114 protein-coding genes and 1 riboswitch are annotated in these 113,288 nt (G+C 40.3%); of the genes, 87 read left to right on the top strand and 27 right to left on the bottom strand.

Annotated features, from left to right (window positions below):
- The first annotated feature begins 333 nt into the window (after positions 1–333).
- From ACQKFO_RS07770 to ptsP, 8 genes are all read left to right on the top strand, one after another.
- Positions 334–1,245, top strand: coding sequence for an AAA family ATPase (locus ACQKFO_RS07770; protein WP_427597819.1), 912 nt, complete (start codon positions 334–336; stop codon positions 1,243–1,245).
- Entirely contained in the window at positions 1,242–2,432 is a 1,191-nt protein-coding gene (locus tag ACQKFO_RS07765; protein WP_427597742.1) for a DUF58 domain-containing protein, read from the top strand. Before ACQKFO_RS07770 ends, ACQKFO_RS07765 begins: the two co-directional genes overlap by 4 nt.
- Positions 2,402–3,664 (top strand): hypothetical protein, encoded by a 1,263-nt coding sequence (locus ACQKFO_RS07760; RefSeq protein WP_427597741.1) that lies wholly within the window; start codon positions 2,402–2,404, stop codon positions 3,662–3,664. Before ACQKFO_RS07765 ends, ACQKFO_RS07760 begins: the two co-directional genes overlap by 31 nt.
- A gap of 94 nt (positions 3,665–3,758) precedes the next feature.
- Positions 3,759–4,373 carry an ABC transporter ATP-binding protein gene (locus tag ACQKFO_RS07755; RefSeq protein WP_427597739.1) on the top strand — a complete coding sequence of 205 codons (615 nt, stop codon included), beginning with the start codon at positions 3,759–3,761 and terminating at the stop codon, positions 4,371–4,373.
- 18 nt (positions 4,374–4,391) lie between these two features.
- Positions 4,392–5,174, top strand: a complete 783-nt coding sequence (locus tag ACQKFO_RS07750) for an ABC transporter permease (protein WP_427597737.1) — start codon at positions 4,392–4,394, stop codon at positions 5,172–5,174.
- A gap of 82 nt (positions 5,175–5,256) precedes the next feature.
- Positions 5,257–5,520: a hypothetical protein gene (locus ACQKFO_RS07745; protein WP_148968555.1), complete on the top strand. Its 264-nt coding sequence runs from the start codon at positions 5,257–5,259 to the stop codon at positions 5,518–5,520.
- A gap of 308 nt (positions 5,521–5,828) precedes the next feature.
- Positions 5,829–6,095, top strand: coding sequence for a phosphocarrier protein HPr (locus ACQKFO_RS07740; protein WP_034756145.1), 267 nt, complete (start codon positions 5,829–5,831; stop codon positions 6,093–6,095).
- Entirely contained in the window at positions 6,095–7,816 is a 1,722-nt protein-coding gene (gene ptsP, locus ACQKFO_RS07735) for a phosphoenolpyruvate--protein phosphotransferase (protein WP_427597736.1), read from the top strand. The genes ACQKFO_RS07740 and ptsP overlap by 1 nt, the downstream gene beginning before the upstream one ends.
- Positions 7,817–7,982: 166 nt before the next feature.
- On the opposite strand, the gene ACQKFO_RS07730 is transcribed toward ptsP, so the two are convergent.
- Positions 7,983–8,657 carry a GNAT family N-acetyltransferase gene (locus ACQKFO_RS07730; protein WP_427597735.1) on the bottom strand — a complete coding sequence of 225 codons (675 nt, stop codon included), beginning with the start codon at positions 8,655–8,657 and terminating at the stop codon, positions 7,983–7,985.
- A gap of 349 nt (positions 8,658–9,006) precedes the next feature.
- On the opposite strand from ACQKFO_RS07730, the gene ACQKFO_RS07725 reads away from it, so the two are divergent.
- Positions 9,007–9,183 (top strand): hypothetical protein, encoded by a 177-nt coding sequence (locus ACQKFO_RS07725; RefSeq protein WP_427597733.1) that lies wholly within the window; start codon positions 9,007–9,009, stop codon positions 9,181–9,183.
- A 45-nt stretch (positions 9,184–9,228) separates the two neighbouring features.
- On the opposite strand, the gene ACQKFO_RS07720 is transcribed toward ACQKFO_RS07725, so the two are convergent.
- Positions 9,229–10,380, bottom strand: coding sequence for an aminotransferase A (locus ACQKFO_RS07720; protein WP_427597732.1), 1,152 nt, complete (start codon positions 10,378–10,380; stop codon positions 9,229–9,231).
- Positions 10,381–10,512: 132 nt separating this feature from the next.
- Here ACQKFO_RS07720 and corA point away from each other — a divergent pair, with 132 nt between their 5' ends.
- From corA to queE, 4 genes are all read left to right on the top strand, one after another.
- Positions 10,513–11,508 carry a magnesium/cobalt transporter CorA gene (gene corA / locus ACQKFO_RS07715; protein ID WP_427597731.1) on the top strand — a complete coding sequence of 332 codons (996 nt, stop codon included), beginning with the start codon at positions 10,513–10,515 and terminating at the stop codon, positions 11,506–11,508.
- A gap of 225 nt (positions 11,509–11,733) precedes the next feature.
- Positions 11,734–11,778: riboswitch (PreQ1 riboswitch) on the top strand.
- Between the two features lie 125 nt (positions 11,779–11,903).
- On the top strand, positions 11,904–12,569 hold the full coding sequence (queC, locus tag ACQKFO_RS07710) for a 7-cyano-7-deazaguanine synthase QueC (RefSeq protein ID WP_427597730.1): 666 nt from the start codon (positions 11,904–11,906) through the stop codon (positions 12,567–12,569).
- On the top strand, positions 12,566–13,000 hold the full coding sequence (gene queD, locus ACQKFO_RS07705) for a 6-carboxytetrahydropterin synthase QueD (protein ID WP_427597729.1): 435 nt from the start codon (positions 12,566–12,568) through the stop codon (positions 12,998–13,000). The genes queC and queD overlap by 4 nt, the downstream gene beginning before the upstream one ends.
- Positions 12,994–13,719, top strand: a complete 726-nt coding sequence (queE, locus tag ACQKFO_RS07700) for a 7-carboxy-7-deazaguanine synthase QueE (protein ID WP_427597818.1) — start codon at positions 12,994–12,996, stop codon at positions 13,717–13,719. Before queD ends, queE begins: the two co-directional genes overlap by 7 nt.
- Positions 13,720–13,761: 42 nt before the next feature.
- Here queE and ACQKFO_RS07695 read toward each other — a convergent pair whose 3' ends face one another.
- Entirely contained in the window at positions 13,762–13,962 is a 201-nt protein-coding gene (locus ACQKFO_RS07695; protein WP_427597728.1) for a hypothetical protein, read from the bottom strand.
- Positions 13,963–14,167: 205 nt separating this feature from the next.
- Between ACQKFO_RS07695 and ACQKFO_RS07690 the strand changes: the two genes are divergently transcribed.
- The gene (locus ACQKFO_RS07690; RefSeq protein ID WP_427597726.1) at positions 14,168–15,070 is read left to right on the top strand and encodes a chemotaxis protein; all 903 of its coding nucleotides are present in this window, start codon (positions 14,168–14,170) and stop codon (positions 15,068–15,070) included.
- Between the two features lie 93 nt (positions 15,071–15,163).
- Here the strand turns inward: ACQKFO_RS07690 and ACQKFO_RS07685 are convergent, their stop codons facing one another.
- Entirely contained in the window at positions 15,164–15,631 is a 468-nt protein-coding gene (locus ACQKFO_RS07685) for a YkyB family protein (RefSeq protein WP_148993476.1), read from the bottom strand.
- Between the two features lie 776 nt (positions 15,632–16,407).
- On the opposite strand from ACQKFO_RS07685, the gene ACQKFO_RS07680 reads away from it, so the two are divergent.
- The 6 genes from ACQKFO_RS07680 (at position 16,408) to ACQKFO_RS07655 (ending at position 23,152) form a co-directional block, all read left to right on the top strand.
- Complete coding sequence (locus tag ACQKFO_RS07680; RefSeq protein WP_427597724.1) at positions 16,408–18,501, top strand: sensor domain-containing protein; 2,094 nt, start codon at positions 16,408–16,410, stop codon at positions 18,499–18,501.
- A 210-nt stretch (positions 18,502–18,711) separates the two neighbouring features.
- Positions 18,712–18,930: a hypothetical protein gene (locus ACQKFO_RS07675; RefSeq protein WP_427597723.1), complete on the top strand. Its 219-nt coding sequence runs from the start codon at positions 18,712–18,714 to the stop codon at positions 18,928–18,930.
- 134 nt (positions 18,931–19,064) lie between these two features.
- Entirely contained in the window at positions 19,065–19,832 is a 768-nt protein-coding gene (gene fadH / locus ACQKFO_RS07670; protein ID WP_427597721.1) for a 2,4-dienoyl-CoA reductase, read from the top strand.
- Positions 19,833–19,984: 152 nt separating this feature from the next.
- Entirely contained in the window at positions 19,985–21,208 is a 1,224-nt protein-coding gene (locus tag ACQKFO_RS07665; RefSeq protein ID WP_427597720.1) for an EAL-associated domain-containing protein, read from the top strand.
- 992 nt (positions 21,209–22,200) lie between these two features.
- Positions 22,201–22,440 (top strand): hypothetical protein, encoded by a 240-nt coding sequence (locus ACQKFO_RS07660; protein ID WP_427597719.1) that lies wholly within the window; start codon positions 22,201–22,203, stop codon positions 22,438–22,440.
- Positions 22,441–22,651: 211 nt separating this feature from the next.
- A complete protein-coding gene (locus tag ACQKFO_RS07655; protein WP_427597717.1) occupies positions 22,652–23,152 on the top strand; it encodes a DUF3993 domain-containing protein in 501 nt (166 codons plus the stop codon).
- A gap of 64 nt (positions 23,153–23,216) precedes the next feature.
- On the opposite strand, the gene ACQKFO_RS07650 is transcribed toward ACQKFO_RS07655, so the two are convergent.
- Both ACQKFO_RS07650 and ACQKFO_RS07645 read right to left on the bottom strand, forming a co-directional pair.
- On the bottom strand, positions 23,217–23,450 hold the full coding sequence (locus tag ACQKFO_RS07650) for a glutaredoxin domain-containing protein (RefSeq protein ID WP_427597715.1): 234 nt from the start codon (positions 23,448–23,450) through the stop codon (positions 23,217–23,219).
- A complete protein-coding gene (locus ACQKFO_RS07645) occupies positions 23,447–24,403 on the bottom strand; it encodes an MBL fold metallo-hydrolase (RefSeq protein ID WP_427597714.1) in 957 nt (318 codons plus the stop codon). The genes ACQKFO_RS07650 and ACQKFO_RS07645 overlap by 4 nt, the downstream gene beginning before the upstream one ends.
- Before the next feature lie 153 nt (positions 24,404–24,556).
- On the opposite strand from ACQKFO_RS07645, the gene ACQKFO_RS07640 reads away from it, so the two are divergent.
- The 3 genes from ACQKFO_RS07640 to ACQKFO_RS07630 all read left to right on the top strand — a co-directional run bounded on the left by ACQKFO_RS07640 (position 24,557) and on the right by ACQKFO_RS07630 (position 26,992).
- Positions 24,557–24,802: a YkuJ family protein gene (locus ACQKFO_RS07640; protein ID WP_034756109.1), complete on the top strand. Its 246-nt coding sequence runs from the start codon at positions 24,557–24,559 to the stop codon at positions 24,800–24,802.
- A gap of 157 nt (positions 24,803–24,959) precedes the next feature.
- Entirely contained in the window at positions 24,960–25,400 is a 441-nt protein-coding gene (gene cbpB, locus ACQKFO_RS07635; protein WP_148968573.1) for a cyclic-di-AMP-binding protein CbpB, read from the top strand.
- 98 nt (positions 25,401–25,498) lie between these two features.
- Positions 25,499–26,992 (top strand): MDR family MFS transporter, encoded by a 1,494-nt coding sequence (locus ACQKFO_RS07630; RefSeq protein ID WP_427597713.1) that lies wholly within the window; start codon positions 25,499–25,501, stop codon positions 26,990–26,992.
- On the opposite strand, the gene ACQKFO_RS07625 is transcribed toward ACQKFO_RS07630, so the two are convergent.
- On the bottom strand, positions 26,981–27,706 hold the full coding sequence (locus ACQKFO_RS07625; protein WP_427597712.1) for a sulfite exporter TauE/SafE family protein: 726 nt from the start codon (positions 27,704–27,706) through the stop codon (positions 26,981–26,983). The two genes, ACQKFO_RS07630 and ACQKFO_RS07625, sit on opposite strands and share 12 nt — an antisense overlap.
- 110 nt (positions 27,707–27,816) lie before the next feature.
- Here ACQKFO_RS07625 and ACQKFO_RS07620 point away from each other — a divergent pair, with 110 nt between their 5' ends.
- The 11 genes from ACQKFO_RS07620 to ACQKFO_RS07570 all read left to right on the top strand — a co-directional run bounded on the left by ACQKFO_RS07620 (position 27,817) and on the right by ACQKFO_RS07570 (position 43,750).
- On the top strand, positions 27,817–28,695 hold the full coding sequence (locus ACQKFO_RS07620; RefSeq protein WP_427597711.1) for a LysR family transcriptional regulator: 879 nt from the start codon (positions 27,817–27,819) through the stop codon (positions 28,693–28,695).
- A 94-nt stretch (positions 28,696–28,789) separates the two neighbouring features.
- Positions 28,790–29,500, top strand: coding sequence for a 2,3,4,5-tetrahydropyridine-2,6-dicarboxylate N-acetyltransferase (gene dapD, locus ACQKFO_RS07615; protein WP_148968577.1), 711 nt, complete (start codon positions 28,790–28,792; stop codon positions 29,498–29,500).
- A 114-nt stretch (positions 29,501–29,614) separates the two neighbouring features.
- Positions 29,615–30,733, top strand: coding sequence for an N-acetyldiaminopimelate deacetylase (locus ACQKFO_RS07610; RefSeq protein ID WP_427597709.1), 1,119 nt, complete (start codon positions 29,615–29,617; stop codon positions 30,731–30,733).
- Positions 30,734–31,673: 940 nt separating this feature from the next.
- Positions 31,674–34,076: a hypothetical protein gene (locus tag ACQKFO_RS07605; RefSeq protein ID WP_427597708.1), complete on the top strand. Its 2,403-nt coding sequence runs from the start codon at positions 31,674–31,676 to the stop codon at positions 34,074–34,076.
- Positions 34,073–35,008 carry an ATP-binding cassette domain-containing protein gene (locus tag ACQKFO_RS07600; RefSeq protein ID WP_427597707.1) on the top strand — a complete coding sequence of 312 codons (936 nt, stop codon included), beginning with the start codon at positions 34,073–34,075 and terminating at the stop codon, positions 35,006–35,008. The genes ACQKFO_RS07605 and ACQKFO_RS07600 overlap by 4 nt, the downstream gene beginning before the upstream one ends.
- Positions 35,005–35,850 carry an ABC transporter permease gene (locus tag ACQKFO_RS07595; RefSeq protein WP_427597706.1) on the top strand — a complete coding sequence of 282 codons (846 nt, stop codon included), beginning with the start codon at positions 35,005–35,007 and terminating at the stop codon, positions 35,848–35,850. Before ACQKFO_RS07600 ends, ACQKFO_RS07595 begins: the two co-directional genes overlap by 4 nt.
- Positions 35,851–35,861: 11 nt before the next feature.
- Positions 35,862–37,352, top strand: coding sequence for a hypothetical protein (locus tag ACQKFO_RS07590; protein WP_427597705.1), 1,491 nt, complete (start codon positions 35,862–35,864; stop codon positions 37,350–37,352).
- Positions 37,349–38,350, top strand: coding sequence for an AAA family ATPase (locus tag ACQKFO_RS07585; protein ID WP_427597704.1), 1,002 nt, complete (start codon positions 37,349–37,351; stop codon positions 38,348–38,350). The genes ACQKFO_RS07590 and ACQKFO_RS07585 overlap by 4 nt, the downstream gene beginning before the upstream one ends.
- Complete coding sequence (locus ACQKFO_RS07580; RefSeq protein ID WP_427597703.1) at positions 38,347–39,228, top strand: DUF58 domain-containing protein; 882 nt, start codon at positions 38,347–38,349, stop codon at positions 39,226–39,228. The genes ACQKFO_RS07585 and ACQKFO_RS07580 overlap by 4 nt, the downstream gene beginning before the upstream one ends.
- Positions 39,229–39,234: 6 nt before the next feature.
- Positions 39,235–40,998, top strand: a complete 1,764-nt coding sequence (locus tag ACQKFO_RS07575; RefSeq protein ID WP_427597702.1) for a vWA domain-containing protein — start codon at positions 39,235–39,237, stop codon at positions 40,996–40,998.
- Positions 40,982–43,750 carry a VWA domain-containing protein gene (locus tag ACQKFO_RS07570; protein ID WP_427597701.1) on the top strand — a complete coding sequence of 923 codons (2,769 nt, stop codon included), beginning with the start codon at positions 40,982–40,984 and terminating at the stop codon, positions 43,748–43,750. Before ACQKFO_RS07575 ends, ACQKFO_RS07570 begins: the two co-directional genes overlap by 17 nt.
- 35 nt (positions 43,751–43,785) lie before the next feature.
- On the opposite strand, the gene ACQKFO_RS07565 is transcribed toward ACQKFO_RS07570, so the two are convergent.
- Positions 43,786–44,652: a mechanosensitive ion channel family protein gene (locus tag ACQKFO_RS07565; protein ID WP_427597700.1), complete on the bottom strand. Its 867-nt coding sequence runs from the start codon at positions 44,650–44,652 to the stop codon at positions 43,786–43,788.
- Positions 44,653–45,008: 356 nt separating this feature from the next.
- Here ACQKFO_RS07565 and ACQKFO_RS07560 point away from each other — a divergent pair, with 356 nt between their 5' ends.
- The 7 genes from ACQKFO_RS07560 to ACQKFO_RS07530 all read left to right on the top strand — a co-directional run bounded on the left by ACQKFO_RS07560 (position 45,009) and on the right by ACQKFO_RS07530 (position 53,391).
- Positions 45,009–45,551, top strand: a complete 543-nt coding sequence (locus tag ACQKFO_RS07560; RefSeq protein WP_113968382.1) for a peroxiredoxin — start codon at positions 45,009–45,011, stop codon at positions 45,549–45,551.
- A 119-nt stretch (positions 45,552–45,670) separates the two neighbouring features.
- Entirely contained in the window at positions 45,671–46,126 is a 456-nt protein-coding gene (locus tag ACQKFO_RS07555; protein WP_427597699.1) for a TlpA family protein disulfide reductase, read from the top strand.
- A gap of 205 nt (positions 46,127–46,331) precedes the next feature.
- Positions 46,332–48,086: an ABC transporter ATP-binding protein gene (locus ACQKFO_RS07550; RefSeq protein WP_427597697.1), complete on the top strand. Its 1,755-nt coding sequence runs from the start codon at positions 46,332–46,334 to the stop codon at positions 48,084–48,086.
- 10 nt (positions 48,087–48,096) lie between these two features.
- On the top strand, positions 48,097–49,920 hold the full coding sequence (locus tag ACQKFO_RS07545) for an ABC transporter ATP-binding protein (protein WP_427597696.1): 1,824 nt from the start codon (positions 48,097–48,099) through the stop codon (positions 49,918–49,920).
- 276 nt (positions 49,921–50,196) lie between these two features.
- Entirely contained in the window at positions 50,197–51,534 is a 1,338-nt protein-coding gene (locus ACQKFO_RS07540; protein WP_426891463.1) for a cytochrome ubiquinol oxidase subunit I, read from the top strand.
- A gap of 74 nt (positions 51,535–51,608) precedes the next feature.
- The gene (locus ACQKFO_RS07535; protein ID WP_426891462.1) at positions 51,609–52,622 is read left to right on the top strand and encodes a cytochrome d ubiquinol oxidase subunit II; all 1,014 of its coding nucleotides are present in this window, start codon (positions 51,609–51,611) and stop codon (positions 52,620–52,622) included.
- Positions 52,623–52,734: 112 nt separating this feature from the next.
- Positions 52,735–53,391, top strand: a complete 657-nt coding sequence (locus ACQKFO_RS07530) for a potassium channel family protein (protein ID WP_427597695.1) — start codon at positions 52,735–52,737, stop codon at positions 53,389–53,391.
- A 52-nt stretch (positions 53,392–53,443) separates the two neighbouring features.
- Here the strand turns inward: ACQKFO_RS07530 and rnjA are convergent, their stop codons facing one another.
- Entirely contained in the window at positions 53,444–55,111 is a 1,668-nt protein-coding gene (gene rnjA, locus ACQKFO_RS07525; RefSeq protein WP_148968594.1) for a ribonuclease J1, read from the bottom strand.
- 3 nt (positions 55,112–55,114) lie between these two features.
- Entirely contained in the window at positions 55,115–55,321 is a 207-nt protein-coding gene (locus ACQKFO_RS07520; RefSeq protein ID WP_044337548.1) for a DNA-dependent RNA polymerase subunit epsilon, read from the bottom strand.
- Positions 55,322–56,277: 956 nt separating this feature from the next.
- Here ACQKFO_RS07520 and ACQKFO_RS07515 point away from each other — a divergent pair.
- Positions 56,278–57,048 (top strand): Cof-type HAD-IIB family hydrolase, encoded by a 771-nt coding sequence (locus ACQKFO_RS07515; RefSeq protein WP_427597693.1) that lies wholly within the window; start codon positions 56,278–56,280, stop codon positions 57,046–57,048.
- 49 nt (positions 57,049–57,097) lie between these two features.
- Here the strand turns inward: ACQKFO_RS07515 and def are convergent, their stop codons facing one another.
- Complete coding sequence (def, locus tag ACQKFO_RS07510) at positions 57,098–57,652, bottom strand: peptide deformylase (protein ID WP_427597692.1); 555 nt, start codon at positions 57,650–57,652, stop codon at positions 57,098–57,100.
- Positions 57,653–57,966: 314 nt separating this feature from the next.
- On the opposite strand from def, the gene ACQKFO_RS07505 reads away from it, so the two are divergent.
- The 5 genes from ACQKFO_RS07505 to lpdA all read left to right on the top strand — a co-directional run bounded on the left by ACQKFO_RS07505 (position 57,967) and on the right by lpdA (position 64,176).
- Positions 57,967–58,626: a YkyA family protein gene (locus tag ACQKFO_RS07505; protein WP_427597691.1), complete on the top strand. Its 660-nt coding sequence runs from the start codon at positions 57,967–57,969 to the stop codon at positions 58,624–58,626.
- 517 nt (positions 58,627–59,143) lie between these two features.
- Positions 59,144–60,259 carry a pyruvate dehydrogenase (acetyl-transferring) E1 component subunit alpha gene (pdhA, locus tag ACQKFO_RS07500; RefSeq protein ID WP_044337545.1) on the top strand — a complete coding sequence of 372 codons (1,116 nt, stop codon included), beginning with the start codon at positions 59,144–59,146 and terminating at the stop codon, positions 60,257–60,259.
- 3 nt (positions 60,260–60,262) lie between these two features.
- The gene (locus ACQKFO_RS07495) at positions 60,263–61,240 is read left to right on the top strand and encodes an alpha-ketoacid dehydrogenase subunit beta (protein ID WP_044337544.1); all 978 of its coding nucleotides are present in this window, start codon (positions 60,263–60,265) and stop codon (positions 61,238–61,240) included.
- 157 nt (positions 61,241–61,397) lie between these two features.
- Positions 61,398–62,762: a dihydrolipoamide acetyltransferase family protein gene (locus ACQKFO_RS07490; RefSeq protein WP_427597689.1), complete on the top strand. Its 1,365-nt coding sequence runs from the start codon at positions 61,398–61,400 to the stop codon at positions 62,760–62,762.
- A 4-nt stretch (positions 62,763–62,766) separates the two neighbouring features.
- Positions 62,767–64,176 (top strand): dihydrolipoyl dehydrogenase, encoded by a 1,410-nt coding sequence (lpdA, locus tag ACQKFO_RS07485; protein WP_427597688.1) that lies wholly within the window; start codon positions 62,767–62,769, stop codon positions 64,174–64,176.
- Between the two features lie 116 nt (positions 64,177–64,292).
- On the opposite strand, the gene ACQKFO_RS07480 is transcribed toward lpdA, so the two are convergent.
- On the bottom strand, positions 64,293–64,688 hold the full coding sequence (locus tag ACQKFO_RS07480; protein ID WP_427597687.1) for a hypothetical protein: 396 nt from the start codon (positions 64,686–64,688) through the stop codon (positions 64,293–64,295).
- A gap of 782 nt (positions 64,689–65,470) precedes the next feature.
- Between ACQKFO_RS07480 and ACQKFO_RS07475 the strand changes: the two genes are divergently transcribed.
- The 3 genes from ACQKFO_RS07475 to ACQKFO_RS07465 all read left to right on the top strand — a co-directional run bounded on the left by ACQKFO_RS07475 (position 65,471) and on the right by ACQKFO_RS07465 (position 67,020).
- Positions 65,471–65,719, top strand: a complete 249-nt coding sequence (locus ACQKFO_RS07475; protein ID WP_149158218.1) for a hypothetical protein — start codon at positions 65,471–65,473, stop codon at positions 65,717–65,719.
- Positions 65,720–65,784: 65 nt separating this feature from the next.
- Positions 65,785–66,624 carry a polysaccharide deacetylase family protein gene (locus ACQKFO_RS07470; protein ID WP_427597686.1) on the top strand — a complete coding sequence of 280 codons (840 nt, stop codon included), beginning with the start codon at positions 65,785–65,787 and terminating at the stop codon, positions 66,622–66,624.
- Positions 66,625–66,900: 276 nt separating this feature from the next.
- A complete protein-coding gene (locus ACQKFO_RS07465; protein WP_148968604.1) occupies positions 66,901–67,020 on the top strand; it encodes a GapA-binding peptide SR1P in 120 nt (39 codons plus the stop codon).
- A gap of 96 nt (positions 67,021–67,116) precedes the next feature.
- Here the strand turns inward: ACQKFO_RS07465 and ACQKFO_RS07460 are convergent, their stop codons facing one another.
- Positions 67,117–68,586, bottom strand: coding sequence for an aminotransferase class I/II-fold pyridoxal phosphate-dependent enzyme (locus tag ACQKFO_RS07460; RefSeq protein ID WP_427597684.1), 1,470 nt, complete (start codon positions 68,584–68,586; stop codon positions 67,117–67,119).
- 292 nt (positions 68,587–68,878) lie between these two features.
- Here ACQKFO_RS07460 and ACQKFO_RS07455 point away from each other — a divergent pair, with 292 nt between their 5' ends.
- A complete protein-coding gene (locus ACQKFO_RS07455) occupies positions 68,879–69,835 on the top strand; it encodes an NAD(P)H-dependent flavin oxidoreductase (protein ID WP_427597683.1) in 957 nt (318 codons plus the stop codon).
- Between the two features lie 28 nt (positions 69,836–69,863).
- Positions 69,864–70,136: a UPF0223 family protein gene (locus ACQKFO_RS07450; protein WP_427597682.1), complete on the top strand. Its 273-nt coding sequence runs from the start codon at positions 69,864–69,866 to the stop codon at positions 70,134–70,136.
- 64 nt (positions 70,137–70,200) lie between these two features.
- Here ACQKFO_RS07450 and ACQKFO_RS07445 read toward each other — a convergent pair whose 3' ends face one another.
- Positions 70,201–70,821: a YktB family protein gene (locus ACQKFO_RS07445; protein ID WP_427597681.1), complete on the bottom strand. Its 621-nt coding sequence runs from the start codon at positions 70,819–70,821 to the stop codon at positions 70,201–70,203.
- Positions 70,822–71,000: 179 nt separating this feature from the next.
- Between ACQKFO_RS07445 and ACQKFO_RS07440 the strand changes: the two genes are divergently transcribed.
- Both ACQKFO_RS07440 and ACQKFO_RS07435 read left to right on the top strand, forming a co-directional pair.
- Positions 71,001–71,195, top strand: coding sequence for a hypothetical protein (locus ACQKFO_RS07440; protein WP_113968360.1), 195 nt, complete (start codon positions 71,001–71,003; stop codon positions 71,193–71,195).
- Between the two features lie 308 nt (positions 71,196–71,503).
- Positions 71,504–72,301, top strand: coding sequence for an inositol monophosphatase family protein (locus ACQKFO_RS07435; protein WP_427597680.1), 798 nt, complete (start codon positions 71,504–71,506; stop codon positions 72,299–72,301).
- Between the two features lie 45 nt (positions 72,302–72,346).
- Here the strand turns inward: ACQKFO_RS07435 and ACQKFO_RS07430 are convergent, their stop codons facing one another.
- A complete protein-coding gene (locus ACQKFO_RS07430) occupies positions 72,347–72,532 on the bottom strand; it encodes a YlaF family protein (RefSeq protein ID WP_427597679.1) in 186 nt (61 codons plus the stop codon).
- Between the two features lie 284 nt (positions 72,533–72,816).
- Between ACQKFO_RS07430 and typA the strand changes: the two genes are divergently transcribed.
- Complete coding sequence (gene typA, locus ACQKFO_RS07425; RefSeq protein WP_427597678.1) at positions 72,817–74,655, top strand: translational GTPase TypA; 1,839 nt, start codon at positions 72,817–72,819, stop codon at positions 74,653–74,655.
- A 22-nt stretch (positions 74,656–74,677) separates the two neighbouring features.
- The gene (locus ACQKFO_RS07420; RefSeq protein WP_427597676.1) at positions 74,678–74,986 is read left to right on the top strand and encodes a YlaH-like family protein; all 309 of its coding nucleotides are present in this window, start codon (positions 74,678–74,680) and stop codon (positions 74,984–74,986) included.
- A 57-nt stretch (positions 74,987–75,043) separates the two neighbouring features.
- On the opposite strand, the gene ACQKFO_RS07415 is transcribed toward ACQKFO_RS07420, so the two are convergent.
- Positions 75,044–75,487 carry a hypothetical protein gene (locus ACQKFO_RS07415; RefSeq protein WP_427597675.1) on the bottom strand — a complete coding sequence of 148 codons (444 nt, stop codon included), beginning with the start codon at positions 75,485–75,487 and terminating at the stop codon, positions 75,044–75,046.
- On the bottom strand, positions 75,477–75,677 hold the full coding sequence (locus tag ACQKFO_RS07410) for a YlaI family protein (protein WP_427597673.1): 201 nt from the start codon (positions 75,675–75,677) through the stop codon (positions 75,477–75,479). Before ACQKFO_RS07410 ends, ACQKFO_RS07415 begins: the two co-directional genes overlap by 11 nt.
- Before the next feature lie 188 nt (positions 75,678–75,865).
- Here ACQKFO_RS07410 and ACQKFO_RS07405 point away from each other — a divergent pair, with 188 nt between their 5' ends.
- Positions 75,866–76,321 (top strand): pyridoxamine 5'-phosphate oxidase family protein, encoded by a 456-nt coding sequence (locus ACQKFO_RS07405; protein WP_427597672.1) that lies wholly within the window; start codon positions 75,866–75,868, stop codon positions 76,319–76,321.
- Positions 76,322–76,373: 52 nt separating this feature from the next.
- Here the strand turns inward: ACQKFO_RS07405 and ACQKFO_RS07400 are convergent, their stop codons facing one another.
- Positions 76,374–76,976 (bottom strand): YhcN/YlaJ family sporulation lipoprotein, encoded by a 603-nt coding sequence (locus tag ACQKFO_RS07400; RefSeq protein ID WP_427597670.1) that lies wholly within the window; start codon positions 76,974–76,976, stop codon positions 76,374–76,376.
- A gap of 178 nt (positions 76,977–77,154) precedes the next feature.
- Here ACQKFO_RS07400 and ACQKFO_RS07395 point away from each other — a divergent pair, with 178 nt between their 5' ends.
- Positions 77,155–78,483 carry a PhoH family protein gene (locus ACQKFO_RS07395; protein WP_427597669.1) on the top strand — a complete coding sequence of 443 codons (1,329 nt, stop codon included), beginning with the start codon at positions 77,155–77,157 and terminating at the stop codon, positions 78,481–78,483.
- 89 nt (positions 78,484–78,572) lie between these two features.
- Here the strand turns inward: ACQKFO_RS07395 and ACQKFO_RS07390 are convergent, their stop codons facing one another.
- Positions 78,573–79,070 carry a peptidyl-prolyl cis-trans isomerase gene (locus tag ACQKFO_RS07390; protein WP_427597668.1) on the bottom strand — a complete coding sequence of 166 codons (498 nt, stop codon included), beginning with the start codon at positions 79,068–79,070 and terminating at the stop codon, positions 78,573–78,575.
- A 136-nt stretch (positions 79,071–79,206) separates the two neighbouring features.
- On the opposite strand from ACQKFO_RS07390, the gene glsA reads away from it, so the two are divergent.
- The 4 genes from glsA to pyc all read left to right on the top strand — a co-directional run bounded on the left by glsA (position 79,207) and on the right by pyc (position 85,543).
- Positions 79,207–80,133, top strand: coding sequence for a glutaminase A (gene glsA / locus ACQKFO_RS07385; protein WP_427597817.1), 927 nt, complete (start codon positions 79,207–79,209; stop codon positions 80,131–80,133).
- A 213-nt stretch (positions 80,134–80,346) separates the two neighbouring features.
- Positions 80,347–80,628, top strand: a complete 282-nt coding sequence (locus ACQKFO_RS07380; protein WP_113968349.1) for a YlaN family protein — start codon at positions 80,347–80,349, stop codon at positions 80,626–80,628.
- Positions 80,629–80,742: 114 nt separating this feature from the next.
- Positions 80,743–81,960 (top strand): FtsW/RodA/SpoVE family cell cycle protein, encoded by a 1,218-nt coding sequence (locus ACQKFO_RS07375; protein ID WP_427597667.1) that lies wholly within the window; start codon positions 80,743–80,745, stop codon positions 81,958–81,960.
- Positions 81,961–82,102: 142 nt separating this feature from the next.
- Positions 82,103–85,543, top strand: coding sequence for a pyruvate carboxylase (pyc, locus tag ACQKFO_RS07370; protein ID WP_427597666.1), 3,441 nt, complete (start codon positions 82,103–82,105; stop codon positions 85,541–85,543).
- A gap of 41 nt (positions 85,544–85,584) precedes the next feature.
- On the opposite strand, the gene ACQKFO_RS07365 is transcribed toward pyc, so the two are convergent.
- A complete protein-coding gene (locus ACQKFO_RS07365) occupies positions 85,585–86,502 on the bottom strand; it encodes a COX15/CtaA family protein (protein WP_427597665.1) in 918 nt (305 codons plus the stop codon).
- A 482-nt stretch (positions 86,503–86,984) separates the two neighbouring features.
- Here ACQKFO_RS07365 and cyoE point away from each other — a divergent pair, with 482 nt between their 5' ends.
- From cyoE to ACQKFO_RS07325, 8 genes are all read left to right on the top strand, one after another.
- Entirely contained in the window at positions 86,985–87,896 is a 912-nt protein-coding gene (gene cyoE, locus ACQKFO_RS07360) for a heme o synthase (RefSeq protein WP_148993518.1), read from the top strand.
- 103 nt (positions 87,897–87,999) lie between these two features.
- Positions 88,000–89,076, top strand: coding sequence for a cytochrome c oxidase subunit II (gene coxB, locus ACQKFO_RS07355; protein WP_427597663.1), 1,077 nt, complete (start codon positions 88,000–88,002; stop codon positions 89,074–89,076).
- A gap of 29 nt (positions 89,077–89,105) precedes the next feature.
- On the top strand, positions 89,106–90,977 hold the full coding sequence (gene ctaD / locus ACQKFO_RS07350) for a cytochrome c oxidase subunit I (protein WP_148968622.1): 1,872 nt from the start codon (positions 89,106–89,108) through the stop codon (positions 90,975–90,977).
- Positions 90,977–91,606, top strand: a complete 630-nt coding sequence (locus tag ACQKFO_RS07345) for a cytochrome (ubi)quinol oxidase subunit III (protein WP_044337518.1) — start codon at positions 90,977–90,979, stop codon at positions 91,604–91,606. Before ctaD ends, ACQKFO_RS07345 begins: the two co-directional genes overlap by 1 nt.
- 4 nt (positions 91,607–91,610) lie before the next feature.
- Positions 91,611–91,943: a cytochrome c oxidase subunit IVB gene (gene ctaF / locus ACQKFO_RS07340; protein ID WP_044337517.1), complete on the top strand. Its 333-nt coding sequence runs from the start codon at positions 91,611–91,613 to the stop codon at positions 91,941–91,943.
- Positions 91,944–92,372: 429 nt separating this feature from the next.
- Positions 92,373–93,278: a cytochrome c oxidase assembly factor CtaG gene (gene ctaG, locus ACQKFO_RS07335; RefSeq protein WP_427597662.1), complete on the top strand. Its 906-nt coding sequence runs from the start codon at positions 92,373–92,375 to the stop codon at positions 93,276–93,278.
- 72 nt (positions 93,279–93,350) lie between these two features.
- The gene (locus ACQKFO_RS07330; RefSeq protein WP_148968624.1) at positions 93,351–93,812 is read left to right on the top strand and encodes a DUF420 domain-containing protein; all 462 of its coding nucleotides are present in this window, start codon (positions 93,351–93,353) and stop codon (positions 93,810–93,812) included.
- 124 nt (positions 93,813–93,936) lie between these two features.
- Positions 93,937–95,082, top strand: a complete 1,146-nt coding sequence (locus ACQKFO_RS07325; protein ID WP_427597661.1) for a GNAT family N-acetyltransferase — start codon at positions 93,937–93,939, stop codon at positions 95,080–95,082.
- A 53-nt stretch (positions 95,083–95,135) separates the two neighbouring features.
- Here ACQKFO_RS07325 and ytvI read toward each other — a convergent pair whose 3' ends face one another.
- The gene (ytvI, locus tag ACQKFO_RS07320) at positions 95,136–96,194 is read right to left on the bottom strand and encodes a sporulation integral membrane protein YtvI (RefSeq protein ID WP_427597660.1); all 1,059 of its coding nucleotides are present in this window, start codon (positions 96,192–96,194) and stop codon (positions 95,136–95,138) included.
- A 218-nt stretch (positions 96,195–96,412) separates the two neighbouring features.
- On the bottom strand, positions 96,413–96,772 hold the full coding sequence (locus tag ACQKFO_RS07315) for a YugN family protein (RefSeq protein WP_148968627.1): 360 nt from the start codon (positions 96,770–96,772) through the stop codon (positions 96,413–96,415).
- Positions 96,773–97,024: 252 nt separating this feature from the next.
- Here ACQKFO_RS07315 and ACQKFO_RS07310 point away from each other — a divergent pair, with 252 nt between their 5' ends.
- Entirely contained in the window at positions 97,025–97,459 is a 435-nt protein-coding gene (locus ACQKFO_RS07310; RefSeq protein WP_427597659.1) for a CBS domain-containing protein, read from the top strand.
- Between the two features lie 214 nt (positions 97,460–97,673).
- Positions 97,674–98,726 (top strand): CAP domain-containing protein, encoded by a 1,053-nt coding sequence (locus tag ACQKFO_RS07305; RefSeq protein WP_427597658.1) that lies wholly within the window; start codon positions 97,674–97,676, stop codon positions 98,724–98,726.
- A gap of 55 nt (positions 98,727–98,781) precedes the next feature.
- On the opposite strand, the gene ACQKFO_RS07300 is transcribed toward ACQKFO_RS07305, so the two are convergent.
- Positions 98,782–99,270 (bottom strand): PaaI family thioesterase, encoded by a 489-nt coding sequence (locus ACQKFO_RS07300; RefSeq protein WP_427597656.1) that lies wholly within the window; start codon positions 99,268–99,270, stop codon positions 98,782–98,784.
- Between the two features lie 165 nt (positions 99,271–99,435).
- Between ACQKFO_RS07300 and ACQKFO_RS07295 the strand changes: the two genes are divergently transcribed.
- The 4 genes from ACQKFO_RS07295 to ACQKFO_RS07280 all read left to right on the top strand — a co-directional run bounded on the left by ACQKFO_RS07295 (position 99,436) and on the right by ACQKFO_RS07280 (position 101,199).
- A complete protein-coding gene (locus ACQKFO_RS07295) occupies positions 99,436–99,852 on the top strand; it encodes a YlbD family protein (protein ID WP_427597655.1) in 417 nt (138 codons plus the stop codon).
- A 14-nt stretch (positions 99,853–99,866) separates the two neighbouring features.
- Complete coding sequence (locus tag ACQKFO_RS07290) at positions 99,867–100,109, top strand: YlbE-like family protein (protein ID WP_427597654.1); 243 nt, start codon at positions 99,867–99,869, stop codon at positions 100,107–100,109.
- 89 nt (positions 100,110–100,198) lie between these two features.
- On the top strand, positions 100,199–100,594 hold the full coding sequence (locus ACQKFO_RS07285) for a hypothetical protein (protein WP_427597653.1): 396 nt from the start codon (positions 100,199–100,201) through the stop codon (positions 100,592–100,594).
- Between the two features lie 158 nt (positions 100,595–100,752).
- Complete coding sequence (locus ACQKFO_RS07280; protein WP_113968331.1) at positions 100,753–101,199, top strand: YlbF family regulator; 447 nt, start codon at positions 100,753–100,755, stop codon at positions 101,197–101,199.
- Between the two features lie 58 nt (positions 101,200–101,257).
- Here ACQKFO_RS07280 and ACQKFO_RS07275 read toward each other — a convergent pair whose 3' ends face one another.
- Positions 101,258–101,572: a hypothetical protein gene (locus ACQKFO_RS07275; RefSeq protein WP_427597652.1), complete on the bottom strand. Its 315-nt coding sequence runs from the start codon at positions 101,570–101,572 to the stop codon at positions 101,258–101,260.
- 140 nt (positions 101,573–101,712) lie between these two features.
- Here ACQKFO_RS07275 and ACQKFO_RS07270 point away from each other — a divergent pair, with 140 nt between their 5' ends.
- Positions 101,713–101,988, top strand: coding sequence for a YlbG family protein (locus ACQKFO_RS07270; RefSeq protein WP_148968636.1), 276 nt, complete (start codon positions 101,713–101,715; stop codon positions 101,986–101,988).
- A gap of 89 nt (positions 101,989–102,077) precedes the next feature.
- Here the strand turns inward: ACQKFO_RS07270 and ACQKFO_RS07265 are convergent, their stop codons facing one another.
- Positions 102,078–102,467, bottom strand: a complete 390-nt coding sequence (locus ACQKFO_RS07265; protein WP_427597651.1) for a DUF7147 family protein — start codon at positions 102,465–102,467, stop codon at positions 102,078–102,080.
- Between the two features lie 99 nt (positions 102,468–102,566).
- On the opposite strand from ACQKFO_RS07265, the gene ACQKFO_RS07260 reads away from it, so the two are divergent.
- The 4 genes from ACQKFO_RS07260 (at position 102,567) to coaD (ending at position 105,727) form a co-directional block, all read left to right on the top strand.
- Complete coding sequence (locus tag ACQKFO_RS07260; protein ID WP_427597649.1) at positions 102,567–102,881, top strand: hypothetical protein; 315 nt, start codon at positions 102,567–102,569, stop codon at positions 102,879–102,881.
- 86 nt (positions 102,882–102,967) lie between these two features.
- Positions 102,968–104,377, top strand: coding sequence for a hypothetical protein (locus tag ACQKFO_RS07255; RefSeq protein WP_427597648.1), 1,410 nt, complete (start codon positions 102,968–102,970; stop codon positions 104,375–104,377).
- Between the two features lie 264 nt (positions 104,378–104,641).
- Entirely contained in the window at positions 104,642–105,214 is a 573-nt protein-coding gene (gene rsmD, locus ACQKFO_RS07250) for a 16S rRNA (guanine(966)-N(2))-methyltransferase RsmD (protein ID WP_427597647.1), read from the top strand.
- A gap of 15 nt (positions 105,215–105,229) precedes the next feature.
- Positions 105,230–105,727, top strand: a complete 498-nt coding sequence (gene coaD, locus ACQKFO_RS07245; protein WP_427597645.1) for a pantetheine-phosphate adenylyltransferase — start codon at positions 105,230–105,232, stop codon at positions 105,725–105,727.
- A 94-nt stretch (positions 105,728–105,821) separates the two neighbouring features.
- Here the strand turns inward: coaD and ylbJ are convergent, their stop codons facing one another.
- Positions 105,822–107,036, bottom strand: coding sequence for a sporulation integral membrane protein YlbJ (ylbJ, locus tag ACQKFO_RS07240; protein ID WP_427597644.1), 1,215 nt, complete (start codon positions 107,034–107,036; stop codon positions 105,822–105,824).
- A 177-nt stretch (positions 107,037–107,213) separates the two neighbouring features.
- Here ylbJ and ACQKFO_RS07235 point away from each other — a divergent pair, with 177 nt between their 5' ends.
- Both ACQKFO_RS07235 and ACQKFO_RS07230 read left to right on the top strand, forming a co-directional pair.
- Positions 107,214–107,993 carry a patatin-like phospholipase family protein gene (locus ACQKFO_RS07235; protein ID WP_427597643.1) on the top strand — a complete coding sequence of 260 codons (780 nt, stop codon included), beginning with the start codon at positions 107,214–107,216 and terminating at the stop codon, positions 107,991–107,993.
- A 5-nt stretch (positions 107,994–107,998) separates the two neighbouring features.
- Positions 107,999–109,042 carry a SepM family pheromone-processing serine protease gene (locus ACQKFO_RS07230; RefSeq protein ID WP_427597642.1) on the top strand — a complete coding sequence of 348 codons (1,044 nt, stop codon included), beginning with the start codon at positions 107,999–108,001 and terminating at the stop codon, positions 109,040–109,042.
- Between the two features lie 38 nt (positions 109,043–109,080).
- Here the strand turns inward: ACQKFO_RS07230 and ACQKFO_RS07225 are convergent, their stop codons facing one another.
- Positions 109,081–110,292: a nucleotidyltransferase gene (locus ACQKFO_RS07225; RefSeq protein ID WP_427597641.1), complete on the bottom strand. Its 1,212-nt coding sequence runs from the start codon at positions 110,290–110,292 to the stop codon at positions 109,081–109,083.
- 239 nt (positions 110,293–110,531) lie between these two features.
- Here ACQKFO_RS07225 and ACQKFO_RS07220 point away from each other — a divergent pair, with 239 nt between their 5' ends.
- The 4 genes from ACQKFO_RS07220 to ACQKFO_RS07205 all read left to right on the top strand — a co-directional run bounded on the left by ACQKFO_RS07220 (position 110,532) and on the right by ACQKFO_RS07205 (position 112,962).
- Positions 110,532–111,074 carry a YceD family protein gene (locus ACQKFO_RS07220; protein ID WP_148968646.1) on the top strand — a complete coding sequence of 181 codons (543 nt, stop codon included), beginning with the start codon at positions 110,532–110,534 and terminating at the stop codon, positions 111,072–111,074.
- A 64-nt stretch (positions 111,075–111,138) separates the two neighbouring features.
- A complete protein-coding gene (gene rpmF / locus ACQKFO_RS07215) occupies positions 111,139–111,312 on the top strand; it encodes a 50S ribosomal protein L32 (RefSeq protein WP_044337494.1) in 174 nt (57 codons plus the stop codon).
- Positions 111,313–111,445: 133 nt separating this feature from the next.
- Positions 111,446–112,207, top strand: a complete 762-nt coding sequence (locus ACQKFO_RS07210; RefSeq protein ID WP_427597640.1) for an enoyl-CoA hydratase/isomerase family protein — start codon at positions 111,446–111,448, stop codon at positions 112,205–112,207.
- 131 nt (positions 112,208–112,338) lie between these two features.
- On the top strand, positions 112,339–112,962 hold the full coding sequence (locus ACQKFO_RS07205; protein WP_427597639.1) for an RsfA family transcriptional regulator: 624 nt from the start codon (positions 112,339–112,341) through the stop codon (positions 112,960–112,962).
- Positions 112,963–113,288: the final 326 nt, after the last annotated feature.

Below are 113,288 nucleotides of genomic sequence, written 5' to 3'. Positions count from 1 at the left end.
TCCTGCGGAAGTACGGTCGTGCCGAGACCCCGGAAGCGAAGCTGAGGAGGCTCGGCCGAACGTCCGCGGAAAGCGAAGCAGTTCCCCTCACCATCTAGCACACACTATTTGACAGAGCCTTGCAGAACTTATGTTAAAAACAACAATCTTTGCGAAAAGAGCCTTGTTCAAAAATAAAAGGGATATTTTAACAACATACTATGGTATGATGAGGATGGTTTTATTATTAGAATATTTGCTAAATATTTACTGTTATTTTAAAATTAATAGATAAATAGAGATTATAATAGAGGGGGAGCAAAGGTGTCTACTATACAAACCTTAAAAAAAGAAATGAGCAAAGTCCTGATTGGAAGGGAAAAAGAAATCGATCTTCTATTGATTGCCTTACTGCAGGAAGGGCACGTCTTACTGGAGAGCGTACCTGGGACCGGTAAAACTTTATTGGCTAAGACATTTTCACACTGTATTGAAGGGAATTTTAAGCGGATCCAATTCACACCGGATGTATTGCCGAGTGATGTAACAGGCATTCAGTTTTTCAATCCCAAAACTCAGGAATTCGAATTAAGAACCGGACCAGTTGTCACTAATGTGTTATTAGCAGATGAAATTAATAGGGCTACTCCAAGAACGCAGGCAAGTTTACTTGAAGTGATGGAAGAAAAGCAAATCACCATCGATGGAGAAACGGTGTCATTACAACCTCCGTTCATCGTTGTAGCGACGCAGAACCCGATTGAATCACAGCAGGGGACTTTCCCACTACCCGCAGCCCAGCTGGATCGTTTTCTGTTGAAGATTCCATTTACATATCCAAGTTTCGAAGAGGAGCGCAGTATCCTTAATCGATTTAAATCCGCACAGCCTTTAAATACAGTAGAAAAGGTGATGAGCCTGGCTGATATTCAATCTCTTACAAGTCTCGTTAAAGAGGTGCACATATCTGAGGATATCGAATCTTATATTCTCCAGATCACAAGGGCGACAAGGGATCATGAATGGGTTGAAGTAGGGGCGAGTCCACGTGCAAGTTTAGCTCTATTAAAAGCATCCCAGGCTCAGGCATTCATAGCAGGGAGGGATTTCGTCAGACCGCAGGATGTCGTTGCGGTAGCACCATTTGTCCTTCAGCATAGAGTTCAATTAACCATTGAGGCATCCCTTACTAAAACACCTGAAGAATTGATTGACAGAATAATAGAGATGTCCATTCTGCCTGTGGAAGCGAGGCAGGCTCAGTGAACTGGAAACGCGAAGTAGTCGAGGACCCTTATATATCCATGAGTTTAGTGCTCCTTGTCATTGTCGGGGCAGTAAGCTTCTATGTACAATCGTATGTAGGATTGGGGATTTTCCTGTTGATCATCCTTTATTTTCGCGTTCATCAATGGTACCTGCAAAAAGTTGGAGAGGGAGTCATGATCGAAAGATCTCAACGAAGAATAAGGCTTCATTGTGATGAGGAAGATAATTGGGTGTTTAAACTTGAAAACAAAGGACTTCCCATTTGGGGAGCAACATTGAAGTTGACATTTAAAGATATTGTGGAGCCTACAAAGCATCCATTTTCATTGGGCATTGCAAACGAGATCGAGGTATCCATCCCATTCTCCATTCGAAAAAATGAAGAGGGGCAAATTTCGTTGCCTGTCAAAGGCAAGAGAAGAGGTTTATGCCGTATTACCAATATGCACCTTGAGATTCCTCATCTTTTCGGAAGTGGTAAGGTTATCCTGAATCTACTCGATTCAGTTCCAACCACCATTATGGTGTTCCCCTCTTCATCCCCTGTCAGGATGGCTGAACATCAGCTTACTTTAAGGCAAGGGGACGTATCTACTCCCCATTCTTTGTTCCATGATGTGTTCCATCCCGTAGGAACAAGGGGGTACGTACAGGGAGATCGATTTCAGGACGTTCACTGGAAGGCTTCTGCACGAACAGGCGAGCTGCAAACGAAAATCTTCGCGCCTGCTACTCAAAAAGAGTGGATGATTGCCATCAATATCTCTGATCGCTTTGCCATTACAAGCAAGTTGGAGGGGATCATCAAGCATGCAGCTTACCTTATGCAGATTGCCGTGGAGCAAAACATCTCTTTTTCCCTGGTCATCAACGTGAGAACACCGGGAGCTACTCCTTATTATTATCTGCCACCTGGGACAGGACGGAAGCACCGGCAGAGAGGGCTGGAGCTTTTAGCTACGTTATCAACCGATGAATTCACCATACCCTTCCACATCGTCCTCCAGCATTTGTATCTACGCAGACTGGTACCTTCTGTTTTTATTGTTGCCGGTTCGCTTGGGTCAAGGGAAGAGGAGTTATTGCAAAATATCGGCAAAGGCCATCCACATATCTTTAAGCTGAGCTTAGAAGAGGAAGGAGTCGTCACATTATGGAATCGTTCGTTGAAAATTCCTTCCTAACGAAACATAAACAAATGCTTTTTATCAAAATGGGACTGTATGCAGGAATGGATCTTCTGTTTGTACTGTTGGGCATTACATTTCTATTTACAGGTGACGTCGTGTTGAATCAATACGTTCCGGCTTTTTCGATGATGTTGGTATTGGTACTGACTTACACGGCCGTATCCCTAAAAATGCAGAACTTTAATAATTTTCTGCTATATGCAGTGTTTGCCTTGGGGATTGGAACTGGAATCTTATTTTTCTCGGCATCCTGGTGGGTATTGCTTCCTGCTACGATCTTTCTGCACTGGAAGATCAGCTCTCATCTACAGATCAAGGATCCATCAATTGAAATCAGCAGTGGTAATATATTGATTTTTCTTTTTATATCCGCTTTTTCTTTATTCACTGGATCCCTCAGGCAGTTGGAAAACACCTATCTCGTATACAGTCTGCTATTTCTATTATTCGCGTTCGTTGGGACATTCACCTCGATTCAAAGGATGTTGGCCAGTGAAAGTAAAGGAGTAAAGAAGAGTATATATAAACCTTTTGCCCTCCTTCTCACTGTGTTTTTAAGCGGGGGGATACTAGCATCTTTTAGTTCTGTGGTCAGCCAGGGAGTCTATTGGCTGCTTGAAAAGGTGTTTTGGCTATTCTCCTTTTTGGTTAACCCGATCTTTAATTTATTGATTGAATTAAGGGATATGATCATGAAGTTTTTTGAAAGTAATCCGGAAAAAGGAGACGGAAATGAGATTGAACAACAGGTTTATGATGAATCACAGCTGCCTACTCTGGGTGATGGACTTTCATTTTCATGGTTGAATGAGGCACTGCTGGCACTATTGGTTTGCTTTGCTATCATTTATTTGGTCAGGAAAAGGAAAACGTCCTTACATTTATCCACGAGTGGGGGAACAACACCTGTCATGACGACCCGGGTAGCAGAAGCGGGTGATACTCCAAATCAAATAGAGCAGGTCGAATATTCTAAAGCAAGGGACGCAATCAGGAAATCGATGGAAATGTTAGAGGAAGAAGCTTACAAGAATAAAGTGGGGAGACTTCCGAATGAAAACGTCCAAGCTTGGTTCACTAGAATTGAGTTGGAGGAAAGTCCCCAATTTCTTACCATATACGAACGTGTGAGATATGGACGTGGAATTCCGGAACAGGATGAAGTGGATTTTTTCACAAAACGAGTGAGGAAACACATCGAATTCTTGAATACCTCACATGAATGAAGCTGGTGCAGGAAGTTCTCCTTCCGAGCATCAGCTTCTTTATTTCATTCTATTTTAGGGTATGATAAATGTGAATATATGAGAGGTGAAGATAGTGCTGTTTCACTTAGAAAACGTGATATATAAAAATATTGTAAGCATCGATCACATGAAGATAACTCAAAACCGAACAACCTGCCTCATCGGTGAAAGCGGTGCAGGAAAATCTACTCTTCTAAAATTGTTGAATAAAATGAATATACCAGATGAAGGAAAGGTCTATTATAATGAGACTCCCTTACAAGAAATTGACTCTGTAAAACTTCGAAGAGAAGTAGTGATGATTTCACAAACCCCCTTATTGTTCGGGGATACGGTAGAAGAGAATTTGCAGAAGGGTCTTATGTTTTCAGATAAGGCACTTGCTAGTCGTGAGGAACTCATGAAGACGCTGGAAATCGTAAAGCTGGATAAACCTTTGGATGGGCTAGCTGAACGGTTATCCGGTGGGGAAAGACAGCGGCTGTCTCTTGGTAGGGTGTTATTGATGAAGCCACCAGTCTATTTATTGGACGAGCCTACGTCTGCACTTGATGAGGAAACGGAAATTGAAGTGATGAAAAGCTTTATTGAAACGGCCAAAGGTCATGGAGGAACCATCATCATGGTCACTCATTCGACCAACGTTGCAGAGCAATATGGTGAAGAGATCATTACCATATCAAAATAAAAGAAGGAGAGAGTATAATTGGAAAAAGGCCTTATTGATATAGAGCTGTGGAGATTTATCGCAGCATACGTCTTCGTTCTTCTATTGTTATTTATTGTGAAGTGGAGAGGGATTTCCAGGGAGAAGCAGATTATACTCGCCTCCTTTCGAATGACCATTCAGTTGATCATGGCAGGGTACATACTGACCTATATTTTCGATAATCCAAGTCCGTGGCTTACGTTAGCTATCATTTTGATCATGGAAGCCTTCGCCATCAGGAATATTTTTAAGCAGGTTAAATATACAATGGATAAGAAACTGAAAGGTATTGCGGCTCTATCTTTACTAATTGGAACTCTCATTAGCTTATTCTATTTTAATATGGTGGTGATCCATTTCTCACCTTGGTACGAACCTAGATATTTCATACCCATTGCCGGAATGATAGTGGGGAATTCAATGACGGGCATCACATTGGGGATCAATACACTATTAGGGGGATTAAAGGATCAAAGAGAAACGGTAGAAGGAGCCCTGATGCTGGGAGCAACCCCTAAAGCGGCCTCCAAGAAATATGTAGATAATGCCTTTGATGCAGCGATTCTTCCCACTCTCAATAATATGTTAGGGATGGGCATCATCTTTTTGCCTGGAATGATGACAGGGCAGATCCTTTCGGGGATCAGTCCATTAGTAGCCATCGAGTATCAGATTGCCATACTTTTAGGCATAGTGGGGAGTGTTGCCTTAACGGTCATCAGTTTCATATTGATGGGATATAAGCAATTATTTACGAAAGATGCACAATTAAATGTATAAATGCCATATAGTACTACTGTTCTAATCTAGTTTTTTCCTGCATATGATAGAGAAAGAATGACAGGGAAAGGGAGAGTGCTATATGAATTACCAAACAGAACAGGCGCTAAGAGTGAAAAGCTTAGCAATGGATGTAATAGAAGAACTGATGAAAGAGGATGGTAAGCATGAGGTGCAGGAATTAAAACAACTCTCAGAATTATTCTCCCGGTGCATATGCGACTTAGTAAACGTTTATACAAACACCTCTGAAGATCATGAAATGACTCTGAAAGGCACGGTCATAAAAGCAAAAATCGGCTATAATATCATGAAAGCAAAATCTGAAGCGGTAGAAAGAGAATAGTATCATGTTGACTAAACTGGCTCATACTAAAGATTCCCTCCTGAATTGCAAGGGAATATAAAGAGTCAGTTTTTTTGATGAATATACATGAAATTTTACATAAATAGGTTCATATCAGTGGCAAATTTATGAAATACTAAAAAAATAACGCTTTACAATTGTGTATATCTTCATTGCATGCTATTCTTTTTTATTGAACAGCTTTATAGTAGGAATGGATTATTTACTAGAAATAGTTGACGTATTCTACATAATCCATTACTTTAATGAAGCAACCAAAAACAAGATAAATTAAGGAGTCGATTCACATGGCACAAAAAACATTTACAGTTACAGCTGAAACAGGAATTCACGCTCGTCCGGCAACTCTACTAGTTCAAACGGCAAGCAAATTCGACAGCGATGTACATCTAGAATACAAAGAAAAGAAAGTAAACTTGAAATCAATCATGGGTGTTATGTCTTTAGGTGTTGGTAAAGGTGCAGAAATCACAATCATTACTGAAGGTAGCGACGAAGAAGAAGCGTTAAACAGCTTACAGGAAACGTTGAACAAAGAAGGATTAGCTGAGTAATGTCCAGTCTTTTAAAAGGAATTGCGGCATCAAATGGTATCGCCATTGCGAAAGCGTATCGCTTAGTTGAACCTGACCTAAGTTTTGAAAAGAAAAACGTAGACAATGCTGAACAGGAAGTATCTCGCTTCCAGGAAGCCATTGCGACGTCCAAGTCAGAGCTTGAAGCGATCCGTGATAAAGCAAGAGTTGATTTAGGTGAAGATAAAGCTCAAATCTTTGAAGCGCACCTTCTTGTCCTAAGCGATCCAGAACTACTTACACCAATCGAAGACAAAGTGAAATCTGAAAATGTAAACGCTGAATTCGCACTTAAAGAAACAGCGGATATGTTTGTATCCATGTTTGAATCCATGGACAATGAATACATGAAAGAACGTGCCGCGGATATCCGTGACGTGACGAAACGTGTCCTTTCACACCTGTTGGGCGTACAGATTGCGAACCCAAGCATGGTGACAGAAGAAGTGATTGTAATCGCAGAGGATCTAACACCTTCTGATACGGCACAATTAAACCGTGAATTTGTTAAAGGATTTACAACTGATATCGGTGGAAGAACATCTCACTCGGCCATCATGGCACGTTCAATGGAGATTCCAGCTGTAGTGGGAACGAAATCCATTACTTCCTCTGTTGAAAATGGTGACATGATCATCGTTGACGGATTAAATGGAGAAGTACATATTAATCCGACACCGGAAGTCATCGAAGAGTATAAGAATGAGCATGCCCGATATGAAGAACAAAAAGCTGAATGGGCGAAGCTTGTCAATGAACCAACGGTATCCAAGGATGGGGAGCATGTTGAACTTGCCGCAAACATTGGGACACCTAAGGATCTTGAAGGGGTGAAGAACCACGGCGGAGAAGGTGTGGGTCTGTATCGTACAGAATTCCTATACATGGGTCGTGACGAATTACCGTCTGAAGACGAGCAATACGAAGCTTATAAGGCTGTATTAGAAGGTATGGAAGGGAAACCTGTAGTGGTTCGTACCCTTGACATCGGTGGAGATAAAGAGCTTCCTTACTTAAATCTGCCAAAAGAAATGAATCCATTCCTGGGGTATCGTGCGATCCGACTTTGTCTGGACGAACAGGATATCTTCCGTACTCAGCTTAGAGCGTTATTAAAGGCCAGCCCATTCGGAAATCTGAAAATCATGTTCCCGATGATTTCAAATCTTCAAGAGTTCAGAGAAGCAAAAGCCATCCTTGAAGAAGAGAAAGAAGCTCTTCTTGAAAATGGTACGAACGTAGATGATCATATTGAAGTGGGAATCATGGTGGAAATTCCATCAACTGCTGTAATGGCGGATGTTTTTGCCAAGGAAGTAGATTTCTTCTCTATCGGAACCAATGATCTGATTCAGTATACAATGGCTGCCGACCGCATGAATGAGCGAGTTTCCTACTTATATCAACCGTATAACCCTGCCATTTTACGACTTGTCAAAATGGTAATTGATGCGGCTCATAAAGAAGGCAAATGGGCAGGTATGTGTGGTGAAATGGCTGGAGATGAGATTGCTGTACCGATTCTTCTGGGATTAGGTTTGGATGAGTTCTCTATGAGTGCTACATCGATCTTACGCGCACGTTCTCAAATCCGTCAGTTGAATCGTGCTGAAATGAAAGAACTGGCAGTGCAAGCACTACAATTAGACACAAATGATGCTGTCATTTCTGCTGTGAAAAAAGCGACATCAATGGAATAAATTTAGGTTTAGATGGTGGAAATGAGGGTATTATATCTGTGAAGAATAAGGCACACCCTTTGGGCCTTTTCATTCTCATTTCCCCCTTTCTTGTGGATTGAAAGAACGTATTGTTCTTTCAATCCCTTTTTTCTTGTTCAGGGAGTGCATCACTTTGCAAAACGCGTTAGAAGCTTGAACTTTTAAAAGGGTTTTTCCATTCCATTAAGACCCCATAGTCACATGATTCTTCATCTTTAAGGTACCCTTTAACCGCTTTTAACGGAGTGCGTCCTGTTTGTAGAAGAAACGTAATGACGGGATCCTTGAATTCTCCACTCGTTAATTTCTGTATATAATCCTCAATCGGGAAATCTTTGGACACTTTATGATAGGTAGGAACCCGACCGCCCCCAAGTAAGCGATCCAACTTTAAATGAACCACAATCTCAAACATGGCATTCATCAAGACTTTTCCTAGCTTAAATCCCCTATAATCAGGGTCGATACATAGATCCACAACATACAATGTATTTCCATTCTCATTGTGAGTACGGATATATCCATCATCAGTTATGCCTTCCCATGTATGATGAGGTTCTAACGGATCAAAGTCGACAATTAAGCTTGTCATACTCCCCGCTAATTTCCCGTCAACTTCCACACAAATGGCCCCAAGAGGGAAATGAGACAAATGCTGTGTGAGTTGGTCTTTATTCCACCATAATTCTGATGGGAAGGGAGGAGGGAATGCTCTTTTTTGAACGGATATCAAGTCGTTGAAATCATCCTTGCCATAATTTCTGATAACCGCTTTATAAATTTGATCGTTTCTGAAAACATACTGTTCTTTCATATACATGCTAGAACCTCGCTTCTCAGAATTTACTTGTTTATTATACGTTATGAAAGCGCTTTTTTAAAGAGTTTTACTGAAATAACTTTTCTTTTGAAAAAAATCGAATTTTTTTCAGAAGGGTGGTTTACCATTCTGGAAAGGGGGTATTCTATAATTAAGCATGAAATTGGAGATTAATTTCTCACTAACACCCCCTTTTCCTTTTTTAAAACCAACTCACTTAACTGGGTTGGTTCTTTTTTTCTTTTTATATCGACAGTTCATTCGTATAGTGAAAAAGAAGAAGGCGAATAATAACCCTATCCTGATTCATTGAAGGATAAGCATGATCAATAAAAGGGGTGTGGAAGAAATGGCGAAACGTACTAAAAAGAATGATCCACAACAGAAGAACAAAAAAGGATTCGATTCTTCTAAGATCAATGCGGAGTTTGCCCACGAAATGGGAAGTGCGGCAACTAACAAAATACACAAAGACAAAGCCAAAAAAGAAAAAGCATCTAAAAATAACGGTGAATATAAAGGGTAAACATGAAGAGGGACGGACCTTTTTATACAAGGTCCGTCCCTCTCGTCAGGTTTGGATGAAGGACTGGATCCGGTCAAGCCCTTCTGTAAGCTGTTCCATGGAGCAGGCATAGGATAATCGGAAGTATCCTTCGCCGAACTCGGAAAAAGCATCTCCAGGAACGACAGCCACCTTTTTCTCTTGGGCAAGTGCCAACGCGAAATCAAATGAACTCAAAAGAATCCGATCCGGTATTTTGACGAAAAAGTAGAAGGCTCCGTCCGGTTTGACGATTCCTTCAAATCCCATCTCCATTAATCTGTTGTATACATAGTCCCTTCGTTTTTTATATTCTTTCTTCATTTCTGCCGCATCATCTTTGCCGACTGTAAGAGCTTCATAGGCAGCTTTTTGGGAGACGGAAGAAGCGCAGGAAACATTGTACTGGTGAACCTTTATTAGATGCTTAGAAATTGATTCTGGAGCGAATACCAGTCCGATCCTCCAACCGGTCATACTATGTGATTTAGACAGACCATTGACGACGATGGTTTGTTCTCTTAGATATTCGGCAATGGAATAATGCGAATCATCAAAGGTAAGCTCGCTATAAATCTCATCAGCCAACACAAAGATATTCCTATTTCTAAGCAAGTCGGCAATCTCTTTCAATTCTGCTTTGGATAGGCTTACCCCTGTTGGATTGGATGGATAAGGCAATATGACACATTTTGTAGAAGGAGTTAAGTTCTCTTCAATAAGGGCGGCATCCAATTTAAAATCATTTTGTGTGATGTCAATATGTACGGGATTAGCACCACAAAGTTTAATGATCGGCTCATAGCCAGGATACACGGGTCCAGGGATAAGGCAGTCATCCCCCTCGCAAAGGATTGTTCGAAGGATCACATCGATCCCCTGAGAAGCGCCGTTTGTGACTATGACCTCATTTACAGGGTTATAATGTACATTATATTTGTCTTTTACATATGAAGCCGCAGCTTCTCGTAATTCGAGATACCCTGCATTATGGGTATAGGTAGTGAAGTCATCATCAATGGCAGCCTTACCCGCGTCTTTGACATGTTGTGGGGTAGGAAAATCCGGCTGACCGATTGTCAGGGAAATGATGTCGTCTATGTCCGCCACCATATTAAAAAACTTTCGAATACCTGATATCTGGATGTCCTTGATCCGAGGGTTAATATACTGTTCCACTGCGTACACCTACTTTAATAATTTGATTCATATTTTATCATTAATTCCTGCATTTACGTAGTGATTTTGTTTGAATGGTGAAGAAAAAGGGAAAGGGTATTAAATAAATAAATGTCAGTTAGGGAGAGCCATATGATTCGAACGAGTATTATTATGGATAATGGGGAAATTGAACAGGATGTTCCCTTATCCAGAATAAAAGAAAAGGGTGTTAAATGGTATTGGGTGGATTTTTCAGAGCCGACCAGCAAAGATATCCGGTTACTTAAGCTGTACTTTCGATTCCATCCACTTGCGATAGAGGATTGCCTGGACGATTTCAGTCAGCGGGCTAAGCTCGATTTTTATGATCAATACATATTTGTCCTTCTGCATGCCATTAATCAGAAAACGCTGGATTCTCACGAAGTGAATATGTTTGTGAACGCAAGTTTTATCGTTACCTTCCATAAACAACCTGTAAGGGAATTAAATAATGTATGGGAAAAAGTTCAGCAAGAAGGGGATCAGCTCAGCCCTTTTAAGGTCATGCATGGAATTGTCGACCGGTTAGTGGACGATTATTTTCCCCTCGTATATGGCATTGAAGATCGGCTCAATAAAATAGAAGATAACACGAATGAAGATGCTGATAGTGATTTGATGGATGAATTATTCGATATTCGTCATGATATGTCAAAGCTAAGAAGAACCCTTGTTCCCATGAGGGATTTATTATATCGTATCAGCAATTCCGGCAGATTGAATGCACTCAAAGAAGAACAGCTCTATTTTAATGATGTGTATGATCATTTAATCAAGCTTGTCGAGATGCTTGAATCGTATCGGGAATTTTCATCAGATATCCGGGATAATTATTTATCCATTAACTCAGATAAAATGAATAATATCATGATGACCTTAACCGTCATTACGACGATTTTTATGCCTCTTACGTTTATTGCTGGCCTGTATGGGATGAACTTTGTCTATATGCCGGAACTTGATGAGCGAAGCGGATACTTTATCGTTCTCGGTGTTATGGGCATTATAGCACTGATCATGTTTGGTTTCTTTATGAAAATCGGCTGGCTCAGGTTCAGCACAAAAAAACGGAGAAAACGAAGAAGGCTCCTTCGTTTAAAATAAACAAGTTGAAAAGCAGTGACTCCATAATAGAGTTCTGCTTTTTTCATCTATTTCCATTATGAAGAGGGGAAAGGGGGCTCGTAATGATCGGCGGCCATTTAAATGGAGGCCTGGTTACGAAAGAGATAAATTTACCGATGAAATTCCCGTAAACAGTAGATTTTTTTGAGAAAAAACGTTATATTGGTTGAGGATAAAAGAAGAAGAACTGGGATTATTGATAAGTCTCGAGAGGTTCTAGCACAACCCTCTATAAAAAACTAAGGAAAACGGCATCCTTAGGTGTCGTTATTTTTTGTTAATAACGGCTTTAAAGCCAATGTTATAGGGTATCACAGAATCTCTTTCTTCTTTTCATGGCAAAAGAGCCTGTAGAAAAGAAAGGAGAACCTTTTATGAACACAGAGAAAGCGTTAGTCGTATTCAGCGGAGGTCAAGATAGCACAACGTGTTTATTTTGGGCAAAGAAAGCTTTTAAAGAAGTAGAAGCGGTGACATTTAACTATGGTCAGAGGCATGTTGCAGAGCTTGATTGTGCAAATGAGATTGCAGAGGATCTGAAAGTCCCTCACCATGTATTAGATATGAGTTTATTAAATCAATTGGCACCAAGTGCTTTAACACGGACAGATGAGGAAATCACTCATCTTGATGGTGAATTACCATCTACATTCGTTCCTGGAAGAAATCTATTATTCCTGTCATTTGCAGGCATACTAGCGAAGCAAATCGGAGCGCGGCATATTGTAACAGGTGTATGTGAAACGGATTTCAGCGGCTATCCCGATTGCCGGGATATTTTTGTGAAATCCTTGAATGTCTCCCTCAATCTATCCATGGATGATCAGTTTGTGATCCATACTCCACTCATGTGGATCAATAAGGCACAAACGTGGGAAATGGCAGATGATTTAGGTGCTTTCCGTTATGTACAGGAAAATACCCTCACTTGCTACAATGGGATAAAAGGCAGCGGGTGCGGTGAGTGCCCTGCATGTGAGCTTAGACAAAAAGGGCTGGAAGAATATAAAAGTGCTAAAAAAGGGGGAGAGGGAAGATGATACAACAAATCTACCCGACTCCTGACCACACTTATGAATTTGAATTAAATAAAGATATGCATTTTGCGGCAGCCCATTATATTCCACATGTGGATGCAGGAAGCTGTCAGGATATCCATGGTCATACGTACTTTGCCAATATCACTATTGCCGGGGATAAGCTTGATGATTCCGGGTTTCTTATTAATTTCCAACACATCAAAAGGCTGATTCATAAGCGCTTTGATCATAAGGTGATGAACGAAGATGAATTGTTTTCTCCCGAGAACGGCAATGTGTTCCCGACAACTGAAGTTGTAGCGAAAGTGATGTGGGAAATCATTCAGGCTCATTTAGATACACTGCCTCACCAACCTAAATGCCTTCAAGTATTTTTAAGAGAAACACCGACAAGTTACGTCATTTACAGACCAAAGGTGAGACAATCATGAAGAAAATCCCCGTTTTAGAAGTATTTGGTCCAACCATACAGGGCGAAGGTATGGTGATAGGTCAAAAGACGATGTTTGTCCGAACTGCGGGATGTGATTATAGTTGTTCATGGTGTGATTCTGCCTTTACATGGGACGGTTCTGCGAAAGAGGAAATTCAGCTTATGACGGCTGAAGAAGTGTGGAACAGGCTAAAAGAAGTCGGTGGAAACAAGTTCTCTCACGTAACCATTTCCGGTGGTAATCCTGCTCTATTGGCTCATTTGAAGGAGCTTATTGAGATCTTAAAGGAGAATGGCATAGCGTCGGCCTTAGAAACGCAAGGAAGCCGCTGGCAGGATTGGTTCTATGATATAGATGACCTGACACTTTCTCCAAAGCCTCCAAGTTCGAAAATGGAGACTGATTTTGAGAAACTGGATTTCATTGTTCACCGTTTAATTGAAAATGGCTCACAATTCAGCTTAAAAGTTGTAGTGTTTGATGATAGGGATCTTGAATACGCCACAAAGATTCATAAACACTATCCTGACGTTCCATTTTATATTCAGACAGGTAACCCTTCTGTTTCCGAAGGGGATACACCAAAGCTTCTGGCAAATTTATTACTGGATTATGAAGCGCTCATTGAAAAGGTTTGTGAGAAGGAAGAACTAAATCATGTGCGTGTGCTCCCGCAGCTGCATACTTTAGTATGGGGCAACAAGCGCGGAGTATAATTGAAAAAGCGATTGAAGGGATGCCTTCAATCGCTTTTTCGTTTATTTCTGGGGGTTTTCCCGGTTCTCCTGATTTATTCTCCTTTGTCCTTCGATATAAGTGAGTTCATTGGGTTCATCTATTCCATCAGCATTCTTCCCGATGGCAATAATGGGAAGATTATTTTGTGAGGGAAGGATGTGGTCACTTATTTCATCAAAATCAGGCAGGCTCCGGTTCTCTAAGTCCCTTCGATCGGTCATATATACACCTCCTCCCCTTAGTATGCATAGGGATCCATTTTCTATTACCATTAGGTCACCGTATGAAAAGTGAGGGTCGAAATAGTCTGCTTCCCAGGAAGGGTTTGACGGCTTTTTTAATGATTTCCTGTAAACAAGTTTCTCATTTGTTCGATATAAGAAGAGTAAGACAAATACTCATGTTTCTATGGAAGGACGAAGATAATTGAATCAATCAAACAGTATTCTTCTTGAAAGCGGGACCAATGAACTTGAAATAGTTGAATTTGAAGTTCATCACAATAAATTTGGTATCAATGTCATTAAAGTGAAGGAGATTATCCAACCAACCCCTGTCATCACTATTCCCCATTCTCACCCTCATGTGAAAGGACTCATTCAATTGAGGGGAGAGGTACTTCCAGTGATCGATATGGCAAGGGTACTGGGAGTGGAAGAGGGGGAGGCATCCACTTCAAAGTACATTGTTGCTGAGTTTAATCAACAGAAAGTCATTTTTCATGTACATAACGTTACTCAAATTCATCGTGTTTCCTGGAATCAAATAGAGAAGCCTTCAGAAATGTATTCTGGTGTACATTCCGGAATAATAGGGGTCATCAAGCGAAACGAATCAATGATATTGTTACTGGATTTTGAGAGTATTCTGCTGGAAATCAATCCTGAAACAGGGATCCGGGTGGAGCAAGTGAAGAAGTTAGGACCAAGGCAGAGAAGGAATAAGAAGATTGTTGCTGCTGAGGATTCCCCTTTACTCCGTAAGCTTCTGAATGATACGTTGAGAGAAGCAGGATATGAAGAAGTTGAGTTTTTTGAAAATGGAGCCGATGCCTTCAATTATCTGGAATCACTTGTTGAGGGAACCAATGATATTGAACAGTCAGTTCAGCTTGTCATTACAGATATTGAAATGCCGCAAATGGATGGACATCATTTGACCAAAAGAATTAAAAGTCATCCTAAGCTCAACAAACTCCCAGTCATCATTTTTTCTTCACTGATTACAAATGATTTAAAACATAAAGGTGAGATGGTCGGAGCAGAAGATCAAATCAGTAAACCCGAAATTGCTGATTTGATTATAAAAATTGATCAACATATATTGTAAAATCAATGAGGTCAAGGATAATCATAAAGGGTTCAGACATTCGTCTGAACCCTTTATGACATATATGCGTTAATCTGCTAAAATCTTTGAACATTAAAAGAAGCTATCGCCCAACTTTTTAAAAACAGGTTTTTGATAACTACTCTTCCCGGGTTTACGAGGCTGTTCATTACGATCAGACATCCCTGTATAATGTTCTAAAATCCCTTTAGCCTGCTGAAGTCCCATTTTACATTTAGGATTTCTTAACGATTGATCAAGTGAACCCAGGTGAGGCAATTCCTTGAAATCTTCCTTTGTTGGAGGGATATGAAAGGTATAATCTCCGCAATCGATCAATACGTCAGATTGTTGTTGACTATTCTTTGGATTGTTGGAAAAGTGAAGTCCAACTTTCTTCGCCTTACCTTCCCTAATCATTTTCATTAAGGCTCGTTTTTTTAATGAATATAAGTATTTTGGGTTACCTGCTGTTTTCGCATGACGATTCACAGTGAATATAGCTTGAGAGAGGGTGATTACGGATGTGGAAGAAGGGGTAGATTTACTAGTATTCCTCAAGTTATTGGCTCCTTTCCATTGTATTAATCTCCATTATACCTCCTTTTTATGGGATTGGAAAGGTACGGTGGGGAGTTTCTTGTTGAAAGTCAGTAATATTTTGACATATCCATTTCTATAGTAGGAGGAATTATAGCATTACCTTCAGAGGATTGGACGTGGTACCCTGTCTTCAAAAAGCTGTAGAGGGTAAATATCAAAAAGGCTCTACCTAAAGAATGTAGCACTTACATTTTCAGGTGAGCCCTTTGTTTATCTTTGGGGGTATATATTAATATTCTCTGTAAAATTGTACGGTGAAGATTGGATATTATTTCCACCATAGGGTTGTTGGTAAGCTGGGTAAGGATATCCTCCGTAAGGCGGATAAGGTGGATAGCAAGCTGGACCATAGCAAGGTCTGTTGAAAAGGAACGGGCTAATGGCCAACCCAGCTAACCCGCCTGCTAAAAACGGTAAGCCAAAGAATGGGAAGAACCGCTGATTTCCTCCTCTAAACTGCGGATTACTGTGATATGGGTAATATGCGTGTTGATACATATACAATAAACCTCCTCTCTCTATTCATATTAGTGTATGGTTCACATTCGAGCTGCGCGCCTGTCTCACCCATAATAGGCAGACGAATGGAGTGGAATGTAGGTATAAAGTAATGGAAAGTGAAGAAAATAACGAATATTCTCATAAGAATGTAGGAAATTCTTGGATTAACTAGTAAAATATAAGGAGGATGCATTATGTGGAAAATAACAGAAGGCTAAAAGGATGACGAATCCATGAATTGGACTACTAATATAGACACCAACGGACAAGATCGACAGGTCCTTGACACTGTTTTGAAAGAACTGATTTTAGATCATATACATGATATGATTTTCATTATGAAAGTGGAAGAGGGACCTTCTTTCAGGTACCTATACATAAATGAATCAGCCAAAAGGTATACATCCATTCAGCATGAGGATATGGGGCGCCTATTGGAGGAAGTGGTTTCATTCGAGATGGCTACCGACTTACAGGAGAAATACACCCAACTTGTTCAAGAGGGTGAGAGCGTTACCTATCAGGATACTTTTTTTCATACGAATGGAAGCCAGGCTGTGAACGAATCCATACTGACTCCCATCAAGGATGGATATGGAAAAGTAGAGTACGTGGTTTCCATTACAAGGGATATAACTTCGTCGATTCTGGAGAAGACGAAATTAGTGAAAGCGAAAGAACGCTATAAATCCATTATCGAGCATAATCTGGATGCGATATTCATTCTCGACGGACAAGGTTTCATCAAGGAATCTAACGGAGCAGGCTGCTCATTAACAGGCTATTCAAAAGAAAACTTAGTAAATATGAAAATCTATGATTTATTTCACTCTCAAAATGAGAAACTTTTGTCAGAATCACTCATTCAAACACTAATGGGAACTCCTTCTACGATTGATTATAGTATTCTTCTTAACGAAGCCGGAGAGGAGAAAATAACCCAGCTGAAAATGGTTCCCATCGTTGTAAAAGAAAAGTGTGACGGCTGTTATATTATCGTGAAGGATATAACCAAGCATCATGAACAGAATGAAATGATCCATTATATGGCTCTGCATGATCAATTAACTGGTCTTTGGAACAGGAAAGCACTGGATGATCATGTGCCTTTGATCATTCATAATATGGAAGAAAGAGGTATAGAGCTCTCGCTTTTATACCTCGATCTAGATCGGTTTAAATTTGTAAATGATACTCTTGGTTTAAAGGGAGGAGACCGGTTTCTTAAAAAAATCACAGAGCGTTTGGTAACCCTTACGAACGAAGAGTGTTTATTATACAGACAAGGAGGGGATGAATTTATTTTCCTGTTGAAGAATAGTGGTTTTGATGATACCAAGACGAAAGCGAAGGAAATCCTGGCACTGTTCATAGACCCTTTCACTATAGATGAGCAGGAATTTTACATCTCTCCTTCGGTTGGAATCAGCCGTTATCCTGCAGATGGATATGATTCTAATTCACTTATTCAAAAGGCTGCTCAAGCACTCTTTGAAGTTAAAGAAAAAGGAAGAGCGCATTATCGTTTTTACCAAACGCATATGAAATCAAGTTTTCCGAATTATATTATTATGGAAGCACATTTGAGAAGAGCCATAGAGAAGGGGGAGCTATACGTCCACTATCAGCCACAGGTAAACTTAGCAACAGGTACCATTGATAGCTTCGAAGCGTTAGTCCGTTGGAACAACCGTAAATTTGGGTTTGTATCCCCCGCACAGTTCATTCCGTTGGCAGAAGAAACAGGCTTGATTCATCAAATTGGTGAATGGGTACTGGAGCAAGTGTGTATGCAGCTGCAAAAGTGGCTAAACAAAGGATATAAGTCGGTACGTGTGGCAATCAACATTTCTCCCAAGCAATTTCTTCAGGAGCAATTAGTAGATACCATTGATTTCTATTTATCAACGTATAATCTTCCTGCTTCTTGCATAGAAATTGAAATTACGGAGGGAGCCATGCAAGACACTCAACAAACATTAAAAATGCTGAGAAAGCTTAAAGATCTTGGTGTGTACATTTCTGTGGATGATTTTGGAACAGGATATTCCTCTCTACACTATTTGAAACGATTCCCCATTGACATATTGAAAATCGATCAATCATTTGTGAAAGAGATTGGAATGAATCAGAAGGATTCTGCCATAACGACTACCATCATCCATCTTGCACATAGCCTGGGTCTTGAGGTGATTGCTGAGGGTGTGGAAAGAGAGGGACAAGTTGACTTTCTTAAAGAGGCGAACTGCCAAAAAGCTCAAGGTTTTTTCTTTAGTAAACCGATCTGCCCTAAGGAAATCGAGCAGCAGCAATTTGTTCTTATGTAACGTTCTTGCCCCACATCTTGAGGTAGCCTTGAAGATGCGTTTTATTTACATTCTTTTTCACATACGTCCGGCAAAAACGATGAAATGTTTGACAGAGTAGTTCCTATGACTTATTTTAAAGTGAGGAGAGTAAAAGATTCATAGACAGGCATATAAGGATTGAAATCCGTGTGAATCAGAGTTCCGAAAGCTTTACAAAGGAGAGGGATTATGAAAAAGACAAAACGTATGGAAATCCTATTTCTCCCTACCGATAGAGGAACGATTAAAGCATATATTTATGGCTTTAAAACTCCTCGATCTTTAGGTCAGGTAGTCGTTTCTTATAATAATGTTTCAATTGAAGCAAAAGGATATAAGAGAAATAAAACAATTATTAAGGCGTTGGCACAATTACACGATACCATTGTTAATAATCCGGATAGCTGAATTTTCAGACTGATTTTTAAGGAAAAGATATTTTCTTAAAAATCAGTCTTTTTTTATATTAAAATGGTTGCAGTGCATCACTATATGATAAAATTGTGAGTGAACATTCATTCATAAACAAGGGGGAGATACATATGGGAGAACATCAAGTTGTAATTGTAACAGGCGGCTCGAATGGTATGGGGAAATATATGGCGAAGCACTTTGTGGAGTCTGGCGCAAGCGTCGTCGTAACAGGGAGAAATGAAGAACGACTACAATCGGTGAAAGATGAGTTTTCATCTCTTGATGGAAAGGTTGAAGTCTTTCAAATGGATGTCAGGGAACAAGAACACGTAAAGGCCATGGTTGAATTTACGGCTGAGAAGTTCGGCAAAATCGATGTACTCATAAACAATGCAGCAGGAAATTTTATTTGCCCGGCGGAAAAGCTCACTCCTAATGGATGGAAATCTGTTATTGATATCGTTCTAAATGGAACGTTCCTGTGTTCACATGCTGTAGGGAATTATTGGATTGAGAACAATCAAAAGGGGTCCATCATTAATATGGTTGCCACTTACGCTTGGAATGCAGGTGCAGGTGTGGCTCATTCTGCGGCTGCCAAAGCCGGTGTCTTATCGTTAACCCGTACACTTGCCGTCGAGTGGGGGCATAAATACGGCATTCGTACAAATGCCATAGCACCAGGACCAATCGAAAGAACCGGTGGGGCCGAGAAGCTTTGGATATCTGATGAAGCAGCGAAAAGAACGATTGATAGTGTCCCGTTAAAACGATTAGGAACACCGGAAGAGATTGCGGGCCTTGCTTATTTCATTGCGTCAGACCAAGCAGCGTATATAAACGGAGAGTGCATCACAATGGACGGAGGACAATGGCTAAATCAATTTCCGTTCTAATATAAGATAAAATTTGAACGGAAGATTAATGGCTTTCCCGCATATGTCTATATGGCAGTGCAGGGAAAGCTTTTTTGTTTATGTCTTTTCGATTCCACTGTATAGTTGTGTTATAATTATGCGAAAAAAAGAGTAATGGTGGGGGAGTGCGCATGGACGCATTAGAAGTGTTAACAAATATAGAAAAAGTGATTCCGTACTTTCAACCGATTTTCAGTGCGGATGAACATAAAATCATCGGTTACGAAGTATTAGGTAGAATAGAAATCAATGAAGGGGCCATTGAGAGTCTCGGCCCATTCTTTGGAGATGATGAGATACCCGATGAATATAAAGTGGAAGTGGATGAACGAGTAACCAGACTGGCACTGAGTAAGTTTTTAGGTGAGGAGCAAGAGGGATACATCTTTTTAAACAGAGATGCGAGGCTTTTGATGCTTGACCACGGGGAATCCTTTTTGGAGCTACTTCAAGAATATGAAAAAAAGGGTTTGGATTTGAACCGGACTGTAATTGAACTGTCTGAAAAAACGTTCGTTGGAGACTTCGATCAGCTTGTCCATTTGCTTCTGTATTACAAAACATATGGGATAAAAATTGCAATTGATAACGTGGGCGGAAACAGCGGGCAGCTGGATCGGCTATCTCAATTCTCACCTGATATATTGAAGGTGGATTTATTCCAACTGAGAAATGATGCAGGGAATAAAGTCTATAAAGATATATTGTACAGTTTGTCAATGCTTGCGAGAAAGATTGGGGCATCCCTCTTATTTGAAAATATCGAAATCAACTTTCAACTGCAGTTTGCCTGGTTGAACGGTGGTCGTTATTATCAAGGATATTATCTTCAGCACCCCTCAGGCTCATTTTTGAAACCGGAAATCCTAAAAGAAAAATTGAAGGAAAAATGTCAGGATTATATTCGATATGAGAAGAAGCATCTTGAAGCAGGGTATGAATTCGCTGACGTCCTACATAAAGAAATCAGTCAAAAGCTGCTGATGATAAAAAAACAAAGTACTGAGTTCGATGGCATACTCTTTGAGTTGGGGAAGTATTTTACCGATAAATGCTTCCGGCTGTACATTTGTGATGAAAATGGCTTCCAAGTGACTAGTAACGTAGTAAAAACGGATCAAAAGTGGAAGATAGAACCAAGATACAAAGGAAAGAACTGGAGCTGGCGTCCGTACTTCCTGGAAAATATCATTCGAATGAGAATCAACAAGAAAGGATTATTATCGGACATTTACAGCGATATTGATTCAGGAGAATCCATCCGTACCTATTCTTTTCCATTTGGCAATGGATTATATTTATTCATGGATCTTTCGTATGAATTTTTATTTGAGGAGGATGGTTTGATCTTTTAATTAGGCTTTTTCGAAAAGATTTTTTATAATTTTATGATCTTCTTGGGCTCTGTCAATTAGTGTATGCTGGATGGTGAGGGGAACTGCTCCGCTTGCAGCTAGCGTTCGGCCGAGCCTCCTCAGCTTCGCTTCCGGGGTCTCGGCACGCCCGTACTTCTGCAGGAGTCTCCGCAGTTCCCCTCACCATCTTGAAGAGGATTTTAGTGACAGAGCTAAAGGGTGTCTAAAATCATTCTAACCAGTACTCAGTATTCTTTTTCCTCATCCTAAATGATTTTTTTTACCTATTTCAAAGAAGTATTTAAACTGAATCCATATACTCATTAATTTTCTAAATATAGGGATTTTTCGCGTTTTCTATGTCCCGCAATATTAAATTTTTTTTGGTGGTGTCTAATTCACTTTATTCTATTTAGTTGACAGTTACAGGTTCCGTTGACTCCAATCTAATGGGTACATCTTGGCGTCAAACTCAGGATACGATTCTCATTTAACCGATCTAGCTGTCACAAAAGCCTTTGATTAATTGTCCAATTGAATGCTTTATAATTTTAATTGGAAAGGGCAAGTAATCCCCATGGTGGGTAATAACGATAAACTGTACTAACTGATTTTAAAACTTCTTTGTAGATAGACTATTTTCAGAGACAAGCGCTCTACATTTCTACAATAGGGCTTTTTTGTGTTTTCCATCCGTTATTAGGCAATCAATATTATAAAGCACAGAGTGGATTGTAGCGGAAGGCACTTGACTCCTGCGGGAGATAGAGGAAAGGTCGAGACCCCACAGACGGAACGTCGAGGAGGCTCGACTTCCTCCCCCCGGAAAGAAAGTGCCTGGAGCGGAAAGAAACGGTTTCAGCCTACCACTCCTTATGAATTAACTTTTTTGGAGGTGTGTAAAGGCTACCTAAGCCCTTCCGCTTTTCTTGTATAGCCTTTTCCTATTGGGACAAATTATTCTTAAGGACATTTTGTAAGGAGGGGCTATGATGAGTATATATATGATCGTGCTTTCCCTGATTGTTATAGGGATAGCAGGTTATTCGTTGGTGTATACCTTTAAACTGGCTGGACAGGAAAAGCGGCTGAAGGGTGAATATGATACAGATATACCGGATGTCGTGAAGGAACATCCTTTTATTCGAAATCCCATATTCTTGTCTATCTTAATTGCCACCATTCTCATTACATTGTTTATAATATATTGGTCCATTCGCTATTTATCATAATCAAAAGGGTGCCGCATGAAATCATGCGGCACCCTTTTTGGTTAAATGTACCATTGATTTTCGTGTTTACCTGTCAATAATAGGGGGAATTTTACAACCAAACCAAAATATATGTCAGTCCTTGTTAGGATTTAACGAACAAATGATAACCAATCGACAATTTTCCATTGCTACAATAATTTCAACTAGTTTTCTAAGGGAGGGAAAGCAAATGGAAATGAAAAAATTATGGCTATTATTACTTATTGTAGGGCTCGTTACAGCGGCATGTGGGCAAGTCAGTCAAACCCAGGCATCAGAATTTACTGAAGATAATGCATTAACTCTTGTGGAAGATGCCTTCCGTACCCAAGTATCATTAAGTGAAAAACCACAATCGAAGAAACAGATTAATGACAAGTTGTCACAGTATTTCACAAAGGACCTAACAGCAAGCTTCATAGAGGAAAATGTTTATGAAGTTCAAGGGGGTTATATCACATTTGGATCGGACTTTGCACCACACTATATTCCATTTTTTAAGTATGATGAGTCTACTAACGTAAAATACATAAATGGAAAGTGGTACGTCTGGGAAGAAAGAACAGATGAGGAAGAAGGTCCTGTTTCCCAGGTTTCAGGTATAGAAGCTGTCGTATTAAGTGAAGAAGAAGGTATGTGGAAGGTTTCCTCCATTACCTACGAGTTACCAGAGGGAATTCAATCCCAATAATACAAGAAAAGTTGGCCGTGGAAAGCGAATGGGCCAACTTTTTTTATGTTGAAAAACCTAATTTTTATTTGTTTAATGCTGCCGTTAGGGCTTCCAGGTTGAAGCCTGAAATCACTTCAGAGTCCACAGTGATTGTCGGAGTGGAATAAGACTTCAGATCTTTCACCAGGTAATCTCTTGCTTGTTCATCTTCTTTGATATTGATTTCTTTGTATTCAACATTGTGTTCTTTCAAATACATCTTGACCACTTCACAGGGTGGGCATTCTGGTTGAGTATATAATGTGACTTTTTTCATGATGGTTTTTCTCCTTTGCTTTGCCTTAAGAAATAATCTACGATTCCCATTGCTGATACGTTCGTATCCAGAGTTACTAATTTGAAAATCGGGTTGTCTGGATCAACACCTTTCTGGACCATTTTACCCTTTGTAAGTTCAAAAAGTACAGCAGATATCGCTTTTACGTTCTCTTCCCCTGTTCTTTCGGAAGAGAACTGTTCCTCACTTTTTTCCATGAAAAGATCAAGCCAGCTTTCTACTTCCCCTAATGCAAATGATACTTCTTCAGTGACCCCGTAGTGCCCAAAATATAAGCGATCGAGCTGCAGGTCCTTATACATGCGTATCGAATCCTTCATGTTTTCAGGGCTAAATTGATTAGGGGAAGTAGAAGGGATATAGAAGTGCTTTGACCCCACCGTATACTGGATTCCGCATGTGTCCCCGGTGAACATCCCATTTGACACAGAATCAAGGATACTTAAATGGTGATTTGCATGACCAGGGGTGTGGTAAAACGTCAATGTACAATTATCGCTCAGATTTAATTTCTCCTCATGCTCCATTACAATCATCCGGTCTTCGGGAATGGGCGAAATCGGGTGGAAAAGATCATTGAATTTTTCTCCATAGACCGCTCTTGCTCCAGCGATCAAGCGAGTAGGGTCTGAAAGGTGACGACGTCCTTTCGGGTGAACGATGACCTTTGCATTGGGGCATTCCTTCAGGAAAAGACCGGCACCCCCCGCATGATCGAGATGTATATGAGTTAAAATTATGTATTGAATATCTTCAAGATTAATGTTTAACTTAGAGAGACCTTTTTTTAGATGAGGTATAGAAGGGCTGGCAGATGTTTCGATAATGGTAAGGGACTTTTCGTTTATAATATAACTTCCTGTACGTTCCTGTAGTGACAAATCCATTAGATCAACTAACGATATTCGGGAATCTATACGATAAATACTCATCGGATCCATCCTTTCGGGGAGAATATATTTCTACCCTTTCATTATAAAGGAATTTCTGTAGAAAAAGGACAAAACATTAGATTTTACAGGATAGAATCTGGTACAATGCAAAAGCTATGACCAAGAATTAGAACAGGAAAGGAGAGACCGATTATGTCTCAGCTTCTTGGAATTATACAAAGATTAAAATCATTACAAGAACAAGGTGAACAAGGGGAAACTCAACAACGATTTTTCGAATACAATGGAAAGAAAATTTGTGAGGTAAAGTATTTACCAAAACAAGATACATTCGAAATTGAAGTCATGAATGAAAAAGGAAACAGTTTTCCTTTTGATAACATAGACATTACAGCGATTGAAATTTTTGAACTTTTACAAGAAGCTCAACAAGATTGATGTACTAAAAAGGTAACCATTCGGTTATCTTTTTTAGTCTATATGCCAATCGTCAAAACATACATTTTTCTTCCAATATGTTAAAATGGAAAGTGTCTGCTTCTTTTGTTTATAGATTGGCACGCAAATTCTTATTTTTTAAAATGAGGGGTTATACATGATTTCATTGAGTAGCAAGGAGTTATTAGAAACGAATATTAAAGATTTCATTATTCCTTCTGAGAAGGTGGCTCATGTTCAAGTGGGGAATTCCTTGGAACATGCGTTACTATTACTCACTAAGAGTGGTTACTCAGCCATCCCTGTGCTTGATCCGACATTTCGTTTTCAGGGCTTAATCAGTTCCAGTTTAATCACAGATTCCATTCTTGGTCTTGAACGCTTTGAGTTTGAACAACTTGAAGCAAAGAAGGTAGAGGAAGTCATGACAACTGAATTTCCCAGCGTCTCTTTAGAAACAGATTTCAAGAAAGCACTTGAGCTTTTAGTGGATCATCCATTCTTGTGTGTGGTTTCTGATGATGGATACTTTGAAGGGATCATGACAAGGAGAGTTGTGTTAAAGCAACTTCAACGACAACTGTTTAAAAGGGATTAAACCCTTCATGACGGTTACATAACGGTAAGATCATATAGGATGGCATAATTGTCATCCTCTTTATTTTGTTTATTAATGACGATACAAAGGAGAACAAGATGAGCAGTTTAGGATTGGGTTCAATCAAAAGGACGAAAAAACCGCTTGTATTGATGGCTGTGATGCTGGCTATGTTCATGGGGGCCATTGAAGCAACGATCGTCTCTACCGCCATGCCTGCCATCGTGGGTGATCTTGGTGGCTTCTCTCTATATAGTTGGGTGTTTTCCGCTTATCTATTAATGAATGCCATTACCGTCCTTATCTACGGTAAACTATCTGATTTATTTGGCAGGAAACCGATTATCTCAATCGGGATCATGATTTTTCTTGTTGGGTCCGCTTTATGCGGATTTGCCCAAACGATGGAGCAATTGATTCTATTCCGATTCATCCAGGGACTCGGTGCAGGAGCGGTATTGCCTATGGCCACTACGATTGTGGGAGATATTTATTCAAAGGAGGAACGTGCCAAAATACAAGGGTATTTATCAAGCGTTTGGGGGATTTCCGCCATTAGCGGACCTCTCGTTGGGGGATTGTTGGTTGAATATGCGAGTTGGAGGTACGTGTTTTGGGTCAATATCCCACTCGGCTTATTATCGATTGTCGGCCTGTGGCTGTACTTACACGAGAACATTGAAAAGAAAAAACCGGTTATCGACTATGGCGGTGCGTTTCTATTAGTTGTAACTCTCTCGTCTTTAATGTACCTACTGGTCGAAGGAGGTGTACACCTGCCTTGGGACTCTTGGCAGGCGAAATTTCTGATCACCCATTTCATCTTGGGATTTGTTGTGTTTATTTATCACGAGCGACAAACGGCGCAACCGATGATGCCTTTTAATCTATGGAAGGTACGTTCCATTTTGGTCGCCAATATCGTTTCACTAACAACAGGCGTTATGTTAATCGGCATCTCAAGCTTCCTCCCCGCTTTTGTACAAGGTGTCATGGAGAGGAGTGCAACTGTGGCCGGGTTTACATTGACGGCCATGTCTATTGGCTGGCCGATTTCGGCTACAATCGCGGGACGCTTATTATTAAGGATCGGCTACTTTAAAACATCCTTGATGGGGGGGATATCACTAATAGCAGGTGGAACGATCTTTGTCTTGATGGATCCATCATACGGTCCATTATGGCCGGCAATTGGATCATTCTTTGTAGGGGTAGGGATGGGGCTAAGCTCTACATCCTTTATCGTTTCCATTCAGTCTACTGTCGAGTGGCAGGTCAGAGGGATTGCGACTGCCACCAATATGTTCATGAGGAATTTAGGTACGACAATAGGGGCTGCGCTGTTGGGAGGAATTTTGAACAGCCGCCTGCAGAGTTACTTAGAAGAAAGCGGTAATGATTATTCCCTCAATGATGTGAATATGCTCTTGAATCAACAAGAGAGGGAGCGATTGTCTTCCGATATGCTCGTGCTATTACAGAATTCACTTACAGGTTCATTGCAATCTGTATATCTAGTCGTTTTACTTTTCGCCCTATTTAGCTTTATCGGCATTTTATTTCTACCCAGGGATCAATCGCTAAAGAAATAGACTTTTCCCCAGCTGTAATATAAGAATGAGAGTAAGCACGTTTAATAAAATTTGTACATGTTTCGTAGAAAGTTTGGCTGCTACCCTTACTGCAACTTGAGCCCCGATTAGTGCACCCAGTGCAAAAGGGATGGCAGCTCCCCATTCTACGTGGCCGTTATGGAAATAGACGGTGAATGCTCCTAAGCAGCTTACAAAAGTCTGAAAGCGGGTGAGAGCTACCGATTTTAAATAGGAAAGCCCGTGCAACAGATGTGTGTACATGAGCATGGTTGCCTGTCCTGGTCCGAACAATCCGTCATACGTACTGATTAAGTACAAAAATCCATAAACCCGAAATCGCTTCTGGTTCACCTTTTTTGGCTTGAATCCTTTTATGATACTTAGAAAAAGGGCGAATAACAGAAAGAAGAAGGCCATCCATTCGAGCAAAGATGGAGATATTTTATCCGAGAAAAATGCCCCGGTCAACCCGCCAAGAAGAGCAATAGGAAGAATAGGTAAACATTCTTTCCATGTAACCTTTCGATCTTTTATTAAATAAATAAAACTTGAAAAAGAACTCATAATATTTGAAAATTTGGCCGTGGCGATGGCTGTATGAATGGGTAAACCAAGTAAAAGCATCACGGGCATACCAATCAATCCCCCGCTTCCTGCCAAAGTTCCAATGAGTGCTACCACCAAGCCGGTGAAAAAGAGAATCACTTCCATTTTCAGGCACCTCCCAATGTTTCTACTATCAGTCTATTCCATTCTTGATAATAATGAAATTTTATATTAATTAAGATATAATATAAGAAAAACTTATGAAGGTGAAGATTATGGCGTTCTCAGAATATCAATTACTGCACGTACTGGCTCAGGAAATGAACATGCGTAAAGCAGCAGAGCGGCTATTTGTATCGCAGCCGGCACTGTCACAAAGACTCCAGACGATTGAAAAGGAGTGGGGTACCAGATTATTCCTTCGCTCTCAAAAAGGTCTGGCCTTAACCCCTGCCGGAGAGCTTGTGGTGAAACTGGCTGAAGAAATGCTGCTGAAGGAAGAAAGTGTGAAGGAAAGAATTCAAGCATTGGAGTTCGAGGTTCATGGAACATTGAAGATTGCATGTGCCTCGATTGTAGGACAGAATTGGCTTCCTAAAGTACTTAAAAGGTTTGTGGAAACCTATCCCCATGCCAAAATCTCGTTAATGACAGGATGGAGCAGTGAAATTCTTAAAGCGATTTATGAAAATGAAGTACATATCGGCATTATTCGAGGCACCCCTGATTGGAAGGGCCCCAAACACCATCTCTTTCAAGATACATTGTATTTAGTCGATAGAGAAATTCAATCGATTGAAGAAGTCATGAAAACTGATCGACCGTTTATCCAATTTAAAAGTGACTCGAATTACTATCAGGAAATTCAGGACTGGTGGCATCGGCAATTCAAGACAACCCCAAAACGAACGATTGTTGTTGACCAAATTGAAACATGTAAGCAGATGACATTAAACGGAATCGGCTACGCCATATTACCAGCAATCACGTTAGACGGGATGGAAGAAGATATTTATAAGATACCTTTAATCGATGAACATGATTCACTGATACATAGGGACACTTGGTTATTAGGCTATGAATCCGCCTTTCAATTAAGACAAGTAGAAGCGTTTGTTGAAGTTGTAAACGGATTCCTTCATGAAAATTCATAGTTTTAACCTTTAGGGTTGTCTTACATCCTTTAATTTGATAAAGTAATTCAAGAAACAAATTCTGAATTTATACATAATTACGGAGGGTATTCTTATGAAAATGATGGACGCAAACGAAATTATTTCTTTTATCCAAAATAGTACCAAGTCAACCCCTGTGAAGGTTTATGTGAAAGGTGACATAGAGGGAATCGACTTTGGTTCTTCTTCCCAAACCTTCCTTCAAGGAAATTCCGGTGTCGTATTCGGGGAGTGGAGCGAGCTTTCTACTATTCTTGAAGAAAATAAAGATAAAATCGAAGACTACGTATTAGAAAATGATCGCCGAAATTCTGCGATTCCTCTTCTTGACTTAAAAGGGGTTAAAGCGCGTATCGAGCCAGGCGCCATCATTCGCGATCAAGTGGAAATCGGTGACAATGCGGTCATTATGATGGGTGCAATGATAAATATCGGTTCTGTAGTAGGTGCAGGAACGATGATCGATATGAATGTTGTACTTGGTGGACGTGCTACAGTAGGGAAGAATTGTCATATTGGAGCGGGTGCGGTGCTTGCCGGGGTAATTGAGCCGCCATCTGCAAAACCCGTCGTCATCGAAGACGATGTAGTCATTGGCGCCAATGCCGTTGTCCTTGAAGGTGTAACAGTCGGAAAAGGGGCTGTCGTTGCAGCCGGAGCGATTGTCGTGGATGATGTAGCTCCATACACGGTTGTGGCAGGTACACCAGCAAAGAAATTGAAAGACATTGACGAAAAGACAAAATCTAAGACTGAAATAAAACAAGAATTACGTCAACTGTAATCATTTCAACAATAGCATGATCAAGGAGAGAACGGACGGCTGGCGTCTGTTCTTTTCTTGTAAGGTCTCAATTTCACTATCTATCGATCTATTATTCATGTAAGGAGGATACCCATGTCAACAGTAGACTTTAAGTCGATCAGGAGAGATCTCCATCAAATTCCTGAACTTGGGTTTCAAGAGTTTAAAACGCAGCAATACCTATTGAATTATATTTCAATCCTGCCTGCTGACCGCTTAGAGGTTAAGACCTGGAGAACAGGCATATTCGTTAAGGTTCATGGCACCAATCCTACAAAGATGATTGGGTACCGCGGTGACATTGATGGCCTGCCGATCACGGAAGAAACAGGATTGAATTTCCCTTCATTACATGAAGGGAGGATGCATGCATGCGGCCATGACTTTCATATGTCGATTGAGCTGGGGGTTTTAACCCATTTCGTTCACCACCCGATAGAAGATGATCTACTTTTCATATTTCAACCCGCAGAGGAGGGACCAGGTGGAGCGAAGCCCATGCTTGAAAGCGAAATCATGAAGGAATGGATGCCCGATGTGATCTTCGCACTTCACATTGCACCGGAATATGAAGTAGGGACGATTGCTGTTAAAGAGGGACTGCTTTTTGCCAATACGTCTGAGTTATTTATTGATTTTAAAGGGAAGGGTGGTCACGCTGCCTATCCTCACCATACGAAGGATATGATTGTCGTGGCATCTTCCTTTGTTACACAAATGCAGTCGATCGTCTCAAGGAATGTCGATCCTTTAGACAGTGCGGTCATCACTGTCGGCAAAATGGAAAGTGGGACGGTGCAGAATATCATCGCTGAAACAGCCAGATTGGAAGGTACCATCCGTACCCTATCAGCCGAGTCGATGGAAAGTGTGAAAAAACGGCTTGAAGCGTTAATCGATGGGATGAAAATCAGTTATGATTGTGATATTCAGGTGGATTATGGCAGCATGTATCGACAGGTCTTCAATGATCCGGAGTGGACAAACCATTTCATTTCTTTCCTCCAAAAAACGAATCGGAACCCAGTAATCTGTAAAGAAGCTATGACGGGAGAAGACTTTGGTTATATGCTCGAGGAAATACCGGGCTTTATGTTCTGGCTTGGCGTGAACTCTCCATTTGGACTGCACCATTCTAAATTAAACCCTGATGAGAAAGCGATAGACTTTGCCATCTCCCTTCTCTCAGAATATATTGGCGGATTAAAATAATGAGTATAAATCACGGAATGATATCTACACATATCGTTCCGTGATTTTTTTGTTCATTTAAAAGTCTCTTTCGCAAGGCTCTATTCGTAAAGTTTGTTGCTATTGTAGAGGAGACTGTAATAGTTGATTTCCGCTCCAGGATGCTCGCTTTCCGCGGGGCTGGCGGTGAGCCTCCTCGGCTGCGCCTACGGGGTCTCACCTGTCCAGCTATTCCCGCAGGAGTCGAGCATCCTGCAGCGAGAATCAACTTTCTAAGCATGAATCCTTAATGGAAAACAATAAAAACAAGAATTTTAGCAAACCATCTCTTTTAAGGTAAGTAGAGATTGATCTTCCTTTTAAGAAAAAGAATATTTTTTCTAGTTCCATTGTTATCTTGCACACCTTGAAGCTCTGTTATGAAGACCTTATTAAAGATGGTAAGGGGATTTCGTGATAGAGCATAATGTAAAAGTAACATACGGATTACTTCTCACTTTACAAGAGGTTATTTATCGCGTGAGCATAATAAGTTTCTATAAAACTTTCATTTCCTCCTTTTTAGATAGTTTGTTTTTCGATACTTACAGGCAGTAAAAAAGTAATAGCACAGAGTGGATTGTAGCGGAAGGCACTTGACTCCTGCGGGAGATAGAGGAAAAGTCGAGACCCCGCAGGGCAAAGCCCGAGGAGGCTCGACTTCCTCCCCGCGGAAAGGAAGTGCCTGGAGCGGAAAGGAACGGACCGTGTTTCACATTACCACTCATAGTAACTATGTTTACGAAAAGATATATTTAATAAGAAATTAACAAAAATTTCTAAAATGGTCTTGCTAAGAGTCAATAATAGTGTAAAATTACACTTGAGGTAGATGGGAAATGAGGAAAAAGATAAAAATAATAGAAACTTTCCCCATTATGAATTCGTCTACTTTTAGAGAGAAAGAAAGAGGGGAATGCATGTGAAAAGATGGACGAAAGCAATATTTGTGATGACATTAGGGTTCTTGATGTTTCTTTTCATGGAAGATACCACACTCGCACAAGCGCAAATTAAAATTTCAGTGGAAGAAGGAATCGATGGAAAAGTGAAGGAGGGAAGAGGTTTCCCCCTTAAAGTAACCGTCGAAAATACAGGTTCTGATTTCAAGGGAGATCTATTATTTGACTATGCTCCTTCCTATCAGACTGGAGGGGCAAGAGTATTACCGATAGATGTGCCAGCAAATTCAAAACGTACATACACATTATCCATTCCAGGATTCAATGATGAAATCAGGCATAACTCCAATCAGCAAACCATTCATTTGTTCCAAGGATCTTGGGAAAAAGGAAAAGAGATAAAGTTTAAAGGAGATAAACGATTAACGCCTAATTTCATTTATAGCAATTATACGACCATCGGTTTATTGAGTGAAAATCCTGACCGTTTGAAGGGGATTAAAGGGGCTAACATGGGAGGGAATCGGGTAGAGACTTTAACGCTCACAAAGGAAAATGTTCCTGAAGAGAAGAGCGGGTTTCAAATGCTTGATTATATAATCATTGACCAATTTAATATTTCAGAACTTAGCCAGGATCAACAAAGCGCATTGAAAAGCTGGGTGGACACAGGCGGTGTTTTATTTATTGGAGGGGCTCCTCATTTGGAAGATACTCTGGGCTCTGTGGCAGATATGGCTCCTCTTACGTTAGGGGAAGAATCGACACTCTCAGACACTTCAATCTTTAATGTGAAGAAGAATATAGAGGCTTCTTTTAACTCATTAGCAATCTTTAAAGGGACTGTTAAACCCGAATCGGATGTTCTGGTTGAGCAAGGCGGGATCCCATTGGTTGTGAAAAGTTCTGAAGGCTTAGGAGAAGTGTGGCAGACTGCATATTCACTGGGTGACCCTGAATTAAATGCATGGGAAGGCTATGACGAATGGTTTGCAAACGTCCTGTCTAAAACAGAGCCCTACTTTCTGATTGGCCAGTCCAACGGAGATCAAAGTTTCCTTGAGAGAATTTATTATGAAGTCGCTGACAGCAATGAGCTCTTTCCGACTACCAATTTTAAAGTAAGTACACTTGTCATCATTCTCATCATTTATTTGATTGTCCTTGTACCCCTGCTCTATTTCTTATTAAGAAAAGTGGATAAGCGTGAACAAGCTTGGTGGATCATTCCTGCCATCTCCGTCCTCGTTTCCTCGGGAATCTTTATCACTGGAGCTAAAGATAGAATATCGAAGCCTCATTTGAATCAAATGAGTGTCTTAAAAGTCGAGGAAGATAAAAGCGTACATGGAATTTCAGCTTTTAGCGCATTATCAAACTCCGGGGGAGACTATGGTTTTGTTTCAGATAAGCATAATTTAGATATCACACCTGCAAGAGTCAGGAATAGTGCTGGGGGAGTAGATCAGTATAAGTTCGCAGTTGAAGAGATTACGAAGGATAAAAGGTCCATTACATTTCGGGATGTAGAATACTGGTCCACGAGGACTTTACTCGGAGCAAGTGAAAAAGAAGAAGTAGGAAGGTTTATACCGGAATTAGTGTTAGAGGATCAAACCATATCCGGTACGATTCAAAATGATTTTCCATATGATTTTACAGATGTATATATTTGGTCGGGGTCCAGAATGTATCATTTGGGGGATATGAAAGCCGGGGAAACGCTCAACGTTGATAAAAAGCTTTCAACGAATTATTTATCTTCTCCTACTGGTGTGAGCCGAAATATGTCAGCGCCACTCCCGAATCAGCAAAACATAAAACAACAAAAGAAAGAACGATTGGAAAACTTCGCATCTCAAATGATTTCTGCGGATAATGAAAATAATTCCCCGGTCATTTTTGGGTATACAGATGCGGAGATATTCAATATGAAGATTAAGAACAAAGAATCCAAGTCTGAAAATTTTTCATTAATCTACCAACATTTTCCTTCTCTCGGAAATTATAAGGGTGCATTTACACTTAGGAATGAACAGCTTGATCTGGATGTATTGCCTGTTAAGGGACAGGTGATTGAGCATTACACACATAATGGAGCAGATGAAATGGGACTCGAAGATGGGACATACGAGCTAACCATTCATCTTCCGAATCAAATTGAGTTGTCTAAGGTTACTCTTCATTCGCTTAATATGACCATTCATACAGGAGGGGTGCTTCAGTTTTCTCTGGTTGATCCACAAACAGATGAACGACTGGTGCTTTCTGAATCCTCGTCGAATTCAATAGAAGTAAAAGATAAATTGAATAAATATATGAATGAAAATGGAGAAATCGTTTTCGAGTTTGAAAAGCGATCTCAGGGGGATCCTTTTGTTCGTCTTCCTGACATTGTGCTGAAAGGAGAGGTCCGACCATGATTGAGATTCGAAATTTATCTAAACGCTATGGGTCATTCCTGGCCCTTGATGATCTGAACTTATCCATTGAAAAGGGAACCGTATTTGGCTTTGTTGGTCAAAATGGAGCGGGGAAATCTACGACATTTTCCATCTTGGCTACTCTCTTAGCTCCTACTGAAGGTACGGCTACCGTGAACGGATTCAATATAAGCAAAGATCCAAAATTGGTTAGAAGGCAAATCGGCTATATGCCTGATTTTTTTGGTGTATATGATCAATTAAAAGCTGACGAGTATCTGGACTTTTATGGTGCAAGCTATAAAATTCCTGCAGATCAAAGGAAGAAACTCATTCCCCAGCTCTTGGAACTGGTGAATCTATCACATAAAAAAGATTCCTATGTTGACCTTTTATCCAGGGGGATGAAGCAGCGTCTTTGTTTAGCAAGGTGCCTCATCCATGATCCGGAAGTGCTGATACTGGATGAACCGGCATCAGGACTTGATCCGAGGGCCAGAATCGAAATGAGGGAAATTCTTAAAGAATTAAAGAAAATGGGGAAAACGATTTTGATTTCATCTCATATCCTTCCTGAGCTTGCGGAAATGTGTGATGAAATCGGGGTGATTGATAATGGGAAACTTGTAGCTCATGGTTCTGTTCAGGATATTCAATTTCAATTGCAGGCAGATAAATTGATTGTCGTGAGGGTAAGGGGAATGGTGGAGAGTGCTGTGGCGTTCTTTGAAGACGACCCTTATGTTTCAAAGGTTGAAGTGGACGAGGAGAATAGAACCTTTCTTTTCCTTTATAAAGGAGAAGAAACGGATCAAATAGAGCTATTGAAGAAAGCCGTTTTAAACGACATCCAGATTGTGAGCTTCAAAGAAACGGAAACAAATTTAGAAGATGTCTTTATGGAGATCATGAAAGGAGTGACACTTTCATGAAGCAGTTACTCATCAATCCAATGTTAAATAAAGAATTTAAACTTCGCTTTCGTTCCTTTAAATCATTTATCGGGATGTTATGCTACTTAATTGCCGTAGGAATTGTCGTGATCGGTTTCATTTATATGCAAACGCGATTTTCAAATACTGGTTATTTTCGTCCCGAAGAGAGCCGGGTGATGTTTATGATTCTCTCCTTCTTACAGCTTGCTCTCGTGTTATTTATTACACCCGGGTTAACAGGCGGTGTCATCAGTGGTGAAAGGGAGAAACAGACATTAAGCATGTTGTTGACGACGGAGCAAAGCTCAATGAGTATTATCCTGAGTAAACTGGTATCGTCGGTTTCTTATTTATTACTGCTTGTTGTCTCAAGTTTGCCTCTTTATAGCTTTGTTTTCTTATTCGGGGGAGTTTCCCCAACGGATTTACTCTTTGTCTTTGGATACAGTTTGTTTTTGGTTTTTGCATTTGGTTCCTTAGGAGTTTTATATTCAACGGTTATCCGAAAGACGATTGTGTCGATGGTAACAACCTATGCAACGGTCCTTTTTCTTGCCGGTGGGACGTTATTCCTCTTTATGCTCTCAATGGCAATCGGCAGCGGTCCTTATCAGAATCAAACCAATCCTGCACCGTATTTAATCGCCATGTTTAATCCCGGGATTGTCATGATGGGGCATTTTGAACCAATGGCAATTGAAGAAATATACACTCGCAGCGGCATTACGTTTCCATTATGGATTTCTTTCCTGATCATATACACTGTTCTTGCAGTGATCTCCCTGTCCCTCAGTATTATGAAGCTAAGACCTAGCATGAAGGTGAAGAGCGCTAAATAAAGGGTGAGAAGATGGAAACTCAACAATTTCTTCAATTACTTAGGCAAATAAGAAAAAAGCTCTGGATCAATCAATTATGGTACTACACTCAGCTCTTGCTTGTTTATGCAGGAGTCTTTGTTCTATCCATCGTTTCCATAGCAGCCTTAGTTTTAATCCCATATTGGGAAAGAATCCTATGGGTAGGTTGCCACTTTATTTTCATTGGTGTTGCGATATTGTTTTATCGAAGAAGAGCCACCTTGAAGGATAGTGCCTTAACCTATGATAGGTTCGTAGAAGACAATCGTGTAACTGCCGCTTATAGTAGCCTTCACAGTGGCCATGCCCTATCCTCCTTAGTTGTGCAGGATGCATTGAAGAAAATGAAAAGGGCCCAGCCGGAAGTATTGAAATATCGAAAGAAGAGAATTAAGCCTTCTTTTCTGTTATCAAGCGGAATTCTTATGCTTTTATCCTTCCTGATTTTCACGCAATGGAATACCTCTTTCCAAAAAGCGAATCGGATTGTGAAAGAAAAGGAAATCATCGCCGAATCAAGTAAAAGAATAACAGAACAGGCGAAAAAGAAAGAGAATGCTCCTATTAAAGAAAAGCTGTTGAAGAATAATGAAGAGCTGGAGAAAGTAAAGGACGCGTCCAAACGATATGATGAAATGATCAAAAAAGTGAAAGAGCTCGAGTTTCAGAAAAAATCAATTGAAAAACAGAATGAAAAGTTGCAGGAAGTAAAGAAAAAGATAGCAGATATAAAAGTAGAGAACGTAAACGAAGCGATTCAAGAAAAGAATAGCGATAAACTCCAGCAAGCTTTAAAACAAATGACAAAAGCTCAAATGGAGCAACTTTTAATGACTTTGAAATCACAGGATATTGCTTCCTTGGATGAATTATCAGAAATAATGAAGGAATCGAATAGCGTAGAAGAACAATTAGATCAACTTGCTAAACTTGAAGATGAACTTCAAAATGAAGCCGATCTCTTAAAGGATGCAATCGGACAGAATGATGCAACAGGCTCAGAGTCATTGGCGCAAAATTCCGATAAATCACCATCTGATCAGGCAAACAGTGAGACAGGAGCAAATAAGGGGCCTTCTTCATCTGCAAACGGAAATCAGCCAGGCAACAGTGATACAAATTCAGCTGGCGAGGGACGGGATGAAAACGGTGCCGGAACTGGGAGCGGTTCTTCCCCTCTAGCAGGAAACGGAGCCGGCAACGGGAAAGGATCCAGAGAGATGCTTTCTGTCCCGGAAAAAATCGAGGGACAGAACAATATGGAAAGGGATACTGGCAAATTAGGCGAGGGTGATAATGGAGAGCGGTTTGATGGCAATGGACCGGTACAAAAGGGAACTCTTCGTCCATATGAAGAAGTGTATCAAGACTATTATTCTTCTTACCGGAAGACGTCAGATCGATCCACGATCCCTAAAGATTTAGAGAATATCGTACAATCCTATTTTAGTGAAATTGATCCAGGGGAGTTGGTAGAGTGAACATTGAAGATAAGGAGCAACAATTTAAGAAAGCTTCTTTGAAGATAACAGAAGTGAAGGAAGAAGTTCAGCGCTTTATCGTAGGGCAGGAGGAAATTGTAGAGGGTGTGCTTTGGTCCATCCTTGCAGGAGGGCATACTCTCTTGGAAGGATTACCTGGTTTAGGGAAAACGATGTTGGTGCGTACCCTGGCGGATGTTATGGACCTTAGCTTTTCAAGAATTCAGTTTACCCCGGATCTAATGCCAACAGACATCACGGGAACAATGGTCATGAAACAAAGCCGGGACGATCAACATCCATTTGTTTTCCATCAAGGTCCTTTGTTTCATCACCTAGTGTTAGCGGATGAAATCAACCGTTCGACCCCCAAGACGCAAAGTGCACTCCTTGAGGCAATGGCAGAGAATACAGTCACGGTGGTAGGCGAAACGATGACATTGGAGAAGCCCTTCTTTGTCTTGGCCACACAGAATCCCATTGATCTTGAAGGAACATATCCCTTACCTGAAGCGCAAGTTGATCGGTTCATGTCTAAAATCCTAGTATCTTATCCTACTAAAGCGGAGTTGAAACAAATTATCCAGCGTACAACAGGAACCGAAGACATCGTTCTTGAGAAAAGGCTGAATCAAGCTGAACTATTAAGCATACAGGACCTGGTGAAAGAAATCATGGTCACGGATGAAATGATTGACTTTGCCATTGACCTTATTGATGCAACACACCCTAAAAGTGAAAGAACAACGGAAAGAATCAAACAATATGTTGAATTTGGGAGTGGACCAAGGGGGCTTCAAAATGTCATTCTTATGTCCAAAGCCAGAGCGTTGACACAAGGAAGGTACCATGTTTCCATTGGAGATCTGAAAAAGGTTGCTCCTCTCGTATTGCGGCACCGTATAATCCTGAATTTTGAAGGAGAAGCCATGAATGTTGGAACGGATGAGCTCATCCTTGAAATGATCGATTACGTTCAAAAAGGTGAAAGTCGGTGAAAACGCTTTGGCACAGCCAGTTTCTAGCTCAATTGAAAAGGCACAGGATCACGGGTAAACGATTAAAGAACGGTCATCATAAAGGTTCCCGCCTCGCAACCCATCATGGGAGTTCCCTGGAATTTTCCGATTATCAAATGTATGAACTTGGGGATGATGTAAGGCAGATCGACTGGAATGTGTATGCCAGAACGGAAAAGGTATATATCAAAAGGTATTTGGATGAAAGAGAAATAAAGGTTCATATTTACCTAGATTGCTCGAACTCCATTTTAATAGAAGATAGAAAGTGGAAGAGAGCGAAAGAATTAGCTGGAGCACTGTCATTTTTGGCTCTTTCTAATGATGATCGGCTTTCGTTGCATTGCATGGGAGCTCATCACCAAAAGTGCTTTATGAAAAAAGGGGCACGGGACGCAAAAGCGATTCTGCATGACATTCAAGAGCTGTCCTTAGACCGTACAGGGGAAGATGGAATCTCCTTTTTTGAGGAAGTGGGAAAAGGGGTGCGAAAAAAAAGCTCTGTTTCCTTTATTCTTTCAGATGGATTCGAATCGCTCTCATTGATAGAGGAAGCACTCAGAAAACTTTCTATTAGAAGAGAAATGGTTTATTTTATCCAACTCCTCGATGAAGAAGAGCTAACGCCATCCTATCAAGGTGATGTCAAATTATTAGATAGTGAAAAACACAAGGAAACGAATGTATCAATAAGTCCGAGGATGGTGGAGCTCTATCAGGAGCGATTACTTTATCACAACAAAGAGATTGAAGCATTATGCAATAAATGGGGGTTTGGTTATACACAAACAAGTTGCCTGCCACCATTAAACGAAATATTCTTTAAGGATTTGAAAGAAAATGGATGGATCCGCTGAGGTGATATGATGGGAATAGGGAATCCAATCTTTTTTTTATTTTCTTTTTTTATAGCCGCCGTTATTTTAATGTATTTCTTTCGAAAACAATACAGAGATCAAGTAGTTCCTTCTAATTTACTATGGGAAGAGGTAATGAAGGAATGGCAAGCTTCTCCATGGTTTCATAGATTACAGAAAAATCTCTTACTCCTTTTACAAGTACTGATCCTTCTCTTCTTAATGATCGCTCTGGTAAAGCCTTACACATTTAACGAAATGGCCCAAAAAGATCATCTCGTCATTTTACTGGACACCTCTGCCTCAATGAACGCAGTGGTGAACAATCGATCTCACTTTGAAGAAGCAAAGGGAGACATTCAATCATTGGTTGAAGGAACTGATGGAAAAGTGACCTTATTGGGAGTGGGGAAATCTGTAACCACCATTGTCTCGGAAGAAACAAACGATCGGGTTGTTCTAAATGGTTTGAAGAACCTCCCATTATCTAATGACAACGAAGATATGGAAAAAGCGATTCACCTTGGAGAGGCATTGGCAATCGGGTCGGAATCAATCATACATATCTTCTCAGACTCAATGGGAAAAGAGGATTTTACAGAAGAACTTACAAGTCCTATTCAGGTACATAATCTTTTGACTAATCCTGTAAATGTTTCTCTTACAAGTTTCGGAGTTGAACGGTTAGGATCTTCTTATCAAGGAGTCGCTGTGATTGAAAATCAAAGTGAGGTATCACGAAAGGGTCACCTCACCATTTACGATGAAAATAATGAGATCTCTTCAGTGGGACTGACATTGGAACCAGGAGAGGAAACCGTTGTGCCATTATCTGACCTTTCCTATAGCCCAATCTATAAGGCGGTAATCGATTTTAATGATGATTACATGGAAGATAACAGCCTTTCAAGTATTCAGGCTGCTTCAAAACCGGCCATTCATGTCATAGGGGAAATAAACCCTTTCTTATTAAAAGGGTTTCAATCGATTGGAGTCAACGTGAAAACCATTCAAGAGGATCAAATGAAGCCTGGGGATGGAATCATATTGACCACAAAGGAGAAGTGGCAGCAGTTATCTGTCGGCAGCCCTGCCATGATCGTCCCGGCACGATCCAGAGAAGCCACTCCGTTGACACATGGGATTAAAGCAACGAATGAAGATCCCCTATTAAAACATGTTGATCTGGAAAAAGTGTATGTGGATAAAGTGAGTTCCATCCAAATAAAGAATCTCCAATCAGTTGCCACAGGTGATTCCATTCCTCTCATCCAGAAGGGAGAAGTGAATGGTCAGAAGCTTGTCCTGCTAAATTTGCACCTTAACGAATCAGATTTCCCATTACATCCGGGATTTCCGATCTTTCTTTATAATTCTTATCAATTTTTATCAGAAAATCACGGGTTTTTGGGATATTATCAACCGGGTGAAGAAAGGACATTACCTCTTTCGGGAGATAAATGGGATATATACTCGACTGAAGGTGAGTTTGTAAAAGAATGGAATGGGGAGGGAGTGTTCAAGGCACCAGAAGCCCCTGGTGTATATCAGGCTATACGAGATGGTGACACGAAATATTTCAGTGTCGTACTTGATGATCGGGAAAAACAATTATCAGAAGGGACTTCCTTTTCCCTTGAACCCACTAAAGGAATGAAAAACGAGGAAACAAAGAGCATTCCCCAAGCCCTTACTGAGTGGTTTCTAATCTTGGCAATCCTTTTATTATTTATCGAATGGGAGGTGTACAGACGTGGGAATCGAATTTAAAGAAACTCTTTGGATATGGTTGATGATTCCCCTTGGATTTGTACTCTTCCTATTTGCCAAGCGGGGATTGAAGAGGAAGGAAGAAAAGCTCGTCTTCTTATTACGGGGATGTGGGATGGGTCTTTTGATCATTGCCCTTGCTAACCCGCTTATTTTGTTGCCGGATAAAGGGCGGTCGGTACTCATCCTAGCTGACCGTTCTGCATCTGTGTCGGAACAGGAGAATCACATCCTGAATCTGATCAATCAAGCATCCAAAACCAAGGTGGAACATGATGGATACGGAATCGTAGCCTTTGGAGAAAACTCGGAAATTGAACGAACAATTTCATCGGAAAGAAATCCTATCGATCAGTTTGCAAGAGAGATCAACGAGGGAGAAACGAACCTCGAAGAAGGACTGGAATATTCATCGAATCTCCTTACCCGTGGAGGAAGAATTGTCGCCATCACAGACGGGAAGGAAACGATGGGGTCTGGGGGAAATGTCATACCTTTACTAAAGGGCAAAGGGATCGAAGTGGATTGGATTCCACTTTCACCGGATACGAAAGAAGACGTGGCAGTAACTAATGTTACGTCGCCCTCCATTCAATACGAAGGAGAAGAAACAGTCATAACCGTTAACGCGTACAGCACAACTAAAAAAGAGATAGAAATGCGCATATCCTTAAATGATCAGTCAATCATTAAGGAAATTGTACAAGTGCAAGAAGGAAACAATGAATTTCAGTTCAAGCATGTCGTAGGTGAATCGGGTTTATTGGTGTATAAAGCAGAGGCGTTTACTGAAGAGGATGGAAGCAAAGAAAATAATACCTTATACAATCTTGCTCGTTCAGAAGGTCCAGCCAAAGTACTCCTGGTGGAAAGCCCTTCTGGAGAAAGTCCATTAACTCCACTACTGAAGTCAGCAGGGTTTAGCGTTGATTCATACAAACCTGAGCAGTTACCTGGAAAGCTGACTTCCTATCTGGAATATCAGACGATTCTTTTTGATAATGTATCTGCGACAAGCATTCCTGAGAAAAAAATGCTCCTTATGGAGAAAAGTGTGAAAGAATTTGGACGAGGATTTATTATGTTTGGCGGAAGCGAAAGTTTTGCTCTTGGAGGATATTTTAAAACGCCGATTGAAAAATTACTGCCCGTCGATATGGACGTGAAAGGGAAAAAAGAGCTTCCGTCTCTTGGTCTAGTCATTGTGCTCGACCGCTCAGGCAGTATGAATGGTCAGAAGATTGCCCTTGCAAAAGAAGCTGCTGCGAGAACAGTGTCTTTACTTAGGGGTAAGGATACACTGGGAGTCATTGCATTTGACGATCGACCATGGGAAATCGTGGAGACGAAACCAATTTCTGATCGCAAAAAAGTAGAAGAGCAAATACGCTCCATTTCACCTGGTGGCGGAACAGAAATCTTTTCCTCCTTACAGCAAGCATATAAGGATTTAGAAGATTTGCCTTTAAAAAGAAAACATATCATTCTTTTAACGGATGGACAATCTGCGACGTCAGGCAGTTACCAGTCACTTGTAGAGGATGGTCACGATAAACAAATCACGTTATCCACCGTCTCAATCGGTGAAGGAGCAGATCGAGGCCTATTAAATGATTTGTCCCAATGGGGAAAAGGTAGATTTTATGATGTTGTCGACGCCAGTGTGATACCGAGTATCTTAACAAGGGAAACAGTCATTACTACAAGGACCTATATTGAAGACAGTCCATTTTATCCAGCGATTTCGCCCAAATGGGGAACGTTTTTTACAGAAGGCATTCCGCAAATGAATGCCTATATTGCCACTAGTCCAAAAGGCACTTCTCAAGTTGAGATGAAGAGTGAAAAAAATGATCCTATCTTGGCAACCTGGAGATATGGTCTCGGGAGGACATTTGCATTTACATCTGATACAACTGGAAAATGGACAGGGGATTTCGTCAGGTGGAAAGGATGGCCAACATTTATCAATCAGCTTGTTACACGTTCTTTTCCAGATATCCAATCCAACCCGTACACCATCGATGTGGAAGACGATCGGGGACATACTATGTTAAAGCTTTCGTCATCTGCGGGAGATGTCTCGCAACTTGAGGTTACAGCACTGGATGAAAGTGGAAAGGAGGTTCCTGCAACGACTAGGATCAAGGCTCCGGGAGACTATGAAGTCGAATTCGAAAGCAGGTTATCACCTGGGCTATATCATATGAATATCTCTAAGACAGGAGAAGAGAGTGGAGGTTCATACCAAACAGGCTTTTCGGTTCCATATTCGAAAGAATACTCCTACAAGGGGGGGACCAGATCACTGGAGAAGATAGTGGAAGAAACAGGCGGGAAGAGGTATTCCTCGACTAAAGAAGTCTTTAGAGAGTTCGAGACCAAATCATCCAGAGAACAATCAATCCGTACGCACCTTATCATTATAGGCTTCCTTCTTTTCTTTAGTGAAATTGCCATAAGAAGGTTCGGATTAGGTCCTATCTTGGAAGTTTTTAATAAGTTGAAAAGAAAGATACCCGTTTCCGTTCATAAAGAACAAACAAGCTTTGAACAACTTGGCAGAAAAGTGAAACAGAACCGCAAGCGGAATGAGTGGGAGAAACCTATAAACGGCAAGCAGACTATGCCTAAAGTATCTGAGAAAAAGGGGCCGATAAGCAAATCCAAGGTTAAACAGGACCCTCAAGAAACTAAGGATGATGATCGCCTTCAGCGTCTACTGAATGCAAAAAGAAGAAGAGACAAATAAAAAGAGAAGGCCGGCGCCTTCTCTTTTCACTTGCATTAGCCTTCCGTCTTCTCAATATACACCTGATGAGGATAAGGAATTTCAATTCCATTTTGATCAAGAGCTTCTTTTAAAGCTTTACGAAGCTTCCTTTCCACTCCCCATTGCTCCATGTTTTTCGTTTTGCATAATACTCTCAATACTACATCTGAAGCGCCAAGAGTCTGAACACCTAACACATTTGGTCCATCTACAATATTGTCATCTTCTTGAGCGATCGTATCACAAACCTGCTGAAGCACGACCATGGCTTTGTCAATGTCATCGTCATATGAGATCCCGATATCAACAAGTGCTCTCATATTTCCGCGGGAATGATTGCTGACACTCGTAATTTCTCTATTCGGCACATAATGCAGAGTGCCATCGAACCCACGGATATGAGTCGTTCGTAAACCAACCTCTTCTACAATCCCTGAGAAATTTCCAGTGGACACGTAATCTCCTACATCCACTTGCTTTTCCAATAGAATAAAGAATCCAGTCACTACATCACTTACTAATCCTTGAGCCCCAAAGCCGACTGCAAGTCCAACAATTCCTGCTCCGGCAAGAATCGCCGTCACCTGGATACCAAAAATTTGTAAAATCGTGACAAAGAAAACAAAAATCAGGATGTATCCGATTATATTTTTTGAAAGACTCTGTAATGTTTGGGCGCGCCCTTCAGAAACATCATTTCTCTGTCGGTACTTATCAAAGACTCTCTCAACCACTTTGTTAGCCGCACCTTTCACGATAATGAAAGCGATCCAAATCGCTACTATCTGTAAGGCGCCAATTCCGATCGTCACCAATAGACCGCCCCAATTAAAATTGGAAAGTCGGTCACTTAAAACACTTAGACCAAGTATGTAATTCAATCCAAAACATCCTTCCTTTTAAATAATGACCATTCTAGTATACACAATTCACCATGGGACATGTCAAAGAGTATATCAAAAAGCATATTGTTTTATTCCCCAGTTGAGAAATGGTAAACTTTATGTAGAGGTTTTTTCAAGCAGAAAAGTGAGTAAACTTCTACATAATAGGGAAAAACAAGTAAGGGATGCAGTCAATAAATTATAATCATTTTAATATTAAATTGATTATAATTTAACATTGACTAAAAAAAATTAATCCTTTATAATGAAAATTGTGATTTGAAAGGACAGACTGTCACGTCTTCCTTTCTTAGGTGAAATATTCATTAAAAACTCATTGGAGGGATTCACTCATGGCAGAACGCATGGTAGGCAAACAAGCTCCACGTTTTGAAATGGACGCTGTATTGCCAAACAAAGAATTCGGTAAAGTGTCACTGGAAGAAAATATGAAAAACGGTAAGTGGACAGTATTGTTCTTCTACCCAATGGACTTCACTTTTGTTTGTCCAACTGAAATTACAGCAATGTCAGACCGTTACGATGAGTTCGAAGATTTAGATGCAGAAGTTATCGGTGTCTCAACAGACACTATTCATACACACTTAGCTTGGATCAACACTGACCGTAAAGAAAATGGTCTTGGTGAGTTAAGATACCCATTAGCTGCAGATACAAACCACAGCGTATCCAGCGAATACGGAGTCCTGATCGAAGATGAAGGTATTGCTCTTCGCGGACTATACATCATCAACCCAGAAGGGGAACTACAATACCAAGTAGTATTCCACAACAATATCGGCCGTGACGTTGAAGAAACTCTACGTGTTCTTCAAGCACTTCAAACTGGCGGACTTTGCCCGGCAAACTGGAAGCCAGGTCAAAAAACTTTATAATCTTTAAATGAATAATGGCCTAACCGTTTGTTAGGCCTTTTTCTTATCACAGGAGTAGTACAAATCCATCCTGTGAACAATAGAAACAAGAACGATACCAATTAAGGGAGGCTATATTAATGAAGCTTCGTGAGCCGATGCCGGAATTAAACGGTGCGACAGTATGGTTAAATGGAGAAGTAACAAAGGGAGAGCTGGTAGGAGAAAAGCCGACACTTATTCACTTCTGGTCCATCTCATGTCACCTTTGTAAAGAAGCGATGCCACAAGTAAATGAATTTCGTGATCAATACAGCGATAAACTGAATGTTATGGCTGTCCATATGCCCCGCTCCGAGGATGACCTGAACCTGGACGAAATAAAGAAGGTAGCAGCTGAGCACGATATCACTCAGCCAATCTTCGTAGACAGTGAGCATAAACTGACAGATGCATTCGAAAATCAATATGTCCCGGCTTACTATGTATTTGATAAAGACGGGAATCTTCGCCACTTCCAAGCGGGCGGAAGCGGAATGAAAATGCTTGAAAAGCGCGTCAATCGTGTATTGGATGAAATGGAAAAAAGCGAATAAGTTCAAACGAAATATGTGGGAATAGATCGGTCAAAAGACCGATCTATTTTTTTGGATTCATTTTTACAATTAATATGAATAATAAGACTAGAAGGATAATTCATAAAAAAGTAAAAAATTCTAAAAAAGGGTAGATAAATATTTCGAAAGCCGATATATTTATTAATACGTTCTTTTTTTATGTAACGTTGAAGGGGGAGAAATTATGGATACATTTAAAAAATTGAAAGCCTTTTATTGGCCATATAAAAGGCATTTTATCATTTCAATGATTTTCTTGATTTTTGTTACAGTGATCACTGTAGTCTATCCAATGATCCTGCAGATCACGATTGATGATGTGATTCTGCAAGGGAATTATCAGTGGATTCCTTACTTAGCATTTGGGTTTATCGGCATTATGATCGTGAAAGGCGTTGCCACATTTATTCAGCAATACCATGGGGATCTATTCGGTATAACCTCGGTTTATCGGCTGAGAAACGAACTGTATGAAAAGCTTCAATTCCTTCCATTCAGTTACTATGATAATGCCAAAACAGGGGATCTGATGTCCCGGTTGACGGCAGATGTAGAAGCATTTCGTTTCTTTCTATCCTTTGGTTTTTCCGAACTGCTTCGCTTTTTCCTTTTAGTAACGGTAAGCTTTGGTGTTATGTTTTATTATTCGCCTCAACTGACATTCGTCACCCTCGTTTCGTTACCGTTCCTGGCAATTGCCGTATACAAGTTCGATAAAGCGGTTCACCCAGCTTTCAGGGGTATCCGTAAATCGTTCGGAAAACTGAATACGAATGTGCAAGAAAATATTTCAGGAATCAATACAGTAAAATCATTATCAAGAGAAGATCATCAAATCAACAAATTCAACCAATCAAATGGTGATTACAAAGATAAATACCTTTTCACCTCGGACATCTGGGCAAAGTACTTTCCTTTAATGGAGTTTCTGGGGAATGTAAGTGTGGTGACACTCCTTGCATACGGTGGTTATCTGGTGATGAATGGCAACCTTCAACCAGGAGAGCTTGTCGCGTTTTACAGTTTAGTGTGGTACATTATCTGGCCGATCATGAATCTTGGATTTACGATTAACCTGTTTTCCCAATCGAAAGCATCAGGGGAACGTTTACTCGAAATTCTTGAAGTGGACGAAGAGATAAAAGACCATCATGGTGTTCTTCATGTAGATCGGATGAATGGTCAAGTAGAGTTTAAGCATGTGTTCCTGAATTACACCGTTCATGATGAAGCAGCCCTCGAGGACATTACCTTTAAGGCTGAACCCGGAAAAGTCATCGGTCTGATCGGAGGAACCGGCTCTGGTAAAACGAGTATCACACAGCTTATCACTCGTTTCTATGAACCTGAAGAGGGAGAAATCCTCATCGATGGACGGGATCTGAAAGATTACTCGTTAAAATCACTTCGAAAAAATATCGGTTTCGTACTTCAGGAATCTTTCTTATTCTCCTCGACCATCAAAGCGAATATATCGTATGGACGACCGGAAGCAACAATGGAAGATATCATTGAAGCAGCAAAACGGGCACAAGCCCATGATTTTATTTCAGAATTGCCCGATGGCTACGACACAAGGCTCGGTGAAAGAGGTTTAGGTCTTTCAGGTGGTCAAAAGCAGCGGATTGCCATTGCCCGTGCGATATGTACAGATCCATCGATCCTGATCCTTGATGACGCAACTAGCGCCGTAGACATGGAAACTGAATTCAGGATTCAAAAAGCGCTAAAAGAAGTCATGTCGGATCGAACGACCTTTATAATTGCCCATCGGATTTCATCACTCAAGCATGCAGATGAAATACTCGTACTGGAAAACGGGAAAGTCGTCGAGAGGGGAGTTCATGACTTCCTACTGAAAAATAATGGACCGTATCAACGAATCTATGATATCCAATACAAAGACCAGAAAAAAATATTACAAACTCAGGAAGGGTAGGTGAGCGGATTTGAGTCAGAAAAACAAGGTGAACAAAAGCGTATTAAGCAGATTCCATTACTCTACAGATCAAGTGATCGATAAGCCGTTTAACTGGGAGCAACTCTACCGGTTATTAACGTATTTAAAGCCATATTCTAAAAAACTCCTGCCCTTATCCATCATTACCGTTCTGATCACAACAGCAGTTCGATTGATCGTACCTATTCTGATTGGGGTATACACATTAGACAAAGCAATCAGGCAGAAGGATTCCAATTTACAATTTACACTAGTTGGAATTATCGCAGGACTTTATGTATTGAATTACGTTGCAAATGTGCTCAGGATCAGGTGGATGAATCAGCTGGGGCAAGGAGTAATATATGATTTAAGAAAGCACTTATTCAGCCACGTTCAATGGCTATCCCATCGCTTCTTTGATCAGAGATCAGCCGGTTCCATCCTGGTTCGAATCATGAATGACATTAACTCCCTTCAGGAACTCTTCACAAACGGAGTTATCAATCTCTTAATGGATATCATCCTACTCATTGGAATCATCGTCATTCTCTTTACGTTAAGCCCTGAGTTAACACTTGCCGTCATGGTTATTCTGCCAATCATGTTTTTTATCTCAACCAGCTTACGAAAAAACATCCGCAGATCCTGGCAAATGGTGCGACTCAAGCAATCGAAGCTGAATTCCCATCTGAATGAAAGCATTCAAGGGATCCGTGTCACTCAATCATTCACTCAAGAAAAAGAAAACATGGCCTTCTTCGATGGGGTAAACACGGAAAACTTCGATAGCTGGAGAACAGCCACAAAGAAAAATGCCATGTTCCGCCCGCTGGTAGAACTGACAAACGCCATCGGGACAGCAGTCCTCATATGGTACGGTGCCCATCTCATCCAAGGCGGCTCATTGGAACTGGGGGAATTTGTTTCATTCGCCTTCTACCTGGGGATGTTCTGGGAACCCATTTCAAGGCTCGGCCAAGTTTACAATCAACTACTAATCGGAATGGCTTCATCAGAGCGTATCTTCGAATTCCTCGATGAACAACCGATTGTAAATGAAAAAACGAATGCGGTGAACCTGACTGACATCAAAGGAAGAATACAGTTTGAGAATGTAGAATTCTCCTACGATGACAAACGAAAAGCACTCCAAAACATCAATCTTGAAATGAAAGCAGGCCAGACCGTCGCATTAGTCGGCCATACCGGATCTGGTAAAACTACGATCGCCAACCTGATCAGCCGTTTTTACGATCCGACGAATGGTGAAGTGAAAATTGATGGGGTAAACCTGAGGGATGCATCGGTTTCAAGCTTACGAAGTCAAATAAGCATCGTCCTGCAGGATACATTCATCTTCTCGGGAACGATCATGGATAACATCCGATTCGGGCGCCCTGATGCAACGGACGAAGAGGTTAAGAATGCGGCCGAAGCTATCGGAGCCAATGAGTTCATCGAGAAGCTTTCTAATGGATACGAGACCGAAGTGGAAGAAAGGGGTAATGTTTTATCCGTTGGTGAAAGACAACTACTGTCATTTGCGCGAGCACTATTGGCGAACCCTCGAATCATCATATTGGATGAAGCGACAGCATCCATTGATACAGAAACAGAAGTCAAAATTCAAAAAGCATTGAAACGTCTACTGAACGGTAGGACCGCGATCATCATCGCCCACCGGCTATCTACAATACGTGAATCGGACAATATCTTTGTTCTTGAAAATGGAAGAATCAAAGAATCCGGCAACCACGATGAGCTGATGGAGCAGCATGGTGATTATTATGATCTCGTTAAATCGCAGTTCAGGATGTTGGATGCTATGTAAGTTTGAAGGAGCCCTGCACTGGTGTGTGGGGTTTTTTTCGTTAGCCATCAGTAATCTCTAGTAAAATTAAGGCCCATCCTACCCAAGCAACATCATTGCCATCCACCCCAAAAACCTCTAAAATAAAAGACAGATCAATGTTTGTGAAAAACGTCACAAAATATTCATGTTCAATACATCACAAACTCATTTTCAGGTTTTATAATGAACAATAAGTGATAAACAGTAGAAAAGAGCTGTTTACGATAGTAAGTAGATCAGTAGGGGGAGTATAGAATGGTTTTAGATGGTGTGATTTTGAGTAGAATGCTCACGTCGACAACCCTTGCATTCCATATTATTTTTGCGACGATTGGGGTAGGGGTGCCGATTATGATTTCCATTGCGGAGTTTATGGGAATCAAACGAAATGATCCTCATTATCTTTTGCTTGCAAGAAGATGGGCAAGAGGTTTTACGATTACGGTTGCTGTGGGGGTTGTAACAGGTACAGCCATAGGGTTGCAGCTGTCCTTGTTATGGCCTTCATTTATGCAGGTGGCGGGACAAGTGATTGCATTGCCATTATTTATGGAAACTTTTGCGTTTTTCTTTGAGGCTATCTTCTTAGGAATCTACCTTTATACTTGGGACCGTTTTAAGAATAAGTGGATTCACTGGCTGTTGACGATTCCGGTTATGATTGGTTCTTCGGCTTCAGCCCTGTTTATTACAACTGTGAATGCGTTTATGAACACTCCTCAAGGATTTGAATTAGAGAATGGGAAAGCGATTAATATCGATCCGATTGCTGCGATGCTGAATCCTGCCACGCCTACGAAAGTGTTTCACGTATTGACGACTGCCTATTTAACATCGGCTTTAGTGTTGGCGGCGATTACGGCATTCGCCATTCTTCGTAAGAAAGGCGGGGAATATCATAAGAAGGCCCTGCGTTTAACTATGGTTTCTGCTTTGATATTCGCTTTTGCCACTGCTCTGGCAGGGGATTTATCTGCTAAATTTCTTGCGGAGTATCAACCTGAAAAGCTCGCTGCAGCGGAGTGGCATTTTGAAACGGAAGAGAATGCTGACTTGATTGTATTCGGAACCCTCGATGAAAATAATGAGGTCCATAATGAGATCCGTTTACCTGGATTCTTAAGTTTTCTGGCCGGGAGTTCTTTTGAGACAGAGGTTATAGGTCTGAATGAATTTCCTGAAGATGAGCGGCCGCCTTTATGGGTTCACTATATGTTTGACCTCATGGTTTCAATTGGGTTCTACAGTATCTTTATATCCGCAGCATTTGTTTTATTCTGGAAGTGGAAGAAGCGGAATGAATGGAACAAACCATTGCTATGGGGAATTGTAGCGAGTGGTCCACTTGCGATGCTGGCGATTGAATTTGGATGGATTTATGCCGAGGTGGGTAGACAGCCATGGATTATGAGAGGGTATATGAAAGTGGCAGATGCGGCAACGAAAGCAGATGGAGTGGGCTTGACGTTTGCATTGTTTGTAGGCCTCTATATCCTCTTGGGTGTACTATGTGTGGTTGTACTGATTAAAATGTTTAAAAACAAGCCTGCAGAGGCGGAATTAGAACAACGTTTTCCTAAGAAAGCGAGTTAAGTAGACATAAAAGTACTCCTTCTTTTCAGGTAGCCTGAGAAGAAGGGGCTTCAAGCTTTAAGGGAGGAATGGGTATGAGTTTGGAAGTTGTGGGGATTACCGTATTGTGGATTTTCCTTTATGGTTACCTGATAGTAGCTTCGATTGATTTTGGAGCCGGCTTCTTCGCCTTTTATGGGAGAATGAAAGGCAAGGAGCATACATTGAACGTGTTGATAAGTAGATACCTTTCTCCGGTATGGGAAGTTACCAACGTCTTTTTTGTCTTCTTTTTTGTGGGTCTTGTCGGATTCTTTCCTGACGCAGCCTATTATTATGGAACGGCATTATTACTTCCGGGAAGTATCGCCATTATTTTACTAGCGATAAGAGGAAGTTTCTATGCTTTCGGAAATTACGGATCTAAGGACAATATCGTATATCTGTTTTTATATGGAGCGACCGGGTTATTGATTCCTGCTTCATTATCCACGGCTTTAACGATCTCAGAAGGTGGATTTCTGGAAGAGAAGGGAGATAAGGTCATCTTCCTTGCCAAGGAGCTTTTCACCAGCCCATATTCATGGAGTGTGGTGGCCCTCTCCATTGTGTCGGTGTTATTTATCAGTGCGACATTTCTAACCTATTATGCGAACCGTGCAGGAGATATGGATTCCAGGGAGGAACTAAGAACGTTTTCTCTGTTTTGGAGTGCACCTACGATACTCGCAAGTTTATTAGTGTTTGTATCGTTGAGAGAGCATAATGCAGAGCATTTTGCGAAGGCGATTGATATTTGGTGGATGTTTGGGTTATCGCTCCTTTGCTTTTTTGGTGCATCGCTAATGATATACGTGCGTAAGAATTTTGGAACGGCATTTATATTGGTTATGCTGCAATTCTTCTTTGCCTTTTTTGGCTATGGTGCATCGCATTTACCTTATATTCTTAAACCGTTTATTACGATAGAAACAAGTGTGACGAATCCAACAATGGGAATGGCTCTTGTCATCGTCTTCATAGCAGGTTTGCTATTATTGATTCCATCACTATATCTTTTAATGAGGCTATTTTTATTTGATGCAGATTATGTTAAAGGTAAGAAGTGATGAATTTGCAAACCCCATCTAAATTTAATACAGGGAACAACAGGGAGAAATTTCATTTTCTCCTTTTTTTTATGCTAAAATAAAGAATATAGAGAGTGCGGGGGGATGTATGGTGAAAAAAGAGTTTGTGGTTGTTGGTTTAGGGCGATTTGGAGGCAGTATCGTCCGTTCATTATCAGATCAAGGCATGGAGGTTATGGCGATTGATCAGGATGAAGATAAAGTAAATGAATTCTCTTCCATTGCTTCACATGCAGTAGTGGCAGATGCAACGGACGAATCCGTTTTAAAAAGTCTGGGAATCAGAAATTTCGATCACGTCATTGTGGCCATTGGAGACGATATCCAATCGAGTATCTTGACCACGTTGATGATGAAAGAAATCGGGGTTAAAAATATTACCGTTAAGGCTCAAAATGATTATCATGAAAAAGTATTGCGGAAAATAGGTGCGAACCAAGTCGTTCATCCAGAGCGTGATATGGGAAGAAGGATTGCCCATAATATCGTTTCGAATAATGTATTGGATTATCTGGAGCTGTCGGATGAACACTCCATCGTAGAGATTGTGGCGAATGAAAATCTTAGTGGAAATTCATTAATTGATCTGGATATCCGTGCTCAATTTGGTATCAATATCGTGGCGATTAAGAGACAAAAAGATATTATTGTGTCTCCCCAAGCAGATGAACAAATCCGTGAAGATGATATCCTGATTGTAATTGGTGCAGATACGGATATTAACCGTTTTGAAAAGAAGGTATTATAATAAAAAAAAGAGGCTGACCTTCATAATATCGGGTCAACCTCTTTTTTATTGATCAGACTTCCATGATGATTGGTAAGATCATAGGACGTCGTTTTGTTTTTTCATATAAGAATGGAGCCAGTGTATCTGTGATTTCATTTTTGATTTCTGACCATTGAGAAGTTCTTCTTTCAAGAACTTTGTTCAGATGTTTAGAAATAAGCGTTTGTGCTTCATTGATAAGATCACCAGATTCACGCATGTAAACAAATCCTCTTGAAATAAGGTCCGGGCCGGAAGCAATCTTGAAATCTTTCATGTCGATGCTTACAACGACGATTACTAATCCTTCTTCTGAAAGGATACGGCGATCGCGGAGTACGATATTACCGATATCACCAATACCGCTTCCGTCGATATAGACGTTTCCTGAAGGGATTTTACCAGCTACCTGTGCGGAGTCATTGCTTAATGCAAGAACTTCACCATTGTCCATTATGAAGCAGTTTTCAGGCTGTACTCCACAATCTACACCAAGCTGAGCGTGCATCTTCTGCATGCGGAACTCACCATGTATCGGCATGAAGAACGTTGGATTCATCAGGCGGAGCATTAACTTCATTTCTTGTTGTCCACCATGACCAGATGTATGGATATCACTTAATGGTCCATGAATGACTTCTGCTCCAGCACGATATAATAAGTTGATTGTGCGGTTTACACTGATCGTATTTCCAGGAATCGGTGAAGAAGAGAATACAACAGTATCACCAGGCTGGATCTGAATCTGACGGTGAGTACCATTTGCGATTCTTGATAATGCAGCCATTGGTTCACCTTGAGAACCTGTACATAATATCGCGACTTCATTCGCAGGTAAACGATTAATTTGGTTATGTTCAATGAATGTATCTTTAGGGGCGTTGATATACCCTAATTCTTGACCGATTGTAATGGCCGCTTCCATGCTTCTTCCGAAAACAGCGACTTTTCTATTATGAAAGACAGCTGCTTCCACCACTTGTTGAAGACGGTGAATATTAGAAGCAAAAGTAGCGAATATAACACGACCGTCCACTTTGCGGAAAATGTCATTGATGCTTTCTCCGACTTTACGTTCCGACATTGTGAAGTTTGGAACTTCAGCGTTCGTACTATCAGATAGAAGACAAAGAACGCCTTCTTTTCCGATTTCAGCCATTTTGGTTAAGTTCGCGGGCTCACCGACCGGCGTGAAATCAAATTTAAAGTCACCTGTGTGCACAACATTTCCAGGTGGTGTTTTCACAACAATTCCGTACGAATCCGGAATACTGTGAGTCGTTCTGAAGAAGGTTACGGACGTTTTGCGGAATTTAATGATGTCATCTTCTTGGATGACATTGAGTTTCGCATTTCTTAATAGACCGTGCTCTTCAAGCTTGTTTTTAATAAGTCCCAGTGCGAGCTTCCCACCGTATATCGGGATGTTTAATTCGCGCAGAAGATAAGGGATTCCACCAATATGGTCTTCGTGTCCGTGTGTCACGAAAAGGCCTTTGATTTTATCCGCATTCTTCACCAGATAGGTATAGTCCGGGATTACGTAATCGATACCGAGCAGTTCGTCTTCAGGGAACTTGATTCCCGCATCGATCAGGATGATTTCGTCTTGGAATTGTACGCCGTATGTGTTTTTACCGATTTCACCTAAACCGCCAAGGGCAAATACTGCGGTTTGGTCATTCTTGACAAATTTCATTGATTATTGCTCCAACTCGAAAGAATGATGGTTTTCTTCATACTCTAAAAAAGCGCCCTCTAGCTTTTGTACGAATTCAATGTTATACGGTTTGTCTTTTAATTTCAGACGTACTTCACGTTCTGAATCTGCTTCCATGTAAAGAGATTGAGTGCATTCGCGAACAGGCACTTCTGCTTTACTTTCTTGATAAAATACTTTAAAAATCATGTCTTTTCTCTCTCCTTATCCGTATTCAAAAAATCTAACTTTCATCTATGATAAAAAAGTTATCAACTAACATAACATAAGCGGCGCCCATGCACCTATTAGCATAAAAACAGTCTCCGATGGAGGCATATGGTATGACCAATAGGGCTTGACGCTGGAGCTGGACATTAGAGGGCTAGCTTCCCTGCTAATAGGTATAGATATACCATTATGGTCTGAACAGATATTATGTTCATATATGGCTCATTTACGCCCTGTGGTAAAAAAACGATTAATCAACGGAATCATTTCCTTAACACAGGGCGACCTTTCGACATGAACGAAAGGCTTGTGAAATCTATCTTCACAAGAAATTACCATAGGACGGTCCTCACTCTTACTCTTATAATGTACTATCATTTAAGTAGGGATGAATCATCTTATTTATGTATGCTATAAATTATAAAGGATTCTTCCGTGTAAATAAAGTTTTTGCGAGAATCCTTCATTAAATCATTACAAAAATAGAGAAGAGGGACTGAACCAATGGAGACGAAAAAGCTCACTAGTGGCATCAGTCCCTTATTATTTGTGTAAACGTATGACAGTATAGCCTAATTGCATGTATTTTAGTAGTATGACTGCTTAAGTTCGATCGGCAGCATGAAATACTATGCAATCGTTTTTTTTCTAAGCAATTCTTTCCACTGTTTTAAAAGCTTCTTTCTGAGCTTTTTTAACATGGTGGATCACTCCTTATCAATAGTTTACCGAGATTTTCCTTTGAAGTAAAGGAAAGATAATACCGAAGTCTCTGTTGTCTTACTTATATTGTACGGAATTTATAGAATCTCTTACATGGTTAAGTTTGGTAAAAGGGAGCTTCTATGCTCATTTATTGACATTTATGCCGCAAAGGATTACTTTAGACAACGTGTAAAACAGATGATCGATTACGTATGAAAAGGAGATCAAATATGTCTAAAATCGTTTTCTTCGATATAGATGGTACGCTGCTTGATCACGATAAGAAGCTGCCTCAAGCAACGAAAGAAGCCATCCGAACATTACAATCCAACGGTACTTATGTAGCAATTGCAACTGGCAGGGCTCCATTCATGTATGAAAGCCTGAGGGAAGAGTTAGGAATCGAGTCCTTTGTTTCATTTAATGGGCAGTACGTGGTTTTTGAAAATGAGGTAATCTACACAAACCCATTAAAAATCGAGACATTAGAAGAATTGCTCGAGGATGCGCATACCAACGAGCATCCGGTAGTTCACTTAAATCATCAAACGATGAAGTCAAACCAGAAACACCATAAATTTATTGAAGAGAGTATGGGTAGTTTGAAATTTCCACATCCAGATTATGCCCCGGATTTTTATAAGGATCGGGATATTTATCAATCCTTGTTATTTTGTACAAAGGAAGATGAGAGCTTTTACCGGGAGAATTACAGTGACTTCACGTTCATACGTTGGCATCAATTTTCCATGGATATCCTGCCAAGAGGTGGATCGAAAGCAGAAGGCATCAAAAAAATGATCGCGAAGCTCGGTTTTAAAATGGAAGATGTATATGCGTTTGGAGACGGATTAAATGATATTGAAATGATTCAATCCGTTGGTACCGGTGTTGCCATGGGGAATGCAGTGCAAGAAGTTCAAAGACATGCAGATTTGATCACGAAACACGTCGATGACGATGGAATATATCATGGTTTGAAGGAACTTGAATTAATATAATGAATCACAGAAAAGACTTCTTCTGATAGCGGGAAGAAGTCTTTTACTATTATCTTTCAATGGCGATTGCATCCGGAATCGGCTCGAATGGGTTATTGGGATTGATATGGTCGTAGAACATGATCCCATTCAAATGATCGATTTCGTGTTGGAACACAATGGATGGCAGTCCTTTTAAACGCAGCTTCACTTCGTTTCCATCAATATCCCATCCTTTTACCGTCACTCTGGCATACCGGGGGACAAATCCGGGGACATTTCTGTCTACTGATAAGCATCCTTCACCAGATGTCAAATAAGCTTTCTCGATTGAGTGACTGATAATTTTCGGGTTGAATAAAGCATAGCTGTATAGTTTTCCTTGATTGTCTGTCACATTGACAGCTAACATCCGCTTGGAAATATTGATTTGAGGTGCAGCAAGGCCGATACCCGGTCTAAGCCCGTACTTATTTGCTGTTTCAGGATTTTGGCTGTTTACTACATACTCCAATAAGCTTCTTAATGTTTCCTGGTCTTCTTTTGATGGCGGTATAGCCACTTCCTTTGCCACCATTGTTAATGTAGGATGACCTTCACGGATGATGTCGTTCATCGTAATCATTGTTTTTCCTCCTCAGGTACGGTAGAGATAGGCTTTTTAGGACACTTACAGACAGGGCCTTTTAATCAATCACTTCTCTACTTTATTCATTAAAATTATCTATTATGTATGATAATAGTCTATCATTTTACTCCGGAAAAGTTAATGAATGAGGTTTATTATAATGTGGAATACTCACCGGGTAAATGACATATTCATTTTAATAGGAAGAATTGTCTAATCGACATTTTTTTCCACAGTTGTAAATCCCTATTGTCAAATGTTGTAGACATAGATATAGTAGAAGGTGGTAAATAGTTAAGGGGGATCTAGTTGTGTCGAAATTTCGTTTTGCTTTCATTTTAGGAGCCGCTATCTTTGTACTGATGGGCTGTGTCGGTGGTTCTTCACCCGAAGAGAATATGTATAATGTCCTTGAAGAAACAGTATCTAAAGAAGGTCAATATGTTGAAGTTCAAAAACCTCTTCAAGAATTAGAAGAAAAAGAAAAAGAGATTTATACTAAGATTATGGATCTTGGGATGAAAGAGTTTGACCAAATTGTAAAGCTTTCCGATGAAGCTCTGGACAACATCAAAAAAAGAAAAGAATACATCGATAAAGAACGTACGTCCATGAGTGAAGCCGAGGAAGAGTTTGCGAAAGCAGACGAATATGTTGATAAGTTAGAAAGCCAGGATCTTAAAAAGGAAGCAAAAAAGCTGAAAAAAACGATGGAAGATCGTTATCAGCTTCATGAAAAGCTAACATCTTCTTATCTGGATGTGCTATCTCTGGATAAAGAACTTTATAATATGTTCAAAAAGAAAGAGCTTACAATGGAGGAGCTTGAGAAACAAATTTCCTCTATTAATGAGCAATATGAAAAAATAGTGAATTATAATGAGGACTATAATAAAAAGACAGAAGAATTCAATAATCTGAAACAAAAATTTTATTCGAGCGCCGGTCTTGATGTGAAAGAATCAGAATGAAGAATATAAAAGGTGATACACGAGAAAAACTTCCTCGTCTATCACCTTTTTTGTTTTTGTACGCTAAAATAATTATCCAAATTCCTTATAGGTCACAAAATAATCATGGGACTAGGAGATTCGTGGCATCCTTACTCTATAACAGATGGAGTTGTTTAAGGTGTTTATATATAACAGATTTAAAATGAGTATTGATACAGTTTTGAAAAGAATTGGTAGAAAAATTTTTTGGAGTCACTTGGAAACAAGAATTAATAATACTTTGTCGTTGACTTCCTGAATTTCTATATTGTAAACTAGTAAAGGTATTCATGGATTGTATTAGTCGATGTGACTTTCTGACTGATACAGATAAGCTCGAATGTAATTTCGGGTTTTCTTTCTTGGTATTTGTGGAAAACTAGTAATAGTGTGTGTATCCGCAAGTATTGTGGTAGGTCATACTGAATTTGGGTAATCTAAACTTTGTATGTAAAAAAACCAAAATAAATGTATAAAGAAAGGATAGGTGACTTCGATGGCTTCTAAATCAAAGAAGGCACAATTCGATGCAGTTAAGACGCTCGAACAAATTGAAGACAAGTTTGAAATGTTCCAAATTTTGAACGAAGAAGGCGAAGTAGTAAACGAAGACGCAATGCCGGAGATCTCTGATGAGGATCTGCAGGAATTAATGCGTCGTATGGTTTATACTCGTATTCTTGATCAAAGATCAATCTCCCTGAACCGTCAAGGACGTTTAGGTTTCTATGCACCAACAGCTGGACAGGAGGCATCACAAATTGCTTCTCACTTTGCTTTAGAGAAGGAAGATTGGATCCTGCCTGGTTATCGTGATGTTCCACAAATCGTTTGGCACGGACTTCCGTTAGCACAAGCATTCTTGTTCTCACGTGGACACTTTAAAGGAAACCAGCCTCCAGAAGGAGTGAATGTATTATCACCACAGATCATCATCGGTGCTCAATACATCCAAACCGCAGGGGTGGCATTAGGTCTTAAGAAACGTGGTAAGAAAGCAGTTGCCGTTACATATACAGGTGACGGTGGATCTTCACAAGGTGATTTCTACGAAGGAATTAACTTTGCAGGTGCGTACGCAGCTCCAGCGATTTTCGTTGTTCAAAACAACCAGTTCGCAATCTCAACACCGCGTGATAAGCAAACTGCAGGCCGCACAATTGCCCAAAAAGCAGTTGCAGCTGGTATCCCTGGTATATTAGTGGATGGAATGGATCCATTAGCAGTGTATTCAGCAACATTAGAGGCTCGTAATCGTGCTGTAAACGGCGAAGGTCCTTCATTAATCGAAACACTTTGCTACCGTTATGGACCTCATACGATGGCTGGTGACGATCCAACCCGCTACCGTACTTCAGAAATGGATACTGACTGGGAAAAGAAAGATCCATTGGTACGCTTCCGTAAATTCCTGGAAGGTAAAGGATTATGGAGTGAAGAGAAAGAAAACGAAGTAATCGAAGAAGCGAAAGAAGATATCAAACAAGCTATTAAAGAAGCAGATGGAACTCCTAAACAAAAAGTTACTGATTTCATTAACAATATGTATGAAGAGCTTCCTTACAACTTGAAAGAACAATTAGAAATCTACAAAGAAAAGGAGTCGAAATAAGCCATGGCGCAAATGACAATGATTCAAGCGATCACTGATGCACTGCGCACAGAACTACGCAACAACGAAGACGTTTTAGTTTTTGGTGAGGACGTAGGTCTAAACGGTGGTGTATTCCGTGCAACGGAAGGACTTCAGAAAGAATTCGGTGAAGACCGAGTATTCGATACTCCACTAGCAGAATCAGGAATCGGTGGTTTAGCAATCGGTTTAGCATTAGAAGGTTACCGTCCAGTACCTGAAATCCAATTCTTCGGTTTCGTTTATGAAGTAATGGACTCAGTAAGTGGACAAATGGCGCGTATGCGTTACCGTTCAGGTGGAACGTATACTTCTCCAATAACAATCCGTTCCCCATTCGGTGGTGGAGTACATACTCCAGAACTTCATGCGGACAGCTTGGAAGGATTGATGGCTCAGCAACCTGGTCTGAAAGTTGTAATTCCATCAACACCTTATGACGCAAAAGGATTATTAATTTCATCTATTCGTGATAATGACCCTGTCATTTTCTTGGAGCACATGAAATTATACCGTTCATTCCGTCAAGAGGTTCCAGAAGAGGAATACACAATCGAACTTGGTAAAGCGGATGTGAAACGTGAAGGTACAGACCTTTCCATCATCACTTACGGAGCTATGGTACACGAATCATTAAAAGCCGCTGAAGAGCTTGAAAAAGAAGGTCATTCAGTTGAAGTAATCGATTTACGTACAGTCAGCCCACTGGATATCGACACAATCATGGCATCTGTTGAAAAAACGAACCGTGCGATTGTTGTACAAGAGGCTCAAAAACAAGCCGGTATTGCAGCGAACGTTGTTGCTGAAATCAATGACCGTGCAATTCTTAGCCTTGAAGCTCCGGTACTTCGTGTAGCGGCGCCAGATACAGTGTACTCGTTCTCCCAAGCGGAGCCAATCTGGTTACCGAACCACAAAGATGTTCTTGAAACGGCGAAAAAAGTACTTAACTTTTAATGGGTAAGGAGCATTCATGCTCCCCCCTTAATATTCAAGTGAAAACAGAAGGGCATTCCACCCTTCTCTTTTCCAATTATAGATATAAGAAAATTAGACAGATATAAAGCTACATTCATCTATTTTTAATCATTATTCAATACAGGAGGTAGAGTTCATGTCATTCGAATTCAAATTACCAGACATTGGTGAAGGTATTCATGAAGGTGAAATCGTAAAATGGTTTGTTAAGCCTGGCGATAAAGTTGAAGAAGACGATGTACTATGTGAAGTCCAAAATGATAAAGCAGTAGTAGAAATTCCATCTCCGGTAGCAGGAACAGTTGAAGAGCTTCTTGTTGACGAAGGTACTGTAGCAGTTGTAGGTGATACACTGATTAAGTTCGATGCGCCTGGTTACGAAGATCTTCAGTTTAAAGGTGATGATGGAGAGAAGAAAGAAGCTCCTAAAGCTGACGAGAAAACAGAAGGTCAAGTTCAAGGAACAGCGGAACAAGGTCAAGATGTCAAAAAGGATGCATCACCAGAAGCTGCTGAAGAAAAATCTGAAGGTACGAATCAAACTGCTGATGACGCAGAAGTTGATCCTAATAAGCGTGTCATCGCTATGCCTTCGGTTCGTAAGTATGCGAGAGAAAACGGTGTGGAAATTCGCCAAGTGTCCGGTTCTGGTAAAAACGGACGTGTCGTTAAAGAAGATATCGATGCTTTCTTAAACGGAGATTCTAAGCCGGCTGAAACGGCTGAAGAAGCGAAAACAGAAGAAAAAGCACCAGAAGCTGATTCTAAAGCGGCTGCACCTAAAGCTCCAGAGGGTGAATACCCTGAAACTCGTGAGAAAATGAGTGGTATGCGTAAAGCAATTGCGAAAGCGATGGTAAACTCTAAACATACAGCACCTCACGTAACATTAATGGACGAAATCGATGTAACGAAACTTTGGGCTCACCGCAAGAAGTTCAAAGAAGTTGCAGCTGAAAAAGGTATTAAACTAACATTCTTACCATACATCGTTAAAGCTTTAACAAGTGCCTTACGTGAATACCCGGCACTAAACACATCCATTGATGATTCAACGAGCGAAATCGTTCAAAAACATTATTACAACATTGGTATCGCTGCAGATACTGACAAAGGTTTATTAGTACCTGTTGTGAAAAATGCTGATCGTAAATCTATGTTCTCAATCTCAAATGAAATTAACGAACTGGCTGGAAAAGCTCGTGATGGTAAACTTTCTGGTGATGAAATGAAAGGTGCTTCATGCACAATCACGAATATTGGTTCTGCCGGTGGACAATGGTTTACTCCGGTAATCAACCACCCAGAGGTCGCGATCCTTGGAGTTGGCCGTATTGCAGAAAAACCTGTAGTTAAAAATGGTGAAATTGTAGCAGCACCTGTGTTAGCATTATCATTGAGCTTCGATCACCGTATGATCGACGGAGCTACTGCTCAACATGCACTTAACCATATCAAGCGTTTGTTGAACGATCCAGAATTATTATTAATGGAGGCGTAATACAATGGTAGTAGGAGATTTCCCAATTGAAACAGATACGATAGTAGTCGGTTCAGGTCCAGGAGGATATGTAGCTGCAATCCGTGCAGCACAACTCGGACAAAAAGTAACGATCATTGAAAAAGAAAATTTAGGTGGAGTATGCTTAAACGTTGGTTGTATCCCATCTAAAGCTTTGATCACAGCGGGTCACCGTTTTCACAATGCTCAACACTCTGATGACATGGGAATTGTAGCTGAAAACGTAAAAGTGAACTTTGATAAGGTTCAAGAGTGGAAAGCTGGCGTTGTTAAGAAGTTAACCGGCGGTGTTGAAGGTCTTCTTAAAGGAAACAAAGCAGAAATCGTTCGCGGTGAAGCTTACCTTGTAGATGCTAATACACTTCGTGTGATGGACGATAACTCTGCCCAAACGTACAAGTTCAAAAACTTGATCCTTGCAACAGGTTCACGCCCGATTGAAATCCCTAGCTTCAAGTTCTCAAAACGCGTACTTGATTCTACAGGTGCCCTTGCATTAGAAGAAATCCCAAGCAAACTTGTTGTTATCGGTGGAGGTTACATCGGAACTGAGCTTGGTACTGCGTATGCAAATCTTGGATCTGAAGTAACAATTTTAGAAGGTGCTGACGATATTCTTAGCGGATTCGAAAAGCAAATGACAGCAATTGTGAAAAAAGATCTTAAGAAAAAAGGCGTAGAGGTTGTTACCAAGGCCATGGCTAAAGGCGTTGAAGAAAGTGACAGCGGCGTTGTCGTTAAATATGAAGTAAAAGGCGAAGAAAAATCTGTTGAAGCTGATTACGTTCTAGTAACGGTAGGCCGCCGCCCGAATACGGATGAAATCGGTCTTGAAGAAGTAGGGATCGAGATGACAGACCGCGGCGTTGTTAAAATTGATAAGCAATGCCGCACGAACATCCCGAATATTTTCGCGATCGGTGACATCGTAGATGGACCACCACTTGCTCACAAAGCTTCTTACGAAGGTAAAATTGCTGCTGAAGTCATCTCTGGTGAACCAGCAGAAATTGACTACCTAGGTATTCCAGCTGTGTGCTTCACAGATCCGGAATTAGCTACAGTAGGTTATTCTGAGGCTCAAGCGAAAGAAGAAGGCATCGAAGTAATCGCTGCTAAATTCCCATTCGCAGCTAATGGCCGTGCATTGGCACTTAACGCTACAGATGGTTTCATGAAGCTTGTTACTCGTAAAGAAGACGGTTTAATTATCGGCGCACAAATCGTTGGTGCAGGAGCATCAGATATGATTGCTGAACTTGGACTGGCTATTGAATCCGGTATGACGGCTGAAGACGTTGCAATGACTATTCATGCTCACCCAACATTAGGTGAGATTTCCATGGAAGCAGCAGAAGTTGCTATGGGAAGCCCGATTCACATCGTAAAATAAAGTAAGTTAATCAAGGAGTATCCCGGTTTGCCGGGATACTCCTTTCACTTTTTGGTACTAATAAAAAAAGGGATTGAAGCGTTTTTGCTTCAATCCCTTTTGATCTTTCACGAAAATTATTGATCCCAACTCTCGATTGCACTTGATACGGGTTTTATAATCTCTTCTTTAGTAATATCGCCTTCCACTTTACATATGACCTGATTGTTTTCTACAACAACGATAGCTGGTGAGGTCGGGGGAGAATCTGCTATTTTTTTTGGTGCTTCTGTATTAAGGCTCACAACCCTTAAACGTTTAAGGCTATCAGGGTATTGTTTTTTGAGCTCAATAATTGCATCGTAGTAGGGTATTTCTTTAGAAACGTTTCGTTCATCGGTAAAGAATATAACTTGTTTTTCAATAAACTGATCTTCTGCTAAAACAACTTTGTTGGAAGAAATATAATCACATGAAGTCAAAAGCAACATCGTGGATATGATTAGTATTGTTAGAGCGAATATATGTTTCATACATCATCCTCTTTTCTTAAACGATGCTATGAACTATGAATTTGTAAATAAATGACTTTTGTACTGATCTTCAGTCACATTTTATCATATGAAAAATAATAAAAGGGTCAAGTCATTGAAATGTTACATAATTGAAAAGACATACATAATGAAAGTAATCTTAAAAGAATATACTATAAAAATACAATGATCGAAGGCTGCTCCTCGCCTTTATCAAATAATCTTTAGGTTTGGCTCTATTCGTAAAGTTTGTGGCTATTGTAGAGGAAAAAGTAATAGTTGATTTCCGCTCCAGGATGCTCGCTTTCCGCGGGGCTGGCGGTGAGCCTCCTGCAGCGAGAATCAACTGTCTGAGCATGTATCCTTAATGGAAAACAATAAAAACAAGGATATTAGCAAACCATCTTAATTAAGGTAAGTAGAGATTGATCTTCCTTTTAAGAAAAAGAATATCTTTTCTCGTTACATTGTTTTCTTTGCACACCTTGAAGCTCTGTCATGAAAATCCTATTAAAGATGGTGAGGGGAACTGCGCAGACTCCTGCGGAAGTACGGTCGTGCCGAGACCCCGTTCGGCTAAGCTGAGGAGGCTCGGCCGAACGCTAGCTGCAAGCGGAGCAGTTCCCCTCACCATCCAGCATAAACCTGGTTGACAGAGCCCTAGCAGATTCTATTTTAGAAAACAACAATCTTTGCGAAAAGAGCCTTAGGTTTCAATCCATGAATCGGGGTAAATAAATAGAAGGAAGTCTAAAATAAATCATTAAAAGGATGTAATGAACATGAAATCGTATATTGCTTTTTTGGTACAAATGATTTTATGGAGTGTTTTCTATATAGCTGAATGGATGTCTGATAAGGATCATTTAGAATATAAGTGGATCATGTTCGTTATTTTTTTTTACTTGGCGTTTATTGCTGCGAAGAAAATCGTTCAGTCAAGGAAGCTGACCTTGTTTATTACGTCGTTCAGTTTAACGTGCTTTTTTGCATTCAAGGTAGTATTTGAAAATATTATGGAAATTTTTTAATTCTTTCCCAGATTCACCTAATAATATGTTAAAATATTCAAAGTGAATACGGAAAGGTGATAGACATGAAAAAGATTTTAGCATCTGGATTAACCCTACTATTATTGACAGCATGCTCAAGTGAATCTACAACCACCAATGAAGAAGCCAAAAAGCCTGATCAGTCTGAAGTGAATAAAGAAAACGAGAAGACAAGTGAGGGTGCCGCTTCACAAGATCGCGATAATGAAAATGAAGAAACATCTGAGCCGTCTGAAGAGGCAGTTCAATCAATAGACTATACCATCAATGAAAATAACTGGAGCATTGATCCTATAGGTGACGCGAATCCAAAAGTGGTTCTCCTTACAATCGATGATGCACCCGATCAACATGCACTACAAATGGCAAATGATCTCAAAGCACTGAATGCTCCGGCTATCTTCTTTGTTAATGGTCATTTTCTTGATACACCAGAAGAAAAAGAGACTTTAAAAAAGATTCATGATATGGGATTTGCGATTGGTAATCACACTTACAGTCACAGCAGTCTGAAAGAGCTCTCTCCTGAAAAGCAAAAAGAAGAAATTGTGTCACTAAATGATCTTATTGAATCCATCACTGGGGAACGACCTAAATTTTTCAGGGCTCCATTTGGTCAGAATACTGACTATAGCCGACAAATCGCAACAGAAGAAAAGATGTCACTAATGAACTGGACATACGGATATGATTGGGAAAAGCAATATCAGAACAAAGAAGCAATCACTGATATTATGGTTAACAGCCCTTACCTGAATAATGGGGCAAACCTGCTCATGCATGATCGCACATGGACGAGCGAGGGTTTATCCGATATTGTTAAGGGCCTTCGGGATAAGGGATATGAAACCTTGGATCCAAATAGAATAAAGACTGTTGAATAATGCGGATAATCTGCGTGAAAGAAGCTTTTCTTTCACGCAGATTTTTTTATTTGTTCTTCCCCAAACAAAGTTCAGGATAAAAACCCACATGAATTTCAGGTATGTTAATGAAAACACTTACATATAGTATAATGTTTAATAGTATGATTGATTAAGAGCATAAAAAGTTAAATATGTTATACAAAATAGGCTTGATATTTTAAATGTGTTATATTATTATAGAAGCAGATAAGATAAAGCGTTTACAAAAAAACATCGTGAAGGAGAGGAAAAAAGATGGGAACAATTGTATGTCAATCATGCCTTAACACTATCGATCACTATGAGGATGAAAAGGTTTCTGTTTTATTCTCTAACTGCTGTGATTGCAACGACGACAAAGAATTAGACGACTGAAACCTGCAAAGGGGTGCAGGGAGTGAAAATGTCTTAAAGGGGTTCTTATAAATAAAAGGATGAAGAAGGGTGGGGCCTTCTTCATCCTTTTTTTGTTTATCTTATCGCTCTATGCTCTTTAATGACTCTCAAGTGACGTAAATCATAATCTTCAGGTCCTTGTACTGGGAGACCTGCTTCTATATTGGTTTTAATATAATTGATGTTTTCCTGTGTGATGATTTCACCAGGGATAAAAATCGGAATTCCTGGAGGATAGACCATAATGAATTCAGCGATTGTTCTTCCTACAGACTCATCAATGGGAATGACCTCGGTATCTGCGTAAAAAGCATCTCTGGGTGTAATGGAAAGAACAGGTATGTCAGGAAGCATAACCTTAACTGGTGTCATATCTCCATGTTTTTTAAGGCTTATCACCAGCTCTTTTAAAGCCATGACCAACTGACTTGCTTCAACCTCCGTGTCACCAGGAGTGATGATGCAGAGGATGTTATATAGGTCAGACATCTCAACCTCAATATTATGAGCTTCCCGCAGCCACTTCTCAGCATCAAATCCACTGATACCTAAATCTTTCACGGACACAATCAACTTTGTTGGATCGTAGGCATAGGTGGCTTTCGTTCCAAGGATCTCTTCACCTACACAGTATAGACCATCAATTTCGTTTATCTGCCTTCTAATGTCCTGTGACAGTTCAATCGTCTCGGTGATGAGCTCACGACCTTCAGTGGCCAGCCGTTTTCTGGCAACATCAAGGGAAGCCAGTAATAAGTAAGAAGTCGAAGTGGTCGTCAACATACTTAAAATGGTTTGTACCCGTTTCGATGAAACAAGTCCTTCTTTCATATTAAGGACAGAGCTCTGAGTCATAGAACCGCCAAGTTTGTGCACGCTGGTAGCCGCTAGATCAGCACCTGCCTGCATTGCTGAAAGGGGGAGCTCGTCATGGAAATGAATATGAACGCCATGAGCTTCATCCACAAGTACTGGAACATTATAAGAGTGAGCGATCTCTACAATCTTTTTGAGATCTGCGGAAATTCCGAAATAAGTTGGATTGATGACCAGTACACCTTTAGCATCCGGGTTTTGTTCCAATGCTTTTGCAACGGCATCTGTTGTGATTCCGTGTGAGATACCCAGGTCTTCATCAATATCCGGGTGGATAAAGATCGGTGTGGCTCCTGAGAATACAATGGCAGACATAACGGATTTATGGACGTTCCTGGGAACAATGATTTTGTCCCCCGGCCCACATACACTCATGACCATTGTCATGATGGCACCACTTGTCCCTTGGACAGAGAAGAAGGTATGGTCGGCACCGAACGCTTCTGCTGCAAGGTCCTGTGCTTTTTTTATCATCCCCTTAGGCTGATGTAAATCATCCAAAGGGCCGATATTAATCAAATCAATGGAAAGGGCATTCTCTCCGATAAAATCCTTAAACTCAGGATCCATACCTGCACCCTTTTTATGACCTGGAATGTGAAATTGGACGGGATTTTTTTTACTATGTTCAATTAAGCCGGAAAATAACGGCGTTTCATTCTGAGACAATTCATTCAACACCTCTTTATATTCTTGATAGCAAATTTTTTAGCCATGCTAAAAATATCATTATATAGGATTTTGCTCATGATTTCATAACTTTACTTACTATATTATCAACAAACAAATGAATTATAGCACTTATGAAAATCTTTGCATAGAGGCATATGCCTAACCATTTCTATTTTATCTCAAATGATCATACCTTACTGTCTTCAATAACTCTTTTTTATAATGGTCCAATCAAGAAAAGGATTTTCCCTGGTTTATCGAGAATAGTTCAATGAATGGAGGGATTCAATTGAATTGGAAAACGCGGGTAACAGAGTTATTAAACATTCAATATCCAATTATACAAGGTGGGCTGGCGCATCTGGCATATGCAGAACTGGCTGCGGCTGTGTCGAATGCGGGTGGTCTAGGCCAGATAACTGCTATGTCTTTAGACAATCCTGATCAGTTACGAAAAGAGATCAAAAAGGTAAGGTCACTAACAGATAGACCTTTCGGGGTGAACTTTGCCATCGGTCAACATGGACGCCCCTTTAGCGAATTTGTTGACGTTGCCATTGAAGAGAGGGTGCCGGTCGTTTCTGTTACAGGAGGGAACCCGGCTCCCCTGTTTCATCAACTCCAGGGTATGGACATTGTTAAGCTTGTGTTGGTTGCCTCGAAAAGACAGGCAATCAAAGCGGAAGAGCTGGGTGCGGATGCAGTGATGGTTGTTGGTCAAGAAGGAGGAGGTCATCTTGGGAAAGATGATATAGGTACATTCGTCTTGATTCCAGGAGTGGTGGATTCCGTTTCCATTCCGGTCATTGCTTCCGGAGGCGTCGGGGACGGAAGGGGCTTGATGGCTGCTCTCAGCTTCGGTGCAGAGGGAGTAGAGATGGGTACGAGATTTATTGCTACAAAAGAATGTGTACATGCTTCTGAAGTTTATAAGCGTACCTTGATTGAAGGGGACGAGAATGGTACAGTAGTCATCAAACGATCTTTAGGGGCACCGGCAAGGGCCATTTCAAACTCATGGACCAAACAGATACTGGATGCTGAAACATCGAACGCTGGCTATGAAGGATTAAAAGCATACATAAGCGGTGAAGCCAATAAACGATATATTTACGATGGGGAAGTAGACTCAGGGTTTGCGTGGGCAGGACAAGTGATGGGCTTGATTTATGACATCCCGTCGGTTAAAGATCTCATTCAACGGATGATCTCTCAAGCAGAGGGCATCCGGAAGAAATGGAATTAATAAATCATCATTCAAGGAGTTGTAAACAATGGAATATCAATATCCTTTTGATATAGACTGGTCAACAGAAGAAGTCATCGATGTTGTTGCCTTTTTCGAAGCTATCGAGAAAGCTTATGAAAAAGGTGTCTCTAGAGACGACCTAATGAATCGTTATAAACGTTTTAAAGAAATCGTCCCTGGTAAAGCAGATGAAAAGAGAATATGCAATGAATTTGAAGAATCCAGTGGCTATTCCTCCTATCGTGTGGTAAAGAAGATGAAGGAGCTTCAGGAGGCTGACAAAATTTCAATGAACTAAACTAAAAGAACGACTGCCATTTTGGCAGTCGTTCTTTCTGCATTTTTCCGAACCTTTATATGGTTTAGTTCATTTTATAAAGGGGTAAAAGTGTTTCAAAGGCACTGTTAACTTCATGGATGAACTCATCACCATTCAGCTTAACAGCTGTATCCCGGTCCAGATGAAGTCCGCATAGAAGCTCAGCTTTTTTAACATTCTGTACTCTTTCACTTAATGCGATGAATTCATCTTGTGACATGGAAGAAAAAGGGATTGCGTCTGGCTTTGTATGATCTCCAGACCAAACAAAGTGACCAGGAATGATTGATCTTATCTTATCTGCATTTTCTTCAACTTTTTTACCGAATTCAACTTTATTTGGAGCTTCATAGATCATAGCGAACCAGATAAAAACATGGGTTTCCCATAACCCTATCTGAAAATGTGGATGTTTTTTATAACCCCGTTTGTTGTTCGCGAACGCAACCCAGGTATCATCAGGAGGGTTAACCGATCGACGTGCATGTTTAGCCACATGGTAAAACATCTCCGTTCCTGTTAAAGCGCTTAAAGTGGGTGCAAAATGATCGCCTAAATAATCAAGTTTAGGTCTGATCTGTTCTTGAATGGCAGTCATTCGATCTTCTAACCCATTAATCGTGAAAACGTGGAAGTCTTCTTGTGTGAAACCATTAAATTTCATGTTGTATCCTCCTTATAACCACCAATATCTTAACATAATGAGGTACAAGCTTGTAGTGAATTGATTTATCTATGGGTGACTGCACATTTTAGTTACAAGATTGGATGAAACTTCATAACATGTAGTAAATATTATCAGAACAATCAGATAAATCGAAAACTCGGAAGGGGTGTATGGCCATGAAACAAGTAATGAACACTTCTAAAAAACGCGATGTCCAACAGCAAAGGATGAATGTATTAAGACTTGAAATGGATTATGAACTAGCTGTATTGTTCGAAGCAATTCAAATGAAGAATAAAGAAACCCAGACCAAGTCCAAACAGAAACTCATGAGTATTCGGGAAGAACTAATGAAAATGAAGGCCTTATAAAACTTTAATCCTTTCAGGTGGGTATAAAGTACATTGTCGAAGTTAAACTGTTGAACGGCGAGCTCATAGGAATTGAGAGTTCGCTTTTTTGTGGTTGGAAATAATCTTGATCTTGATCAACCTAATTTTACGATGAACCACAAGGTAAATAACTTGAAACTGCCTCTAATTTCCATTAAGCTATTTAGCTATAGAAGAAGTTCAATGCGGCTTTTGTTTACAGATGGAGAATGAGTCGGATCTAATGAAAACGACCATATTAGAAATAATAATAAGATTTCGTTACACATATTGGAGGCTAATAATCAATGACAAATTGGACGGAATTAGATCAAAATGTAAGAACGTGGATACGTGAAGCAGGAGAAAGAATACGTCAATCATTCAAGACAGAGTTGAATATTAAAACGAAGTCGAATCGAAATGATCTGGTAACCGATATGGATGAGGCAACCGAGCATTTCTTTACTGAAAATATCCGTAATACGTACCCTGATCATCAAATCCTCGGGGAAGAAGGATATGGCGATGACTTTAAGGAGTTATCAGGTATTACGTGGATAATCGACCCGATTGATGGTACGATGAATTTTGTTCATCAGCAACGAAATTTTGCCATCTCTATTGGCATCTATGATGGTGAAGTAGGTAAATTAGGGTACATATATGATGTCGTCCATGATGAGCTATATTTTGCAAATAAAGGACACGGAGCTTATATGAATGATGTGAAGCTGCCGGAGCTTGATCCAGTTCCGGTTCAGGATGCCATTGTAGCCTTAAATGCACTTTGGGTGACTGAAAATAAACGGATTGACCGAACGATTCTTGCACCACTCGTGAAGGATGTAAGGGGAACACGTTCCTATGGATCAGCTGCCATTGAATTGGCTTATGTCGCTTCAGGCAGATTGGATGCTTACTTAACAATGCGTCTGGCTCCATGGGATTTTGCAGCTGGAAAAATTATGATTGAAGAGGTTGGGGGAATTGTAACTGACCTGAATGGGGACCCTCTGAACCCGTTGAATAAAAGCTCGCTGTTTGTAGGAAAACCCGGGTTGCACCAAACCATCTTGACTGACTATTTAAAACGAAAGAAATAAAGAAGGGAGACGGGCAATTTCATTGCTTCGTCTCCCCTCTTTAATCTACAATCGGCCTTCATCACGATATTTCTTCTTTGTCTTGAAACCGAATCCCATCACAATAAATAGAAAAATAAAGCTTAAAATAGCAAGCAGGATGCTTTGTAAACTGATGGAAACTGCGATTCCCATAAGAGAAACAGCAGCTAATATAGAAAATAATACAAAAATCCATTTAACATTCCCCAAGATAAAACCTCCAAAAAATACAAAAATCATTTTCCTCATTAGATTAACGCCATTATAGCTCTTCCAATTAAATATTACCTATCTATTCGATAATGTGCAATGGGTAGATCATTCAAAGGAGCATAACGACGTGTTGAAGTTATTATGGAAACTTTTAGTGGGAAGAAAAGGCTTTATGAAATATTTATTAGGGCTTTTTTAAATGCTGTGATATAATGGTCTAGTTGAACTGAAATATATTATCTTTAATAGTATAAAGAAATCCAATATTCAGGAGTGGAAATATGAAATTAAGAAATGACCTTAGAAATATTGCTATTATTGCTCACGTTGACCACGGGAAAACGACATTAGTAGACGAGCTTTTAAAGCAATCTGGAATCTTCCGCGAAAATGAAACTGTTTCTGAACGCGCGATGGATTCAAATGATTTGGAAAGAGAACGCGGTATTACGATCTTAGCGAAAAATACGGCGATTCAATATAAAGATTCTCGTATCAACATTCTTGATACACCAGGACATGCTGACTTTGGTGGAGAAGTTGAACGTATCATGAAAATGGTAGATGGTGTTTTATTAGTAGTAGATGCGTATGAAGGATGCATGCCTCAGACTCGTTTCGTCCTTAAGAAAGCACTTGAGCAAAACCTTACACCTATCGTGGTTGTAAATAAAATTGACAAGCCTTCAGCACGTCCGGAAGAAGTAATCGATGAGGTTCTTGAACTATTCATTGAGCTGGATGCAAATGATGAGCAGCTTGAATTCCCGGTAGTCTATGCTTCAGCTATCAACGGAACAGCAAGTACAGATCCGGATCCGGAAAAACAAGACGAAAACATGCAGTGTTTATATGACTCAATCATTGAGCACATTCCTGCACCAGTAGACAACTCTCAAGATCCACTGCAATTCCAGGTTGCATTGCTCGATTATAATGATTACGTTGGTCGAATCGGAATCGGACGTGTGTTCAGAGGGACAATGAAGGTTGGCCAGCAGGTAGCATTAATGAAGCTTGACGGCTCTATTAAACAATTCCGTGTAACAAAAATCTTCGGTTTCTTCGGTTTAAAACGTGAAGAAATCCAAGAAGCAAAAGCGGGTGATTTAATCGCTGTTTCCGGAATGGAAGATATTAATGTCGGTGAAACGGTTTGTCCTGTTGAACATCAGGATCAACTTCCCGTTCTTCGTATTGACGAGCCTACACTTCAAATGACATTCCTAGTGAACAACAGTCCATTTGCAGGTAGAGAAGGTAAATTTGTTACTTCAAGAAAAATCGAAGAACGTCTATTGGCTCAGCTTCAAACGGATGTAAGTTTACGTGTTGAACCAACAGATTCACCTGATGCATGGACGGTTTCAGGTCGTGGAGAGCTTCACCTTTCCATCCTTATTGAAAACATGCGTCGTGAAGGTTACGAATTACAGGTATCTAAACCACAGGTTATCATCAAGGAAGTCGATGGCGTGAAGAGTGAGCCTGTAGAACGTGTTCAAATTGATATCCCTGAAGAATATATGGGTGGAGTCATTGAATCACTTGGTCAACGAAAAGGCGAAATGCTGGATATGGTAAACAACGGTAACGGACAGGTCCGTTTAATATTTATGGTTCCTGCACGTGGATTAATCGGCTATTCAACGGAGTTTATGACTCTTACTCGTGGATATGGAATCATCAACCACACATTCGACAGCTATCAGCCTCTGCAAAAAGGACGCGTTGGCGGACGTCGACAAGGTGTACTTGTTTCGATGGAAACAGGGAAAGCATCTCAATACGGAATCATGCAAGTGGAAGATCGCGGTATTATCTTCGTTGAATCCGGTACAGAGATTTATGGTGGAATGATCGTTGGGGAACATACAAGAGAAAATGATATTACCGTTAATATCACAAAGCTTAAACAAGCGACAAACGTTCGTTCGGCTAACAAGGATCAAACCGTAACCATTAAAAAGGCAAGAATCATGACTTTAGAAGAATCTCTTGAATATCTAAACGATGATGAGTATTGTGAGGTAACTCCAGAATCGATCCGACTTCGTAAAAAGATTCTTGATAAGAATGAACGTGAAAGAGCAGAAAAGAAGAGCAAGGTGTCTCAATAAACTAAGTGAGGGGGAGTAGGAAATGGATGTAACTGAGCGTTTGTCCTTTTTCGCATCCCTTTATCGTGTTGACCAGAACGCGGAAATGGGTATGTGGTTGCTTTATATAACCATTGTAGGGCTCTCAATCTTAGTTTATAAGCTCGGTTTCGCGAAGAAGCTGCCGGTAATGAAATCAGTATTGATTTATTCTTTTCTTGTTCTGGGATGTACCGTATTAACCTTTCTCGGTATCTTTTTACCAGTAGCAGAAGGGCTGGTCGTTGCGGCTCTTATCTTAGTGATATACAAGATTCGCCTAACGAACGAAAAGAAAAAAGGCACGTTTTAAACTGAAAAAAGCTGTAGTCTCTAATAAATGAGACTACAGCTTTTTTCGTATTGTGAATTAACCCCGTGCGAAAGATAGATTGTACAGCGGGGGGAGGGTCAGAGCATAGAGAAGATGTCCTCCTGTCCATAACATAATTGCCTCACCATACATTAAACCGGGGACATCCTTAATTGCCAGATACGAAAGAGGGAAATATAGGAACACAGTCGGGACTGTTAGCACAAAGGCGAGAATCCAAGAGCCCTTACCAGAAACGTTCAGCCAATCCATCATGTACACGAACACTACCCCAATCAAACATGAAATAACCAAGTGGAACAAAAACTCCATCCATTCAGGCCATTCAATTTCGCCGAACCCGGGAATGAAATCCACATTCAATAACAGGACATATACCTTGATGCCTGTTAATACCTGCATCCATTTTAGAAATAATCCTAATAGGGTGCCGGAAACAAGACCAATAATAGTTCCTGAACCGATTTGTTTAAAAGTCATCTTCTACTTGAGGAGAGCGGTAAAACCTGAAATTCCCACCCGACACACGTTCTTCCGTCTTTTCTTTAATACGATCATGACACTTTTCACACATATACGTATGGATGGGCCGATTACGCAATTTTTTTGCCTGTAAGGAATAATCTTCAATATTTTCTATCACTTCACATAGAGCACATTTTACTCTCATACATTACACCTCAATTTGTTCTAATCATAAGTCTAGTCTTTTTAGTATATCATGTAGTATAGTCAAACGCTTTATTTAACTTTCCTGTATGCTTTTAACAATGGAATTTGGTATAGTATAATCAAGATGAATCACTAATGAGATGAAACACCAACAGAGAAAAAATGAGGCTGTTTAAGGGGGATTGTATGGCTAACCAAGTGGAACCCAGCTTGATTCCTGCACTTTTTGAAGAACTTCAATCAGAAAAATTTGTTACACTTGCGACAATTGATCACCAAACGCAAGGACCCAATGTAAGTGCGATCTCTTGGATTTATGCACAGGATGAACACACATTGTTATTTGCTGTAGATCAGCGCTCCAGGATTGTAGCGAATATTAAGAACAATCCTCTTGCCGTTGTGAATCTAATTGCAAATGAATCAACCTATTCCATAAGCGGAAAAGCAGGGGTACGAGAGGAAAAGCTCGTTGGAGTGCCTTTAAAGCTGACGCTTGTTAAACTTGCTATTGATGAAGTAAGAGATGTCATGTTCTATGGATCGAAAATATCGAGAGAACCTGCCTATGAGAAGACGTATGATAAGACGGCCGCAGACCGTTTGGACCGTCAAGTAATTGAAGCCATGAAGAAAGCTTAGTGCTCTAAGCTTTTTCATGGCTTTTTCTCATTTATTTAAGTGATTTAAAGGATTATTCAATCTTGTCGTAAGACTGATCTTCTTGTTTTTCCCTAAGTTGTTTCTCTTTGGTGTTATTCATTTTCTTTTTTGGTTCATTTGGAGCATTTTCAGGATCTGCTTGCTTTAACGATCGAGGGATTTCAGGCATAAGTCTGCCTGATATGTCAGCCAATTCATTCATAATTCCCTGGACCGGCTCGCCACGTTGAATGTCTTTGCTGATTTCATTCAAACGTGCATAAAGATCCGGGTCAGCGATGACAATGGCTTCTGCACCATATGGGTCTTTTTGAAGCGCTTCTGCTACAGAATATTTGATTGAACCGACTTGTGAACGCTCAATGTCGGAATCGATATCGATACCAACAAATGCATACTTTCCAAAGACTACGGCTGTTGCGTCTTTTACATCCGGTACACTCGTCGTCAGGTCAACTAAATGCCTTGAAATTTGCTGTCCCGATTTTCGTTCAACAGGCTGGATGTTGCTATCCTGAACAGTGATCGGTTTATTGTTGTTACTGTTCGAATCATTATCATACCCGACCTCATCCTTGTTGGCGCATGCACCAAGAATGATGGTTACCATAAGTAGAGAGATGAGCTTAAACATGTGAATACCTCCCGATTTAGAATCAATATCTTTTCTTATTGTGTAATTTTCTTCTATCTTTATACGTTTATTCATATATTTTAAGAAACGGGCCGTCCTATTTGAGTAGCTGGGAATAACCGGATCAACATTGGCTACATACAATAGTAATAAGAAATCAGGAGCAGGAGGCATCGATTTGAATAAAATTTATGTATTAGATACCAATGTCTTATTACAAGATCCACAAGCCATCTTTTCGTTTCAAGATAATGAGGTGGTTATACCTGCAGTCGTTTTAGAAGAAGTGGACTCCAAAAAGCGTTATATGGATGAAATCGGAAGAAACGCAAGACATGTATCGAAGCTGATAGATAATTTACGGCAACAAGGAAAACTTCATGAAAAAATCCCCCTGTATACAGGAGGATCGCTAAGAATTGAACTAAATCACCGCTCATTTCAGCAACTTCAGGAAATTTTTTTAGAGAAAACAAATGATAACAGGATTATTGCCGTAGCAAAAAACTTATCTATCGAAGAAGAAGCGAAAAAGGATGGAAAATCGGTCATCCTAGTAAGTAAAGACACCCTCGTTCGGGTAAAGGCGGATGCGTTGGGATTACAGGCAGAGGATTTCCTGAGTGACCGGGTCATCGAGGTAAACGACATTTACACAGGTTTTATTGAACTTTACACTGAGAGAGAATTACTAGACAAATTTTATGATAAAGGGGAACTGACCCTTACTGATATAACAAAACAGCGATTTTATTCCCATCAATTCCTCATAATGAAGGATGCTCTTGGAAGCTCTGCTTCGGCACTTGGAATGGTGGATGCATCAGGACTGAAAGTGAAGAAGCTGGTCTATGATCAAGAGCATATGTGGGGGATCAAAGCCCGTAATGTTCAGCAAACAATGGCAACTGAACTGTTATTAAGAGATGATATTTCGTTGGTCACCATGATTGGAAAAGCCGGGACAGGTAAAACCCTGCTTGCACTGGCGGCAGGTCTTCTTCAGACAGAGGACTTCAACAAATTTAATAAATTGCTCGTTGCTCGTCCAATTGTCCCGGTAGGTAAGGATATTGGATATCTGCCAGGGGAAAAACAAGAAAAGCTCAGACCTTGGATGCAGCCCATTTTCGATAATCTCGAATACTTATTCAATACAAAGAAGCCTGGTGAGCTGGATGACATCCTCGCGGGTATGGGTTCAATTGAAGTGGAAGCTTTAACTTATATAAGGGGTAGAAGCATTCCAGATCAATATATCATCATTGATGAAGCCCAGAACTTAACGAAACATGAAGTGAAAACGATCTTAACCAGGGTGGGGGAGCGAAGTAAAATCGTTTTGATGGGAGATCCAGCTCAAATTGATCATCCATACCTCGATGAATACAATAATGGCTTAACGTATGTGGTAGAAAAATTTAAAGATCAAAAACTGGCCGGACATGTTAAACTCATGAAAGGTGAAAGATCGGGTCTTGCTCAGCTTGCTGCTGATCTTCTTTAATACTGCCGAAACACAATAATAACGTATGAAAAAACCGGTTCGGAGGTTCCTGAACCGGTTTTTTTTGACACTGCGCTTTCTTGATGTTCTTATTCTACTCGAAAGGCTCTAACATCGGTAATGGGGGTTTCTCTATTTGATCCGTCTTTGTAGTAGATATGAACGGGGCCATTTTCCTTCAGTGGCTTTCCGTCTATTGAGAACCCGATGAGTAATTGATCTGCGTATGCAAGATCCATGCGATGTTCATACGTTTCTGTTTCAATCACAAGAGATGCTGCATTCTCAAGAGGCTCAGCATTTGTAAGAAAAGGTGAAAACGGAATAGCGAATGATCCGTTTAAAATCCTTTCCTTTTCATACTTTTTCTCTGTCTTAAGTGTTGGGGGATAGGTTGCCCCTTCCTGAATCTCCCGTGACCAATGCTTGGATACGGCTTTTGTATATTCTTCCAACTCGTCAATCGTCTCATTCTTTTCGTCAAAATATGTAGTTAAATCCACTTTTCGATCATCAAATATCCAAACGCCGGAATCCAGAGTTATCGTGAATTTCACTTTACCTTTTATGGGTACTATGCTTTCCAATTGAGACTCCTCCTCTCGCTGATAGATTCAGTATATCTGTTATTTAAACGTTTGTCACACAAAGCTGAAAGCATTTTCAACGTTTTCAATCGGTTAAAGTAGGGAAACTAAAGGTAGTACTAAAGGAGCTGATACTATAGTGATTAGAACTCAGGAGCTTTTGGAAGAATTAGTGGAGAAAGCAAGGCCTTTTGCAACTGAAGGAAAGGTTGCAGATTATATACCTGCATTAAAGGATCAAAATCCAAGTGATTTGGCGATAAGTATATATACTTTGGAAAATCATTCTTGTTATGCAGGAGATCATTTAAAGAAGTTCACATTGCAAAGTATATCGAAAGTCATCACTCTGGCTCTTGTCTTAATGGACTACGGAGAGGAACATGTATTCTCTAAGGTTGGGATGGAGCCTACTGGTGATCCTTTTAATTCCATAGCGAAACTAGAAACACATAAGCCCTCCAAACCCCTAAATCCGATGATCAACGCAGGTGCACTCGCAGTCACGAATATGATTAAAGGAAATACAGGAATGGAAAAGTGGGAACGATTAATAGAGTTCATAAATCATATGACCGGGGACACGGTATCATATAATGAAGATGTGGCCTATTCAGAACTTCAAACAGCCAATTTAAACAGATCGCTGTGTTATTATATGAAGCAGCACGGTGTGATTACCGGAAATGTCGAAGATTTACTTGTTCTCTATACAAAACAATGTGCGGTGGAAATGAGCTGTGTCGACCTCGCAAAGATGGGGGCCGTTTTTGCCAATGATGGCGTTGACCCTGAAAGCGGGCGCGAAATTATTACGAGAGATGTTGCGAGAATTTGTAAAACGTTCATGGTTACGTGCGGGATGTATAATACTTCTGGAGAATTTGCCATTAAAGTGGGTATCCCGGCGAAAAGTGGGGTGTCAGGTGGCATCATGGGTGCTGTTCCCGGAAAATGTGGAATCGGAATCTTTGGCCCTGCACTGGATAACGTGGGGAATAGCAGTGCAGGGCTGAAGCTCCTTGAAATGCTAAGTGATGAATATTCCTGGAGTATATTCTAACGAAGGGTCACGCCCATTCACATATGGGTATGTTTTTTAGTGAGTTCCAAAAAGGCATTTGTAAAAGAATTTTCATAAGGAACCCTCCAAAATAATATTTCGAATTTCTGTCATAGAATCCCGGGGAAAACACTTATTTTTCTTGCAATTTATCTGATTTAACGATAAAATTTTAAGACAGGAAAGCTATTTGTTCGGAATGGGGGGATCACTGTGGCGTCAGAAATGACAATTAATCATCGAGAAAAAGCCTATGAACTGCTAAAGGCCGACGCAGAAAAGATTTTACAACTTATTAAAGTGCAAATGGATAATTTAACGATGCCCCAATGTCCTCTTTATGAGGAAGTATTGGATACCCAAATGTTCGGATTATCTCGTGAAATAGAATTTGCGGTCCGTTTAGGATTAGTAGATGATCAAGATGGAAAAGAGCTGATTGATTCTTTGGAAAGACAACTTTCTGCCCTTCATGAAGCATCTACAAAAAAGTAAAATAGTCATGACAACTCAAACAATACATAGATCTGTTGTTTGAGTTTTTTTTGTTAAAGATTCTGAGTGGTTGGGATTAATTAAATGATACAAGAGAAAAAGGGTTGAAATGTCATGATTAAAAAAATAGCAAAGTCCTATGATTATTCGTTAATCGCTGTATATGTATTTCTTTGTCTGTTTGGTCTGGTAATGATCTATAGTGCGAGTATGGTCATGGCTGTAGAACGATTTGGTTGGGAAAGTGACCATTTCTATAAAAGGCAGATGATCAATATTCTCATCGGGTTCTTTGCCTTTACGATAGCAGCATGGTTTCCATACAAAGCATTCCAAGTGGGGAAAATAATCAAGGGACTCATGTTTATCGTTATCGGATTATTAATCGGGGTACATATTTTCGGTTATGAAGTAAACAACGCAAAAAGTTGGATTAATTTAGGTTTCATGCCCATTCAGCCATCGGAGTTCGCCAAGCTTGCTGTCATTATTTATCTTGGCTCTGTATACTCCAAGAAACAGGCATACATAGATGATTTTAATAAGGGCCTTGCCCCGCCATTACTATTTTTAGGTTTTATATGTTTTTTAGTCTTTTTAGAACCTGACTTTGGTACGGCAGCTATCATTTTCGCCATTGGAGCAATTGTCATTTCCTGCTCTGGGATCAGTTTTAAAACATTCTTCAAGCTTGCAGGTCTTGGAGTAGGTCTGTTGATCGTACTGTCACCGGTCATATACCTGGCAAGAGGCTTTATTTTCACGAGAGAAAGACTTAGCAGGATTGAAGCGTATTTATCACCGTTTAAATATGCCCAAGGGGAAGGCTACCACTTAGTGAACTCATACCTTGCCATTGGCTCTGGAGGGGTAAAAGGGCTTGGATTAGGTCAGAGTGTTCAAAAACTGGGTTATCTTCCTGAACCACAAACGGATTTCATTATGGCAATAATTGCTGAAGAATTAGGTGTATTCGGCGTAAGCTTTGTCATACTCGGACTCTCTTATATCGTACTTAGAGGGATATACACGGGAGTTAAATGCCAGGACCCGTTTGGAACGATGCTGGCCATCGGAATATCCAGTATGATCGGTATCCAAGCCTTCATTAATCTAGGAGGGGTATCCGGATTAATTCCGATTACAGGTGTTCCACTTCCCTTCATCAGTTATGGGGGATCATCACTATTAGTGCTGTCTTTGTCGATGGGTGTCCTAGTGAATGTGTCGATGTTTGTAAAATATGAAGAAAAATATAAAATAAAGAAGGAAAATGGCTACCCTTCGGAGAATATGGATAATAGCAAAAAAATATATGGTGTAAAAATGTAGGTCACTTTGATAGAGTATCTAAAACTCTAAGTCTAGGGTCTGCCCCCTAAGATACTTCTTTATTATCTTTCGGGTCAGCCCTTTTTTCATAGACTGCTTTACAGAGATTTTCAATCATGAATAGCCTAAAGGAGAGAGTGTATTGAAGAAAATCAAAAAAGTATTAGTAGCAAATCGCGGTGAAATTGCGATCCGTGTATTTCGTGCATGCACGGAGCTGAATATTAGAACAGTCGCCATTTACAGTAAGGAAGATTCAGGAGCATATCATCGATATAAAGCTGATGAGGCCTACCTGACAGGAGAAGGAAAGAAACCGATTGATGCTTATTTAGATATAGAGGGGATCATTCGAATCGCAAAGAACGCCGATGTCGATGCCATCCATCCCGGTTACGGTTTTTTGTCCGAAAATATTCATTTTGCCAGACGTTGTGAAGAAGAGGGGATTACCTTCATAGGACCTCATTCAGAGCACTTAAATATGTTCGGTGACAAAGTAAAGGCACGTCATCAGGCCCAATTAGCCAATATCCCGGTCATTCCGGGAACTGATGGACCGGTAGAAACGTTAGAAGAAGTCATTAGTTTTGGTAAGGACAATGGATTCCCGATCATCATCAAAGCTTCATTAGGTGGCGGAGGAAGGGGAATGCGTATCGTCCGTAACCTGGAAAGCTTAAAGGAAGCATACGAGCGCGCTAAATCTGAAGCGAAAGCAGCATTTGGTAATGATGAAATATATGTTGAGAAATTTGTTGAGAATCCTAAACATATAGAAGTTCAAATACTTGGGGACGAAGACGGCAATATCATTCACTTATATGAACGTGATTGTTCCATCCAGAGACGTCACCAGAAGGTTGTTGAAATAGCACCATCCGTATCCTTGAGTGATCAGTTGAGAGAGGATATTTGTGAGGCAGCCGTCCGGCTGATGGATAATGTAAACTATGTGAACGCAGGGACAGTTGAATTCCTGGTTGCAAATGAGCAGTTCTATTTCATCGAGGTGAATCCTCGTGTTCAAGTAGAGCATACAATTACGGAAATGGTTACCGGAGTGGATATTGTCCAATCGCAATTATTGATTGCCGAAGGTCATGCACTACATAGCAGTAAGCTTGGCATACCTGTGCAGGAAGAAATCCGGACAAATGGGTTTGCCATTCAGTCCCGTGTGACAACAGAAGATCCATTGAACAACTTTATGCCTGACACAGGGAAGATCATGGCTTACCGTTCAGGCGGCGGATTCGGGGTTCGATTGGATGCAGGTAACGGGTTCCAGGGAGCCGTCATTACACCATACTATGATTCCCTTCTTGTAAAACTGTCCACGTGGGCTTTAACATTTGAACAAGCTGCATCCAAAATGGTCAGAAATCTTCAAGAATTTAGAATACGTGGAATCAAGACGAATATTCCTTTCCTTGAAAATGTCGTTAAGCATGAAAATTTTATAACAGGTAAGTACGATACATCCTTTATTGACACGACACCTGAACTGTTTATTTTTCCGAAACGAAAAGACCGTGGAACGAAAATGCTTTCTTATATCGGAAATGTAACAGTGAATGGTTTCCCGGGAATCGAGAAGAAGAAAAAGCCTGTATTCTCAAAGCCTAGGATTCCTGCTATTGACTTGAAACAAGACTTTAAGCCTGGGACAAAGCAAATTCTAGATCAACATGGTGCCGAAGGTTTGGTAAATTGGGTCAAGGAACAAAACTCAGTGCTCCTGACTGATACAACCTTCCGGGATGCGCACCAATCTTTATTGGCTACGCGTGTCAGAACAAACGACCTGAAGCAAATTGCACAACCAACATCTCAACTGCTTCCTGATATGTTCTCTTATGAAATGTGGGGAGGGGCAACGTTTGATGTAGCCTACCGTTTTCTAAAGGAAGATCCTTGGAATCGATTATTAACAATGAGAGAGGACATCCCCAATGTTCTATTCCAAATGCTGCTGAGAGCATCAAATGCCGTTGGATATAAGAACTATCCTGATAATGTCATAAAAGAATTTGTTGAGAAATCAGCATTCGCAGGGATTGACGTCTTCCGGATATTTGACAGTTTAAACTGGGTTAAAGGGATGGAAGTAGCCATTGATGCGGTAAGGCAAAGCGGGAAAATCGCTGAGGCAGCCATTTGTTATACAGGTGACATAGAAGATTCTACCCGGACCAAATATAGTATTGATTACTATAAGAATCTGGCAAAAGAGTTAGAAGCAAGCGGAGCGCATATATTAGCGATTAAAGACATGGCAGGGCTCTTAAAACCACAGGCAGCATACCGACTTATTTCAGAACTGAAAGATACGGTAAGTCTGCCTATCCACCTACACACCCATGATACAAGTGGAAACGGTATTTACACATACGCAAGAGCCGTTGAAGCAGGTGTGGATATTGTCGACACAGCCCTTAGCACGATGTCTGGATTAACATCTCAACCAAGTGCCAATACACTTTACTACGCATTGAAAGGAACTGAAAGGGAACCTAATGTAGATATTAACTCATTGGAGACTCTTTCCCACTATTGGGAAGACGTTCGAAAATACTATACAGACTTTGAAAGTGGCATGATGTCTCCGCATTCAGAGGTTTACAAGCACGAAATGCCGGGGGGACAATATAGTAATCTTCAGCAGCAGGCAAAAGCTGTAGGACTCGGGCATCGATGGGAAGAAGTCAAAGAAATGTATGCAAGGGTCAACCACCTCTTTGGGGATATCGTAAAGGTTACTCCTTCATCAAAAGTTGTCGGGGATATGGCGTTGTTCATGGTGCAGAATGATCTGTCGGAGAAAGATGTAATCGAAAAAGGGGAAAAGATTGACTTCCCCGATTCAGTGGTGGAATTATTCGAAGGGTATTTGGGTCAGCCTCATGGCGGATTCCCGAAAGACTTACAAAGCGTGATTCTGAAAGGGCGCACTCCATTAACCGTTCGGCCTGGGGAGCTCCTTGATGATGTGGACTTCACAGCACTCAAAGAAAAGCTCTTCGAAGAACTGCAACGCCCTGTCACTAGTTTTGATGCTCTTGGATATGCTCTATATCCTAAAGTATTTATGGAATACGCACATACAATGGATCAATTTGGTGATATTTCCGTTCTCGATACGCCTACTTTCTTATTCGGAATGAGACTTGGTGAAGAGATTGAGGTTGAAATTGAAACCGGGAAAACACTCATTGTCAAGCTTGTTTCCATTGGCCAGGCTCAGGCAGACGGTACACGGATCGTCTACTTTGAACTGAATGGTCAGCCGCGTGAAATTGTGATAAAAGATGAAAGCATTAAATCAACAGTGGCAGCCAAGATGAAGGCTGATGCAAAAAATGAGTCTCATATTGGTGCTTCCATGCCTGGAACCGTGATTAAGGTAATTGCTGAAAAAGGAGAGGCGGTAGAAAAAGGGGATCACTTAATGATCACCGAAGCCATGAAAATGGAAACGACCGTTCAAGCTCCGTTTGCAGGGGTAGTGAAAGACATATATGTGCAAAATGGTGATGCCATTAGCCCTGGTGACCTATTAATAGAAGTTCAAAAAGCATAAATAAAAAAAGGATTCCGGTTATGAACGGAATCCTTTTTTTGTTATTCTTTCAGCTTGCTTCTCGAGATGAGCAGGATAAAGTAACAGAGTAATCCAAATAGACAAGAGATGATCAAAGCGTGCAATAATGCTATACCTAAGTTTAACCTTGTGAAAACCACGAGTGCTCCAGACATGACTTGAAGGGATACCAGTGTAAATGCGATGATCCATCCCCAATAAATAACCTTTTGGTGCTTATGCTCTTTAATCGCAATATATGTGATATAAGCAATCCATAAGAATATGAGTCCTGCTGCTGTCCGATGTCCCATTTGAATCCACTCATATAGATTGGATGGAAGACCCGGAGACGAATTAACACATAACGGCCAATCTTTACACACCAAGCTCGAATCCGTGTGTCTGACTAAAGCACCGGTATAAACAACAATATAACTATATAAAGTGACCCCTATTGTATGGAATCTCATACGTTTATTAATGACCAATGAGTTGGCATCGAATTTCTGATCGACTTCAAAGATCAGAAGTGTTAACAATAGAATTGAAGCAAATGATATAAGAGAAATTCCAAAATGCAGTGCAAGTACGAAGTCTGATTGCCCCCAGAGTACAGCGGCAGCTCCGATTAGACCTTGTAATACTAAGAAAAAGAAAGAGAGTGCAGCAAGGAATTTTGTTTCACGTTTATATCCAATCGCTCTCCATGACCATATCGATAATGCCAATACTAGTAATCCTACACCACCGGAGACAACACGGTGTGCCAATTCTATGACAAGCTCGAACGTTATATCGCTTGGAATCAATTGTCCGTTACATAGTGGCCAAGATCGCCCGCAGCCCATACCAGATTCGGTCTTCGTAACGAGGGCTCCTCCCAATAGAACAAATAACATTCCAAGAGTAGTGAGAACGGCAAGCCACTTTAATCCTTTGTGGACACCTTTATGCAATCTATTCACCTTCTTAATTAATAGACTCTACACACTTTCCAATTTATAAATATAGTAGAAAAATATATATGCCCCTACGATAATACCTAAAAGGTCAGTAAAACTCAACCGATAAAATGTTACAGAATTATGAGCATGATAATTATTTATATGAAGAGAATAACTATTAGTAGATAATGACTAATTTGCAGAAAAACAAAATCTGTAAGCGCTTAGCTTCGTTTTATGGTATGATGGGTTTAAAATGTTTGTAGAAATATGAAGAAACGTCTGCGTTTTTCTTTCTTCACAATTTCTTCACATTATTGTCTAATTCTCCCCCAAAAAGGAAAAAATATATGGTTTAATATAATATTGATAGCATATATACTATTTCTTATCTGTGCATGAATTAACAGACGGATATAGAAATGGAGAATCATTTCCTATATAGTATAGAGGTGGTAACTGGCCTCTGGCTTTTTATAGAGAGGAGGAAGAGAATGTCTAGTCGAATGATGACTAACGCTCAAGAAGCAGATTTGACAACCTCAACTGCTTGGAAGGATTTTTTAGCACTAATCAAAATTGGTATCGTTAATTCAAACTTAATTACTACCTTTACAGGTATGTGGTTAGCTTTTTACTTTACTAATACACACTTTCTAAATTCCCTTGATACGATGTTCCTGACGTTGATTGGCTCTTCCCTTATTATCGCGGGTTCCTGCTCCATAAATAATGTGTATGATCGAGACATCGATCCTCTGATGGAACGTACTAAGGGACGTCCTACCGTAACAGGTAAGATCAATGCACCAAAAGCTTTGTCTTTGGGATTAATTATGATTGCAGTGGGAATCATAATGTTATTTATGACCACCGTCACTGCAGGTGTGATAGGAATCATTGGGGTATTTAGTTACGTTGTATTATATACAATGTGGTCTAAGAGGAAATACGTAAGCAACACAATAGTAGGGAGTATTTCAGGTGCAGTTCCTCCACTAATAGGTTGGTCAGCTGTAGATGCAAATCTGGATATCATCGCATGGGTCCTGTTCCTAATGATGTTTATCTGGCAGCCGCCTCACTTCTACGCTTTAGCGATGAAGAGAGTGGAAGAATACAGAGCAGCGAATATACCGATGCTTCCCGTAGTAAAGGGATTTGCTACAACGAAGCACCATATCGTTGCATGGGTTGCAGCTTTACTGCCGCTGCCATTCTTCTTGATGGATTTAGGAATGTTTTTCTTTATCCTAGCAACTGCCTTTAACATTGGCTGGCTTGCATTGGGACTCGCAGGTTACAAAATGAAAGATGATATTAAGTGGTCAAAACTTATGTTTGTCTATTCACTGAATTATTTAACTATCTTGTTCGTAGCGATGGTTATCGTTACCGTACTTTAAGATTAGTGGGAATTCTTTCTGATAAGAAATCCAAATAGATATTTTTTATGAGTCCTTGTTTTATTCAAAAGTATATTACATGAAAGAGGGGTTTGATTAAGCTATGAAAGCAAGGCTATCTAAGTGGCGCTTATTCTCAATTGTAGCAATGTTAGCGCTAGTTCTTTCTGGTTGTGGAGAGCCATTTCTCTCCACATTACAACCAGCTGGTGAAGTAGCACAGTCACAATATGATTTAATGATACTGTCTACATTAATAATGGTATTAGTAATCATTGTAGTAGTCATCGTCTATATGGTTGCGATTATTCGTTTCCGTAGAAAAAAGGGAGATACTACTATCCCGAAACAAGTTGAAGGAAGTCACACACTTGAAATTGTGTGGACAGTAATTCCAATCATCCTTCTTCTTATCCTGGCTGTTCCTACCGTAACGTCTACTTTCGAATTAGCTGATACAAAGGCTATGGATAAAAAAGACGCAGATGGAAATCGCGAAGCTTTAGTTATAAACGTTCGCGCTAATCTTTACTGGTGGGAATTTGAGTATGAGGATGAAAAAATCATCACTTCACAGGATTTAGTTGTACCAACCGATCAAAGGGTTTACTTCAATGTTACAGCTTCTGACGTTAAGCACTCTTTCTGGATTCCAGCAGCTGGAGGAAAGATTGATACAAACGTCGATAACGTAAACACATTCTTCCTTGAATTTGATGGGGAAAAGTCTAAAGATGCAGGCGGATTATTCTACGGAAAATGTGCTGAGCTATGTGGACCTTCCCATGCTTTAATGGACTTTAAAGTAAAAGCGCTTCCTAAGGACGAGTTTACGGCATGGGTAGAAGATATGAAAAATGCAGGAGAACCTAAACCATCTTCTGATTTAGCACAACAAGGACAAGAAATCTTCAACCAAAAATGCTTAAGCTGTCACGCAGTATCCCCTCAGGATGGTCGTCCGGAATCAGCTCGTCTTGCTCCTAACTTAGCAAACTTTGGTGAGCGTACCCGAATCGCAGGTATTCTGGATCACAATGAAGAAGAGCTGAAAAATTGGCTGGTAGACCCTGAGCAGTATAAGCCAGGTAACAAAATGACAGGTACATATGGTAACCTGCAGGAAGACGAACTTGATGCCCTTGCAGAATATCTGATGGGATTAAAAGTTCAAGATTAATTGGGGATTAGTTAAAGGGAGGTTTAATCGTGAGTAGCTATGCACAGAAAAAAGGCTTCGGCGCGACTGTTTGGGACTATTTAACAACAGTAGACCATAAAAAGATCGCCATCCTTTACCTTATGGCTGGAGGATTCTTCTTCTTAGTCGGTGGATTAGAAGCTCTTATCATTCGTATACAGCTTGCTGTTCCTAACAATGACTTTGTTAGTGCCGGCTTATACAACGAAGTTTTAACAATGCACGGTACAACGATGATTTTCTTAGCGGCCATGCCGTTAATATTCGCATTCATGAATGCGGTTGTACCTTTACAAATCGGTGCTCGTGACGTTGCATTTCCTTTCCTGAATTCATTAGGTTTTTGGTTATTCTTCGCAGGTGGAGTTTTCCTTAACCTTTCATGGTTCTTAGGCGGGGCACCGGATGCCGGGTGGACTTCATATGCTTCACTCTCAATGGCATCAAAAGGACATGGAATTGATTTCTATGTACTGGGGTTACAGATTTCAGGTGCAGGTACATTAATAGGTGGGATCAACTTCCTTGTAACCATCATTAATATGCGTGCTCCAGGTATGACATACATGCGTATGCCGCTATTTACATGGACAGTATTTGTTACCTCGGCACTTATTTTATTCGCGTTCCCTGCTTTAACAGTAGGATTATTCTTAATGTTATTTGATCGTATGTTCGGATCGAATTTCTTTGATGTAGCGAATGGCGGAAACACAATTATTTGGGAGCATTTCTTCTGGATCTTTGGTCACCCTGAGGTATACATCCTTGTATTACCAGCTTTCGGAATTTTCTCTGAGATCATTCCACACTTCTCTAGAAAACGTTTATTCGGATACTCATCCATGGTATTTGCGACCGTACTTATCGGTTTCTTAGGATTCATGGTTTGGGCTCACCATATGTTTACAGTAGGTCTTGGACCAATCGCAAATGCAATCTTCGCCGTTGCGACAATGGCCATTGCCGTTCCGACGGGTATCAAAATCTTTAACTGGCTCCTTACGATGTGGGGAGGAAGCATCAGCTTCACTACTCCAATGCTCTACGCAGTAGCGTTTATCCCTACTTTCGTAGCAGGTGGAGTAACCGGAATCATGAACGCAGCTGCTACAGCTGACTATCAGTTCCATGATACGTATTTCGTTGTTGCCCATTTCCACTACGTTATCGTTGGTGGGGTAGTATTTGCACTGTTGGCAGGTACGCACTATTACTGGCCAAAAATGTTCGGTACAATGTTAAACGATTTCTTAGGGAAAATCGCTTTCTGGTTATTCTTTATCGGATTCCACTTAACATTCTTTATTCAGCATTTCCTTGGTTTGATGGGTATGCCTCGTCGTATCTGGAAGTTCTTGCCTGGTCAAGGATTAGAAACAGGAAACTTAATCTCTTCTATTGGAGCAGGCTTCATGGGAGTCGCAGTTATCGTACTTCTTGTTAACGTCATCATGACTCAAGTTAAAGGGGTTAAAGTTTCTAATGACCCATGGGGAGACGGACGTACCATTGAATGGGCGATTCCTTCACCACCACCATTCTATAACTTTAAGCAAACTCCGCTTATCCGTGGTTTAGATGCTTATTGGTTAGAAAAAATGGAAGGTAAAAAAGATTTAACACCGGCAGAACCTATTGGAGATATCCATATGCCGAATAACTCGATTTTACCGGTGATCATTTCACTCGGGTTATTCATAGCAGCATTTGGTGCTATGTATCATCCGGATGGTGATAAAGCATGGGCAATTCCTGTTCTGGTAATTGGAATGCTTATCACTTTAGGTGCAATGTTCTTCCGCTCTGTAATCGATGATCATGGATATCATGTTCATAAAGAAGATTTAATGGATGATGATAAAGGGGGTAAGGCATAATGCATGCTGAAGAAAAATTCACGCCAAAGACCTGGCCGGCCTCCCCTGAAAAGGCAACCCTTGAGGGGAAAAACAAGTTTATGGGCTTTTGGTTTTTCCTTGGTGGAGAAACGGTTCTTTTCGGATCTCTTTTCGCAACGTATTTAGCTCTTAAAGACAAAGTTCCTAGTGACAGTCATGCACTTGCTGCTGACATCTTTGATTTACCACTTGCATTTATTGCAACTATGTTACTTCTAACTAGTTCTCTTACAAGTGTTTATGCAATGTACCATATGAAGAACTATAACTTCCAACGCATGCAGGCTTGGTTATTAGTCACAGTTCTACTAGGTGCAGCTTTCCTTGGATTAGAGATTTATGAGTTTAATCATTACGTACATGAATACGGGCATACTTTTACTAGTAGTGCGTTTGGTTCAGCCTTCTACACACTAGTTGGATTCCACGGAGGGCACGTAGCTTTCGGTCTTCTATGGATTGTAAGCTTAATGCTTCGTAATGCTAAACGTGGCTTAAATCTATACAATGCTCCAAAGTTCTATTTAGCTTCTCTATACTGGCACTTTATCGACGTTGTATGGGTATTTATCTTTACAGTAGTATACTTAATGGGAATGGTGGGATAAACTGATGGCGAATCAACAATCAAATTCAGGTAACCCAAGTGTAGATTACGAATATCGTCGTAAGAAAAATGCAGAAGACATGAGAATGCAGGTTACATCCTTCATGTTAATGATTTTTTTAACATTGGTGGCGTTCATTGCAGTGGCAGGAGATTTTGATAAGTACTTTATTGTACCTTTCATCCTTCTACTTGCGGTCGTTCAACTAATTTTTCAACTTTATTACTTCATGCATATGAGTCATAAAGGTCATGAAGCTCCTGCATTATTCCTGTACTCTGGTGCACTTGTTGCATTTATCACAGTGTTAGCATTTGTAACGATTGTATGGATCTAAAGAAAAAGTCAGCCGGATGGCTGGCTTTTTTTGTTGGGCTGGTTTTCCCAATGTGCTTGTCGGGCCTGGTCAAGCCGCTTCCGCTTTTCGTTGTCCAGCTACGTGGCTTAGAGGCTCGAGGTCATAAGTCAAACATACCAAAAAGGCAAAGAGCGCCTTTCCGGTATGCTCGTCTTATGCTTGTCGCCTCTGTGCAAAGCCCCTCCGCTTTTCTAATTGTCCAGCTCCAGCGGCTAGGCCCTCGAGGTCATAAGCCAATTCTGCCAAAAAGGCAAAAAACGCCTTTCCGGCAGAATCGTCTTATGCTTGTCGGGCCTGGTCAAGCCGCTTCCGCTTTTCTAATTGTCAAGAACTTGTCATTACCTTCCGTTGAAGTGGGGGAGGGATGTCAGTATAATGGGGATAGGAAACGTGAAATGAGGTGAGCAAATGCCTTTGGGTATTTTTGGTTTTATGGCTTTATGGAGCCCATTCTTTATTTTGGCTTTAGTATTTATTACGGTCGTGTATTTCTTGATCACTGTCAAATGGAGAGACAGTTTTAAAGAAAGTGAAAAATTGACCAGCAAAGAAGCCACATATTTCATTCTAGCAATTGTTCTACTATATGGAATTAAGGGTTCGCCGGTAGAAATTATGAGCACAATTTTATTTTCTGCTCACATGGCACAAATGGCGTTACTATATTTAGTGGTCACTCCACTGCTCGTATTGGGAATTCCTAAATGGATCTGGAAAGCTGCAGTTGAGTTACCGGTGGTTAAGCAAGTATTTAAGTTTATGACAAAACCATTGATTTCTTTACTATCTTTCAATATCATCTTTTCGATTTATCATATCCCTTTAGTGTTTGATAATGTCAGAACTGATGCCACTCTTCACGGTTTGGCGACCGTTATTCTATTCTTTTTATCATTATTTATGTGGTGGCCATTACTAAATCCAGCTGATGACGATATTGACTTAAGCGGCCTCAAGCGAATTGGATATATTCTTGGGAGTGCAGTCTTATTGACTCCGGCATGCGGTTTGATCATCTTTGCCGAGAATCCTTTATATGCCCCTTATTATGATCCACAGGAGTTTCTTAAAGCGTTGGCACTATGTGTACCTGTGAATACTTTGGAAGGGTTGACGCTGACCGGTCCGGAGTTATTTACCGATATGTCTACACAAAATGATCAACAGCTTGGCGGAGTGATCATGAAGATTGTTCAGGAGATTGTATTTGGAGTTATGCTGTTCAACCTGTTTTTTCAATGGTATCGCAATGATCAGGAGAAACATGAAAAGCTATCCTATGATCCCGTTGATCCTAAATTGACAGAACAGTAACGTTTGAAGGGATGATGAACGTCATTCCTCTGATTACATAGCATATTATCTTTAGAAAAGAGAGGAACAGAGATGGGTTTACCTATTTTACCTACCATTAGTACCACCTTTATCGTATTAAGTGCAGTTACAGTTGCGATTGGCTGGTGGCAGATTAAACAGAGAAGGATTGAGCAGCATCAGAAAACCATGACTCTTGCAGGTATTTTTGCGCTTATCTTCTTCATCATTTATATGAGCAGGACGATCTTTGTTGGGAACACGTCCTTTGGCGGTCCCGATAGCATCAAGATTTATTATACGATTTTCCTGGTTTTCCATATTACATTAGCCACAACCGGAGCTGTATTTGGCTTGATGAGCTTGTGGACGGGCTATAAAGACCGTTTAGCAAGGCACCGTAAGCTGGGGCCGATTACAAGCTTTATCTGGTTCTTTACGGCTATCACAGGAGTCGCAGTGTATCTGCTCCTTTACGTATTCTATAAAGGCGGAGAAACAACTTCTGTCATTCGGGCAATACTCGGATATTAATGGAAAAACCTATTATGTGAAGAATCACATAATAGGTTTTTTTTGACTATTAAAAGGCGTTTTACTAAAGGGAATAGCAGAACTCCCGTCGAATGTAGAAATAGTAGAAGGGAGCAGATAGATCATGATTACAAAATTAAACCACGACCAGCTTGAAGAATCCTTACAGTTATCTGAATATGCTTTTCAATATGTAGTACCAAGTGAAGACAGAGAGAGACGCCTTCAACAGACTAAAAATCATACTGTGTATGGAATATATGAAGAAGAAATCTTAGCTGCGAAGCTTCATTTGATCCCGCTCCAAGTACACCTGGGTGAACATGTCTATCCGATGGGAGGTATTGCCGGAGTCGCCACCTATCCGGAGTTCAGGAGAAGAGGGTATGTGCGGCAATTAATGAATCATTCATTACTGAAGATGAAGGAAGATGGCACAGTCCTATCCATGCTTCATCCTTTTTCTATTGATTTCTATCGGAAATTTGGATGGGAAGTGTTTGCATCTTTCCACAAGGTACAGCTTGAGAAAAAGGATCTTGTACCATTAAAGCCTCACAATGGACTAATCAGAAGATTTAAGAAGGATACATATCCTAATGAATTGGAATTGATTTATGATCGCTATGCGGAACAGCATAATGGGATGCTGGTGCGTTCAACAAACTGGTGGAGGGATAGGAGCATCACCGATCTGTGGATAGCGATATATTATAATGATGCAGGGGAAGCCACCGGGTATCTTACTTATGAAGTGAAAAAGGAAAAGATGAAGGTTGAAGAGTTTGTTCCACTTACAAGTGATGCAAGAATTGGTTTATGGAACTTCATTTGTCAGCATGACTCCATGGTGAATGAAGCTGAACTTATATTGAACCCCTGTGAAGTGTTACCCTATATGTTGAAGGACCCAAGAATGAAAGAGGAGAAACACCCATACTTCATGGCAAGAATCGTCGATGTAGAAAAATTCTTGAAGAGATATGTAAAAGAGATTGATTTTCCGTATCAACTTGAATTTACCATTACGGATTCGACAGCGGCTTGGAATAACAGCACTTTTGTTCTTAATAAAAGTGAAGTGATGGTTGGTGATAAGATTGAGGCACCGATTTCTCTGGATATCAAAGCTTTCACAGCTTTAATCTTTGGAGTGCATACCCCAGAGGAACTGATCCAAATGGGAAAACTTCAGGCAGAAAAGGAGGACTTTCACAAGCTCCAATCCTTTTCCCAGGGGAATCATCCATTCTTTTACGATTTTTTTTAAGAGAAATTAAAGTCAAAAAGACCAATCCCCTGTGAATGGGAATTGGTCTTTTATCATACCTTGAAATTCGTTTTAATGATACCGGCCTCTTTAGCCGAATTAAACACGATAAGGATGAGTGGACCGATAATGAAGCCCAATACACCAAAGAGTTTTAGGCCGAGGTACATGGCGATTAATGTAGCAAGCGGGGATAATCCAATATGGGTTCCCATCACTTTAGGCTCTACCGTTCTTCTTATGATAAGGAGAATGGCTGCCAAAACTGCTAGTTGAGTTCCTAAGGCGATATTTCCTGTCAGCAGATGGAAAATAGCCCATGGTGCCAAAACGACGATTGATCCTATCAAAGGAATAAAATCAATCACCCATATGATAATCGACATCACGATCGCAACCTCGGGAGCAATGAATAGAAGCCCTATTAAGGAAACGACAAAGATGATGATACTCACCAGGAACTGCGCTTTAAAGAATCCAAAAATAACATAGGTGAGTCGGGAAGTCATAAACGCCACTTTCTCTGCTGTTCTTTCTGTCAAGTGACCATAAATGGATTTTTTAATACGTGGTAAGTCCAACATGAAAAGAAAGAGAGCAATTAAGTAAACGAGAAAACTCACTAAGTAATTCGGTATATAAGATAAAAATACACTTATCTTTTCAATATTGACAGAGTTAAGAATCTTCGTTTTTCCAGTATTTAGAAAGTTTTGTACGTCTTCACTGAAGCTTCTCACAAGTTCATCAGGAAGATCCTCAGTCGCATTCAACAGCCGATCCTCGTAGTCAAGCCAAATATCGCTTAATTGGTTTACATATTTCGGTGCATCTTCTATCAGCTTAATACCTTCACCAACGACTTTTGTTGTAACGAAGAACGAGGAAAGGCCTATAAGAAGCAGGAACAGAATAAAAACAGAAAGTACTGCCATTCGACGTTTTGCAGAGAAACGATTTTGAATAAAGCTAACGGCCGGCTCCAGGAAAAGTGCTGTTATAATCGCAGTAATCAAGGGGACTGAAACAGGTAATATAAAAAAAGCAACTATAGCAAGTATTAAGATGATAAGTGTGATCATTAAAACTTTTTTCGTGAAAAACTTGGACAATGGTGTACCCCTTTCTAACAGAAACCTATTACTATTATTATATGAGAGAATGAGAAGAATGAACAGTAGGAAGAAAGTGAAATTCGAAGGTTTTACATCTATTTATATTAGAGTCCAAGCGTATATAGAAAAGGGCCCTTAGAGGAGTTTGGATCAATCCTGATTGGATAATACAGAAAAGACTGTCCGAAGATAGACAGTCTTTTCATAAACTGATATTACCAGGCAAAGTTAGTTGCTTCTTTTTTGACATCTGCAATAAGCTTTTCACAAGAAGTGACCAGATGTTTAGGGAATTCTTCACCTTCACCGTATTCTATACCGTGTGGATAGTAATGTTTTCCTAACAATGGAGTCATTAGTTGAATAACGGCGTCATGCTTTCCGATATCTCCTTCAACAGCTAGACCTTGGATTCGTAAATAGAAAATACCTTCTCTGATTTCAAATTTACGATCGTACGTCACTCTTTCATAATCCCATTGACCTGCACGAACAAGTCCGTGAGATTCCATAATCTCGTCTAATCGGTTCAAGTCCACTTTTAAGCTTTCAAATTCAGTTCCTTCAAAACGCATAAAAATTCCCTCCTATATTGTCCGGCATCAGAACATTTGAGCCCTGATGCTTTTCGTATGGTAGAAGCATTTATATCGGTGTATGTACAATGATACTAAATGCGGTATTTCTCATTCTTAATAATAGTGGAAAAACCTTTATCTTGCAATGTCTTCAACCATTTGAATTTGTCGTTTTTCTAAAATGTGAATATCCTGCAGGAGAATGAGAAAAATATAGGAAGTAATTCGGAACGTATGAGGAGGATCCAAATGACGAAAATCAGGGACATGATGACGAATGATATTGAAACTTGTTCGTTACTGGACAATGTGTATGAGGTTGCCTTAAAAATGAAAGAACACAATGTAGGATCTATCCCCATCGTGGATGGTGATAAAATTGTAGGAATGATGACAGACAGGGATATCGTCCTCCGCTGTATTGCTGAAAAGCATCCTGCTTCTTCAAAAGTAGAAGATATCATGAGTAAACACTTAATAACGGTAGGACCTGACACCGAAGCAAAAGAAGCGGCCAATATCATGGCTGAGCATCAGATACGAAGGCTTCCGGTGGTCGATGGAGATCGATTGATCGGTATGATATCTTTAGGTGATTTTGCTATAAGGGAGTCTCTGGGCAGACAGGCCTATGTTGCATTGGAAAATATATCAGAATCAAACTTCAGAAATAAACCGTTTTAATCCAAGGGGGATGATCCATAAAGGATCATCTCTATTTAATTTGGTTATAGAAACCTTTCCCCACAAGATTCATTTGTTTTAGAAGGGATGAAAATATGCTATCCTTTATACTAGACTGAAGTTTTAGAATCATAAACAATGGTATAATAATTCTAGTATATGTGGCATATCCTGATAGAGAAAGTAGAGAGGAGGGAAATTTCTGAGAACCGTTTTGCGTATTTTGATCATTCTTGTCATTATTTTATTTATTGGTATTTATCAAGGTCAAAAACAAGAAAATGAGCCTCTTAAAGGACCAGAAACCCAAACTCTTAAAGAAGACAACGAAAACCGATTAAATCAATCAATTGAAGCTCCAGGTGAACGACCAGCATCAGGTTTATCAACTTGGATTGGCAAAGATACGAAAAAGGTAACCGAGGCTTTTGGAGAACCGGAGCGGGTTGAACCAAGTTCTTACGGGTATGAATGGTGGATCTACCCGATATCGAATAAACAGTACATACAAATGGGCGTTAACAATCATAAAGTCGTGACGTTGTTTGCCATTGGGAATCAGGTGGATGTGGCTCCTTATAAATTGGGACAACGTTTAGAAGACATTTACCGTTTTACCATTGTGGACTCTGAAATCGTTGTAAATGACGAATCAGGTGCTTATCAGTTTGAATTAAATGAAGAAGACCTGAATACCCGGCTTCTCGTAGCCCTTGGAGATATTTATGCCCAGCTTTATCTGGACAAATTCACCGGAAGACTTACGAGTATCCGCTTTCTTGATAGTCAAACTTTGATCGAAATGCATCCATATGAAATGATGTATAGAGGGGAATTGGCTGAGGAACAAGAGCCAAGCGAGGACGAATGGGATAAAGTGAATAGTGCAAGCGAACAGCAGATCTTTGATATCACAAATGTGATCAGACATCAATTCGAAGCAGATATACTAAAATGGGATGAAGAAACGGCAATCGTGGCAAGAGGACATAGTAAAGAAATGCACGAAGAAGGTTATTTCTCACATGATTCACCAACCTTCGGCAATCTATCCGAGCGTCTGGAAAGCGAAAATGTTATGTTCAAAACTGCCGGGGAAAACATCGCTTCCCAGTACACGGACGCTCCAGAAGCCGTTCATGGCTGGCTGAATTCAGAAGGCCATCGAAAGATCCTACTGGAACAACAATTCACCCATCTTGGCGTAGGGGTATATAAAAGGTACTACACACAAAACTTTATAGAGAAATTTGATGACAAGGAATAAAAAGGTTGATTCCCTGAGATGTATGGGGAATCAACCTTTACTTATTGAAAAAAGTCTACCGTTTCTTTTTGAAAATAAAAAACGAGCCGGTAGAATGAGCAACGATCTTACCGTCTGAACTGATAACTTTCCCGTCCACTACAATTGTCTTGCTTCCCTGATGAACAACAGTAGCATGAGCAGTTAAACGATCTCCTATACCTGGTGCCAAGTAGTGAACATTTAAATTTGTCGTTACAGCTCCATATCCTTCAGGAAGCATCATATTGGCTAATGTCCCCATAGCGGAGTCCACTAAAGTAGCGGTAACTCCTCCGTGAACGATTTGCAGTGAATTATGAGTAACTGGCGTAATCGGAATACTTATTTCGAATTTCCCATCTTTCACTTCGCGGTCCATGGCAAATATTCCGCCTATGATTGATCCATTTTCATTGTTTTTCTTACGTTTAACTCCTTCGAGAAGCTGCTTCAAGATTAGAAGATCTTCATCCGATGCTCCTGAAAGACATTCATCTAACAACTGTTGTACCTGTTCTTTCATTTTCATACATCCTTTTCTTTATTCACAGCCAAAACATTCATTGGAAACTGTAAAATCAACGTTAATATACATGTAAATATTACTACAAAAAGGAATGTATCACCATTCTTTTGAATCTTTCATAAAGTGTAGTAGGTAGATGCCTGTAATGGAGGTGTTCATATAATGGGTAAATCACTACACCCTAAGGTAAAAGAGTTTAAAGGATTTGTGAGAAAGCATCCGAAAATTGTGAAAGATGTGCGGAATGGTGACGCCAATTGGCAGGATCTCTTTGAAGACTGGTACTTGCTGGGGGAAGATGATACAAGGTGGGATAAGTATAAAGACGAAGCTCCAAAAGAATCAAGCCCAACCAACCAAGGAAGTAAAAGCGGATGGATGGATCAAGTTGGAGATATGGTGAAAAAAATGGACGCTAATCAATTGCAACAACATATTAACAGCTTAAGTGAAGCCTTGGGAGCAGTACAAGGAGTACTAAGTCAATTTCAGTCAAATAACAATAGAGGATCAGGGACAGCAACCAAGACTGAAACACCATCTAAACCCTCCCATCCCTTTTCATTCCGGAAAGATTAGGAGGGTGACTGAAGATGCGAGCAGACATCATTGATTATATTTATGCCAAAGAAGATCTGAAATTATTTTTAAGAGATCAGCCACAGTGGTACCGTACACTTTCTCGAAATCCAAATGAATTAGAGAAATTCGAAATTGCGTCGATTAACCATTTTCAAAAAACGATTCCTCACCGAGTACAAAAATTCTCAAACGGGGTCCAAATGGCCTCCATGATGATCAGTATGTTCCAATCAATGAATAGTGCCGATAGTTAAGGCACTATTTTTTGTGTGAAAGTCCATAAAAATTTTGAGTAAAAAGCTAAACGGTTGGGCAAGGCTATAAGTAAGGAGTGATGTACACGATGAAGAAAATCATTTTTCTATCCATTGCGTTACTTATGGTTTTAAGCGGCTGTAAAGAAAAAATGCCTGAACCTGAAAGCTTTACGTTTACTAATAAAGTTGAAGCTGCGAATTCTGAGGGAAAACCACTTTCCATCAAACATATGGTACAAGGAAGCCAAGTGTATATTGAATGTATCGTTCCGAATGTAACATTCACATCAGAAAAAAGTGGAGCGAAAAAAGGAAAGATCGTCGTTCGTTCAAATACCGGTAATTTGTATAAGGAGTATCATACAGCCGCCTTTGTTGTAAAAGGATTACCAAAAGGTGTGCATCTTCTCAATGTTGAAATAGTAGGGACGAATAACAAACCGTTAGGGATGAAAAAGCAGTTTTATGTGACGATTCAATAATCATTGATTTTCAAAGTCCGTCGTGAAAATATTCTTTCACGGCGGTTTTTTAATAGGGGTTGATCCATCATTGGATAAAGTGGGTAATAAAAAAACGATTTTGCATATTCGCTTCCTTACGTTAAACGTGTTAAAATAACGTTACGGAGGTGAGCGTTATGCTTGCTACTATAGAAAGAATGGAAATATTGGATTCAGCTGACGAATTATCTCAGTGGATTTTAGAATCTGATGTGGCAGAAAATTATCGTAAGTCTTTATATAAACTTCGCAACAATTCTGAAACTCAACGAAAGGTACAAACCTTTTCGCGAATGAAAGAAAGTTACGAAGAAGTTCAACGCTTCGGTCGTTACCACCCGGACTACAAAACCATCATGAAAGAAATCCGTGAAGTGAAAAGAGAAATGGATCTTGATGAGAATGTAGCGGAGTTCAGAAGAGTGGAAAACGAACTGCAAGATCTGCTTGATCAAGTGAGCCTGCTAATTGGACATTCCGTGTCTAAAAATGTAAAGGTTCCTTCAGGGAATCCTTTTTTCTCAAGCGGCGGATCATGCGGCGGAGGCTGCGGATCTGGCGGAAGTTGCGGTTGTTCAGCCTAATGAAATGAAAAGAAGAGCGGACGATGTGTCTGCTCTTCTTTTCATTTGGAGATTCACCCTACTGCCTTAACCGAACACAATCCACGCACAGGTTCCCACAGCAGAACATTTTTTCCTGGGGGACATAGAACCGATGCCGGTATACATACAATGATTTTTCTTCCCTGAAAAAAATCGTATCTGAATGCAGTCTCTTGCCCCGCATCGCCCTAGCCGACCATTTTTTAATGGAGTACTCGATGTCAGTTTTCTCTTTATTGGATGTTATATAGATAAAAGGGATGCCTGCACTCCATTTTACATGCGCATCTACAATCCCGTCCTCTTTTCTAAGCTGATCGATAAAAAAGTCCCAAATCATATTCAAATCCAAAGGTGACCCTCCATTCTCTACTTCATTATCAAGTATTCACTGTACGCTCTGTTTAATGAAAGTTCACACCATTACGTATTGCTTACCGCCACATTATTATGCTAGACTTATAAAAAAGTGATTCCTAGAGGGGAAACTATATGTTAACAGAGAGACAAGGTTTAGTTGTTTGGTTACATAGTTTGAAGCATGCCAAGTCCCTGAGGCGATTTGGGAATGTTCACTATGTTTCGAAGAAAATGAAATATGTTGTACTTTATTGTAATCAGGATGAAATTGATACGGTAATGGAAAGAATAGCTACCTATTCCTACGTGAAAAAGGTAGATCCTTCTCATAAGCCATTTATAAAGTCTGTTTTTGAAAATTCCCGTCCGGATAAGGCAAAGGAATATGATTACAAAATGGGATTTTAATGTTTGCTGCCAAAGAGAGTTATTTTGGCAGCTTTTTTCTTAGGGGTGATTCATTTCCCCGTTACAAAAAGCTGCACGATTTACATCCTTTATTGTAAAGGCAGTATATAGTGATTTAATCGCAGTATTGCGATCAGATGCTGATAGTACAACGCTTTCTCCGGATAGAGAGTGGAGGGTTTCACATCCATTTGGATGATGACCCTGTCTAATTCTTTAGCCGTTTCTTCAAAAAGGGAGTAGCGCTGGTTTGGTGTGATATTCGGATTTGGGACGCCTTCCCGGCAAACATAAATGGCTTGGAATTTGCCCTGTTCTGTAGGCTTTATCACAAGAGCCAGGGATGATACGGCCCGGTTATTAACAATAGTATGAAATGCCATCATATGCTGTAATCGCTCTTTATTGGCTTTTGCAAGCTCCATTAGTTCATAAATATCTGAATATCCTTCTCCTAATTCAATAAAACGTTGAATCATTCATTCAATCTCCTTTTCTTACCGAGTTTATCAATTCCTTATTATTTCAAACATATAGTGATAAGTAAAGATTCAAAATAACTTATAGGGGTGATCGTGATGGTATGGTTATTTCTATTAATCGTCGTTGGATTATCATGTTTGTATGTTATTGGCGGGAGTCATGATACGAAAGAAATTGAAATATTGAATACTGATTCTTTTATCGTGACAGCAATATTGTCTACAATGGCGGCTCACGGAATTCTATCCCTGGTTGAGGAGGATGAATTGCAAAATTCTACTCTTCAACAGCTACAAGAAACCCTTCTAAGTAATGGCTTGCTGGATAAAAGTGAATGGGATCAAATGCTTGAAGATCACCTAAACCCAGCTTCTTTTCCTGAAGACAGTAAAGATCTGGATTTTGGTTAAATGATTGGAATTATTCTAAAATATTCCACCATTGACTGTGTGAATCTGCTATTCTTTAAGTAACAGACGGAGTTAAGGAGTAAAGTATGAAACGCATCCTATTTACATTTGGTTTCCTTATGATTTTGATTAGTTCCAGCATTCTTTTCTTTCAATGGATGGGATTCACAACAGAAAGTGCAGAAGAATCTGGGGTTGTAAAGGTAAATCAATCTTATTCCATCACGCATGAAGAAAATACGTTTTTTGTGACACAAACCATTCATTTCTTATCAACAATCCCTAAACAAATAACTATTCAATGGCCAACTGACGCTAGGGACTTTTCATGTGTCAATGACAGAGGGGATAAGTGTTTAACAAAAGAAAATGGAGAATTTCAATTAAGTAATCTCTATAAAGACCTTAAGGAGATCACGATTACCTATTCATTCGAGCAGCCTACTAAAACAGAAAGTATGTTAGTGAAAGACTGGCACCCTGCACTATCTTCTATCGAAACGTTAAATACAGATATTCACATAACAGAAAAGAGTTTGAGGACTGGAAAATGGGTAGCAGGATATAAATCTGCCAGCCACAAAAAAAAGAATTATATTGATTATTATTCTTTCATTGGCCGGGGGGAGCCTTCCGCGTTATATTGGACTGGAGATCTGTTGAAGGAGAAAACTTCATCTACAGTCAGAATGTTGTACGACAGGACTGATATAAAAGAGGATAGGGGAGTCCAACCAGGTTCCTTTGAAGGATTTGTTACCGTCATCATCACGGACAAAATAGAGCCCTATGTATCTCCATATTTGATTGTAAGGAACACAACTGAAAAGGAGTTACTCAATGAACTGAAAGGGAGCTTACTGTATCAACAGTATTTTTCCACTGATGAAGAGGCTTGGCTAAAAGAATTCATCGTTAGCATCCTTTTAAAAAAACAACCGCACACATCTAAATCTGCATGGGCTTATAAAGAAGTAATGGAAGGGCTGACCTCTTCCCAATTGGATACATTTAAACGGAGAATGGAAGAGGACAAGACCAAGTCGGTCGATGCAACAAAATTAGATGTGATTTTAGGAAAGATTACAGGCTTTGATTCAACATTTTTTACTGAAAGTGTAAAAGGAAAAAAGAATATCCCTATGATTCTTAATAGCGATGATCCTGTACTCATCAACAAAAAAACACATAACCTTTCTTATATTTATTATAGACAAAAAGAACTAATTGAATTTCCACAAGCAGTAAAGGCTTTGGGACTGGACATTAAAGAGATAAAGCCAAACGTATTCTTTACATCGTTAAATGGAAATACATTCAGGTTTTATGTGAATGAAGATTATTTTATTTATAATGAAGAAAATTACGGCTTATTAACGAATCCCATCCAAACGGTTGGGGGTTCCATTTATATGGACGTTCACTGGTTCGAGAAATTGTTCAAGGTAGATGTGATGAATAAGGAAGTTTCCACTAGAGATGATGAAAGAACGTAAAAAGCCCTGCAGAACTTTCTGCAGGGTCCTTCTATATCCATTTCTGGAAAGAAGGCAAAGGGAGAGGAGAAACCGGAGGAAGAACTTATGGGGAATCGTAAGTCTTCTCCGCGGTTGGCAACAACATCAGTTAGGATGCTGTTACTTCCATTATCACCTATCAAAATGATTTTATACATGTTTTGGAACAATTTCAGTATGTAGCGATATCTGTCGAGATATGATAGGATAGTGAAGAAAAAAATACATATATGGTGGATGATTATGAGAGTTATATCAGGTACGTTAAAGGGTAGACCGTTGAAGGCTGTTCCAGGCAGTGGGACACGGCCGACAACAGATAAGGTGAAAGAGTCTATATTTAATATGTTAGGCCCCTATTTTGAAGGGGGTAAAGGATTGGATTTATTTGCAGGAAGCGGCGGACTTGGAATAGAAGCCCTGAGTCGTGGACTCCATTCAGTGATTTTCGTGGACCGTGATGCAAAAGCATTCCAAACCATTAAGGCAAACCTCCAGGATTGTGACCTGGCGGAGAAAAGTGAAGTGTACAGGAACGAAGCAACGAGGGCGTTAAAGGCAATTTTAAAAAGAGAGATAACCTTTGATTATATCTTCCTGGATCCTCCTTATAAACAGCAGAAGCTTCAACAACTCCTGGAATTCATCGACGAGCACAACCTTCTAAATGAAAGCGGTTACGTCATGTGTGAACATGGTTCGGATATTACATTGGGAGAAAGAGCCGGGGGCTTGGAGAAAGTAAGGGAAGAAACGTATGGAATCATAAGGATTTCCATCTTTTTAAAGGTGACTGAAGGAAGAAACGATAAATAGCCAGGGGGTATTATAATGACGAGCATTGCAGTTTGTCCGGGTAGTTTTGATCCCATTACATATGGACATTTAGATATTATTACACGTGGTGCGAAAGTTTTTGATCAAATTTATGTAGTGGTCTTAAATAACTCTTCTAAAAAACCACTATTCTCTGTAGAGGAAAGAATTGAATTGATTCGTGAAGTTACCGGGGACATTCCTAATGTGGTTGTCGATTCTTTTCAAGGACTCTTAGTTGATTACGCAAAAAAAGTGAATGCGAAAGCAATCATTAGAGGGTTGCGTGCGGTATCAGACTTTGAATATGAAATGCAGATTACATCAATGAACAGGGTTTTAGAAGATGATATCGAGACGTTCTTCATTATGACGAATAATCAATATTCTTTCTTGAGCTCGAGTATAGTGAAAGAAGTGGCTAAGTATGGAGGCAATATATCTGAATTAGTGCCGAAACGGGTGGAAGAATCGTTAAAGGAAAAATATAGTGAATTAAATAAGCCCCAATAATGAATAAAGGGTTGATCCAAGTGTGCAGACTTTATATTTCTCATTTTGTGAGAAGTATATTGTCGTAGGCAATGGGATCAACCCATTCTTTATTTTATGCTTGTCTTCTTACATATAATACGATATAGAGAATCAAACTGAATATCGTGATCACTGGACCTGCTGTCTTAAACCAATACAGCATTTCCGTCCAGAATGCATTATTTTTCATGGCGAATACAGGTATGGCATTGGAGAGCTGCTCATCGGAAAATCTCTCGTATATCGGCTTCCAAATGATGATGGTCGTGACGGAAGCGGCTATTCCGTGAATAAATCGGGCATAGAAGAAGGGCTTGAACCGAATGTCGGTTTCTGCCAATATGCTCGCAACTTGTGCTTGGACACTGAACCCGCTGAATCCCAATATAAAACTTGTAATAATGGCTTGCTGAAGCAGAGTAGCTTCATTTACTCCACTTGTCAGCTTCCCGCCTAACGTGATTTCAAACAAGCCTGAAATAAATGGAATGCTTAATTGCTCTGGTAATTGGAGCAGAATAAATAGAGTTGACAACCCTTCAGCAACAAAGGTCGTAATATGCAGATGATAAAGCATTTTATTAATGACCGAAAATAGGATAATGAAACCACCGATCATCAGTAAGGTTTGAATGGAAGAGGTGACAGCATCTCCTAAGAGTTTTCCTATAGGGCGCTTATCTTGCAGTCTTGTGCGATGAAGAGCAGAAAAGGCTTCACGGATGATAAAGCCTTTTTTTCCGGATGACCGATTTCTCAATTCTTCCTTATCTTTTCCACCATAGAATCTCATGACGACACCTACACAGATGTTTCCAATATAATGAGCGGCAGCTAAAACAATTCCGAGAGTAGCATTCTGAAAGAACCCAACCGACACAGCCCCAAATATGAATAAAGGATTGGAAGAGTTCGTGAAGGAAACAAGACGTTCCGCTTCCAATTTCGTGATTTGTTCTTCCTGCCTCAGACGGGCCGTCAGTTTGGCTCCAGATGGAAATCCTGAGGCCATTCCCATTGCCCACACAAACCCTCCGACCCCGGGGACCCGGAATAATGGCCGCATCAAAGGTTCCAGCATGACCCCTATAAATCTGACTACACCAAAACCAATCAACATTTCAGACACGATGAAAAATGGCAATAACGAGGGAAATACAATCTCCCACCACATATCTAATCCCCGTATGGAGGCCTCAAGAGATTCTCCCGGCATTATGATGAGAGATGCCGCAAATATAGTCACGCTCATCGATAAAGCCAGGGTTTTGATTTTCGATTTGAACAACCGGACTTCCCCCTCTTATGAAATAAGTTCCTTCTATATCAATTCCTTGTGAATTGGGAAAAGAATGATAAAATGGGATTAATTCAACTTGTCCTCATATTATTCAATATACTCATACATAATTGAAATAGACCATATGATGAAATGTACCGATAACTCGGGAAAAGGGGGAAGGTCATGGACAGACCCAAGATTGGATTAGCCCTCGGCTCGGGTGGGGCAAGAGGATTTGCGCACTTAGGGGTGTTAAAGGCATTTGATGATGCAAAGATACCTATAGATATGATTGCAGGTAGCAGTATGGGTGCTCTTGTGGGCTGCTTTTATGGGGTAGGGCATAAGATGGAAGACCTTTACAAGCTTTCCACCACCTTCAGAAGAAAATATTATTTAGATTTTACCGTTCCGAAAATGGGCTTTATTTCAGGTAAAAGGATAAAAGAATTCATTCAGCTTTTTACACATAATAAAAATATTGAAGATTTAAACATTCCCATGAGTGTCGTTGCCACAGATATTACAAATGGTGAAAAAGTGGTGTTTACGACCGGCCCTATCTCAAGTGCGGTCCGGGCAAGTATTGCGATCCCGGGTATATTTGTACCTGAAAGAATAAACGGCCGCTTACTCGTGGACGGAGGAGTCATTGACCGGGTTCCGGTTTCGGTTGTTAAAGAGATGGGTGCTGACATCGTAATTGGAGTCGATGTATCTCATGTAAAAAGGAATGCTGAAATCACAACGATTTATGATGTGATTATGCAAAGTATCGATATCCTTCAATTAGAAATCGTTGCACACCGTGAATTTGCTTCTGACTTTATGATCAGACCCCATGTACAAATGTATAGCACCAGAGCCTTTAAGAATATTGATGAAATTATCGATATGGGGGAGGAAGAGGCGAAGAAGGTTATTCCTTCTATACAGAAAGCTTTAGATAATTGGAAGGAGTAAAGAGCATGAAAACGAAAACATTAATCAGAACCTTAGTCATCATGACCATTATCATGGTTGCTACATCCTTTTATTATCTTCCCTTTTATGTAACGAAGCCGGGAGGAGCCCATGAACTGGATCCGATCGTAGAAGTGAAGAATGGCTATGAGGACGAAGGTGAATTAATGCTTACAACCGTCAGGATGGGAAGAGCAAATATCTATGCGTATCTTATAGCAAGCTTAAAAAAATACGAATATATCTTTCCTGTTGAGGAAATCAGAAGCCCTCATGAAAGTGACGAGGAGTATAATCTTCGTCAACTGCACCTTATGGCTGACTCTCAAAACCATGCAATTGAAGTGGCCTTTAAAAAAGCGGGTAAACCTTATGAATACACATACAAAGGTATATATGTATTAAATATTTACCCATCTATGCCGGCAGAAGAAGTCTTAATGCCTGGTGATCGTATTACAGCCGTTGATGGGAATACATTTCAATCCTCAGAGGAATTCATTGAATATGTGAGCAAGAAAAAAAGTGGGGATAGTGTGACGATTACCTACGTTCGGGATAAGGAAGAAATGGTGGAAACGATTTCTTTGGAGGCTTTCCCTGATATGCCCGATAAAGTTGGTCTTGGAATTACGCTAAGTGACGATAAAGAAATCAAAACCGACCCGCCGGTGGAACTGGATACTGAAGAGATTGGGGGCCCTTCCGCAGGATTGATGTTTAGCTTGGAGATCTATAATCAACTAACGAAGGATGATATTACTAAGGGTCATTCTATTGCGGGGACCGGGACGATTTCCGAAAACGGGGAAGTTGGACGCATTGGCGGTATAGAGCAGAAGGTCATTGCTGCTGACAAAGCAGGTGCAGAATATTTCCTTGCTCCACATGAAAACGTTACAAAAGAAATGAAGGAAAAGTATCCTGAACTTGAATCGAACTATACTGCTGCCAAAAGAACCGCTGAAGACATTGGTACGGATATGGAAGTAATACCTGTGAAAACCTTTGATGAAGCATTAGCATTTTTACAAACAATAGCAAAATAGTCAAAGAGGCTGTCTTAGGTCAGCCTCTTTGACTATTTTTATATCATCACAGGCGGCTGGGACCATTCCTGATGAAGCAATTTTTTTCGGGCTTCCGCATTTTTTAATCCCAATGAAAATATTTCAGCGGCTCTGACATCTAATTCTATCTCGCTTTGATTAGCACTTGAAAGTTTACTGATTAAAGGCAAGGGCATTTCTTTTTTCTTAGAATGGATAAATTCCCTACCCGTCTTATTCATTCCAAGCAGGCGGATATAGCTGGGAGAGATGTGTCTGGAACGCATTTCTTCCTTGCGGGTATTCGTTAAAGTGTGAAGGAGCATTCGTTGAAGGCGTGTCCATGTATAGCGCTTTGTTTTCAGCTTCGTCATGAATTCTTCAAATGAAGTCGAGGTTTTAACACACTCCATCATCCGATTTTCTATCCCTTCTTCTATTTCATATATCTCTTTCAGTTCCTCTTTGGACGACGAAAGAAGCTTATACTGCAGAATCGTCCAATAATTTTCCCAACGATGGAATCCCCCATACTCTAGTTGATACTGCGTTAACTGATCAACGGATGTCGACGGGAGATAAGAATCAATCTTATGATCACCTTCGCTCGTGAATATACTTTTCCTTATGCTTGTAGCACTTGCGATTGAAGGAGAAGAGAAGTGTTGATCATGGTACCCGGCAGCTTCCCTTGTAATGGTGTACGCTTTTAGTGACGAGTGAATCTGGTTTCTCGCTTCCATATAATGAAACCCCAGTATATTATTCGGCTTACTTAAATCGATAACGGAGTCTCCGTTCCCTAATGTTTGAAAGGCTTTAGCAAGAGCAGAAGGATAGCTCTTGCCATCCCGGATAAACTCACTTATATATGTATTGTATCGCTCCCGATTTGCTTCAATGAATTCGACTGTCTTCACGAAAGTATCAATATCGCCATCCTCACTGCCGAAACAAAAACTCTCACAGCCTATGGAATCAAGGAGTGAAATGGACCCCCTCGAAAAAATTTCAGCATGTTGAGTGGCAAAACAATAGGGAAGTTCAATCACGACGTCAACCCCAGCTTCTAAAGCCATTCTGGTTCGGGCCCATTTAGAGACCAGCGCAGGCTCTCCACGCTGCAGGAAATATCCACTCATAACCGCAACCACTACATCAGCACCAGATACTATTCTCGTTTCCCTTAAATGATGTAAATGACCATTATGAAAGGGATTGTACTCTACTACTACTCCTGTTGCTTTCACGAAATCCTCCACATCCTTTCTAACTCAGAATTATCTCCTATGTATCTCATTATATAAGGAAATGATTAAGATTCTCTCCTTTTATAACATAATCATAACTAATATTATAAAATATTTGAAAGTCCTTATATTTAAACGTTATAATTACAACACTATGGTTGTAAAGAGTGTAAAGAAAAAATATTGACAAACGGTATTATGAAAGCTATAATTACCTTTGTTGCCTTGAGGTGATTACATTGAAATGGTCAATAATACAATTACAAAAATTTAGAGACAAGGGACTTTCCATTGACGAAACGATTAATTTGGATGAATTGAAAGAAATCGATCCCCAAATTATAGAAGTCTCCCCTATTCGAGTGTCCGGAAAGGCAGATATCGGTTCAAACCGCGTCACTTTCCATCTCCATATAGAAGGGAAGTTAGTATTACCTTGCTCAAGAACCCTTGTGGATGTTGATTTACCAGTTGACATTCAAACGATTGAAACGTATCTTCTAAATGAAGCTGATTATGATCAGTATGAGGAAGAGGAAGTACATCGTATTCAAGGTGATGTTATTGATTTAAAACCTGCTATTAGAGAATTACTATTACTTGAGATTCCGATGCAAGTAATCAGTGATGAAGCGAGAGAACAAGATGAGATGCCTTCCGGTAAGAACTGGGAAGTACTAACGGAAGAACAAGCTTATCAAGTCGAGCAAGAGGAAGAGAAGAAAGTTGATCCTCGTCTCGCTGACTTAGCAAAACTTCTTGATCAAAACAAGAAATCTTAAAAGCGAAGTACCAGTTCGACTGGCTTCATAATGAGTATTAATCTCTTTTAAGGAGGTGGGAAGAATGGCAGTACCTTTTAGAAGAACATCTAAAACAGCAAAAAGACAACGTCGTACACACTTCAAACTACGTGTACCTGGTATGGTAGCATGCCCAAACTGTGGTGAAATGAAACTAGCACACCGTGTTTGTAAAGAGTGCGGAACGTATAAAGGTAAAGAAGTTGTAAACAAATAATATTGTTTACACCCGAAAAAAGCGTGAAAGAGGCCATGGCTCTTCACGTTTTTTTTATTGTCATTTTTAAGAAATATCTGTTAATCCCATACAGAAAACCATACACTATAAGTAAGACAGGAGGGTTCTGAAAGTGGGAGAATACATCATACATATGAACAAAGAAGGAATACTGCAGTTTATCATCAACCGCCCTGAGAAACGGAATGCAGTCAATTATGAAATTATGGAGGGGCTAGAAAAAGCTTTAAACGAGTGTATGTATAATGATCACGTGAAAGCGCTCCTGATAACGGGAAGTGGCGATCATGCTTTTTGTTCCGGCGGGGATTTAACTCAATTTCATAACCTTAAGACAGAGAGTGAAAGTTATGAAATGCTAAGTAAAATGGGGGGCCTCATTACGAGGCTTGCCTTTCTGCCAAAGCCCACAATCGCCTTTATAAATGGAACGGCAATTGGCGGAGGATGTGAAATTGCAACCGCATGTGACTTTAGAATTGCTAAAAGAACTGCGAAAATGGGATTCGTCCAAGGGAATCTTGCCATCACCACTGGCTGGGGAGGGGGAACCTTACTTTTTGAGAGGGTTTCAGTGTCGAATGCGCTTTCACTCCTGATGACAGCGAGGGTAGAAGAAGCAGAATTCCTACATGATATAGGGTTCGTAGATGAGTTGGTTGATGACATTGTGCCGATCCGTGAAATTCCCCTCATTAAAATGATCTCATTGAAATCAGAGGGGGTATTGAAGGCATATAAGCAGCAACTCCTTGAGAGATGGAATAAAAAGAGAGTAGAAGAGAATATCCTGAAGGAAATAAGACAATGTGCCAAGCTCTGGGCAAGTGATGAGCATCACGAAGCAGTGGACAAATTTTTGAAAAATAGGTGAACCATAATAAAAAGGAGCAGGTGATAACTTCCTGTTTCTTTTTGTGTGGTTAAAAAAATAGTGGTGCAGATTCTATCTTCTCTAGTAAGAGCATATGTATGGATAAACTGGATCTTACAGGGGGGATGGAAATGTCTTCGAATAGACAGGATGCATGGAGTCAAGATGAAGATGTGTTGTTAGCGGAAGTGGTATTGCGTCATATACGAGAGGGCGGTACCCAGCTTCAAGCATTTGAAGAGGTAGGAAGAAAACTATCAAGAACATCAGCAGCTTGTGGCTTTCGCTGGAATTCATTTGTTCGCAAACAATATAAATCTGGAATCGAACTGGCTAAAAAACAGAGAAAGCAATCTAAGAAATTTTCTCCAATCGTAAAGGCAAACGAGGAAAAGCAGGAAGTGCAGAAACCACAAGTTGAGAGTACCCCGGAGCTTGAAGCCCCGGAAGTATTTTCAATGGGAAGCATGATAAATTACCTTCAAAAAGCAGAGGAAGCCGTTCGAAATGGGGAAAAAGTAAGGAATGAAAATACTCAGCTGCATGGACAAATCTCTCTATTGAAAGAGAAGCTTCAAGAGGTTGAAGAGGAGTTGAAAGAATACGAAGCAAAATTCAATCTCCTCGAAGAAGATCACAAGTCATTATTGGCTATTTTTGAAAAAGCAAGGAAAATGGCTCTATTACAAGGAAATGAAGACAAAGTGAAGTTTCAAATGGATAAAAACGGAAACCTTCAACGGTTGAATAAATGAAATGGAAAACAGGCTGACTAAAGAATATCTTTAGCCAGCCTATTTTAGTTTTAGTTATTTGTGATTAAGGTGTTTAAATGCTTGTCGCCTCTGATCGAGCCGTCTCCGCTTTAGTTTCATCCAGCTCCGGCGGCTAGAGGCTCGAGGTCATAGGGTGAACCTGCCAAAAAGGCAAAGAACGCCTTTCCGGCAGTTTCGCCTTATGCTTGTCGCCTCTGATCGAGCCGCCTCCGCTTTAGTTTCATCCAGCTCCGGCGGCTAGAGGCTCGAGGTCATAGGGTGAACCTGCCAAAAAGGCAAAGAACGCCTTTCCGGCAGTTTCGCCT

It is taken from the genome of Rossellomorea sp. NPDC071047 (assembly GCF_050270195.1).
Lineage (GTDB): Bacteria > Bacillota > Bacilli > Bacillales > Bacillaceae_B > Rossellomorea.
The sequence above is the reverse complement of the archived record's forward strand: the minus strand, read 5'-3'. Positions and strand labels throughout refer to the sequence as shown.

Coding starts and splice junctions, on each gene's coding strand:
- ACQKFO_RS07435 (WP_427597680.1), top strand. CDS start 71,504: ATGACAAATTGGACGGAATTAGATCAAAATGTAAGAACGTGGATACGT.
- ACQKFO_RS07550 (WP_427597697.1), top strand. CDS start 46,332: ATGGATACATTTAAAAAATTGAAAGCCTTTTATTGGCCATATAAAAGG.
- ACQKFO_RS07290 (WP_427597654.1), top strand. CDS start 99,867: ATGCGAGCAGACATCATTGATTATATTTATGCCAAAGAAGATCTGAAA.
- ACQKFO_RS07255 (WP_427597648.1), top strand. CDS start 102,968: ATGAAACGCATCCTATTTACATTTGGTTTCCTTATGATTTTGATTAGT.
- cbpB (WP_148968573.1), top strand. CDS start 24,960: ATGATTTCATTGAGTAGCAAGGAGTTATTAGAAACGAATATTAAAGAT.
- ACQKFO_RS07630 (WP_427597713.1), top strand. CDS start 25,499: ATGAGCAGTTTAGGATTGGGTTCAATCAAAAGGACGAAAAAACCGCTT.
- ACQKFO_RS07280 (WP_113968331.1), top strand. CDS start 100,753: ATGCTTGCTACTATAGAAAGAATGGAAATATTGGATTCAGCTGACGAA.
- ACQKFO_RS07300 (WP_427597656.1), bottom strand. CDS start 99,270: ATGAAAGAACAGGTACAACAGTTGTTAGATGAATGTCTTTCAGGAGCA.
- cyoE (WP_148993518.1), top strand. CDS start 86,985: ATGTCTAGTCGAATGATGACTAACGCTCAAGAAGCAGATTTGACAACC.
- ACQKFO_RS07270 (WP_148968636.1), top strand. CDS start 101,713: ATGTTAACAGAGAGACAAGGTTTAGTTGTTTGGTTACATAGTTTGAAG.
- ACQKFO_RS07770 (WP_427597819.1), top strand. CDS start 334: ATGAGCAAAGTCCTGATTGGAAGGGAAAAAGAAATCGATCTTCTATTG.
- ACQKFO_RS07235 (WP_427597643.1), top strand. CDS start 107,214: ATGGACAGACCCAAGATTGGATTAGCCCTCGGCTCGGGTGGGGCAAGA.
- ACQKFO_RS07725 (WP_427597733.1), top strand. CDS start 9,007: ATGGCGAAACGTACTAAAAAGAATGATCCACAACAGAAGAACAAAAAA.
- fadH (WP_427597721.1), top strand. CDS start 19,065: ATGGGAGAACATCAAGTTGTAATTGTAACAGGCGGCTCGAATGGTATG.
- corA (WP_427597731.1), top strand. CDS start 10,513: ATGATTCGAACGAGTATTATTATGGATAATGGGGAAATTGAACAGGAT.
- ACQKFO_RS07265 (WP_427597651.1), bottom strand. CDS start 102,467: ATGATTCAACGTTTTATTGAATTAGGAGAAGGATATTCAGATATTTAT.
- dapD (WP_148968577.1), top strand. CDS start 28,790: ATGAAAATGATGGACGCAAACGAAATTATTTCTTTTATCCAAAATAGT.
- queC (WP_427597730.1), top strand. CDS start 11,904: ATGAACACAGAGAAAGCGTTAGTCGTATTCAGCGGAGGTCAAGATAGC.
- ACQKFO_RS07625 (WP_427597712.1), bottom strand. CDS start 27,706: ATGGAAGTGATTCTCTTTTTCACCGGCTTGGTGGTAGCACTCATTGGA.
- ACQKFO_RS07535 (WP_426891462.1), top strand. CDS start 51,609: ATGAGTTTGGAAGTTGTGGGGATTACCGTATTGTGGATTTTCCTTTAT.
- ACQKFO_RS07465 (WP_148968604.1), top strand. CDS start 66,901: ATGGGAACAATTGTATGTCAATCATGCCTTAACACTATCGATCACTAT.
- queD (WP_427597729.1), top strand. CDS start 12,566: ATGATACAACAAATCTACCCGACTCCTGACCACACTTATGAATTTGAA.
- ACQKFO_RS07445 (WP_427597681.1), bottom strand. CDS start 70,821: ATGAAATTTAATGGTTTCACACAAGAAGACTTCCACGTTTTCACGATT.
- ACQKFO_RS07415 (WP_427597675.1), bottom strand. CDS start 75,487: ATGACTTTTAAACAAATCGGTTCAGGAACTATTATTGGTCTTGTTTCC.
- ACQKFO_RS07515 (WP_427597693.1), top strand. CDS start 56,278: ATGTCTAAAATCGTTTTCTTCGATATAGATGGTACGCTGCTTGATCAC.
- rnjA (WP_148968594.1), bottom strand. CDS start 55,111: ATGAAATTTGTCAAGAATGACCAAACCGCAGTATTTGCCCTTGGCGGT.
- ACQKFO_RS07680 (WP_427597724.1), top strand. CDS start 16,408: ATGAATTGGACTACTAATATAGACACCAACGGACAAGATCGACAGGTC.
- ACQKFO_RS07400 (WP_427597670.1), bottom strand. CDS start 76,976: ATGTTTAAGCTCATCTCTCTACTTATGGTAACCATCATTCTTGGTGCA.
- ACQKFO_RS07315 (WP_148968627.1), bottom strand. CDS start 96,772: ATGCGTTTTGAAGGAACTGAATTTGAAAGCTTAAAAGTGGACTTGAAC.
- ACQKFO_RS07450 (WP_427597682.1), top strand. CDS start 69,864: ATGGAATATCAATATCCTTTTGATATAGACTGGTCAACAGAAGAAGTC.
- ACQKFO_RS07375 (WP_427597667.1), top strand. CDS start 80,743: ATGATTAAAAAAATAGCAAAGTCCTATGATTATTCGTTAATCGCTGTA.
- ACQKFO_RS07600 (WP_427597707.1), top strand. CDS start 34,073: ATGATTGAGATTCGAAATTTATCTAAACGCTATGGGTCATTCCTGGCC.
- ptsP (WP_427597736.1), top strand. CDS start 6,095: ATGTCCAGTCTTTTAAAAGGAATTGCGGCATCAAATGGTATCGCCATT.
- ACQKFO_RS07645 (WP_427597714.1), bottom strand. CDS start 24,403: ATGAGTATTTATCGTATAGATTCCCGAATATCGTTAGTTGATCTAATG.
- ACQKFO_RS07260 (WP_427597649.1), top strand. CDS start 102,567: ATGGTATGGTTATTTCTATTAATCGTCGTTGGATTATCATGTTTGTAT.
- ACQKFO_RS07325 (WP_427597661.1), top strand. CDS start 93,937: ATGATTACAAAATTAAACCACGACCAGCTTGAAGAATCCTTACAGTTA.
- ACQKFO_RS07285 (WP_427597653.1), top strand. CDS start 100,199: ATGAAGAAAATCATTTTTCTATCCATTGCGTTACTTATGGTTTTAAGC.
- typA (WP_427597678.1), top strand. CDS start 72,817: ATGAAATTAAGAAATGACCTTAGAAATATTGCTATTATTGCTCACGTT.
- def (WP_427597692.1), bottom strand. CDS start 57,652: ATGATTACGATGAACGACATCATCCGTGAAGGTCATCCTACATTAACA.
- pdhA (WP_044337545.1), top strand. CDS start 59,144: ATGGCTTCTAAATCAAAGAAGGCACAATTCGATGCAGTTAAGACGCTC.
- ACQKFO_RS07540 (WP_426891463.1), top strand. CDS start 50,197: ATGGTTTTAGATGGTGTGATTTTGAGTAGAATGCTCACGTCGACAACC.
- ACQKFO_RS07590 (WP_427597705.1), top strand. CDS start 35,862: ATGGAAACTCAACAATTTCTTCAATTACTTAGGCAAATAAGAAAAAAG.
- ACQKFO_RS07330 (WP_148968624.1), top strand. CDS start 93,351: ATGGGTTTACCTATTTTACCTACCATTAGTACCACCTTTATCGTATTA.
- coaD (WP_427597645.1), top strand. CDS start 105,230: ATGACGAGCATTGCAGTTTGTCCGGGTAGTTTTGATCCCATTACATAT.
- ACQKFO_RS07345 (WP_044337518.1), top strand. CDS start 90,977: ATGCATGCTGAAGAAAAATTCACGCCAAAGACCTGGCCGGCCTCCCCT.
- rsmD (WP_427597647.1), top strand. CDS start 104,642: ATGAGAGTTATATCAGGTACGTTAAAGGGTAGACCGTTGAAGGCTGTT.
- coxB (WP_427597663.1), top strand. CDS start 88,000: ATGAAAGCAAGGCTATCTAAGTGGCGCTTATTCTCAATTGTAGCAATG.
- ACQKFO_RS07410 (WP_427597673.1), bottom strand. CDS start 75,677: ATGAGAGTAAAATGTGCTCTATGTGAAGTGATAGAAAATATTGAAGAT.
- ACQKFO_RS07760 (WP_427597741.1), top strand. CDS start 2,402: ATGGAATCGTTCGTTGAAAATTCCTTCCTAACGAAACATAAACAAATG.
- ACQKFO_RS07520 (WP_044337548.1), bottom strand. CDS start 55,321: ATGATTTTTAAAGTATTTTATCAAGAAAGTAAAGCAGAAGTGCCTGTT.
- ACQKFO_RS07470 (WP_427597686.1), top strand. CDS start 65,785: ATGAAAAAGATTTTAGCATCTGGATTAACCCTACTATTATTGACAGCA.
- rpmF (WP_044337494.1), top strand. CDS start 111,139: ATGGCAGTACCTTTTAGAAGAACATCTAAAACAGCAAAAAGACAACGT.
- ACQKFO_RS07205 (WP_427597639.1), top strand. CDS start 112,339: ATGTCTTCGAATAGACAGGATGCATGGAGTCAAGATGAAGATGTGTTG.
- ACQKFO_RS07620 (WP_427597711.1), top strand. CDS start 27,817: ATGGCGTTCTCAGAATATCAATTACTGCACGTACTGGCTCAGGAAATG.
- ACQKFO_RS07475 (WP_149158218.1), top strand. CDS start 65,471: ATGAAATCGTATATTGCTTTTTTGGTACAAATGATTTTATGGAGTGTT.
- ACQKFO_RS07490 (WP_427597689.1), top strand. CDS start 61,398: ATGTCATTCGAATTCAAATTACCAGACATTGGTGAAGGTATTCATGAA.
- ACQKFO_RS07660 (WP_427597719.1), top strand. CDS start 22,201: ATGAGTATATATATGATCGTGCTTTCCCTGATTGTTATAGGGATAGCA.
- ACQKFO_RS07405 (WP_427597672.1), top strand. CDS start 75,866: ATGGCTAACCAAGTGGAACCCAGCTTGATTCCTGCACTTTTTGAAGAA.
- ACQKFO_RS07495 (WP_044337544.1), top strand. CDS start 60,263: ATGGCGCAAATGACAATGATTCAAGCGATCACTGATGCACTGCGCACA.
- ACQKFO_RS07560 (WP_113968382.1), top strand. CDS start 45,009: ATGGCAGAACGCATGGTAGGCAAACAAGCTCCACGTTTTGAAATGGAC.
- ACQKFO_RS07695 (WP_427597728.1), bottom strand. CDS start 13,962: ATGACCGATCGAAGGGACTTAGAGAACCGGAGCCTGCCTGATTTTGAT.
- ACQKFO_RS07650 (WP_427597715.1), bottom strand. CDS start 23,450: ATGAAAAAAGTCACATTATATACTCAACCAGAATGCCCACCCTGTGAA.
- ACQKFO_RS07575 (WP_427597702.1), top strand. CDS start 39,235: ATGATGGGAATAGGGAATCCAATCTTTTTTTTATTTTCTTTTTTTATA.
- ACQKFO_RS07555 (WP_427597699.1), top strand. CDS start 45,671: ATGAAGCTTCGTGAGCCGATGCCGGAATTAAACGGTGCGACAGTATGG.
- ACQKFO_RS07595 (WP_427597706.1), top strand. CDS start 35,005: ATGAAGCAGTTACTCATCAATCCAATGTTAAATAAAGAATTTAAACTT.
- ACQKFO_RS07675 (WP_427597723.1), top strand. CDS start 18,712: ATGAAAAAGACAAAACGTATGGAAATCCTATTTCTCCCTACCGATAGA.
- ctaG (WP_427597662.1), top strand. CDS start 92,373: ATGCCTTTGGGTATTTTTGGTTTTATGGCTTTATGGAGCCCATTCTTT.
- ctaF (WP_044337517.1), top strand. CDS start 91,611: ATGGCGAATCAACAATCAAATTCAGGTAACCCAAGTGTAGATTACGAA.
- ACQKFO_RS07230 (WP_427597642.1), top strand. CDS start 107,999: ATGAAAACGAAAACATTAATCAGAACCTTAGTCATCATGACCATTATC.
- ACQKFO_RS07420 (WP_427597676.1), top strand. CDS start 74,678: ATGGATGTAACTGAGCGTTTGTCCTTTTTCGCATCCCTTTATCGTGTT.
- ACQKFO_RS07310 (WP_427597659.1), top strand. CDS start 97,025: ATGACGAAAATCAGGGACATGATGACGAATGATATTGAAACTTGTTCG.
- ACQKFO_RS07665 (WP_427597720.1), top strand. CDS start 19,985: ATGGACGCATTAGAAGTGTTAACAAATATAGAAAAAGTGATTCCGTAC.
- ACQKFO_RS07440 (WP_113968360.1), top strand. CDS start 71,001: ATGAAACAAGTAATGAACACTTCTAAAAAACGCGATGTCCAACAGCAA.
- ACQKFO_RS07295 (WP_427597655.1), top strand. CDS start 99,436: ATGGGTAAATCACTACACCCTAAGGTAAAAGAGTTTAAAGGATTTGTG.
- ACQKFO_RS07640 (WP_034756109.1), top strand. CDS start 24,557: ATGTCTCAGCTTCTTGGAATTATACAAAGATTAAAATCATTACAAGAA.
- ACQKFO_RS07745 (WP_148968555.1), top strand. CDS start 5,257: ATGAATTACCAAACAGAACAGGCGCTAAGAGTGAAAAGCTTAGCAATG.
- lpdA (WP_427597688.1), top strand. CDS start 62,767: ATGGTAGTAGGAGATTTCCCAATTGAAACAGATACGATAGTAGTCGGT.
- ACQKFO_RS07480 (WP_427597687.1), bottom strand. CDS start 64,688: ATGAAACATATATTCGCTCTAACAATACTAATCATATCCACGATGTTG.
- ACQKFO_RS07730 (WP_427597735.1), bottom strand. CDS start 8,657: ATGTATATGAAAGAACAGTATGTTTTCAGAAACGATCAAATTTATAAA.
- ACQKFO_RS07655 (WP_427597717.1), top strand. CDS start 22,652: ATGGAAATGAAAAAATTATGGCTATTATTACTTATTGTAGGGCTCGTT.
- ACQKFO_RS07740 (WP_034756145.1), top strand. CDS start 5,829: ATGGCACAAAAAACATTTACAGTTACAGCTGAAACAGGAATTCACGCT.
- ACQKFO_RS07610 (WP_427597709.1), top strand. CDS start 29,615: ATGTCAACAGTAGACTTTAAGTCGATCAGGAGAGATCTCCATCAAATT.